Below are 100,714 nucleotides of genomic sequence, written 5' to 3' on the forward strand. Positions count from 1 at the left end.
ATCACCCCCGAAAACGAACCCCACACCCTCACCCACGACGCCCACAACCCCAACCCCACCACCGCCTTCGCCCTCTCCCGCCTCGCCCACCCCGACACCCTCCACCACACACCCATCGGCGTCTTCCGCAGCACCCAACGCCCCGTCTACGACACCCTCATGAACAACCAACTCGACACCGCCACCGAACAACTCGGCAAGGGTGATCTGGGTTCGTTGCTCGCGGGCAAGGACACCTGGACCGTGGTCGGCTAGCAGACGTCGTTCGAACACGGTCGAGCGGCAGCCGGGGCGCTTCCCCATGGAGGCGCCCTCCTCAGCCCTCCCCAGCGGGCCCGGCCTCCGCCTCCCGTCAGGTGTTCGCCTTTAGCTGCTGGTACGGACCGAGGAAGCGGGCCCTTCCCCCCTCGATCCGATGGAGATAGAGCCCCACCCGGTCGCTCGTCTCGTCGAACAGCGCGGTCGACGCCCTGAACGCGATGGGTTTGGTGAGGCCGCGATGGGCGAGAGTGCGCAGCCGGCTCCTCAAGGCGCCGAGCGGCACCCGATCCGTGTTCAGTTCCGTGATCCCCCGGGCGAGGAACAGCACCGCGTCGTACGCCTCCACCGCGAAGCGCTCGACCGTGGACGTCTTCCAGCGCCGACGGTACGCGGCGGTGAACGCCTCGGCGCCCTTCAGCCGTGACGCGTCCGCGTAGGTCGTGCCGAACACCCAGCCTTCGGCTGCTTCCCCCGCCCCGGTCAGGAACTCGGGCTCCAGCACGGGCTGGACGCTTCCCCTCGGGCCGGTGAACCCCTGGTCGCGCAGGGCGCGGGCGGCAAGCACGGCGCGGGCGGGGGAGTTCCCCACGTAGATCACTCCGTCCGGCCCGGCGGCGAGGGCCGTCCGCACGACGGATGCGAAGTCAGTGCTGTCGGCGGCGATCTGGTGGAGCGTGACCTCTCCCATCGTCGACTTCACATCGCGCAGTGCCTTGCTGAGGTTCCAGGTCGCCCGGTCACCCGCACCGTCCTGGATGGCCGCCACCCTTCGGGTGCCGCGCAGTTCGAAGTATCGGTTGACCGGCACGAGCAGCATGTCGTCGACCGGGCGGAGCTCGAAGTAGCTCGGGGACTGGGCCAGCGCGAGCGATCCGGTGCCGAAGGTCACCGTGAGGAGCGGCAATCGGCGGCTGACGTACCGGGGGAGAGCCGCCTGGGCGACGGCGAGGGTCGTCAGCCCCAGGCCCGCCACCACGGAGGGGCCAGCCAGCAGTCGATCGGCCGCCGCCGCGGCCCGGGTAGGGTCACCGGCGTCGTCGACCACGGTCAGCCCCAGCTCGAAGGGCCGGTTGCCGCGGGCGTTGAACGCGTCCACGGCGAGTCGTGCACCCCGCTCCTGCGCTCGGCCATCGGCCCGCCGAGGACCGCTCAGATCGGTCTGGATCCCGATGACATGACGGGGTAGCGGCCCCTTCTGCCGACCGTTCACCCCGGTGCCGTCGCCGTCGGACGGGCGATTCGCGAGCCAGGCCGCCGCACCTGCGAGCGTGACCGCCCCGGCGGCCGATCCGAGCAGCAGGAACCGGCGGCGCGAAGGCCGCTCCGGTCGGGCCGGCACGACCACCGTGGCTTCCGGGACCGGCAGATCGAGGACGCGTGAGGAGCGCAGTGCGATCAGTGCCGGTAGACCCTCCGGCAGCCAATCCCCCGCGGCGGTACCCAGTTCCTCATCATCACCCGACTCCGCGTCATCACCCGAGTCCTCGCGGGAGCCGGTGAGCCCATCGGGCTGTACGGGGCGTTCCGCCGGGCGGTCGTCGGTCGCCGCACGGTCCGGTCCGGTGCCGGGGGCCCTGCCGAACGCTTCCCTGGGGTCACGCACCACGGCCCCGGCCCCGGCATCCCGGGGGGCGTCGGTCAGGGTGGTGTCATGGCGACCCGACCCCGCGCCCCGGTGCTCCGCTCGTCGTAGGGCCGACCTGACCTGCGCCGCCGTGGGACGCGCCGCGGGATCCTTGTTGAGGCACGCCCGCACCAGTTCCAGGAGTGCCAGGGGGATTCCGTCGAGGTCCGGTTCCTCGTGCACGGTACGGAAGACGACCGCGGCCACCGTGCCCGTGCCGAAGGGCCGGCGGCCGGTCGTGGCGTGCGCGAGTACGCATCCCAGCGAGAAGACGTCGCTGGCCGGGCCGACCTCTTCCGCGCCGGCCGACTTCGCCTGCTCCGGTGAGAGATAGCCCGGTGAGCCGATCACGGCGTCGGTGGCGGTGAGCGCGGTCGCCCCCGCCGAGCGGGCGATGCCGAAGTCGATCAGCCGGGGACCGTCCAGGGCCAGCAGCACATTGCCCGGTTTCACGTCCCGGTGGACCAGCCCGGCCCGATGTACGTCGGTGAGGGCTTCCGCCAGTCGAATTCCCAAGGCCCGGACGGTGTGTTCGGGCAGGGCGCCCTGGACGGCGATCGCCTCCGAGAGCGAGGGCCCGGGGACGAACTCGGTCGCCAACCAGGGCTCGCGCGCTTCGGCATCGGCGCCCACCACCCGGACCACCCAGCGGCCGGTGATCCTCCGGGCCGTCTCCGTCTCGCGTCGGAAGCGGGCCCGAAAGCCGGGGTCCGTCGCGTGTTCGGCGCGGATCACCTTGATCGCGGCGAGCGTGCCGCGCTCCGACCGGCCGAGGTAGACCACGCCCATCCCGCCCGCGCCGAGACGGCCGAGCAGCCGGTATCCGGCGATCGATGACGGATCACCGGTCTTCAGCGGATCCATCCGTCACCCCCTCCCCCACTCTCGTACCAAGGCTCCCAGCGTGCGGACCGGCCCGCTCCGCCGGCTCAGCCCTTCCCGGGGTCCTTCTCCGGGGCGGCCATCACATGCTTGAACCGGCCGCCCTCGACGAGGTACATCTGCGTCCTCAGGTTCTTGAGGTCGCCGCTGGCCGCATCGAACTGGTAGCTGCCCATCACCCCGTCGAACGACTTCTTCCGCAGGGCGGTGAGCAGTTGGGCGGGCTCGGGGCGACCACCGCCACGGGCGGACTGCACCGCCTCGTCGATCATCATGGAGACCGCGTCGTAGGACTCGCCCGCGTAGTACCCGGGGGCAGTGCCGTACCGCTTGCGGTAGGCGGCGGTGAACTGCTTCGCCGACGGGTGGACCAGCGGGTCGAGGACCGGCGCCGCGACGACCCACCCATCGGCGGCCTTCCCCGCCTGTCGGATGAACTCCCGGGTGAGCAGATGCGGCCCACCCACCTTGGGTCCTTCGAAGCCGGCGTCCGCGAGGGCCTGGGCGCACCGCACTGCGGAGGGCAGCAGTCCGCCGTGGACGAAGGCGTCGATGCCCGCTCCCAGCATCTCGTCGATGATCGGCCCGTAGTCGTCGACACCCGCGGGGATGACCCGGGGGTGGCAGCGATGGCCGTAGAGCGTGCGCATGGTGTGGTTGATCATGGTGATGTACTGCCAGGCGTACGAGTCGTCCGCCCGGTCCTGGAGGAGACCCGGCACCGGAGCGGTGATCTTCCCCTGGAGGAAGTAGCTCTGGAGGAGATAGGTGAGCTGTGAGCCGGCGACCGGGTGCGAGGGGCACGCGCGGATGATCGCCGGGTTCGGCGGCTCGCTCACGGTCAGCAGGTTCAGCCCGGCCGAGACGGTCATCAGGGCCATACCCGCTTCGTTGTAGGCGGGCAGCGCGGCCTGGGTGGTGTAGTCGCCGGTGGAGCCGAGGGTGGCGAGGACGTCGCGGTCCTCCGTCAGCCGTCTGCCGACCGTGACGGCGTCGGCGGTCTTCCCCGCGTCGTCGACGACCTTCACCTCCAAGGGGAAGGGCTTGTCGTCGCGGGTGTTGTACGCCTCCATCGCGAGGCGCGCACCCCGCTCCTGTTCGATGCCGGTCGCCTTCTGGGGTCCGCTGAGGTCGACCTGTACGCCGATCACATGACGGCGCTTCCGCGGTGAGGGCCCGGCCCCGGCGCCGTCCCCTTCTTCTCGGAGGGCGGCCCACAGGCCCGCGCCCCCGCCCGCGGCGAGCGCCACGGCCCCCGCGCCGAGCAGGAGTCTGCGCCGGTCGGGCGCGGCGCGGGCGGTGGGGGCCCGGGTCTCCTCGATGTCGGGCAGGGCGAGCATCCGTGCGGAGCGCTCGGCGATGGTGCGGATGACCTCGGCCGGGAGCCAGTCGGCTCCGAGGGGGGCGTCCTCGATGAGCCGCTCGGCCAGTTGCGCGGCCGTGGGCCGCTGCTCCGGCGCCTTGGCCAGACAGGCACCGAGCAGTTCTGCGAGGTCGTCTTCGATGCCGTCCAGGTCCGGTTCGTCGTGGACCGTGCGGTACAGCAGGGCGTCCACCGCGCCCGTGCCGAAGGGCAGTCGACCGGTGACCGCGTAGACCAGGAGGCAGCCGAGTGCGAAGACGTCGCTCGGTGGACCGATCGCGGCGCCGCGCGCCTCGGCCTGCTCGGGGGCGAGGAATCCGGGGGTGCCCACGACCATGTCGGTGGCGGTGAGCGCGGTGTCCCCCGTGGTGCGGGCGATACCGAAGTCGATCAGGCGCGGGCCGTCCACGGCGAGCAGGACGTTGCCCGGTTTCACATCGCGGTGGACCAGACCTGCGGCGTGGACGACGGCGAGCGCTCGGGCGACGGCCCCACCGAGCAGCCGTGCGCTGCGGGTGGGCAGCGGACCGTGTGCGGCGATGGCCTCGGCCAGGGACGGCCCGGGGACGAAGGCGGTGGCGAGCCATGGTTCGGGGGCGTCCGGGTCGGCGGCGGTGACGGGGACCGCCCAGGGGCTCGACACCTGCCGGGCGGTCTCCACCTCGCGGCGGAAACGGGCCCGGAAGTCGGGGTCTTCGGCCTCGTCGGAGTGGGTGACCTTGACCGCGGCCAGCTCGCCCGCTTCCGTACGCCCGAGGTAGACCACGCCCATGCCGCCCGCGCCGAGACGGCCGAGCAGCCGGTATCCGGCGATGGTGGAGGGGTCGGTGGGCAGCAGTCGTTGGAGGGAGCCGGACTGCTCTTCGGAAGGACTCATTCCGACCCCTCCAACTGCTTCTCCAAGCGGTTCATCATGCCCACCATGGCCTCGACCCGGCTGGTGTTGATCTCCCCGGGGGTGTAGCCCGCAGCGCCCTTGGTGACGGTGGCGACGGTGACCTGCCCCAACCGGGACTGGAACCAGCCGTACTCCTGGGGCGGGCCGTCGAAGGCGGCGTTGTGGTACTTGCCGATCTCCCCGATGGAGTCCTCACTGGTGAGGTTGTTCCCAGTGCCGTAGACCGAGCCGAGGGACATCAGATGGGTGATGCGCTCGCCGTCGCGCAGTCTCTGGTCGGGGCAGCGCAGCGCTTCTTCCAGGGTGTCCGCCATCTCCCAGTCGGCGCCTTTGACATCACGGTGGACGGTGATCGTCGCGGCGACCCGCAGCGGACCCTTGGCACCCGTTGCCGGCCGTTCGCTGTACGAGGTGAGGCTGTAGAGCACCCCGGCCGGCCGGGTGCCGCCCTGCCAGACGCAGTCGTCGTCGAGGACGGGCCAGTGGCCGGGTGCGCTCAGGAAGGGGGCGCGCTTCACAAAACCCGGGCCCCACAGGTCGGGTCCGGCGATCGCTGCCTCGGCGAGCCTCCGGGCGTCGGCCTCGGTCCTGGGTGCCTTGGCCGGGTCCGGTCGGAAGTCGAGCCGGCTCGGGCCCGGCGAGGGGTCCTGGGCCCCTGTCGGGGCGGCACCGCTCGATGCGCCGCCCCCCTTGCTCTCCGGCGGCTCCTGTGGCTGCTGGTCCGAGCATCCGGTCCACAGCAGTCCGCACGCCAGCACCCCGCAGCACGTGCGCAGGACCCTTCCGTACGCCATGGTTCCCCCCACCGCGTCCCCCCTTGTTGACAGGATCGTAGACCGGGGCAGTGACAACCACCCCGGGCCGCACGGCGGTGGTCCGCCCCCGCGGCCCGGCGCACGGCCGCAACTCGACGCGCACGGAGGCGGGTCGGGCACCGGCCGGGATGTCCTGATGTCCCGGAGCCCTCTGCCGCCTTCGACGCCCGCACGGCCCCGGCGGTTTCATCCGGCCGTTCCGGCGGGGGCACCCCCTGCCCTGCTCAAGCCACCGCCCCCACCTGCTTGCGGTCAGGGCCCCGACCCTGACCCTGACCCCGAGGAGGCTCGTGGACGTCCGAGTCCGGTCATGACCGTATGGCAATACGGGCATGACAGTTCGGGCCGGGCGCGCGTACCTTCGAACGGGTGTGGGACAGGGACCTGGAGGACGCGTGACGCAGCACGGGGAACAGCGGGCGGGACTGCTCTACGGGATGGGCGCCTACGGCATGTGGGGGCTGGTCCCGCTCTTCTGGCCGCTCCTCAAACCGGCCGGCGCGACCGAGATCCTGGCCCACCGCATGACGTGGTCGCTCGTGGTGGTCGTCATCGCGCTCCTCGTGGTGAAGCGCTGGCAGTGGATACGGGACCTGCTGCGCAGCCCCCGCAAGCTGGCCCTGATCACCGCAGCCGCGCTGGTGATCAGCATCAACTGGGGCGTCTACATCTGGGCCGTCAACGACGGCCGGGTCGTCGAATCCTCGCTCGGGTACTTCATCAACCCCCTGGTGACCATCGCCATCGGCGTCCTCCTCCTCAAGGAGCGGCTGCGGCCCGCGCAGTGGGTGGCGGTGGGCACCGGCTGTGCGGCGGTGCTGGTGCTCGCCGTGGGCTACGGCCAGGTGCCGTGGGTCTCGCTCGTCCTGGCGTTCTCCTTCGCCCTCTACGGACTGGCGAAGAAGAAGATCAACATCGGTGGTCTGGAGTCCCTCGCCGCGGAGACCGCGGTGCTCTTCCTCCCCGCCCTCGGCTATCTGCTGTGGCTCGGCGCCCGGGGCGAGTCCACCATCGGCTCCGAAGGACCGGGGCACATCGCCCTGCTCGCGTCCACCGGACTGGTCACGGCGATCCCCCTGGTGTTCTTCGGCGCGGCGGCGATCCGGGTGCCGCTGTCCACCCTGGGCCTGCTCCAGTACCTGGCCCCCGTCTTCCAGTTCCTGCTGGGGGTCGCGTACTTCAAGGAGGCCATGCCCGCCGAGCGCTGGGCGGGCTTCGCCCTGGTCTGGCTGGCGCTGACCGTTCTGACGTGGGACGCGCTGCGGACGGCCCGGCGTACGAAGGTGGCGGCGGCCCGACTGGTCGCCCGGGGGAACGCGGTGGAGCCGCTGCCGGTCACGGAACCGACCGCCGGGCCGTCAACGACCGTCGACGGCAGGACCGCAGCCCTCGGGGGTACGCGGGACGGCGGCGCACCGGCCGGGTGAGGGAGAGCCACCGCACGGACCCCTCAGCCGTACGCACCACGGCACAGCCCGGTGACGCCCGGGGCGGTGATGCCGCTCGACGCGTCGCACAACTCCTTCATCTCGCCCTCCGCCCCGGTCTTCGGTACGGCGGGCAACGCCGGGCGGGGCACGGGGCTGCCCGGACCGGCCGGAAGGGGTGGCACGCCCCGCGGAGGTAGGGCCGCGGGATCCTGGACGGTGGCGCGCCCCTTCGCAGCGGGTGGGGCCGAACCCTCCCGGGCGCGCTCCGGGCCGGCGGGGGGCGTGGCGTCCGACGTCTTCCCGTGGGCGGTCACCGGGGTCGGTCTGGACCGGCCGGGAAGGGGTGAGCGGTCACCGGCCGGGGTGACCCGGGGCGCGGTTGGCCGCTCCACGGGCTCGGGGGTGACGGACATGCACGCGGTGAGACCGACCAGCGCGACGGTGGACAGGGACAGGAGGAGGGAGCGCGACTGCATCCGCCCACTGTGGCGCGGGCTTCGCGTTCGCCGGCCCGTACACGCCCGGCCGGCGGGCGGTCTCACTCGTTCCTGTGGTTCTGCGACGCGGAACTCCGGATGCCCGATGTGGGTGACACCTGCCGGGGCCTTCACCGGGGCTGCGGGCCACCGTTTCGCACGGGCGCTCCGGTGCGTCCGCCCGTCCCGCGCCTCGTGGAACCGTACGGACGAGCGCGCCACGTGCGCCGCGATGACGGGCATCAGGCGCGGCGCCGTCCGGGTGCGTCAACCGGATGCGGTAGGGGGCGGTCGGGGAGCCGAGCCCGGTGCGCGCGGACCTTGTGCCGGTTTCCGCAGTGCTCCATCGAACACCAGCGACGCCGGCCCGGCCGGGAGGTGTCGACGAAGAGCAGTCGGCAGTTGCCTGCGCCGCACTCGCGGATGCGGTGGGCGAAGGGGCCGGTGAGGAGTTCGACGGCGTCGCGTGCGACGGCGGACAGCAGTTGTGTGCCGGTCGCGCCCGCGACCCACTCGTGCTCGCCCTGCGGGGTGAGTCGGGGTACGGGCGGCGCCTGCCCCGCGGCGTCGTTGACGGTGGCCAGATCGTCGGCGGGCAGGGCGCGGCCCTCGACCCGGGCCACCGTGATCCGGTGCAGGGCGTCCCGCAGCAGCCGGGCACGACCGACCTCGTCCGGGGTCACCACCGGATCGAGTCCGTGCGGAAGCCGGCTCTCCTCGGCCCAGCGCACCAGATCGGCCGGCCCGTACAGCACTTCGTAGTACGCGAGCGGCCCCGGACCGCCGGTGACCAGCAGCTCCAGACAGAGCGAGCCCGGATCAAAGCGGAAGGCGCTCCCTTCCCGCGTGTGCAGGGTCAGTCCTCGCACTGAATCACTCACGTAACCACCATAAGCGGTTTCATATCCGATGCACTCACCGAACCCCTCCCGCACGAGATCGCGGCGCTTGGGATCGGACCCCCATCACCGACACTCCAACTCCCATTGCTTGCAGCCCGATACCCGTAACCCCTATAACTGGTTTCATGGCACTTGACTGGAAGCTCGTGATCGACGCGTCAGATCCCATCGCCCAGGCGGACTTCTGGGCCGAGGCCCTCGGCTACGAACTGGAGGACCACAGCGTCCTCATCGCACGCCTCAGGGAACACGGACAACTCCCCCCTGACTCCACGGTCCTGGCCCACGGCCGCGACGCATGGCGGGATTACGCCGCCGTCCGGCATCCGGACGACCGCGTCGACACCGAGAACGGGGTGGGACTGGGCCGCCGACTGCTGTTCCAGCGCGTACCGGAGGGCAAGACGGTCAAGAACCGGTTGCACATGGACCTCCACCCGGGCACCGACCGCCGGGCGGAGGAGGTCGCCCGACTGGAGGCACTCGGAGCGACGGTCCTCGCCGAACAGGACCAGCCCGCCGGACGGTGGACGACCATGGCGGATCCCGAGGGGAACGAGTTCTGCGTGCAGTAGGACGCACACCGCCGCAACGCCAACTCCCCCTACGGGGCGGCCGGACGCCCCGCCCGGCCGCCCCGCAACCCGCGCACGTCGGGCCTCGTCTCCTGCCGAAACGCAGCTCAGAGCCCGATATTCGAACACAACTGACCGGTTTCCGCCCTTGACGGTATGTCGAACAGTCGCTGAACTCTCATGCACACACCGCGCCACTGAGTGCACGGACATGCGCCTCCCCACGCATTTCCGTGTCACTCCATGCCATTGATGCAACGCCCCACGCCACTGTTGCAACGACCGTTCGCGACCCATGGTTCAGCGCCGCCGCCCCACCGCCCCACAGCCGCCCTGGAACCGTCCCCCTCCAGGCGCTGGCTCGTTCCGTCCTGTCCCCGTACGGAAATCCGGAGCCCCCACATGAAGACCTCCGTTCCCAGACGCACCGCCGCGGCGGCCGTCATCGCCCTGGCCGGCCTGTTCGCCACCGCGGCCCCCGCGGCCGTCGCCGCGCCACCCACCGCCCCGAAGGCCGCACTCGCGGCCCCCGACATACCGCTGGCCAATGTGAAGGGCCACCTCACGCAGTTCCAGTCGATAGCCACCGCCAACGGCGGCAACCGCGCCCATGGTCGCCCCGGATACCGGGCCTCCATCGACTATGTGAAGGCGAAGCTGGACGCCGCCGGATACACCACCACCGTGCAGCAGTTCACCACCAGCGGTGCGATCGGCTACAACCTGATCGCCGAGTGGCCGGGCGGTGATCCCAACCAGGTGCTGATGGCCGGTGCTCATCTGGACTCGGTGGCCTCCGGAGCCGGCATCAACGACAACGGCTCGGGCTCGGCCGGCGTACTCGAAACCGCCCTCGCGGTGTCCCGCGCCGGTCTACAACCCACCAAGAAGCTGCGGTTCGGCTGGTGGGGCGCGGAAGAGCTGGGCCTGATCGGGTCGCGACACTACGTCAGCAACCTCCCCGCTGCCGAGCGCGCCAAGATCTCCGGCTATCTCAACTTCGACATGATCGGCTCCCCGAACCCGGGCTACTTCGTCTACGACGACAACGTGGCGTTGGAGAAGGTCTTCAAGGACTACTTCTCGGGCCTCGGCGTCGCCACCGAGATCGAGACCGAAGGGGACGGCCGCTCCGACCACGCGTCCTTCAAGAACGTGGGCATAGCGGTCGGCGGACTGTTCACGGGGGCGGGCCGGGTCAAGACCGCGGCCCAGGCCGCGAAGTGGGGCGGTACGTCAGGCCAGGCGTTCGACCGCTGCTACCACTCGGCGTGTGACACCACTGCCAACATCAACGACACCGCGCTGGACCGCAACAGCGACGCGATAGCCCACTCCATCTGGACCCTGGCCACCGGCCCTGTCGTCCCCCCGGGCACCACCTACGAGAACACCGCCAATGTCACGGTCCCCGACAACGGCGCGGCCGTGACCTCCTCGGTGACCGTCTCCGGCCGTACGGGCAACGCCCCCGCAGCCCTCGCGGTCGGCGTGGACATCAAGCACACCTGGCGCGGTGACCTCGTGATCGATCTGGTGGCCCCCGACGGCAGCGCCTACCGGCTCAAGAACTCCAGCAGCAACGATTCTGCGGACAACGTCATCACCACCTACACCGTCAATGCCTCCAGCGAACCGGCGAACGGAATCTGGAAACTCCGGGTCCAGGACATCGCCGCCAACGACACCGGCTTCATCGACAGTTGGAAGCTGACCTTCTAGACCGGGCACTACCCCAGGGGCACCCCACTCATATCCCCGCCGCCAGCCACCCCGCACCCCCCACAGACTGCATACGTGTGCATCCACCCATATGCACGCGTATGCAGTCATGTCCCAGGGTGGCCGGCATGAACGGGCTTGAGACCGAGCCGCAGACTGAGCCCCGCCCACGTCCGTCGGCGCGGCTCAGCTGTTGACGTCCTTCGTGGTGAAGCGCGCCCAGGCCGCCGAACCGAACACCCCGACGTACAGCGCCTGGAGACCGAGGTTCTGCTGTACCTCGTCCCAGTACAGCGGCTCGCGCATCAGATCCGAGAACGACATCCAGTGGTGCGGGAACAGATACGGGTGCACTGCGTCCAACTGCGGGATCGTGTCCAGGATCTGCACCGTGATCAGCAGTCCGACCGTCGTCGCCATGGCCGCGATACCGCTGCCGGCCAAGGTGGAGACGAACAGTCCGATGGCCGCGATGCCCGCCAGTGAAGCGGCGACGACACCCGCGACCAGCACCGCCCGCAGCAGTCCTTCGCCGAAGGAGATCGTCGTACCGGAGATGGTGGTGACCTCGCCGAGCGGAAACAGCAGCGCCCCCACGGCGAGCGCCGATGCTGCCACGACCAGGGTCGCGATCAGACAGAAGACCAGGACGGACGCGTACTTGGCGAGCAGCAGGCGGGTACGCCCCGCCGGAGCCACCAAGAGGTAGCGCAGGGTGCCTGCGCTCGCCTCGCCCGCGATCGCATCGCCCGCCACCACGCCGACCGCCATCGGCAGGAAGACCGGGAGGGTCGCGGCGAGTGCGGCGAAGACCAGGAACAGCCCGTTGTTGGTGATCTGGGTGATGAAGGCGGGTCCCCCGCCTCCCTGGCTCTCCACCGACCCTCCGCCACCGCCCGTCTCCACCCACACGGCGATGCCGATCAGTACGGGTACGGCCGCCAGCACCCCGAGCAGCGCGAGGGTGCGCCAGCGCCGGAGGGTGGTCAGCAACTCGGAGCGGAAGATCCCGAGGGTCCAGAGCGCCCGGCTCGCACCGCGGTCACCGGTCTGCACCGGCCCCGCCGCACGGGCGGCCGTGGGAGCGTCCCGCAGCGGTTCGGCCCCGGCTCCGGGGTCCTGCACCGCCCGTCCGGTGTCCGCCCGTCTGGTGTCCGTGTGCCCGGTGTCCGTGTGCCCGGTGTCCGTGTGCCCGGTGTCCGTGTGCTCAGCCCGCGACATCGAAGCCCTCCCCCGTCAGTGCCACGAACGCGTCTTCGAGCGAGGCCCGCTCGACACCGAACCCCCGTACCCGCACTCCGCCGTGGACGAGTGCGGCGGTCAGGTCGGACAGTTCACCGTCGTCGGGGGGATCGCCGGTCACCCGGTCCTCTTCGACGTCGACCCCCGTGATGCCCAGTTCCTTGAGGATCCGGGCGGCGTCGACCGGATCCGGAGTGGTGACGGCGAGCCTGCCGCGCGCCCCGGCGGCGAGTTCCGCGACCGACCCCTGGGTGAGCAGCCGCCCCTGCGCCATCACCGCCGCGTGGGTGCACACCTGCTCGATCTCGTCGAGGAGGTGGGAGGAGAGGAAGACGGTGGTCCCGTCCGCCGCCAGTGCGCGCACCAGCGAGCGGATCTCCCGCATGCCCTGGGGGTCGAGACCGTTCGTGGGCTCGTCGAGGACCAGGAGCCTGCGGGGTTGGAGCAGGGCCGCGGCGAGCCCGAGGCGCTGCTTCATACCCAGTGAGTACGCCTTGGCCTTCTTGCCCGCGGCCGGGGTCAGCCCGACACGGTCGAGGGCTGCGGCCACCCGCGCCCCACGGGTACGGGGATCGGCGGTGGGGTCGGCGGAGTCGTAGCGCACCAGATTGTCCCGGCCGCTCAGGAAGCCGTACAGCGCGGGCCCTTCGATCAGCGCACCGACATGGGGGAGCACGGACCGTACGGCCTTCGGCATGGGCCCGCCCAGGACGTGGGCGCTGCCCGCGGTCGGTTCGATCAGCCCCATCAGCATCCGGATGGTGGTGGTCTTGCCGGACCCGTTGGGCCCGAGGAAGCCGAAGACGCTGCCCTCGGGGACGGTGAGGTCGAGCCGGTCGACGGCGAGTTGACCGCCGCGATAGCGCTTGGTGAGACCTTGCGTCTCGATCACGGCTGTCATCCGGCTCCTCGTTCCGCTCGTTCAGCCCTCCGCCCCACCGTACGGGGGTACGGCGGGGCGGAGGGTTCGGGTTGCCCGGTGGTTCGGTGTCGAGCCGGTGGTCGACGTCCTACGGCACCGCTCCGGGCGATGGCCGTGGGAGATCGAGCTTCCCGTGTGGTGGGTCCCGGCTCGGTTGGACGGTCGGGGTTACTTGTCGGCGTTGGCCGCCTTCACCAGGGCGTCCTTGGTGACCGCGCCGACGTAGACCTCACCGTCGTCGGTGATCAGCGCATTGACCAGCCGGGTCTTGAAGATCGTGCCCTTGCCGAAGTCTCCGCTGACCTCGTCGCCGAGGGCGTTCAGGAAGTCCGTTGCCGCGGCCGGCACGTCCTCGCCCTCGGGCGCGGTGAAGCCCTCGCCGCCGGGGGTCTTGGCCTTCGCGATGGCCGTCCAGCCCTCGCCGATGACGTCGAAGCCCTCGGCCCCGCCGGCGCCCGGAAGGAAGTCCAGGCCCGTCCCCTGCGGCAGCCCCTGAGGAGCGCCCTCGGGCGGTGCGCCGTCCGCGTGCTTCTCCAGCTCGTCCGCTTCGGTGATCTTCGCGCCCTTCGGCGGAGTGAAGTCGAAGGTGGAAGCGGCCGGCTTGCCGAAGTCGACCTTGGTGAAGCCGACGTCGAAGATGGCCTTGCCACCGGCGTTGGAGTTGAGGGTGAACTTCAGCGGGGTGCCGGTCTTGGCATCGACGGCGACCTTGACCGAGCCGATCGTGGAACCGCTCTGCTTGGGCTTGATGACCAACTGGTAGGCATCGCGTCCCGCGACCTGTGCGGTGCCGTCGACGGTCACCGAGGTGGTGGTGCCCGCGGCCTTCAACGCCTCTTCGGCGAAGTCCTTGGGGGTGGTGGGCAGTTCCCCGGCCGGTCCGTCGTCCTTCGCTGAGCCGTCCGGGCCGCCCTTCTTCCCCTGGGTCTCCTTGGCGTGGAAGACCTCGTTCGACGCGCTGTCATAGGCCCAGACCTCGCCCGCGTTGTGGATCAGGCTGTACTCGGAGCTCTTCTCCAGGATGGAGACCTTCTGGCGGTCGGGTCCGTCGATGGCGACGCGCAGCGTGTGCGATCCGGTCGCCAGTTCCATCAGCTTGCCGTCGGGCGAGGCGGAGGAGCCCGCTCCTTCCCCGGCCCCTTCGCCGACCTCGGACGCCAGCCCTTCGGCGAGGGCACTGATCGCGGGAAGACCGAGGTCTGTCTGCGTCTTCACCATGCCGGAGAGCTGCTGGGTGTCCGATGCGGCGATCTTCTCGATCAGTTCCTGTGCGCTGATCTTCGGTAGATCCGGGTCACCGGAGGCGGCGAGTGCCGGGACGAGCCCGATGGTCGCCGCCGCCACTCCGGCCACCGCGACCGGGACGAAGTAGCGCGCCGCCCTCCGGCGCCCCGCGCTGAAGCCCTTCGCCTCGTCGGTGCTCTGTGCGCTGTCGTTCGGTGCCATGGTGTGCCCTACCTCCGTGGTCGGTCAGAAGCGGTCCCGCTCAGCAACCGGGCGCCGATCGATGCCGACCTTCGCCGTTCCGTGGCGCCCTCTCGGGCCCTGTCGTCGCCCGGCTGCCGTCCCGCTCTGCGTCCGGCTGCTGTTCCCGCTGTCGTCTCGCTCTGCTGTGGTGTTACCCATCTGACCAAATCCATGGGTCTCAAGGCGTCAGTCCCCGGGTGCAAGTCCGCGTACTGCTGAGGGATGACGAACGGGTCCGGCGCCTCCCCCATCCAGTAGGGGTAGGCGCCGGACTGTCGGTCGTCGTACCTTGCTCCGCCGGGTACGGGCCACTCCCGTACGAGGACGTCACCAGCTCCGTACATCACCGCTGGTCGCCGTCCGGTGCAGCCCAGTGCTGTTCGGTGCTGTCTAGCGCTGGATGAAGACGTAGTCCGCGGCGTACGGAACCCCGATGACCGCACCGCGGACGCAGTTCCCCGCCGGCGCCACCCCACCCACCGTGTTCAACCGCAGGATCTCCTGGGTCCGGGCGAGCAGCCCCTTCTTCGCGCCGTACTGGTCGGCTTTGAGGTCGAGTTCGGGGATGTTCCCCTCACCGTGGGGCGTACGGCTGATGAGGGTGCCCGTGACCGCACTGCGATCGGGTGCGGTCCACCGCGGTGTGCCCGAGCCGGGAGCGACGAAGGAATGGGCGATCGGCCCCTGGAGCGCGGCGCGGACGTCGTACTGGGCGAACGCGTGCGCTCCGTCCGTCCCCTGTTGGCACCGGTAGATCTGGCGCCCCCGGATGACGGACGCCTGAAGATTCACCAGAGCCTTGTCGAACGGGAACACCGTGGTCACCTTGTGGAACTGGGCCCGCACCGCGCCGCCGGGGAAGCGGGCGGTGTGCAGCTGTGCGTAGAAGCCGTTGGGGTCGGTGCGCAATGCGTCGAGGAGCGACCTGTCCTTCACCGTGACGGTCCCGGTCACCGCGCCCGCCCAGCCCTTGGCGGGCCGGGTGTTGCGGGCCAGCAAGGGGGTGAAGTCGATCTTCAGTGCGCCGTTGGTGCCCCTGACACCCTGGTGGACGTGGAGGGCGGTCGGCTTGTCCGTACCGCGGAACTTCACCGCGACGGAGACCCGGTGCCCGTCCACCTTCACCAGTTGTAGCGCCACGCCGTCGCGGTCACCGACGGCCGGCCCCGACCGGGTGGGGACCTCGTTGGCGCCGTTCATGCTGGCCACGAACAGGGCCGCGCCCGGGGACCCGCCGTCCGCTCCGCTCCCGCCGCGGACGGGCAGGTCGGCAGCGCCCCCGCGGCCCGCATGGGCGGCGCCGCCCGTGTCCTGTGCGCCGTCGGCCGCGTACGCCGGCAGGACCGAAAGCCCTAATCCGGCCGCTGCCATGACTGCGGTGGTACCGATCACGAGGTGCTGGGTGCACTTCATCAGGAGATCTCCCCCTACTGAGCCTGACGCCCCATGCGTTGGCCTCTGCGCAGCAGTACGGATCGGATCTCACGTCGGACTCAATCCACGACGGCATGACCCGGGTCACACTCCGTCGAGCCCCGCGCACACTCCTGAGGGCGGTGCTCCGGTCCAGCTCACACGGTCACAGCCGGCCGGGACGCCGTCGTCCAGCCGTCCGGTTTCACCCCAACGAGACCACCCGCGGGCCGGCATGATCCACCGATGGGCCCTCAGCCCGCCCGGTGCACCACCGCATCGCAGAGTTCCTCCAACGCGGACTTCGCATAGCACTCCGGCAGCGGCGCGAGGGCCGTCCGCGCCTCCTGTGCATAGCGCACGGTGTCCCGACGCGCCTGCTCCAGCGCCGGGTGCAGGCGCAGCCGCCGCAGCGCCTCGCCGTGCCGCGCCTCGTCGGTCAGATCGCCGTCGAGGAGCTCGACCAGCTCCACGTCTTCCGGCAGGCCCTGGGCCTGCGCCCGCGCCCTCAGATGGAGCACCGGCAGCGTGGGAATGCCCTCGCGCAGATCCGTACCGGGCGTCTTGCCCGACTCGTGGGAGTCGCTGGCGATGTCGAGTACGTCGTCGGCGAGTTGGAAGGCGACCCCGAGCCGCTCGCCGTACTGGGTGAGGATGTCCACGACCCGCTCGTCCGCCCCGGACATCATCGCGCCGAACCGGCCCGACACGGCGATCAGCGAGCCGGTCTTGCCGCCGATCACATCGAGATAGTGGTCCACCGGATCCCGGCCGTCCCGCGGGCCTGCGGTCTCCAGGATCTGGCCGGTGACCAGCCGCTCGAACGCTTCGGCCTGGATGCGCACGGCCTCCGGACCGAGATCGGCCAGGATGTGGGAGGCCCGGGCGAACAGGAAGTCACCCGTGAGGACCGCCACCGAGTTGCCCCAGCGGGCGTTGGCGCTGGCCACACCGCGCCGCACTTCGGCCTCGTCCATCACGTCGTCGTGGTACAGCGTCGCCAGATGAGTGAGCTCCACGACCACCGCTGAGGGCACCACACCGGGGGCGTGGGGATCGCCGAACTGTGCCGCCAGCATCACCAGGAGTGGCCTGAAGCGCTTGCCTCCCGCCCGCACGAGATGCTGCGCGGCATCCGTGATGAAGGGCACCTCGCTCTTGGTGGCATCGAGCAGACCCGCCTCGACGGCCGACAGTCCCGTCTGGACATCGGCCTCAAGAGCCTGGTCCCGCACGCTCAGCCCGAACGGCCCGACGACGGTCACGAGGGGGTCTCCTGTCTGCTGATCATCACACGGATTGTCGATCTGTCGTTGGATTCACTCAAGTCAGCGTATCCGGTCGCGTTTCGATCACCATGAGCGCCTTCCCGCCACCGACGGTATGTTCGTGATCAGAACATACGACCAGGGATGGGCTCGCTCGGTGTGATCGGCGAAGGACGGCGACCGGACCAAGGGCAGGACCGGAAACCGACCCCACCGGACGGCGAACGGGCTGCACCCGCGCCGCCCAGCGCACCGAGGCCAGCCATGCGCCATCGCCGTCGATTCCCCTATGAAACCAGCCACGAGGACGTGTGGATTCCGCTGGCTGCCCGTGGCACCCGCGAGAGCTCGATGCTGTACGCACGGGTCTGGCGGCCCCTCACTCCCGAGCCTGTCCCCGCACTCCTGGAGTACGCACCCGACCGGCTCGGCGACTCAACGGCGGCACGGGATGCCCAACGTCACCCCTGGTACGCGGGGCAGGGCTACGCGTCGGTCCGCGTCGACGCGCGGGGGCACGGCAGCAGCCAGGGAGCCCCGGACGCCTCGGCAGCGCTGCCCGACGGTCTGGCGGTGATCGCCTGGCTGGTGGCACAGCCCTGGTGCACCGGCCGGATCGGCGCCTTCGGGCTGGGCGCCGGTGCGGGTTGGGCGCTGCGACTGGCGGCCCTGGCCCCGGAGCCCCTGGGCGCGGTCGTGGCGGTCGGCGCCCCGAAGGAACGGCGTCCCGCCCCTGCCACCGAGCCCGCGGACGTACTCCTCTCCCGCTCCGCCGACCTCCTCTCGGCCCGCTGTCTGCCCCCCGACCCCCGTCACACCGGCGCCTCCTGGCGTGCCCTGTGGCTGAACCGGCTGGCGGCCGTCACACCGCCGTCCCCCGACGAGCCGCTGCCCGCCGATGGACTCCCCGTAGCCGGCCCGCCCCCGCCGGTGCTCGTCGTCAGCGGCTGGCGCGCACCGGACCACGACGATGTCCTCAGTCGGGTGGCGCGTGCGACGCCCAGTGATCGTTTCCATGGCCTGATCGGACCCTGGTCCGGCGCCCACTACCCCGACCACGGCCGGCCCGGGCCGGCGATCGGGTTCCTCCAGGAGACCCTCCGCTGGTTCGACCGCCATCTGCGGAGTCCCGGCCCCGACCCGGCGGACGGGGGCGATCCCCTGCTGCGCTGCTGGATCGGCGGCCACCGGGCCCACTGGGCCGCCGCCACCCGCTGGCCGCCGCCGAGCCTCACCCGGACGGCGTACGCCCTCCACGGCCTGCCCGCCGCCCTCGCCTCCCCTTCCGGTCCGGGTCTGCCCTCGCCCGCCCCGGCCGATCCGCTCGCCGACGACGCACGGGCGTTCTGCTGGGACGTCCCGGTCGGCGCCGAGCCGATGGAGATCCTCGGGCGCCCCCGCGTCACCCTGCGACTGCAACCGCAAACAGCCGGCACCCTCGTGGTGGCCCGGCTCTGGGACATCGCCCCCGACGGGCCGCCCGCGCTCATCACCTCCGGCGTGCTGGCCCTCACCGCATCCCCCGGCTCCGGCGAGCGGACGGCCGCCTTCGCGCTGGACAGCACCGGGTACGCCGTCGCTCCGGGCCATCACGTCCGACTGGCCCTGTCCCGCCCCTACTGGCCGTGGCACTCCCCACCGGACGATGCACCCTGCACCCTCCACCCCGAAGGCTCACGCCTTGAACTTCCCGTACGCGTACACCGACTTCCCGACGATCGACGCACACAGAACGAGCCCGACGAGCCCAAAGCGCCCGACGAGCAGAGCCCGTCCGAGGGGCAGGGGCCCTTCGACGCGCCCGAGCAGGCCGAGCCGCTCGGGGTCAGTTCCCCGGCGACCCTCGACCCGCCGCGCCCGAGCCACCGGATCGTTCGGGACGACCCGACCGGGCTGCGGAGCGAAACGGTCCCGCACGCCGTCGGCACCTTCCGGCACCCCGACGGTCTGGAGGTCACCACCGAAGCCCTCGACATCCGCACGGCCCGCGGCCCCGCGGCCGACGCCCACCGCACGGTCCGTCTCCACCGCCCCGACATCCCGTGGGACGTGACCGTCGAGACCCACTGCGCGCTCACCCGCGACGGAACCGGATTCCTCGTCCGGGACGAAGTGGTGTGCCGCGCCGGCGCCGAGATCGTCTTCCACAGGACCTGGCAGCGGAAGCCGCCCTGATCCGCCAGAGGATCATGCTCTGCCGTGTGGGGCACCCGTCCACGTAACGTGTGTCCCCAACACCGTGGAAAGCGAGGCAGGCCCCCATGGCACCCACCCAACAGAGCCCGCTCGACCTGGCCGAGGGCGACCCCTTCGGCCCGCACAACCTCCCGTACGGCGTCTTCACCAGCTCCGACGAACCCGATCGGCGCCGGCTCGGGGTGCGACTCGGGAACCACGTGCTCGACGTGGGAGCGGCGGCACAGGCACTCGGTTCCCCTTACGCGGCGCTGCTGGCGCAGCCGAACCTCAACCCGCTCCTGGCCGCCGGGCGGACGGCCTGGCGCGATGTGCGACGGGCCCTGACGGCGTGGGTGACCGTCCCGGCCCACCGGCCCTCGATAGAGCCGCTGTTGTACCCGCTGGACGAGGTGACCCTGCACCTGCCGTACGAGATCGCCGACTACGTCGACTTCTACGCCAGCGAGCACCACGCCACCAACGTCGGCCGGATCTTCCGCCCGGACGGCGATGCGCTCACCCCCAACTGGAAGCACCTGCCGATCGGTTATCACGGCCGCTCGGGCACGGTCGTCGTCTCCGGCACCGATGTCGTCCGCCCCCGCGGACAGCGCAAGGCGCCCACCGACCCGGCACCCGTCTTCGGCCCCACCGTGAAGCTGGACATCGAAGCGGAGGTCGGGTTCCTCGTCGGTACGCCCTCGGCGCTCGGCAGTTCGGTGGCCCTCGGCGACTTCCCCGACCACGTCTTCGGGCTCTCCCTGCTCAACGACTGGTCGGCGCGGGACATCCAGGCGTGGGAGTACGTGCCGCTCGGCCCCTTCCTCGGCAAGTCGTTCGCAACCTCGGTGTCGGCGTGGGTGACCCCGCTGGAGGCGCTGGAGGCGGCCCGCACCGACCCGCCGCCGCGTGACGTCCCCCTCCTGCCGTACCTCGACGACGCGGCCGAGGAGGACAAGGGCGGCTATGACATCCGGATCACGGTCGCCGTCAACGGCCATGTGATCGCCGAACCGCCCTTCGCCACCATGTACTGGACGGCGGCCCAGCAACTCGCCCAGATGACGGTCAACGGCGCGTCCCTGCGCACGGGGGACCTCTACGGCTCGGGAACCGTCAGCGGCCCCGAGGTCCACCAGCGCGGTTCACTGCTGGAACTCACGTGGAACGGCCGTGACCCGATGGAACTCCCCGAGGGGAAGCGGACGTTCCTGGAGGACGGCGACGTGGTGACCATGACGGCCTGGGCACCCGGGCCGGACGGGGTGCGGGTGGGACTGGGCGAGGTCACTGGCCGAATCGTGCCCACTACATAGATCTGCTCGGCGCAAAATCGGTTGGAACGCTCCCCACCCTGCTGAAGGCTTGCGGTATGGAGGTACACGAGGGGTCGCAGAAGGTACGCATAGGGGAACTGCCCTGGGCCGCCGTGGATCCCGACCGGCATCCGCACCGCCTCGGGGAGCGCGAGACCGCCGGGCTCCGCGCACTGATCGAACCCCTGGTGCCGGATGCCAAGGCGCTCCACAAGAGGCGTTGGGTCGACCGCAAACCCGTCTGGGACGCGATCGACCCCGTCACCGATCTTCTGGTGGACCGTTTCGGCAGCTGGGCCGCCGGCTGGAACTGGACCGTGGGGGAAGGGGATCGCGATGGAGGCGTGGTGGGCTCCTGGTGCTGTGCGCTCCACTCGGTCAGCACCCCCGCCGACACGGCGGGGCTGGTGCTGGAAGCCCTTCAGGAATGGCGCGACTGGCTGGAGGAACTGGCCGCCCTCTTCGCGGCGCTGACGCCGTCCGCCTCCCGTCCGCCCGAGCCCGGGCACTGGGAGCAGGCGTGCAGGCGCCTGGTCACCCTGGTCGCCGACCGCAGCGAGGCCCAGAGCGGCTGGCACGGCCACTGCGAACAGGTCCTGAGCTGGTTCCTGGCCCACCAGGGCCTCCCGCATGACCGGGCCCGGGAGATCGTGACGGCTGCCGTCGACAACAGCTTCGAAAGCTGGCGGGCACCCGACCAGCGGGTGATCACCACCGTGAGCAGCCGATTCGCCCGGGCCTTGCAGACCCCGGGCTGAGCCGCCGGCCCGTCAACCCGATGGCACGTGCCACCCGTACGCGGGAAGCCGTCCGCATGGCTGCCCGCCGGGCTGGGCGGTCCCGTGAGACTCCGCCTCGGAAGAACACTCCGGCTCTGACCGGGATCGCTCCCCGCCGCGGGCACGTCCCCCAGCCCGATCCACACACGTAGGGCCCGACCTCCCCCACGGAGGTCGGGCCCTACGGCGGTTCACCGTGTGATCGGCGCACCGTGTGATCGGTTCACCGCGTGATCAGCGCACCGGGTGATCAGCGCACCGGGTGATCAGCGCACGAACACGCCCGCGCTGCTCGCCAGGTCCAGGAAGTACTGCGGGGCCACGCCGAGGACCAGCGTCACCACCACGCCCAGACCGATGGCCATCATCGTCATCGGTGACGGCACGGCGACCGTGGGGCCGTCCGCCTTCGGCTCGCTGAAGAACATCAGCACGATCACCCGGATGTAGAAGAAGGCGGCGATCGCGGACGAGATCACACCGACCACGACCAGGGCGCCCGCGCCTCCTTCGGCCGCGGCCTTGAAGACCGCGAACTTTCCGGAGAAGCCCGACGTCAGCGGAATTCCGGCGAAGGCCAGCAGGAAGACCGCGAAGACGGCGGCCACCAGAGGCGAACGCCGGCCGAGACCTGCCCACTTGGAGAGGTGGGTCGCCTCACCGCCCGCGTCGCGCACGAGCGTGACCACGGCGAAGGCGCCGATCGTCACGAACGAGTACGCGCCCAGATAGAACAGCACCGACGACACGCCGTCGGGCGTCAACGCGATCACACCGGCCAGGATGAAGCCGGCGTGGGCGATCGACGAGTACGCCAGCAGCCGCTTGATGTCGGTCTGGGTGATGGCGACGATCGCACCGCCGAGCATGGTGACGATGGCGACGCCCCACATCACCGGACGCCAGTCCCAACTCATGCCCGGCAGGACCACGTACAGCAGTCGCAGCAGGGCACCGAACGCGGCCACCTTGGTCGCGGCGGCCATGAAGCCGGTCAGTGGCGTGGGCGCGCCCTGGTAGACGTCCGGGGTCCACATGTGGAACGGCACCGCGCCGACCTTGAACAGCAGACCCATGAGGATCATCGCGCCACCGATGAGCAGCAGTGCGTCATTGCCCATGGTGTCCGCGAGGACGGGGTCGATGGTGCGGATGCTGCCGTCGACGACGTCGGCGATCTTGGCGTACGCGACGGATCCCGCGTACCCGTAGAGCAGGGCGATCCCGAACAGCAGGAACGCCGACGAGAACGCGCCGAGCAGGAAGTACTTCACGGCCGCTTCCTGTGACATCAGCCGCTTGCGGCGGGCGAGTGCGCACAGGAGGTAGAGCGGGAGCGAGAAGACTTCCAGGGCGATGAAGAGCGTCAGCAGATCGTTCGCCGCGGGGAAGACCAGCAGGCCCGCGATGGCGAAGAGGGTCAGCGGATAGACCTCGGTGATGGTGAACCCGGCCCGGACCGCGGCCTTCTCGTTGTCGCTGCCGGGTACGGCGGCACCCTGGGCGGCGAAGGCGTCGATCTGGTGGCCGTTGACCTCGGGGTCGAGCTTGCGCTCGGCGAAGGTGAAGACCGCGACGAGCGACGCCAACAGGATCGTGCCCTGGAGGAAGAGCGTCGGTCCGTCGATCGCGATCGCGCCCATGGCCGCGATCCGCACCTTCGTGGTGCCGTAGCCGGCCTGCGCGAGTCCGAGGACCGCGGCGAAGGAGGCCACGATCGCCAGGACGGTGACGAAGACCTGGGCGTGGTACCGCGCCTTGCGCGGCATGAACGCCTCGATCAGCAGCCCCACGATCGCCGCTCCCACGACGATCAGTACGGGGGCGAGTTGGGCGTACTCGATGTCGGGGGCCTTGATCTGATCGATCGGACCGGCCGCCGTTGTCCACAGGCTGTGGACACCTGTAGCACTCACTTGGCTGCCTCCACCTCGGGCCGGGGGTCCTTCTTCTCCACGTCGGACATGGTGTGCTCGACCGCGGGGTTGACGATGTCCGTCAGCGGCTTCGGGAAGACGCCGAAGAACAGCAGCAGCGCGATCAGCGGGGTGACGACCACGAGTTCGCGGACCCTGAGGTCGGGCATCCCCTGGATCTCCGCCTTCACCGGCCCGGTCATCGTCCGCTGGTAGAGGACGAGGACGTAGAGCGCGGCGAGCACGATGCCGGAGGTGGCGATGATGCCGGCCACCGGATAGCGCGCGAAGGTGCCGACGAGGACCAGGAACTCACTGACGAACGGCGACAGCCCCGGTAGGGACAGCGTCGCCAGACCGCCGATGAGGAACGTCCCCGCCAGTACCGGTGCGACCTTCTGCACCCCGCCGTAGTCCGCGATGAGCCGCGAGCCGCGACGGGTGATCAGGAAGCCGGCGACCAGCATCAGGGCGGCCGTCGAGATGCCGTGGTTGACCATGTACAGCGTGGCGCCCGACTGCCCCTGGGAGGTCATCGCGAAGATGCCCAGGATGATGAAGCCGAAGTGCGAGATCGAGGCGTAGGCGACCAGACGTTTGATGTCGCGCTGGCCGACCGCGAGCAACGCCCCGTACACGATGCTGATCAGCGCCAGGACGATGATCACCGGCGTGGCCCACTTCGATGCCTCCGGGAAGAGCTGGAGGCAGAAGCGCAGCATCGCGAAGGTGCCGACCTTGTCCACCACGGCGGTGATCAGGACGGCGACCGGGGCGGTGGCCTCCCCCATCGCGTTGGGCAGCCAGGTGTGGAGCGGCCACAGCGGCGCCTTGATCGCGAAGGCGAAGAAGAAGCCGAGGAACAGCAGCCGCTCGGTGTTGGTGGCCATCTCCAGTTCGCCGCTCGCCCGGGCCGCGGCGATCTCGGAGAGCGAGAAGCTCCCCGCGACGACGTAGAGCCCGATGACCGCCGCCAGCATGATCAGTCCGCCGACGAGGTTGTAGAGGAGGAACTTGACGGCGGCGTACGAGCGTTGCGTGGCCGCCGCCGCGTCGCTGCCAGAGTGGGCCCGGTCCCCGAAGCCTCCGATGAGGAAGTACATCGGGATCAGCATGGCTTCGAAGAGGATGTAGAAGAGGAAGACGTCGGTGGCCTCGAAGGAGAGGATCACCATCGCTTCCACCATCAGGATGAGGGCGAAGAAGCCCTGGGTGGGACGCCAGCGGGAGCTGGAGTTCTCCAGCGGGTCGGCGTCGTGCCAACCGGCGAGGATCACGAAGGGCACCAGCAGCGCGGTGAGCGCGATGAGGACGACTCCGATGCCGTCCACACCGAGCTCGTAGCGGACGCCGAAGTCGGCGATCCAGGAGCGCGATTCGGTGAGCTGGTAGCGGTCGCCACCGGGCTCGAACCGTACGACGACGAGCGCGGCCAGGACGAAGGTGGCGAGCGAGAACCCGAGCGCCATCCACTTGGCCGTCGTCCTGCGTGCGGCGGGGACGGCGGCGGTGGCGATCGCGCCGATTGCCGGGAGCGCCGCTGTCGCCGTGAGGAGCGGGAAGGACATAACAGTTACACCGCCCTCATCAGCAGGGTCGCGGCGATCAGCACCGCCGTACCTCCGAACATCGAGACGGCGTACGAGCGGGCGTAGCCGTTCTGGAGCTTGCGCAGTCGGCCCGAGAGTCCGCCGACGGAGGCGGCCGTGCCGTTGACCACGCCGTCGACCAGGGTGTGGTCGACGTAGACGAGCGAGCGGGTGAGGTGTTCGCCGCCGCGGACCAGGACCACGTGGTTGAAGTCGTCCTGGAGCAGATCGCGGCGGGCGGCGCGGGTGAGCACCGAGCCGCGGGGTGCGACGACCGGAACGGGCCGGGACTTGCGCCCGTACATCACCCAGGCGATGGAGACACCGATCAACAGGGCGACCACGGTCGCCCCGGTGACGGTGGTGGCGCTGATCGGCGCATGGCCGTGGTCCCAACCGGTGACCGGTTCGAGCCAGTTGAGGAAGCGGTCGCCGATGCCGAAGATGCCGCCCGCGAAGACCGAGCCGAAGGCCAGGATGATCATGGGGATGGTCATGGACTTCGGGGACTCGTGCGGGTGGGGCAGATGCCCTTCGGCGTCCGGCTGCCAGCGCTTCTCGCCGAAGAAGGTCATCAGCATCACGCGTGTCATGTAGAACGCGGTGATCGCGGCGCCCAGCAGGGTGATGGAACCGAGGATCCAGCCCTCGGTGCCGCCCTTGGCGAAGGCCGCCTCGATGATCATGTCCTTGGAGAAGAAGCCGGACAGTCCGGGGAAGCCGATGATGGCGAGGTAACCCAGTCCGAAGGTGACGAAGGTGACCGGCATGTACTTCCGTAGGCCGCCGTACTTGCGCATGTCGACCTCGTCGTTCATGCCGTGCATGACCGAACCGGCGCCGAGGAACAGGCCGGCCTTGAAGAAGCCGTGCGTCACCAGGTGCATGATCGCGAAGACATAGCCGATCGGCCCGAGGCCGGCGGCCAGGATCATGTAGCCGATCTGCGACATCGTGGAGCCGGCCAGCGCCTTCTTGATGTCGTCCTTGGCGCAACCGACGATCGCACCGAACATCAGCGTGACCGCACCGACGATGACGACGACCAACTGTGCGTCGGGCGCGGCGTTGAAGATCGCCCCCGACCGCACGATGAGGTAGACGCCCGCGGTGACCATGGTGGCCGCGTGGATCAGCGCGGAGACCGGGGTGGGGCCCTCCATCGCGTCCCCCAGCCAGGACTGGAGGGGCACCTGTGCCGACTTGCCGCAGGCGGCGAGGAGCAGCATCAGACCGATCGCGGTGAGCATTCCCTCGCTGGTCTCGCCCACCGACCCGAGCACCGGCCCGAAGGCGAAGGTGCCGAAGGTGGTGAACATCAGCATGATAGCGATGGACAGACCGATGTCACCGACGCGGTTGACGAGGAACGCCTTCTTCGCCGCGGTCGCCGCGCTCGGCTTGTGCTGCCAGAAGCCGATGAGGAGGTACGAGGCGAGGCCGACGCCCTCCCATCCGAAGTACAGCAGCAGGTAGTTGTCCGCGAGGACCAGCAGCAGCATCGCCGCGAGGAAGAGGTTCAGATAGCCGAAGAAGCGGCGGCGCCGCTCGTCGTGCTCCATGTACCCGATGGAGTAGACGTGGATCAGGGTGCCCACGCCGGTGATCAGCAGGACGAACGTCATCGAGAGCTGGTCGAGCTGGAAGGCGATGTCCGCCTGGAAGCCGCCGACGTCGATCCAGTTGAACAGCTTCTGGTGCAGGGCGCGTTCGTCGGCGCTCTTGGTGAGCATGTCGATGAACAGCACTGCACCGATGACGAACGACGTGCCGGAGAGCGCGGTGCCCAGCAGATGGCCGGTGCGATCGAGCCTGCGCCCGCCGCACAGCAGCACCGCCGCTCCGAGCAGTGGCGCCGCGATGAGCAGCGCAATGAGATTTTCCACGGATCAGTCAGCCCCTCACAGCTTCATCAGGCTGGCGTCGTCGACCGAGGCCGAGTGGCGGGAACGGAACAGCGACACGATGATCGCCAGCCCGACCACGACTTCTGCGGCGGCGACGACCATCGTGAAGAAGGCGATGATCTGGCCGTCGAGGTTGCCGTGCATCCGGGAGAAGGTGACGAGCGCGAGATTGCAGGCGTTGAGCATGAGCTCGATGCACATGAACACGACGATGGCGTTGCGCCGCAGCAGTACGCCGGCCGCGCCGATGGTGAACAGCAGGGCGGCGAGATAGAGGTAGTTGACCGGATTCACCGTGTGGCCTCCTCTTCGTCCCGGTCGGGTGCGGACCCGTCGCGCCGGTCCGCATCCGCCGCGCCGCCCTCACGGGCGAGCCCCTTGCGCCCGAGCCGCTCCTCGGAGCGCTGTTCGAGGGCCTTGAGGTCGTCCAGCGCCTGCTGGGAGACATCACGGATCTGGCCGCGCTCCCGCAGGGTCTTGCTGACGGTGAGGTCGGACGGGGTGCCGTCGGGGAGCAGTCCGGCGATGTCCACGGCGTTGTGCCGGGCGTAGACGCCGGGTGCGGGCAGCGGCGGGAGGTGCTTGCCCTCGCGGACCCGCTGTTCGGCGAGTTCGCGCTGGGTCATGGCCCGCTCGGTGCGCTCGCGGTGCGTGAGCACCATGGCGCCGACGGTCGCGGAGATCAGCAGGGCGCCGGTGATCTCGAAGGCGAAGACGTACTTGGTGAAGATCAGGGCGGCGAGCCCTTCGACGTTGCCCCCGTAGGCGCCGTTCGCAGCGCTCAGCCCGGTGAAGTTGTTCAGGGATGCGTTGCCGATGCCGCCGATCAGGAGGACACCGAAGCCCAGGCCGCAGAGCGCCGCCAGCCAACGCTGTCCCTTCAGGGTCTCCTTGAGGGAGTCGGCGGCGGTGACGCCGACGAGCATGACCACGAAGAGGAACAGCATCATGATCGCGCCGGTGTAGACGACGACCTGGACGATGCCGAGGAAGTACGCCCCGTTGGCGAGGTAGAAGACCGCCAGGATGATCATGGTCCCGGCGAGGCAGAGCGCGCTGTGCACGGCCCGCCTCATCAGGATGGTGCAGAGCGCACCGATCACCGCGACCGTCCCGAGGATCCAGAACTGCACGGCCTCGCCGGTGGACGTGGTGCTGGCGGCGAGCGTGTTCAGGGCGTTCATGCGCCGACCGCCTTGTGCCCGGTCGGCTCGCCCTCACCTGAGGTGGCGGCGTCCTTCGGCTTGTCCTCCTCGGAGGCCTTGGAGGCCGCCTCCTGCTGGACGGTGCCGGGGGCGGCCTCGGTGACCAACCCCCGGTAGTAGTCGCCCTCGTCCATGCCGGGGAAGATCGCGTGCGGCGAGTCCACCATGCCCTCGTCCAGACCGGCGAGCAGCTGCTCCTTGGTGTAGATGAGGTTCTCGCGGGAGCTGTCCGCCAACTCGAACTCGTTGGTCATGGTCAGCGCGCGGGTGGGGCAGGCTTCGATGCACAGCCCGCACAGGATGCAGCGGGCGTAGTTGATCTGGTAGACGCGGCCGTAGCGCTCACCCGGGGAGTAGCGCTCCTCCTCGGTGTTGTCCGCGCCCTCGACGTAGATCGCATCGGCCGGACAGGCCCAGGCGCACAGCTCGCAGCCGACGCACTTCTCCAGACCGTCCGGGTGACGGTTGAGCTGGTGCCGTCCGTGGAAGCGCGGAGCGGTGACCTTCTGCTGCTCCGGGTACTGCTCGGTCAGTCGCCGCTTGAACATGGCCTTGAAGGTCACGCCGAAGCCGGCGACGGGATTGTGGAACTTGCCCTCGGATGTCTCAGACACCGTCAGCCTCCTTTCCGTCACGAGGTCCGTCACTCGAAGTGTCCGGCCCGCCACTGACAATCAACTCGCGCTCCCGGCGCGGACGCCTGCGCGGTACGGGCGGCAGGGTCTGACCGGGCAGCGGCGGAACCGGGAACCCACCGGCCATGGGATCGAACTCGGCGTTCTTGGCTGCGGCTTCCGCTTCGCGCTCCTGCTGGTCCCTCTTGCCGCGGAACATGTCCACGACCACGGACAGCAGGAGTACGGCAATGACCGCGCCCCCCACGTACAGCAGGATCTCCTGGAACTGGTAGTCCTCGTTCCGCAGCGCTCGCACGGTGGCCACCAGCATCAGCCAGAGCACCGATACCGGGATCAGGACCTTCCACCCCAGCTTCATCAACTGGTCGTAGCGGACGCGTGGGAGCGTGCCGCGCAGCCAGATGAAGAAGAACAGCAGCAACTGGACCTTGATGATGAACCAGAGCATCGGCCACCAGCCGTGGTTCGCGCCCTCCCAGAAGGTGGAGATCGGGTAGGGGGCGCGCCAGCCGCCGAGGAAGAGGGTCACCGAGACGGCGGAGACGGTGACCATGTTGACGTACTCGGCGAGCATGAACATCGCGAACTTGATGGAGCTGTACTCGGTGTTGAAACCGCCGACCAGGTCGCCTTCGGACTCCGGCATGTCGAAGGGGGCGCGGTTGGTCTCGCCCACCATCGTGATGACGTAGATGATGAAGGACACCGGGAGCAGGATCACGTACCAGCGGTCCGCCTGCGCCTCCACGATCGCCGAGGTCGACATCGACCCGGAGTAGAGGAAGACGGAGGCGAACGCCGCACCCATCGCGATCTCGTACGAGATCATCTGGGCACAGGAGCGCAATCCGCCGAGCAGCGGATAGGTGGAGCCGGAGGACCAACCGGCGAGCACGATGCCGTAGATGCCGACCGATGCGATCGCGAGGACATAGAGCATCGCGATCGGCAGATCGGTGAGCTGCATCGTCGTGCGCTGGCCGAAGATGGACACCTCGTTACCGGCCGGCCCGAAGGGGATGACCGCGACCGCCATGAAGGCGGGTGCGGCGGCGATGATCGGCGCGAGGATGTACACCACCTTGTCCGCGCGCTTGACGACCACGTCTTCCTTGAGCATCAGCTTGATGCCGTCGGCGAGCGACTGGAGCATGCCCCAGGGACCGTGCCGGTTGGGCCCGATGCGCAGCTGCATCCAGGCGACGACCTTGCGCTCCCACACGATGGAGAGCAGCACGGTGACCATGAGGAAGGCGAAGCAGAACACGGCCTTGATGGCGACGAGCCACCAGGGGTCGCGCCCGAACATCGACAGGTCCTCCGCCGCGAGGAACTGGACCTCAGCGATCATGAGCGCACCTCCGGCGCGTCCGTTGCGGCATCCGATGGTGCCGGTGCCGGTCCGATGCGGACGAGCTCGCCGGGGCGGGCTCCGGTGTCGGAAGCGACTCCGCCGCCCACCGAGTTCAGCGGCAGCCACACCACCCGGTCGGGCATCTCGGTCACCTGGAGCGGTAGCCGAACGGTGCCCGCCGGGCCGCTGACGGCCAGTTCGTCGCCGTCCTTGACGCCGGTCGCCGCCGCGGTCGCCGCGGAGAGCCGGGCCACGGCCTCGTGCCGGGTGCCGGCGAGTGCCTTGTCGCCCTGCTGGAGCAGACCCTGGTCGAGCAGGAGTCGGTGTCCGGCCAGGACGGCCTCGCCCTCGCCCGCGCGGGGCACCGGCTGTGCGGAGTGCACCGGCTCGGACGCCCGTGCACCGCTCCATCCGGCGAACCGGTCCAGTTCCCTGCGTACGGAGGCGAGATCGGGCAGTCCGAAGAAGACGTCCATCTCGTCGGCGAGCATGTGGAGCACCCGGGCGTCGTTCGGGGCGAGGGTGCGCGTCATCTGCTCGGGCTTGAGCGCGGCTTCGAACATCCGCGCCCTGCCCTCCCAGTTGAGGAAGGTTCCGGGCTTCTCGGCGACCGCGGCGACCGGGAAGACCACATCGGCCCGGTCGGTGACCTCGCTCGGCCGCAGTTCCAGCGAGACGAGGAAGCCGACCGCGTCCAGCGCGGCACGGGCCCGGTTCGGGTCGGGCAGGTCCGCCACCTCGACGCCCGCCACCAGCAGCGCGCCCAGCTCACCGGTGGCCGCGGCCTCGATGATCTGGCCGGTGTCACGGCCGTAGCGGTGCGGCAGGTCGCGTACCCGCCAGATCTCGGCGGTCTCCTCCCGGGCCTGCGGGTCGGTGGCCGGACGGCCGCCGGGCAGCAGGGAGGGGATCGCGCCGGCTTCGACGGCGCCGCGTTCGCCGGCCCGGCGCGGAATCCACACCAGTCGGGCGCCGGTCGCGGTCGCGGTCCGTACGACGGAGGTGAGTCCGCCGGGCACGCCCGCGAGGCGCTCGCCGACGACGATCACCGCGCCGTCACCGCGCAGGGCCTCGGCGGCCCTGGCCCCTTCGCCGTCGAGCCCGACCCCGCCCGCGAGTGCGTCCAGCCACTCCGTTTCGGTGCCGGGTGCGGCCGGGAGCAGGGTGCCGCCGGCCTTCGCGAGTCCGCGGGTTGCGTGGCTGGCGAGTGCGTACGTGCGCTGACCGCGCTGGCGGTGTGCCTTGCGCAGCCGCAGGAAGACGCCCGGGGCCTCTTCCTCGGACTCGAAGCTGACGAGCAGGACCGCGGGCGCCTTCTCCAGCGCGGAGTAGGTGACGCCGCGCCCGTCGAGGTCCCGGCCCTGTCCGGCGACCCGGGCGGCCAGGAAGTCGGCCTCCTCGGACGAGTGGACCCGGGCCCGGAAGTCGACGTCGTTGGTGTCGAGTGCGACCCGGGCGAACTTGGCGTACGCGTACGAGTCCTCGACGGTGAGCCGGCCGCCGGCCAGCACGCCCGCCCTACCGCGGGCTCCGCCCAGTCCCTCGGCCGCCTTGGCCAGCGCTTCCGGCCAACTCGCCGGCTGGAGGACGCCGTCGGCGTCCCGCACCAGCGGGGTGGTGAGTCGGTCCCGCTGCTGTGCGTAGCGGAAGCCGAACCGCCCCTTGTCGCAGATCCACTCCTCGTTGACCTCGGGGTCGTCGGCGGCGAGCTTGCGCATCACCTTGCCGCGCCGGTGGTCGGTGCGGGTCGCGCAGCCGCCCGAGCAGTGCTCGCACACACTCGGCGTGGAGACCAGGTCGAACGGCCGGGAACGGAAGCGGTACGCCGCCGATGTGAGCGCGCCGACCGGACAGATCTGGATGGTGTTGCCGGAGAAGTACGACTGGAACGGGTCGCCCTCGCCGGTGCCGACCTGCTGGAGGGCACCTCGCTCGATGAGTTCGATCATCGGGTCGCCGGCGATCTGGTTGGAGAACCGGGTGCAGCGTGCGCACAGGACGCACCGCTCGCGGTCCAACAGCACCTGGGTGGAGATGGGCACCGGCTTCTCGTACGTCCGCTTCTTGCCCTCGAAGCGGGACTCGGCGTCGCCGTGGGACATCGCCTGGTTCTGGAGCGGACATTCGCCGCCCTTGTCGCAGACGGGGCAGTCCAGCGGGTGGTTGATCAGCAGCAGCTCCATCACGCCCTTCTGCGCCTTTTCGGCGACGGGCGAGCTGAGCTGCGACTTGACGACCATGCCGTCGGTGCAGGTGATGGTGCAGGAGGCCATCGGCTTGCGCTGGCCCTCGACCTCGACGATGCACTGGCGGCAGGCGCCCGCGGGGTCGAGGAGGGGGTGGTCGCAGAACCGGGGAATCTCGACCCCGATGAGTTCGGCGGCCCGGATCACGAGCGTGCCCTTGGGCACGCTGATCTGGACGCCATCGATGGTCACCGAGACGAGGTCCTCGGGCGGGACGGCTGCGCCGCCTCCGGCCGGGTTGGACGTGGTGACGGTCATGCCCACACCTCCGCGCGGTGCGAGTCGGACTGCCGTGCTCCGCTCGCAGGTCGACCTGCGCCGGCACTCGGCGCGTGCGCCTCGGTCATGCGGACACCTCCAGGTGCTTGTCGGCCCACGCGGTGGTCTTCGCGGGGTCGAAGGGACAGCCGCGCCCGGTGATGTGCTGCTCGTACTCGTCGCGGAAGTACTGGAGCGACGAGAAGATCGGGGACGCGGCACCGTCGCCGAGCGCACAGAACGACTTGCCGTTGATGTTGTCGGCGATGTCATTGAGCTTGTCGAGGTCGGACATCAGGCCCTTGCCCGCCTCGATGTCACGCAGCAACTGGACCAGCCAGTAGGTCCCTTCGCGGCAGGGCGTGCACTTGCCGCAGGACTCGTGGGCGTAGAACTCGGTCCAGCGGGTGACGGCCCGCACCACGCAGGTCGTCTCGTCGAAGCACTGGAGCGCCTTGGTCCCGAGCATGGAACCGGCGGCGCCGACGCCCTCGTAGTCGAGCGGTACGTCGAGGTGCTCGTCGGTGAGGATCGGGGTGGAGGAGCCGCCGGGGGTCCAGAACTTCAACCGGTGCCCGGGGCGCATCCCGCCGCTCATGTCGAGCAGTTGGCGCAGGGTGATCCCGAGCGGGGCCTCGTACTGGCCGGGGCCGGCGACGTGGCCGCTGAGGGAGTAGAGCGTGAAGCCGGGGGACTTCTCGCTCCCCATCGATTTGAACCAGTCTTTTCCGCGTTGGAGGATCGCGGGAACCGAAGCGATCGATTCGACGTTGTTCACGACAGTGGGGCACGCGTACAGACCGGCGACCGCGGGGAAAGGGGGTCGCAGCCGGGGTTGTCCGCGACGGCCCTCCAGTGAGTCGAGCAGCGCGGTCTCTTCACCGCAGATGTACGCCCCGGCGCCGGCGTGCACGGTGAGTTCGAGGTCGAGTCCGCTGCCGAGGATGTTCTTGCCGAGGTATCCCGCTTCGTACGCCTCGCGCACTGCCTCGTGCAGTCGCCGCAGTACGGGGACGACCTCACCGCGCAGATAGATGAAGGCATGGTTCGAACGGATCGCGTAACAGGCGATCACCATCCCCTCGATGAGGGAATGCGGGTTGGCGAAGAGGAGCGGGATGTCCTTGCAGGTCCCGGGCTCCGATTCGTCGGCGTTGACAACTAGATAGTGAGGCTTGCCGTCCCCTTGCGGGATGAACTGCCACTTCATCCCGGTGGGGAAGCCGGCGCCGCCGCGTCCGCGCAGTCCGGAGTTCTTGACGTACGCGATGAGGTCGTCGGGCGGCATCGCGAGGGCCTTGCGCAGTCCCTCGTAGCCCTCGTGACGCCGATAGGTCTCCAGCGTCCAGGACTTGGGGTCGTCCCAGAAGGCGGAGAGCACGGGCGCGAGCAGCTTCTCGGGGCTCGTCTCGGCTCCGGCGCCGGGACGGGAGCTCCCGCCGTATTCGGGTGCCAACGTCATCACTCCCCCTCCTCGGTGACGGGTCCGGCCGGGTGGCTGGGATCGGAGTCCGAGGTCCTCTGGGGCGCGTCGTGGGAGCTGAGGTGCCGGGAGGCCGACCTCTGCTCATCGCTCGCGCCGTCCGTTTCGTGGTGGGTGCGCTCCTGCGCCTGCGGTCCGCCGCGCGGGGAGACCACCCGGGCCGGGATCGGCTCGCCCTTGGCCAGTCGGAGACCGATCAGCGAGGCGGGGCCGCCGCCGCCCGTCGCCTCCACGGCACCGGGCCGCTCGTCGGGGAAACCGGCGAGGATGCGCGAGGTCTCCTTGAAGGAGCACAGCGTCGCCCCGCGGGTCGGCTCCACCGGGCGCCCCGCGCGCAGGTCGTCGACCAGCTGCCGGGCGGAATCGGGCGTCTGGTTGTCGAAGAACTCCCAGTTGACCATCACCACGGGGGCGAAGTCGCAGGCCGCGTTGCACTCGATGTGCTCCAACGTGACCTTGCCGTCCTCGGTGGTCTCGTTGTTGCCCACGTCGAGGTGCTGCTTGAGGTCCTCGAAGATCGCGTCGCCGCCCATGACCGCGCACAGGGTGTTGGTGCAGACGCCCACCTGGTACTCACCGGAGGGCTTCCGCCGGTACATGCTGTAGAAGGTGGCGACCGCGGTGACCTCGGCGGTCGTCAGTTCCAGCACCTCGGCACAGAACCGCATACCGGTCCGGGAGACGAAGCCCTCCTCGGACTGGACGAGGTGCAGCAGGGGCAGCAGCGCCGAACGGGAGTCCGGATAGCGGGAGATGACCTCCTTCGCGTCCGCCTCCAACCGGGCGCGTACATCGGCCGGGTAGTCGGGTGCGGGGAGCTGGGGCATTCCCAGCTGCACCTCTTGGTTGGGTGACTGGGCCGGCTGGGTGCTCATCGGTCTACGCCTCCCATCACGGGGTCGATGGACGCGACGGCGACGATGACGTCAGCGACCTGGCCGCCCTCGCACATCGCCGCCATGGACTGAAGGTTGGTGAAGGACGGGTCGCGGAAGTGGACCCGGTAGGGGCGGGTGCCGCCGTCGGAGACGACATGCGCGCCGAGTTCGCCCTTGGGCGACTCCACGGCGACGTACGCCTGTCCCGGCGGGACCCTGAATCCCTCGGTCACCAGCTTGAAGTGGTGGATCAGGGCCTCCATGGAGGTGCCCATGATCTTCTTGATGTGGTCCAGGGAGTTGCCGAGACCGTCCGGGCCGAGCGCCAGCTGTGCGGGCCAGGCGATCTTCTTGTCGGCGACCATGACCGGTCCCGGCTCCAGCCGGGCGATGCACTGCTCGACGATCCGCAGCGACTGCCGCATCTCCTCCAGCCGGATCAGGAAGCGGCCGTAGGAGTCACAGGTGTCCGCCGTCGGCACGTCGAACTCGTAGTTCTCGTAGCCGCAGTACGGATCGGTCTTGCGGAGGTCGTGCGCGAGGCCGGCGGAGCGCAGGATCGGCCCGGTGGCACCGAGCGCCATGCACCCGGTGAGGTCGAGATAGCCGATGTCCTGCATGCGGGCCTTGAAGATGGGGTTGCCGGTGGCGAGCTTGTCGTACTCCGGCAGGTTCTTCTTCATGGTCTTCACGAAGTCGCGCAGTTGGTCGATCGTCCCGGGGGGCAGGTCCTGGGCGAGGCCACCGGGGCGGATGAACGCGTGGTTCATCCGAAGGCCCGTGATCAACTCAAAGATGTCCAGGATCAGTTCGCGGTCCCGGAATCCGTAGATCATGATCGTGGTGGCGCCCAGTTCCATACCGCCGGTGGCGATGCAGACCAGGTGGGACGAGAGCCGGTTGAGCTCCATCAGCAGGACACGGATGACGCTCGCCCGGTCCGGGATCTGGTCCTCGATGCCGAGCAGCTTCTCCACGGCCAGGCAGTACGCCGCCTCGTTGAAGAACGGCGTGAGGTAGTCCATGCGCGTGACGAAGGTGGTGCCCTGCGTCCAGGTCCGGTATTCGAGGTTCTTCTCGATGCCGGTGTGGAGGTAGCCGATGCCGCAGCGGGATTCGGTGACCGTCTCGCCGTCGATCTCCAGGATCAGCCGGAGCACTCCGTGGGTGGAGGGGTGCTGCGGGCCCATGTTGACGACGATGCGCTCGTCGTCCGCCTTGGCCGCGCTCTCGACGACCTCGTCCCAGTCACCGCCGGTGACCGTGTAGACGGTCCCTTCGGTGGTCTCGCGGGGAGATGCGTGCGACGTGCTCATGAGTACGACCTCCGCTGGTCAGGAGCCGGAATCTGAGCGCCCTTGTATTCGACGGCGATACCACCGAGCGGATAGTCCTTGCGCTGCGGGAAGCCCTGCCAGTCGTCCGGCATCATGATCCGGGTGAGGGCGGGGTGGCCGTCGAAGATCAGGCCGAAGAAGTCGTACGTCTCACGCTCGTGCCAGTCGTTGGTCGGATAGATCGAGACCAGTGACGGGACGTGCGGGTCGCTGTCCGGCGCCGAGACCTCCACGCGGATCAACCGGCCGTGGGTGAGCGACCGCAGGTGGTAAACGGCGTGCAGTTCCCGGCCCTTGTCGTCCGGGTAGTGCACACCGCTCACCCCCGTACAGAGCTCGAACCGCAGGGCTGGGTCGTCGCGCAGGGTACGGGCGACGACGAGCAGGTGCTCGCGCTCGATGTGGAAGGTCAACTCTCCACGGTCGACCACCGTCTTCGCGATGGCGTTCTCAGGAACGAGCCCCTGCTCCTCCAGCGCGCCTTCCAACTCGTCGGCCACTTCGTCGAAGTAGCCGCCGTAGGGACGGCTGGCCGGCCCCGGCAGGCGCACGGAGCGAACGAGACCGCCGTAGCCGGAGGTGTCGCCGCCGTTGTTGGCGCCGAACATGCCGCGTTGGACGCGGATCTCCTCGCCGTGGTCGCCGCGCTGGCCCGGAAGGTTCTGTTCGCTCAGTTCCTTCTCGGGGTTCGGCTGGTCGGTCATCGCTGTACCTCTTCGGTGGCTTCTTGGCCCGTGCGGCGCACGGGCGCCGCCTGCGCGAGGTGCGGCACCGGGGCCGCAGTGACGCGGCTCATCGGAGCAGCCCCTTCATCTCGATCAGAGGAAGCGCCTTGAGGGCCGCCTCCTCCGCCTCGCGGGCGGCTTCCTCCGCGTTGACCCCGAGCTTGGTGGACTGGATCTTCTGATGGAGTTTCAGAATCGCGTCCATCAACATCTCGGGGCGGGGCGGGCAACCGGGCAGATAGATGTCGACCGGGACGATGTGGTCGACTCCCTGCACGATCGCGTAGTTGTTGAACATGCCGCCCGACGATGCGCAAACACCCATGGAGATAACCCACTTGGGGTTGGGCATCTGGTCGTAGACCTGCCGCAGGACGGGGGCCATCTTCTGGCTGACCCGGCCTGCCACGATCATCAGATCGGCCTGTCGCGGCGAGCCGCGGAAGACCTCCATGCCGAACCGGGCGAGGTCGTAGCGGCCCGCGCCCGTCGTCATCATCTCGATGGCGCAGCAGGCCAGTCCGAACGTCGCCGGGAAGACGGATGCCTTGCGCACCCAGCCCGCGGCCTGCTCGACGGTGGTCAGCAGAAATCCGCTCGGCAGCTTCTCTTCGAGTCCCATTTGGTGCCTCTCAGCCCCTCAGTCCCATTCCAGGCCGCCGCGCCGCCACACATACGCATAGGCGACGAAGACGGTGAGCACGAAGAGCAGCATCTCCACGAGCCCGAAAAGCCCCAGGGCGTCGAAGCTGACCGCCCAGGGGTAGAGGAAGACGATCTCGATATCGAAGACGATGAACAGCATCGCCGTCAGGTAGTACTTGATGGGAAAGCGACCACCACCGGCCGGCGTAGGGGTCGGCTCGATGCCGCACTCATACGCTTCTAGCTTTGCCCGGTTGTACCTTTTGGGGCCGATTAGCGTGGCCATGACCACGGAGAAGATCGCAAACCCTGCCCCGAGGGCGCCGAGTACAAGGATGGGCGCGTAAGCATTCACCCTCCTCGCTCCTTCCAGTCGTCCTTGACCGTTGGACCGCACCGGGCGTCTTATTCGAGCCGCCTCGAAGATCGTGTTCATGTGAGGCAGTTCACAAGCCCGACTGCCCCGCATCCTATGCCCGCCGGTCTGTGATCTGCGACACGGGGTCGGTAACCGCTCTTGTGATCTCCACCACCTGGCGAAGGAGCATCAAGCCGGATGAGAGGTGATCTTCATACGTGAAGCGCGCGAGTGGTTACCAGAAGTGACAACCACATGCGTTATGGCTGGTGAAAGGGGGTCCGCACTATCAAGGCAAGGCATACCTAAGCAAATTCGCAACGGTCGCCGAGGGGTGATAGGGCCAACGCATCCCCCCTCCGGAGGGGCCTCCCGGGCCGATGCGGGCGAGGGGGCGGAGGGGGTCGAGCGCGTGCACGGGTTCACGATCTTGCGCGCCCGGCGCACACCCTCGGCGAGTACGGTGGTGACTGCCGGTGTGCGGGTGGTGACCCAGGCGCCAACGGAACGCCCCCTTATAGAAGGGACCCCGCTCGCATCGACCCATGACCCCTTGGTTACTCTGTGAGTCGAGTGGCATTCCCAGGGTCACCGCCGGGAGTTACCTCCGGCGCCGTCACAGGAATTCGATTCCCAGCCATGGAGATCGCCGAGGTCGCTCCCCGACGTTCATTCGAAGATCGTCGAGCCTTTCCCGCTCGAACGCGAACTCATGGAGCGCTGGATCTGACGATCCGTCACCGTCACCGCGATGGCGTCAATCATTCTGTGACCTGCGTCACACGCATGAATCGTTAGGAAAACCGGGCTTGGCCATCGGTCTTAACCAATGGTAAGCGAAGGGCAATTCGGACCTTTTCCCAAAAGTGCATGATCACAGCCCTGAACACCCGTGTCCGTATTGCCCGTTACGGCGTCAATAAACGTCGCCATCGAGCGGACGAGGGGATTCCGCTCGCAACTGTGGCGCAAGACACGTTTCTTGATGGGAACCGTAGGTGGCTGGTAGCGGTTGTTCCTATGCCCCACACCGCTCACATACCCAGCCACCGGAAGCCCCGCCGTCGTAGCGCCTCCACGATGGCGCTCCGTGCCGGAGTTGCCGGTGGCGTCCTCAGCACCATCGCAGTGGCCGGCGCCGCTGGACCGGCGAACGCCGAGCCGGTGACCGAGACCATCGAGATGCCCACGATCAATCCCGCGGGCCTCGCCAAGACGTTCGAGCAGACCGCTCAGGCACAGCAGCAGGTCGCTTTCGACCTGGAGCTCCAGGTCCAGGAGAACGCTGCCGCCACCAAGGCCCAGAAGGACGCCAAGAAGGCGAAGGCCGAGGCGATCCGCAAGGCAGAGGCCGAGAAGGCCGAGGAGAAGAAGCGGGCCGAGGCGCAGGAGCGCGCCTCCCGGACCGCAGAGCGCACCCAGCTCTCCTCCGTGGGCTCGAAGTCCTCCTCCGGGGCCAAGTCTTCGGCCCAGTCCTCCAACCAGTCCTCCCAGCAGGCGAGTGGCTCCGTGGCCACGGTCATCGCCTTCCTCAGGGCCCAGGTCGGCGACGCCTATGTGATGGGTGCGACGGGCCCCAACTCATGGGACTGCTCCAGCCTGGTCCGCGCGGCCTTCCGCCAGGTGAACATCGAGCTCCCGCGCGTCTCGCAGGACCAGTCGACCGCGGGCAGGCAGGTCGGCACCAGCAACCTCAAGGTCGGAGACATCCTGTACTGGGGTGCCGCGGGCAGCGCGTACCACACGGGTGTCTACATCGGCGACGGTAAGTACCTGGACGCGGCCAACCCCAGCAAGGGCGTGGTCATCCAGGACCTTTCGGGCTACCCCGCGACGGGCGCGGTGCGCGTGCTCTGATTCACAAGTACCGGTGAGTTGGCCGATGGGGTCGACGGGCGAGGGCCCCGTCGACCCCATCGGCATGTGTGCTCACCGCTCCGCGAACTCCAACGCGTCGGGTTCCAACTCGTAGGGGACCGGCCCGGGGACGACGGCGGGCACGCACCGAGGGCACGCATATCGGTCGGACTCTCCGCGGATCGTTGCGGCGGTGAGCCCCCGACAGCTCATGCACGCTGCGGTGAGCAATGTCGGTACGGGCGCACTTGGGGCATCGGCCCTCATCCTGGCCCCTCGCGGGCGAGCAGTTTGAACCAGACCGACTTCCCTCTCGGGCGTGCACCGCCGAAGAAGGTCACGCCCCAGGCGTCGGCGCACGCCTCGACGAGCGCGAGACCACGGCCGCACTCGCCTTCGTCGCCCGGACAACCCGCTTCGGGGGCCGGGGGCAGCGGCTCAGGATGGTTGTCCCGCACCCGAACTACCACGAACTCCACGGCGATGAGCGCCTGTACGCGGATGGTGGGCGTGCTTGTGTGTCGATGCGCGTTGGTGACCAGCTCCGAGAGACAGAGCATCGCGTCATCGGCGAGTTGGGGATGGGGACTTCCGCGCAGGACCGCGGCGAGCCAGTGCCGAGCCGCTCTGGCGGCCGTGCGGGTGTTCGGGACCGCTAGGCGCAATCTGCGCGAACCGGATGAAAGACGGTCGGCAGGTGATCGTAAGACTGTTGAGGGTTGCATGGGCATCTCCCGAATGAGGGATGGGATCCGCGCTTCGCGCCACCGTGGCCCGGCCGCTCATGGCTCGTGCACCCCTGCACAAGGGCACACACCAGCGGCTGCACTTCGGCAAGTTCCTGCGCTGCACGCGGTGCTGTGAGAACCATAGGGCATTCGGGATCACTATTACTACTCTCTGTGTAGCAATGTTGACGGAGTTGGACCCGTCAGTCCCATCCGGGCAGACTGTCGACATGCCACCTCGGACCGTCATCACTGCGCGACAGCGACGCCTCGGTGCTGAACTTCGACGACTCAGAGAGGCCGCAGGCCACAACTCCCGTGAGGCAGCGTCACTTCTCGGTATCGACCACACCAAGATCAGCCAGATGGAGACCGCCCGCTTCGGAGTCAGCAATGAACGCGTCCGTACCCTCGCGTGCGCGTACGGATGTGACGATCAGAATTACATCGACGCGCTCGCGAAGATCGCTGAAGATCGAACTCGGGGATGGTGGAGCGAGTACAGAGAGAAGCTCCCAGCCGATTTTCTAGACATCGCGGAACTCGAACATCACTGCCAAGGCTTGCGCACGTATCAAATCGCACACATCCCTGGGCTCTTGCAGACCGAGGATCACATCAAGTCAATCTTCTCTGAAACAAACCCGCCGCTGACGGGGTTCGAACTAGACAGGCGGATCAACCATCGAGTGCGACGGCAACTCATCCTGAAGGGGGATTCGCCTCCGCGGTATGAAGCAGTCATTCACGAAGCCGCTCTGCGCATGCAGTTCGGAGGGAGGAAGGTTGCCCGCGCCCAACTTGAACACCTGCTAGCAATGGGCTCTCATGAACACGTGACGATCCAGGTCATCCCATTCGATGCGGGTGGCTTCGCTGGTTCAGGACAATCGATCTTCTACGCTCAAGGCGATGTTCCGGAACTTGACACTGTGCAGCTGGATGCCACCCACGGGGTCATCTTCCTTGATTCACCAGCCCAGTTGAAGAACTATCGAAGTTTGCTGGATCGAATGAACGCGAAGGCACTTCCGGCACGTGAATCCTCAGATTTCATCTATCAAATCGTGGAACAACTCTGAGAGGCCAAACGATGTCAGAGAATCATTGGCAGCAGTCATCCTTCTGCCAGGCAGGAAACTCATGTGTCGGGGTCATGCGAGATGGTGACGCGATACTGCTGCGCGAAAGTGAGTACCCCGAATCAATAGTCACGACCACACAGGAGAAGATGCGAGACTTCATCCTCGGAGTGAAGAACGGGGATTTCGACCATCTGGTCGACTAGCCGATCTATCGTTGATGGCACCCCTGCCAGCGGAGATTCGCGACTATTCGCCTCGGGCCGGGAAGAACCCCTGACCAGCCCGCGCAAAGGGTGTCGCGGTAAAGGCACCCGTGTGGGTCGCTATTCCCTTCGGCGGGCGGGGGTCAATGGCCCGGAAGTCCTCTGGCTGTTCACCGAGGCACTCGTACGCAATGGTGATCCCGCACTTCCGGGCAGGGCTTCGGTATGGGGGCGTGGTCGTCATGATCAGGAATGCGGAATTGCCCCTGCTTCAGACAACACTGCGGCACCAGCCGTCCGGATTGGTCTCGAACCTCGTGAGGTCCATGTCGTCTAGCAGGGCTTCGTGGGTGCGGCCTGTCATCTGGGCCTCCTTCTCGATCTGGACCGCGGCCCAGCCCGTGAGGCTCATGACGAGCACCCGTAGCCCGTCCGTTCCGTACCGTTCCAGCACCTCGTCCGCCGTGCCCAGCGCCTCTTCGCCGATGCGTTCTTCCGGATAGACGCCGACGACCTTGCGCAGCAGGCCGATCGATATTTGGGAGATGTCCGGGGCGATCCGCCCCAACCGTCGGTCCTCGTCCTCGTCCACGTACTCCACGCTAAGGGCAGCAACTGCGGTGGAACCAGACGGACGACCTGCCCGATTTCACGCGTACGCACCGACACGACGCCCGCCCGTCGCGGAGGTGGTCCACGACGGGCGAGCGGTGTGCGTCGAGCGGCTATGCCTTCGGGGCCACCTTGGAGAGGCCGTTGATGATGCGGTCCATGGCGTCCCCGCCGGTCGGGTCGGTCAGGTTGGCCAGCATCTTCAGCGTGAAGCGCATCAGCACCGGGTGCGTCAGACCGCGCTGGGTGGCGATCTTCATGACCTGCGGGTTGCCGATCAGCTTCACGAACGCGCGACCCAGCGTGTAGTAGCCGCCGTACGTGTCCTTGAGGACCTTCGGGTAGCGCTGGAGGGCGAGTTCGCGATGGGCGGGGGTGGCTCGGGCGTGGGCCTGGACGATCACGTCGGCCGCGATCTGGGCGGACTCCATGGCGTAGGCGATGCCTTCGCCGTTGAAGGGGTTGACCAGACCGCCCGCGTCACCGATGAGCAGCAGCCCGCGGGTGTAGTGGGGCTGCCGGTTGAAGGCCATCGGCAGCGCGGCACCGCGGATCGGACCCGTCATGTTCTCGTCGGTGTAGCCCCACTCCTCGGGCATGGAGGCGCACCACGCCTTGAGGACCTCGCGCCAGTCCAGTTCCTTGAAGGAAGCCGAGGTGTTGAGGACGCCGAGGCCGACGTTGGAGGTGCCGTCGCCCATGCCGAAGATCCAGCCGTAGCCGGGCAGCAGCCGGTCCTCGCCCGGGCCGCGCCGGTCCCACAGCTCCAGCCAGGACTCCAGGTAGTCGTCGTCGTGGCGCGGCGAGGTGAAGTACGTGCGTACGGCGACGCCCATCGGGCGGTCCTCACGGCGGTGCAGGCCCATCGCGAGGGAGATCCGGGAGGAGTTGCCGTCGGCTGCGACCACGAGCGGAGCGTGGAAGGTGACCGGGGTCTTCTCCTCGCCGAGCTTGGCCTCCACCCCGGTGATCTTGCCCGTACGGTCGTCGATGATCGGTGCGCCCACGTTGCAGCGCTCGTACAGCCTGGCGCCGGCCTTCTGCGCCTGGCGGGCGAGCTGCTCGTCGAAGTCATCGCGCTTGCGGACCAGTCCATAGTCCGGATACGAGGCGAGTTCCGGCCAATCGAGCTGGAGACGAACTCCGCCGCCGATGATCCGCAGGCCCTTGTTCCGCAGCCAACCGGCCTCTTCGGAGACGTCGATGCCCATGGCCACCAACTGCTTGGTGGCGCGCGGGGTGAGTCCGTCGCCGCAGACCTTCTCCCGGGGGAAGGCCGTCTTTTCCAGCAGCAGGACGTCCAGTCCGGCCTTGGCGAGGTAGTAAGCGGCGGTGGAGCCGGCCGGGCCAGCCCCGACGACGATCACATCTGCGCTGTGTTCGGAGAGGGGCTCAGTCACGGCTGGTTCTCCCGTACGACTCAATATTCGCGTGCCTAAAAAGCACAGGACATGTGCAGTCTATGGGTGTGTGCCGTTCCCTCGACTGAAGGGCTCCCCCTATGAGCAGGCTTCTCCCCGCCGTCAGGCTGCGTGTGCCCACCGATGAGGACGCGTACGCCTGGCATCGTGTGTTCGCCGACCCGGAAGTCATGGAGTTCCACGGTGGTCGGGACGAACTGTCGGCCTACCAGGAGCTCACCGCGCGGCAGCGCCGGCATGACGCCGAGCGCGGATTCTGCCTGTGGACGGTGCTGGACGAGGACGGCGACGTGATCGGCTTCACCGGCGCCCAGCCGTGGCCGTACGCCGACTTCGGGCCGGCCGGCGAGATCGAGATCGGCTGGCGGCTGGCGCGGCCGGCATGGGGCAAGGGGTATGCGACCGCTGCGGCGCACACCACGTTGGAGCGGGTACGGGCGGCCGGCGTCCCCCGGGTGGTGGCCATGGTGGACGCCCGCAATGAGCGGTCGATAGCCGTGACCAGACGGCTCGGGATGGACCTGGGCGAGACCTACCGGACGCCGTCCCAGCGCGAGGCGCACTGCTTCCGGCTTGATCTGTAGGCACCGCGCGACCGGAGGGACGGTGTGCGGACCGTCCGGACCGATGGAACGAAGACCAGCGACCCGCTCGGCGGGTCGGCCTGTGCCCCGCGGGGCACAGGCTCCGCACAGCCGGCGCCCTAACGAACCGTACGCCCGCCACTCGGGCCCGATGCCGTTCAGGCGGGCTTGAACCCCCGGTGCAGCGCCACGACACCGCCCGACAGATTGCGCCACGCCACCTTCCCCCAGCCCGCGTCCTGCAACATGCGCGCCAACTCGGGTTGCTCGGGCCAGGACTGGATGGACTCAGCGAGATAGACATAGGCGTCGGGGTTGGAGGAGACCGCCCGCGCCACCGGGGGCAGCGCCCGCATCAGGTACTCCTCGTACACCGTCCTGAACGGCGCCCAGGTCGCGTGGGAGAACTCGCAGATCACGATCCGGCCGCCCGGCTTGGTGACCCGGAGCATCTCGCGCAGCGCCGCTGAGGTGTCGGCGATGTTCCGCAGTCCGAAGGAGATGGTGACCGCGTCGAAGACGTCGTCACGGAACGGGAGCTTTGTCCCGTCGCCCGCGGTCAGCGGCAACCAGGGGTGGCGCTTCTTTCCCTCACGCAACATGCCCTGGGAGAAGTCGCACGGCACCACATAGGCGCCGGCCTCGACGAACGGCAGCGAGGAAGTGCCGGTGCCTGCGGCCAGATCGAGGACCTTCTGTCCCGGGCGGGCGTCCACGGCCCGGGCGACCTGCTTGCGCCAGCGCCGGTCCTGGCCGAACGACAGGACATCGTTGGTGACGTCGTAGTTCGCCGCCACGGCGTCGAACATGGAGGCGACTTCGTGCGGCTGCTTGTCCAGGGATGCTCGGTTCACGCTCCCCATTCAAGCAGGGCGGCCCCGTACGGCTACGCCCGGCGGTAGAGCAGTCGGCCGCCGAGGACGGTGGCGACGCACCGGGGTGTGTCCGCCGGGGTGAGCACCTTGCCGGTGACGCCGAAGACGGCGAAGTCGGCCGGGGCGCCGAGTGCCAGTTCGCCGTCGTACACCAACTCCGGGGCAGGGGAGCCCGACGGCCCCGGCTCCCGGACCCGCAGCCCCGAACGGGTCACGGCGGTACGGACCGAAGGTCGTTCGAAGGGGCCGGTCACGGCCGTGGTGCCGCGGGACAGCAGCCGTTGGAGGCCGCGCCGCGCACTGTGGCCCCACCGTGTGTCGTCCATGCCCAGCGCGATCAGATCGTCGCCGGTGAGCGGTTCGGTGCCGAGTTCGCCCGCCTCGCGCGGATCGGGGTGGTACGCGGATTCCAACAGCGCGGCGGCGGCCGGTTCCAGCAGCCCGGGGGTCAGCAGGCCCTGCCAGCGTCGGACCCGGGCCCGGAGATGGGTGACGGTGAGCCCCTCGGGCGAGCCGATCGCCACGATCCGGCCGCCGTCGACGAGTACGGCTTGGTGACCGGGATGGCCGAGGACCGCATCGGCGGTGTGGATCGTCAGCACGGGGCGTCCGCCGCGCGGGTCGTCAGCACGTCGTGATCAGTTGGCGTTCAGGAGCTTGAGCTCCGGGTGGGCGGTGCCGCCCTCGATGGCGGTCGAGGAGATGTGCGAGACCACGCGCTCGTCGACGGGGTCGTTCGCCGGGTCGTCGTGGACCACGAGGTGCTCGTACGTGGTGGCGCGCTGCGCCGGGACCCGTCCGGACTTGCGGATCAGGTCGATGATCTCCTGGCGGTTGGAGCGGTGCTTGGCACCGGCCGAGGAGACGACGTTCTCCTCCAGCATGATCGAACCGAGGTCGTCGGCGCCGTAGTGCAGCGACAGTTGGCCGACCTCCTTGCCCGTGGTCAGCCAGGAGCCCTGGATGTGGGCGACGTTGTCGAAGAAGAGCCGCGCGATGGCGATCATCCGCAGGTACTCGAAGAGCGTCGCCTGGGTCTGCCCCTTGAGACGGTTGTTCTCGGGCTGGTACGTGTACGGGATGAAGGCGCGGAAGCCGCCCGTGCGGTCCTGCGTCTCACGGATCATCCGCAGGTGCTCGATGCGCTCGGCGTTGGTCTCGCCGGTGCCCATCAGCATCGTGGACGTCGACTCCACGCCCAGTCGGTGCGCGGTCTCCATGATCTCCAGCCAGCGTTCGCCGGACTCCTTGAGCGGGGCGATGGCCTTGCGCGGGCGGGCGGGCAGCAGTTCGGCGCCGGCGCCGGCGAAGGAGTCCAGACCTGCGGTGTGGATGCGCTGGATGGCCTCTTCGACCGAGACCCCGGAGATCTTCGCCATGTGCTCGACCTCGGACGCACCGAGCGAGTGGATCACCAACTGGGGAAAGGCCGACTTGATCGCCGAGAAGTGCTTCTCGTAGTACTCCACGCCGAAGTCGGGGTGGTGCCCGCCCTGGAACATGATCTGGGTGCCACCGAGCTCGACGGTCTCCGCGCAGCGCCGCAGGATGTCGTCGAGGTCGCGGGTCCAGCCCTTCGCGGTGTCCTTGGGTGCGGCGTAGAAGGCACAGAACTTGCAGGCGGTGACACAGACGTTGGTGTAGTTGATGTTGCGCTCGATGATGTACGTCGCGATGTGCTCGGTGCCCGCGTAGCGGCGGCGGCGCACGGCGTCCGCGGCGCTGCCCAGCGCGTGCAGCGGGGCGGAGCGGTAGAGGTCGAGCGCCTCTTCGGGGGTGATTCGCCCGCCCTCGGCAGCGCGGTCCAGCACGGACTGAAGGTCGGCCTTCTCGGTCACCGGGTGTCACCTTTCGGTGGTTCTCCAAAGCCTCGTGGCAAGGCTTCGTCGGACGGGCTGCGGGCCGGTCCAGCCTACGTCAGGGCCCGGGTCGGACCGTGGGCCGGTCGACGGCAAGCCCCGAGGCAGGGCAGATCAGCCCGTGGAGCGGGTGAGGGTGGCGCGCGGGTTGCCGGCGCGGGGTTCGTCGGAGGTGTAGCGGATCGTGTCGCCCTCCCGTTTCAGCGTCACCGTGTGGGCGCCGGGGGTGCACTTGTTGCCCGCCTGGCCGTTCGAGGTGCCGTCGGTGACCAGTTCGGTGGCAGCCGCCCGGCGCAGGACGAGGTTGTCGGTGCAGGTGAGGTTGCCGAGGGCGTCGTACTGGGCGGCGGTCCCTATTGCGGCGCCCTGCTTGCCCTGGTGGAGGACGAGGGTGAAGGTGCCGGCCTTGAGGTCGGTGCCCGCCAGGCTGATGGTGAACGGTCCCTTCCAGGTGCCGATGAACGCCTGCGGTACGGCGTGGCCCCCGGCACCTGGTGTGGCCGGGGGCGGGCTGCTCGCCCGGGAGGGGGCGGCACCGACGTCCGAGTGGTTGTTCTCACCCTTGTCGGAGCCCTCCGAGCCGGGCCAGAGGTCGGCGAGGAAGCCGACGCCCAGGGTGATGCCGGCCAGTGCGGCGGCCAGGGTGAGGGTCAGGGTGCAGCTGATCTTGCGTCGGGGCCGGTCGGATGGGGAACCGTCGGGCGCCGGGGTGGCGGCTACGGCCGGTGACGCCTGTGGGGCGGGGCCGAACGCAGGAGGGAAGGGGGGTGCGGGTTCGATCGGCGGGCCGAAGCCCGTCGTTGCCACCACGCCCGCGGGGGCTCCTCCCGGCTGGCGCGGATCGACGGCCCGTCCTTCGGCCGCCTCGGCTCCGCGCACGGACGGGCTGCTGAACGCCACCGGCCCGGACGGCGATCCGGCCGGGCCGGGTGCCGGTTCGGCGGGTTCGAGACCCAACAGTTCCACCGCGGCCCGGCTCACCTGCTCCACCAGGGCGCCCGGTAGCCAGCCACCGGCGATCAGCGCGGCGGCCCCGCCCGGGGCCAGTTGCCGGGCGATCTCCTCGGGCGATGGACGGGCGGTCGGGTCCTTGGTGAGGCAGCGGGCGACCAGTTCCCTCAGCCGGCCGTCGAGACCGTCGAGTTCGGGCTCCTCGTGCACCACCTTGTACAGGAGGGTGGCGGAGGAGTCACCGCTGAACGGGGCCGAGCCCGTCGCCGCGTACGCGAGGACCGCGCCCAGCGAGAACACGTCGGCCGCGCCCGTGATGCCCTTGCCGAGGATCTGCTCGGGCGACATATAGCCGGGCGAGCCGACGGAGACCCCGGTGGAGGTGAGCGAAGCGGTGCCGTCGGTGACCCGGGCGATCCCGAAGTCGATCAGCCGCGGCCCGTCCAGGGCGAGCAGCACATTGGACGGCTTCACATCGCGGTGCACCAACTCCAGGGCGTGTACGGCGGCGAGCGCCTCCGCGAGGCCGGCGCCCAGCGCACCGACGGCGGGGACGGGCAGCGGTCCGTGGTCGGTGACCGCCCGGGAGAGCGCCGGTCCGGCGACGTATCCGGTGGCGACCCAGGGCACGGGCGCCTCGGGGTCGGCGTCGAGTACGGGAGCGGTCCACTGGCCACCGACGCGTCGCGCCGATGCGACCTCACGGCGGAAGCGGGCGCGGAACTCCTCGTCGAGCGCGAAGTGGGGGTGGACGACCTTGACCGCGACCGTGCGGCCACCGGCGCTGCGCCCGAGGTAGACGCGGCCCATGCCGCCCGCGCCGAGCCGGCCCAGCAGCCGGTAGGGGCCGATGGTGTGTGGGTCCCCTGGATCGAGCGGCTGCATCTGTGAACTCCCCCGGTCGGCCGAACTGTCCGCTTCTGCCGCGTCTCAGGGTAGGGGGGTCGGGGGCGCGGTCCCAGGGGATCGTCCGGCGGTTCTGTGTGGGGAAGCGGTTGTCGGAACGCGAGGTGTTCCCGGCCGGCTCGAAGCTGCGGGGCCGCGGTGTTCAGTGAGGCAGCGGGGTAGGGGGCTTCAGCGGTTCAGCAGAGCGACCTCGACGTCCGGTGCGAAGCCGGTGGTCGATCCGATGCGGCGGGCGAACTCCCGTACGCCGGCCAGTTGCTCCGAGCCGAAGCGGAAATCGAGGGTCCGGAAGTACCGTTCCAGCAGTTCGGCGTCGAAGCTCTCCCAGCGGGCGGCCTGTTCCGAAACCTTGACCACCTCTTCGAGCGACAGGTCCCGCGAGGTGAGGAACGCCTGGTGCACCTCGTTGACGAGCGCTGGGTGACGCGCCAGGTACTCCTTGCGCACCGCCCACACGGCGAAGACGAAGGGCAGCCCGGTCCACGCCTTCCACATCGTGCCGAGGTCGTGGACGTCGAGCCCGAGCCGCGGCGCGTCGTGCAGCGAAGCACGCAGAGCGGCGTCGCCGATCAACACGGCCGCCTGTGCTTCTTGCATCATCAGGCCGAGATCGGGCGGGCAGGTGAAATAGTCCGGTTCCACCTTGAACTGTTCGGCGAGAAGGAGTTGTGCGAGTCGTACCGAAGTGCGCGATGTGGAGCCGAGGGCGACGGGCGCTTTGTGCAGGTTCTCCAAGGGGACCTGGGAGACGATCACACAGGACATCACCGGACCGTGGCATCCGACGGCCAGATCAGGAAATGCCACCAGCTGATCGGCATTGCGCAGAAACTCCACCAGAGTGATCGGGGCGATATCGAGTTCACCGGCCACCAGTCGCTCGCTGAGCTTCTCCGGGGAGTCCTTGGTCAACTCCAGGTCAAGAAGCGTTCCGGTACGCGCCAGCCCCCAGTAGAGGGGGAGACAGTTGAGGAACTGGATATGTCCGACCCGGGGCCGGCTGCGCGGGTGGTCGGTTGCTGGGGTTTCTCCGAGACTGTCCACAAGGTGAGGCTAGTCCGGCGGGCCCACTCCGGACACGCGGGGCGGCCCAGCGGGTCGCCCCGGGAACCGGCCCCCGGGGCCACAAGCCCCGGTTGAGCTGCGGTTCGTCAGCGTACGGGGGAGCTCGTCAAGCGTCCGAGTGAAGTGATCTTTACCTCTACCGCTGCCAACACAGTGCGTGCTAGGCTCGACGCAAGTTGCAGTTTGGTTTCCCTTGCAGTACAGAGCCTGCGGAGCATGTGACCCGCAGGCTTTTGTAGTTTTCAGACTTGTTTGCAGGTTCTGGAGCAGGGCAACCCTTTGGCCCAAGGAGGGCTTATGGCTACCGGAACCGTCAAGTGGTTCAACGCTGAAAAGGGCTTCGGCTTCATCGCCCAGGACGGCGGCGGCCCGGATGTCTTCGTCCACTACTCCGCGATCAACGCGTCTGGTTTCCGCTCGCTTGAGGAGAACCAGGTCGTGAACTTCGACGTCACCCAGGGTCCGAAGGGCCCGCAGGCGGAGAACGTCACCCCGGCCTAATTGGGTCCGGGTTGGCGATCGCGTAACCGACTTAAATAGCAGTACCCAAGGAGCTCCGTCCTTTTCAGGAACGGGGCTCCTGCCTTTCCCCAGGGCGCCCCGGACATGGCTTCGGGTCCATGACGGGGCAAGCCATTGTCAGGGCGGCCGATCGGGCAACTCCGGCAATTGCCTCTCGTACAACCACGCTCGGAAGAACCCCTCCAGCGGAGAGGGGGAACCGCGGTCCGCGAGGGCCAGGAACTGGGCGGTCGTCACCGAACCGTGGCGGTGCGTGGCCGTCCATTCGCGCAGGAGCGCGCCGAATGCCTCCAGCCCCAGCAGCGTGCGCAGGGCGTGCAGGGTGAGCGCCCCCCTCTCGTACACGCGCTCGTCGAAGAGCCGCTCCGGTCCGGGGTCGGCGATCACGATGTCCCGGGGCATCAGGGCCAGTCGCCCGTGCGCCCTGTCGGCGAGGACCGCCGCACCGGGGCCGCCCGACCACTCGGACCAGAGCCACTCCGCGTACTTCGCAAAGCCCTCGTGCAACCAGATGTGCCGCCAGTCGGCGACCGTGAGGCTGTTGCCGAACCACTGGTGCGCCAACTCATGGGCGATCAGCCGCTCGCTCCCGCGCCTGCCGTCGACGTGGTTCGCGCCGAAGATCGACAGCCCCTGGGCCTCAACCGGGACTTCCAGTTCGTCCGGGGTCACCACCACGGCGTACTCGTCGAAGGGGTAGGGCCCGAAAAAGTCCTGGAAGAGCTCCATCATCTGCGGCTGGCGGGCGAAGTCGTGCTCGAACCGGCCCCCGAGCAGCGACGGTGGCACGGCCGCCCGCTGGGGAACCGGACCCGAATCGTCCAGGGACACCAGTGCGTAGGGTCCGATCTGCACCGTCGCCAAGTACGCGGCCATGGGCGCCGGCTGGTCGTACACCCAGGTCGTGGTGGACGCACCGACCGAACGGGAGCGGAGCCGGCCGTTCGCAACGACCGCGTACGGGGTGGGTGCGGTGATCGCGATCCGGTAGCGCGCCTTGTCGGCGGGCCGGTCGTTGCACGGATACCAGGAGTGGGCTCCGTGGGGCTGCGAGGCGACCAGTGACCCTTCGGCCAACTGCTCCCAGCCCAGTTCGCCCCACTGTCGGCTACGGATCGGGCGGGGCACACCTGCGTACCGGACCTCCACGGTGAAGGGGGTGCCCACGGGGAGCGGGCGCGGCGGGCGGATGCGTAGTTTGTCCCCCCGATGGGTGTAGCGGGGCGGGCTGGCCCCGTCGAGGAGGACCTTGCTCACCCGGAACCGGCCGAGGTCGAGGACGATCTCGGCCAGCGGCTCCCGGGCGACGCCGCTGAGCACGGCCCGCGCGGTGATGCGACCGGTGTGCGGGACGCAGTTCAGGGCCAGGTCATAGGCCAGGGCGTGGAAGCGGCGGTCACCGTACTGGGGCAGGTAGTCGCCGTGCAGGGGCGCTTCGGCCTCCTCGGTGCCGGGGTCGGGGTCACGGCGCGACCAGAACGGACCGGCGCGGTTCATGGCGTGCTGCCCGGGTCCGGTACGGGCGGGCCACCCGGCCGGGACGGCAGGGCGGCGGGTGCTTCGTGACGTCTCCAGACGGCGATGGGGTTGCCCAGCCAGGCGCTGTCCCCCGGTACCCGTTCGCCGCTCATCACCAGCGACGCGGGGCCGATCACCGCCTGCTGCCCGATCACCGCCCCCGGCAGGACGATCGCGTGCGGACCGAGGGTCGTCCCCGCGCCGAGCGCAATGGTGTCCAGGCGCATGATCCGGTCGTGGAAGAGATGGGTCTGCACCACGCATCCGCGGTTGATGCTGGCGCCCGCTCCCACCCGGACCAGATCCGGCTCGGGCAGCCAGTACGACTCGCACCACACCCCGCGTCCCAGCCGTGCCCCCAGGCAGCGCAGCCACAGCGGCATCAGGGGGCTTCCCGGCACCGGTCCCACGAGCCAGGGCACGGCCAGGCTCTCCACAAAGGAGTCGGCCAACTCGTCGCGCCAGACGAAGGCGGACCACAGGGGGTGCCCACCGGGCTTGAACGCGCCCACCAACAGCCATTTCGCGGTGATGGCGAGCAGTGCGGCGACCGCTCCGCACAGGAGGAGCAGGAGTCCGCCGAAGAGCGCTGCGAGGGGGCCCAGTCGGACGGCGAGGGCACCGAAGGCGACGGCCCAGGCGAGGGCGAGTGCGGCCCCACAGATCAGCGGAACGATTCTGCAGAGCTCGACGGCCGCCCGCGCCCAGCGGAGCCGCCGCGGCGGGGCGAACGTACGGGTCTCGTCCCCCGCGGTCGAGGGCCTGGTCAGCTTCATCGGCGGCAGGCCGAGCCAGGAACTGCCAGCCTTGGCCCGCTTCGGCGCCGCCGACAACACGCCGACCAGACCGCGCTTGGGCACGCGACGGCCGGCAGCGGTCATCCCCGAGTTCCCGAGGAACGCCCGCTTGCCGATCCTCACAGCCGCGATCCGTAGCCGTCCGCCCCCCAACTCATAGGAGCCGATCATGGTGTCGTCGGCGAGGAACGCCCCGTCACCGACCGAGGTCATGGCCGGCACCGCCAGCACCGTGGACGCCTCCACACCGTGCCCCATCCGCATTCCGAGCCCCCGCAGCCACACCGGTGTCAGCAATGTGGCGTACAGCGGATGGAGATGGGTGCGGGCCATGTCCATCAACCGCTCGGTCACCCAGATCTGCCAGGCGATCCGACCGTGCAGGGCATGGCTACCCGCGCGCAGGCCGAGACTGAGCACGCGGACGCCCACGAGGGTCACCACGGCGTACGCGAGCACGGCGGTGACGGTGGCGAGCGGCACAGCGGCGAACGCTCCGGGAACATCGCCGGGCCCGTCCATCAGCGCCCTCACCACCAGCAGCCCGGCCGCGACGGCCACCGCGGGCAGCAGGGTGAGGGCCAGCGAGGCAAGGGCGTAGAGCGCGCTCCAGCAGCGCCGACGCACCGGGCGGGGCTGCCGGGTGCGCCGGACCCGGCCGGCACGCGTGGCGGGGGCGCCCGCCCAGCGTTCACCCGCGGGGACGGTCCCGGTCACCACCGCTCCGGGAGCGACCATCGCGCGCTTCCCGATCCTGGCCCCCGGAAAGAGGGTGGCGCGTGCCCCGACGACGGCATCGGCACCGATCCGCACCGGGCCGATCCGCAGGCGGTCGCCGTCGATCCAGTACCCCGACAGATCGACCTCGGGTTCGACCGCGCAGCCGCGACCGAGCCGAAGCCAGCCGGTCACGGGCGGCAGGGCATGGAGGTCGACATCGGGAGCGATCCGGGCGCCCAGGGCCCGTGCGTACACACTGAGCCAGGGGCCGGTGAGATGGACGGCACCGCTCATCTCGGCCAGTCGGTCGGCCGTCCACAGCCGCAGATGGGCCGGGCCGCCGCGCGGATGGGCGCCGGGGCGCAGCCCCCGCAGCAGCAACCGGGCCCCGCCCGCGGCGATGGCGATCCGTCCGGGCGGGCTGAGGAGCACCAGCCATCCGAGCGCGACCCACCACCACGAGATCGCCGGCCCCACACCGAGCAGCCGTCCCACGGCGACCGCGATGACGCCCCAGCGCAGGCCGGCCACCGTGAACAGCGGTACGAGCAGGGCCAGCTGCACCGCCTGGGCCCGGCGGGGAACGGCGCGTACCCCGTCGCGGCCCGGATGCTCCGGTGCGCTGACGTCCGGCGGCCCGAGGGTCAGGGCGAGGGCGCGCAGCCGGGGGTGGCGGTAGACGTCGGCGACCGAACCGGTGCCGTGGCGCTCACGGATGCGCGAGACCAGCTGTGCGGCGGCGAGGCTGCCCCCGCCGTGGGCGAAGAAGTCGGCCTCGGGGTCGGTGACGGGGGCGCCGAGCAGTTCGGACCACTGGGCGGCGAGCCATTCCTCGGCGGGGGTCAGCGGCTCGGGCGCCGCGGTGCCCGGCGCTGACGTCTCCACGGGCTGGTCGGCGGTGGTCAGGGGCCAGGGCAGGGCGTCCCGGTCCACCTTGCCCGAGGTGCGTACGGGCAACTCCGCCACCAGCGCGAGCAGGGGGACGAGCGGTGCGGGGAGCACGGTACGGAGGTGATCGAGGGCGGCGGTGCGATCGAACGGAAGGGCGCTGGGGGTCTTCGGCACCAGATAGCCGACCAGTAGGGGGTGTCCGGCGGCCGTGGTGCGCAGGGCGGCGGCAGCGGCGGACACCTCGGGCAGCGCTTGCAGTGCCGCGTCGATCTCGCCGAGTTCGATCCGTCGGCCGCCCACCTTGACCTGATCGTCCGCCCGCCCCAGAAACAGCAGGCCGCGCTCCTCAGCGCGCACCAGATCACCGCTGCGATAGGCCCGTGACCAGCCTAGTGCGGGCAGCGGTGCGTACTTCTCGGCGTTCTTCGCCGGATCCAGATAGCGGGCCAACCCCACCCCGCCGATGACGAGCTCACCGACCCCGCCCATCGGGACCGGGGCGCCCGACGGATCGACGACGGCCAGTTCCCAGCCGTCGAGCGGCAGGCCGATGCGTACCGGACCCTCACCCGTCAGCCGGGCGGCGCAGGCGATGACGGTGGTCTCCGTGGGGCCGTAGGTGTTCCAGACCTCACGGCCCGCCACGGCCATCCGCCGGGCGAGCTCGGGCGGGCACGCCTCACCGCCGAAGATCAGCAGTCGGACCTCGTCGAGCGCCTCCGCGGGCCAGAGGGCTGCGAGGGTGGGCACGGTGGAGACGACGGTGATCCGCCGCTGTGCCAACCACGCTCCGAGGTCCACGCCCGCGCGGACCAGGGAGCGCGGCGCGGGCACCAGACAGGCGCCGTGCCGCCAGGCCAGCCACATTTCCTCGCAGGAGGCGTCGAAGGCCACGGAGAGCCCGGCGAGCACCCGGTCGCCGGGGCCCAGCGGAGCCCTGCGCAGGAACAGCCGGGCCTCGGCGTCGACGAGGGCGGCGGCGCTGCGGTGGGTGACGGCGACGCCCTTGGGTCGGCCGGTGGACCCGGAGGTGAAGATGACCCATGCGTCGTCGTCGGTACGGGGCCGGTCCGCGTGCTCGTCGGGCCGGCTCGGGTCGGCCGGTCGATGCGCCTCCGGGTCCTTCGGCCGCCCCTCAGTCCGCGGTTCTTCGGTCGGGGGTCCGGCGGTCGGCGGTCGATCCGTCGGCAGTTCATCGGTCGGGGGTCTGGCGATCGTCGGCCAGGGCTCGATCGTCCGTCGTGCTCCGATCACCACACGCACCCGTGCCTCGGTGAACACCAGGGCGGCGCGCTCCGGCGGGTCGTCGGCGTCGACCGGCACATAGGCGGCGCCCGCCGCGAGCACTCCGAGGATCGAGACGTACAGGTCGGCCGTACCGGACGGGGCGCGGACACCGACCCGGTCGCCACGGCCGACACCGGAGGCGGCCAGCCGCCCGGCAAGTGCATGGATCTCCGTCCGCAGGGCCCGATAGGTCAACGGCGCCAATCCGTCATCGATGGCGAGCCCATCGGGGTGATGGCGGACGGTTTCGTCGAAGACGTCGATCAGGGTCCGGGGCGGGGTCGCGGGCCCCCCGCGGAAGACCGCGGGACGCTCGGTGGTGTCGGGTCCCGAGGTGCGGAGGGGGGCGGGGTCGACCGGGGTGTTCGGTGCGACGGTCATGCGCCGCACCGGACGGTGGTCGTCGACCGTGCGCGATCCGGCTCATACCGGGCGGTCCGGCACCGCTTCGGCTGCATGTCTCGCTCCCGTCCGTCGTCCTACGTGCGTCGTGGAGCGCACTGCTCCACCCACGACAGACGGGGAGTTTATTGACCTATGTCACCTTGTGCCCGTTATGGCGGTAGGAGAGAAGGGGGCATGGGATCGACTCTTCAGCCCCCGGAGAGGCACAGCCCCGCACCCCTCCTGCTCCACACCGAAGCGAAGCAGAAGCGATGACCGGCCCCGGGAGGTCAGGACCCGCCCACCGGAACGGCCGCCGGCCCCTGCGGGTCACGCGTCGACCAGCGCTCCCCCTCCAGCAGTTGCCCGAGCCCCACCCAGGCGAAGTTCATCAGCGTCGCCGACGCCTCCTTGACCGTGATGCTCCCGGTGTCGTTCATCCAACCGGCCAGCGACTCGGCCGCCCCGACCAGCGCCTGCGCCAGCGCGGCCATGTCCCGCTCGGCCAGTTCCGGTTCGGGCCTGGCCTCGCCCGCCTCGGTCGCCGCGGCCTGGATCAGTACGGCCACGAAGGCGACGATCTCATCGCGCATCGTGGCGACCTCCCGAGCGAAGGGCTCACCGTGGGTCCGCGCCTGCCGGTGCAGCACCGCCCAGCCGTCGGGGTTGTCGACGGTGTAGGCGAAGAACGCGGTGAGCCCCGCCCACAGCTGTCGATCGGCGGCCAGCCCCGGTTCGATCGCCGACTGCACTACGGCGAGCAGCGCCTGGGCCTCACGGCGGATGCAGGCGGTGAACAGTTGGTCCTTGGAGTTCAAGTACAGATAGACGAGCGGTTTGGAAACCCCCGCCAACTGGGCGATCTCATCCATCGAGGCCGCCCGGTAGCCGCGCCGCGCGAAGGTCTGCACCGCCGCGTTCATCATCTGTTCTTCCCGAACGGCCCGCGGCAGTCGCTTGCCTTTCACGCTCTCGACAGCGCTCATCGTGAGAACTCCCCTCCCCCTGCTCCCCGTACTGCGCGGCAAGCCTACGTGTCAGGGAGCTCACCAGAACACGCGAAGGCCCTCTTTACGGACGCGTACCGCTGACACGACAGAAAGAGGGCCATATCCCGACTCGACCCGAACGTATTTCTGCTCTTTCTGCATCTTTGTGGCCTGAGAATCACCGAAAAGGGAGCATCCGGACCTCAGAAGGCCCTGGTGCGGGCAGACGCGCGAAGCGCCCTGCCGCAGAGTGCGGCAGGGCGCTTCGCATGAGCAACGGAGGTCAGGCAGGGACCGGGACGGTCACCTTCCGCTTGGAGTCGGCGGTGGTGTCCTCGTCGATCGGCGACGCGGTGGCCGAGGTGTACGCGTCGTGGTCGAGGATCTTCTCGCGGGAGGCGACGATCACCGGCACCAGGGCCTGGCCCGCCACATTGGTCGCCGTACGGATCATGTCCAGGATCGGGTCGATCGCCAGCAGCAGGCCCACGCCCTCCAGGGGCAGCCCCAGCGTGGAGAGGGTCAGCGTGAGCATGACCGTCGCACCGGTCAGACCCGCCGTCGCGGCCGATCCGACGACCGACACGAACGCGATCAGCAGATAGTCCTGGATGCCGAGCTGCACGTCGAAGATCTGCGCAATGAAGATCGCCGCCAGTGCCGGGTAGATGGCGGCGCAACCGTCCATCTTGGTCGTGGCACCGAAGGGAACAGCGAACGAGGTGTACTCCTTCGGGACGCCGAGCCGCTCGGTGACCCGCTGGGTGACGGGCATCGTGCCCACCGAGGAACGGGAGACGAAGGCCAGCTGGATCGCGGGCCAGGCACCCCGGAAGAAGTGGACGGGGTTGACCTTGGCGACGGTGGCCAGCAGCAGCGGGTAGACGCCGAAGAGGACCAGGGCGCAGCCGATGTAGACATCGGCGGTGAAGGTCGCGTACTTGCTGATCAGGTTCCAGCCGTAGTCGGCGATGGCAAAGCCGATCAGACCGACGGTGCCCAGCGGTGCCAGGCGGATGACCCACCACAGGGCCTTCTGGAGCAGTTCCAGAACGGATTCGCTGAGGGTCAGGATCGGCTGGGCCTTCTCCCCGAGCGCCAGCGCGGCGATGCCGGCGACGGCGGACAGGAAGACGATCTGGAGGACGTTCAGCTCGGTGAAGGGCGTGATGACGTCCGTCGGGATGATTCCGGTGAGGAAGTCGATCCAGCTGCCCGTGTTCTCCGGCGCCTTGCCGTCCTTGGGCGTGAGGCCGGTGCCGGCTCCCGGGTTGGTGATCAGACCGATCGTGATGCCGATGGCGACCGCGATCAATGAGGTGATCATGAACCAGAGGAGGGTCTGACCGGCCAGCCGGGCGGCGTTGTTGACCTTCCGCAGATTGGTGATCGACACCAGGATCGCGAAGAAGACGAGCGGGGCGACGGCGAGCTTCAGCAGCCGGACGAAGATCCCGCCGATCTGCTCCAGGGTGTCCTTGAGCCAGCCGATGTCCTGGCCCCTGGCGAGCCAGCCGAGCAGGACGCCGAGCACCAGACCGGCGACGATCTGGGCCCAGAACGGGACCTTGGGTATGCGGAATCCGGAGCCCGAGGGCGTTCCGGGGGTGGTCGTGGCGGTGTTCGCGGACACGGACACACTCCTGTGGCAGGGGAGAAGAAGGTGGGGACGTACGAAGAGGGGTGCGGGGCGCCCGTGCGCGAGGGGGCGGGCTCCACCAGGATGCCGGGGTCAGACCGAGCGGCGACAGACCGCCGACATGCAGCGGCAGAGATCGACATGCAGGCGCGCCACGAGCGGGGGGCTCGCGGCATCGTTGAAGCGCACTGGTGTCGTCATGCCGAACACGTTAACACCGGAACTTTGAGTACCTCAAAGACGTTCTTTGGGATCTCTCCATGGCCCATGCACGCAAACTGATCGCCCAACTCCCCTGCGCGCCAGGGGAGATCGCGACACGACAGAGCCCCGGCGCGCACGACCGCGCACCGGGGCATGTGATGCATGACATAGGCGGATCCCGTGGAAAACACCCCTTCACAGGGCCGGGATCGGGGCTCGACGGGGCGAACGGGGAACCCAGAAGCAGGGACCCGGAGCCCGGAACTACAGGGTCACACCGTCTTCGCGCGTCCGGTTGGCCTCCAGACGGGCCTTCGTCTCGTCGACCTTGCCGACGATCTGCGCGGACATCGCGTCCCGCTGCTTGCGCAGCAGGATGAAGCTCAACGGCGCCGAGATCACCAGGGCCAACAGGACGACCCAGACGAAGTTGGAGTCCCCGAGCCCCTTGGGCAGCGCCCCGAAGTGCACCAGGCCCCCGACCACCGCGAAGCAGCCGACGAAGACGGCGAAGCGCATACCGGTGTACTTGATCGCGGCGCTCGACTTGGCTGACACGGCTGGCCTTCTCTCCTCGTAATGACAGATCGTGCCAAACCAGTGAAGCACGCTCGCTTTTCGATCAGTACAGCGGCAGGAGCATCGCGATGTCGTCGCGCCCGTCGCCCGGTGCCACCCGGATCGCTCCGGGCACCCGACCCACCTCCTGGTAACCGCAGGACGCGTAGAACCGCTCGATGCCCATGCCGCCCCGGCAGCCGAACCGTATGGCCTCGATGCCGTCGAGCCCACGGGCCGCGTCCGCGACCGCCGCCATCAACGCCCGACGAAGCTCTCGATCGCTGCCGGGAGTCAGACGCGCATGGGCTGCGGCGACTCGCGCCGGTCTGCGTCCGGCCCCGGGTACTCACGGATGATCTCGTAACGGGTGTTGCGCTCGACCGGGCGGAACCCGGCGTCCCGGATCAGGTCGAGCAGATCGTCACGGGTCAGCTTGTTCGGCGTCCCGTAGTTGTCGGCGTCGTGCGTGATCTTGTACTCGACGACCGAACCGTCCATGTCGTCCGCGCCGTGCTGGAGCGCCAACTGGGCGGTCTGCACGCCGTGCATCACCCAGAAGACCTTGACGTGCGGGACGTTGTCGAACAGCAGCCGCGATACCGCGAACGTCTTCAGCGCCTCGGCCCCAGTCGCCATGGTGGTGCGCGCCTGGAGCTTGTTGCGGACCTTGCCGTCCTTCATGTCCACGAAGTCGTGCTGGTAGCGCAGCGGGATGAAGACCTGGAAACCGCCGGTCTCATCCTGGAGCTCCCGCAGCCGCAACACGTGGTCCACCCGGTGGCGCGGCTCCTCGATGTGCCCGTACAGCATGGTGCTCGGGGTCTTGAGGCCCTTGCTGTGCGCGAGGCGGTGGATGCGCGACCAGTCTTCCCAGTGGGTCTTGTGGTCGACGATGTGCTGACGGATCTCCCAGTCGAAGATCTCCGCGCCACCACCCGTCAGCGACTCCAGACCCGCCTCGATCAACTCGTCGAGGATGTCCGACGCCGACATCCCCGAGATCGTCTCGAAGTGGTGGATCTCGGTGGCCGTGAACGCCTTCAGGGAGACGTTCGGCAGGGCTTCCTTCAGCGCACTGAGCGAACGCGGGTAGTAGCGCCACGGCAGATTGGGGTGGAGGCCGTTCACGATGTGGAGTTCGGTGAGGTTCTCGTTCTCCATCGCCTTGGCGAGACGAACGGCCTCCTCGATCCGCATGGTGTACGCGTCCTTCTCGCCCGGCTTGCGCTGGAACGAGCAGTACGCGCACGACGCGGTGCACACATTGGTCATGTTGAGGTGGCGATTGACGTTGAAGTGGACGACATCGCCGTTCTTGCGGGTGCGCACCTCGTGGGCCAGACCGCCGAGCCACGCCAGGTCGTCCGAGTCGTAGAGGGCGATGCCGTCTTCGCGGGTCAGCCGCTCACCGGCCCTGACCTTCTCCTCCAGCTCGCGCTTGAGCCCAGCGTCCATGCGCCCGCCTCCCATGTGTCTGCCAAATCGGGCTCCCCCACCGTACTCCCCCGTACGGAACCGGCCGGGCATGCCCCCTGGGCTCGTGGTCAGTCCTGTTCGGGGAGGTCACCCACTCTGTTCTCCCACTTCGTCGACAGGACGATGGTGGTGCGGGTGCGGGAGACGCCCCGGGTGCCGCTGAGTCTGCGGATGGTCTTCTCCAGCCCGTCCACGTCACCGACGCGCACCTTGAGCATGTACGAGTCGTCGCCGGCGATGAACCAGCAGTCCTCGATCTCCGCCAGGTCCCGCAGCCTGCGCGCCACGTCCTCGTGGTCGGCCGCGTCCGACAGCGAGATCCCGATCAGCGCGGTCACCCCGAGACCGAGCGATGCCGCGTCGACGGTGGCGCGGTAGCCGGTGATGACGCCCGCCGCCTCCAGGCGGTTGATCCGGTCGGTGACGCTGGGGCCGGAGAGGCCCACCAGCCGTCCCAGCTCTGCGTACGAGGCCCTGCCGTTCTCCCGGAGGGCCTGGATGAGCTGCCTGTCCACCGCGTCCATGTACCTGGACCTTCCCTTGTCTTAGAACCTTCAGGGGGTGCAGGGCCCACAGCCCTGCCTAACGTCCCGAGAATCCAGCAATGATCTTCCGGGCGGGGAGTCAGTCGGTACGTGCGCCGCCCAGCTCGCCCTTCCAACGGCGGTAGAGCCGGTGTTCCACCCCTGCCGCGTCCAGCACCCGCCCGGCGACGAAGTCCACCAGGTCCTGGATGTGGGTCGCGCCCGCGTAGAAGGCGGGCGATGCGGGCAGCACCACGGCCCCCGCGTCGTCCAGGCGCACCAGGTGCCGCAGCGTCTGCCCGTTGAGGGGGGTCTCCCGCACGGCGACGACCAGCGGACGCCTCTCCTTGAGCACGACGCTCGCCGAACGCTGGAGGAGGTCCTTGGAGAGTCCGAGGGCGACCCCGGCGACGGCGGCCGTGGAAGCGGGCACGATCAGCATCCCCTTGGCGGGGTACGACCCGGACGACGGCCCGGCGGCGAGGTCACCCGCCGCCCAGTGGCGCACGTCGTCGAGGTCGACCCGGAAGGTGTCCGGTTTGCCGTCCGCGCCACGGCCGAGCCACTCGCGCAGGTCGTCGCGCCAGTGGGCGTCCCGGAAGGAGATCCCCGTCTCGTCGAGCAGGGTGAGCCGGGAGGCCCGCGAGACCACCAGATCCACGCTCTCACCGGCGTCGATGAGCCCCCGCAGCACGGCGGCTGCATAGGGCGTCCCGGACGCGCCGGAGACACCGACGATCCAGGGTCGGCGGGGTTCGTTCTGTGCTGGCTCCACATGGGGAGCCTATCCGGCGGGGTGAGGGGGTCGTGCCGGCGTCCTCCTCCTGCGCTGGCCGGCCGGCCGGGGTCCGTGGTCAGACCGTCAGACCGCGCACCACCAGGTCCAGCAGGGCGCACACGAACAGGGCAATCCCGATGAACCCGTTGACGGTGAAGAACGCCCGGTTCAACCGGGACAGGTCGTGCGGGCGCACGATCGAGTGCTCATAGGCGAACGCCGCCGCCACGATCACCAGACCGACCCAGAAGAACGCTCCCGCGTCCGTCGCCAGCGCGTACCAGACCAACAGGGCCGTGGTGATCGCATGGCAGGCGCGGGCGCCGTACAGCGCGGCCGGGACACCGAAGCGGGCGGGGACGGACAGCACGCCCTGCTCACGGTCCGACTCCACATCCTGGGTGGCGAAGATCAGATCGAAGCCCCCGATCCAGATGCCGACCGCGAACCCGAGGATCACCGCGTCCCAGGACCACTCCCCCGTGACCGCGAGCCAGGCGCCGATGGGCCCCATGGCCTGGGCGAGGCCCAGGATCGCGTGCGGGAAGTTGGTGAAGCGCTTGCCGTACGGATAGACCACCATCGGGACGACCGCGATCGGCGCCAGTGCCAGACAGAGTGGGTTGAGCAGGGCCGCCGCCCCGAGGAAGACCACGACCGCGATCAGTGCGCCCGTCCACGCGGACCGCACGCTCACCGCTCCCGTGACCAGTTCACGGTTTGCCGTGCGCGGGTTCCGGGCGTCGATCTCACGGTCGATGATCCGGTTGCACGCCATGGCGAAGGTCCGCAGGCCCACCATGGCGACGGTGACGAGCAGCAGGGTCACCCAGTCGACGGAGCCGGCGTCCTGGAGGAACATCGCGGTCAGCGCGGCGATGTACGCGAACGGCAGCGCGAAGACCGAGTGCTCGATCATCACCAACCGCAGGAAGCCCTTGGTCCGGCTCGGGCCCGGGACCGCAGCCGCCGATGCGGTCACAGCCCGTACTCCTTCCAGCGGCGGTCCACCAGGGCCGCCGTCGACGGGTCGGACTCGACCATGTCGGGCCAGCCGCCGTCGCGGACGTATCCCTCCTCGGGCCACTTCTTCGTCGCGTCGATACCCGCCTTGCCGCCCCAGAACTGCTGGTAGGAGGCATGGTCCAGATGGTCCACAGGGCCTTCGGCGACGGTCAGGTCACGGGCGTAGTCCGTGTTCCCGAGGGCGCGCCAGGAGACCTCGTGCAGATCGTGGACGTCACAGTCCGAGTCCACCACCACGATCAGCTTGGTCAGCGACATCATGTGGGCGCCCCAGATGGCGCTCATCACCTTCTGGGCGTGCTTGGGGTACTTCTTGTCGATCGAGACGATCGCGCAGTTGTGGAAGCCGCCGGACTCGGGGAGGTGGTAGTCCACGATGTCCGGGACGATGATCTTGAGCAGGGGTAGGAAGAAGCGTTCCGTGGCACGGCCCAGCGGACCGTCCTCCGTCGGCGGGCGGCCCACGACGATCGACTGGAGCAACGGGCGCTGCCGCATGGTGATGCAGTCGATCTTCAGCGCCGGGAAGGGCTCCTGCGGGGTGTAGAAGCCCGTGTGGTCGCCGAAGGGCCCCTCGGGGAGCATCTCCCCCGGCTCCAACCAGCCCTCCAGCACCACTTCGGCCTGGGCCGGGACCTGGAGCGGGACCGTCTTGCAGTCGACCATCTCGATCCGCTTGCCCTGGATGAAGCCCGCGAACAGGTACTCGTCGATGTCACCGGGGAGCGGGGCGGTGGAGGCGTACGTCACCGCGGGGGGTGCGCCGAAGGCGATCGCGACCGGGAGGCGCTCACCGCGGCGGGCCGCGACCTGGTAGTGGTTGCGGCTGTCCTTGTGGATCTGCCAGTGCATCCCGATGGTGTTGCGGTCGTGGCGCTGGAGCCGATAGAGGCCAAGGTTGCGCACCCCGCTCTCGGGGTCCTTGGTGTGGGTGAGGCCCAGGTTGAAGAAGGAGCCGCCGTCCTTGGGCCAGGTGAACAGCGCGGGCAACTGGTCGAGGTCGACGTCGTCACCGCGCAGGACCACCTCCTGTACGGGGGCGTCCTTCACCTTCTTCGGCGGCACGTGCACCATCGAGCCGAGCTTGCCGAACGCCTCGCGCACCCCGACGAAGCCGTGCGGGAGCTCCGGCTTCAGCAGTCCGCCGATCTTGTCGCTGATCTCGGTGTACGACTTCAGGCCGAGCGCCTTGAGCAGCCGCCGGTCGGTGCCGAAGACGTTCATCGCCAGTGGCATCGACGAACCGCGCACGTTCTCGAAGAGCAGCGCCGGTCCGCCCGCTTTGTTCACCCTGTCGACGATCTCCCCGACCTCTAGGTGGGGATCGACTTCCGCCTTGATGCGCTTGAGGTCTCCCTCGCGTTCCAGGGCCCTGAGCAGGGAGCGAAGATCGTCGTAAGCCATGCGCCCCAGTATCCGGTACCGGTTACCCTGGCGGCGTCACCGGGGGCCGTTCCGTGCCCCACCGCCTCTCACTGGGGGACCGTACGGCCATGCTCAGGTATCTGCCCTTCCTGCTGGTCCTGGCGCTGTGGATCTACGCCTTCATCGACTGCCTGCAGACTCCGGAGAAGGAGGTCAGGCACCTGCCGAAGCTGGCGTGGGTCTTCATCGTGCTCCTCTTCGGGCAGGTGCTGCTCGGGCCCGTCGCCTGGTTCATCGCGGGTCGACCGCGCAAGAGCGGGGGCTTCGGCGGCGGTCGGCGCGCCGAGTGGGTGGCCCCCGACGACAACCCCGAGTTCCTCCAGTCGCTGAAGAAGGACGAACCGGTCGCGAAGGACGAGTCCGCGCCGAAGGACGAGAAGAAGGACCGGGACGACGAGGAGGCGTGAGCCCCCGCCGGCCGCGCCTATGCGAGAGCCCCCGACCGCACATCGGTCGGGGGCTCTCGTATGGATGTGGTTCCGCGGCTCAGACGCCCGCGTAGGAGTGCAGACCGTCCACGAAGATGTTGACGCCGTAGTAGTTGAACAGCCAGCAGCCGAAGGCGATCAGTGCCAGGACGGCGGCCTTGCGGCCCTTCCAACCGGCGGTCGCCCGTGCGTGCAGATAGCAGGCGTACGCGACCCAGGTGATGAACGACCAGACCTCCTTGGGGTCCCAGCCCCAGTAGCGGCCCCAGGCGTCTCCGGCCCAGATCGCGCCCGCGATGATCGTGAAGGTCCACAGCGGGAAGACGGCCGCGTTGATGCGGTACGCGAACTTGTCGAGCGTGGCGGCGGCCGGCAGCCGCTCCAGGACGGACGTCGCGAAGGCGCCGGGCTTCTCGCCGGCCGCGACCTTCTTCTCGTACGAGTCCTTGAAGAGGTAGAGCAGCGTGCCGACCGCGCCCAGGTAGAACACCGCGCCGCAGAAGATGGCGGTGGAGACGTGGATGATCAGCCAGTAGGAGTCCAGGGCCGGGACCAGCTGGTCGCTCTCGGTGTAGAGGGCGGTGGTGGCGATGCCGAGGTCGATGAGGACGGTTCCGACGAGCGGCAGGCCCAGCCAGCGGACTTTCTTCTTGGTCAGCAGAAAGGCGAGGTAGGCGCCCACGACCACCATGGAGAAGGTGATCGAGAACTCGTACATGTTGCCCCAGGGCACCCGCTGGACCGAGAAGGCCCGGGCCAGCACCCCGCCGACGTGGATCAGGAAGGCCAGGAGGGTCAGCGAGACCGCGATCCGGCCGTAGAGGTCACCCTTGACGGTGCCTCCGGCCGCGCCGGGCCCGTCCGGGACGTCCCGCTCACCGGGTGCGGTACGGGTGATGACCTTGGGCTTGTCGAGAACGGTGGTGCCGCCGCCCTGCTGGCGCACCTGGACCTTGACCGCGGGCGCCTTGGTGAGCTCGGCGGCCGTGCGCCCCACCTTGCTCCGGCTGCCGAAGATCCATTCGGTGATGTGGGCGAGGAAGGCCAGGGTGTACACGGCCATCGCCGAATAGATCAGGACGTTGCTGATCTCGGCGAGGTTCTCGTTGGTAGCGGCGGCGAGAGTCACTCCTTGGCCCCTTCGGCAGACACTGCGGATTCGGTTGCGGGATCGCTCCCGGGCTCGGGCGCGGTCGGCGCCTCGGCATGGAGCTTCTCGGCCAGGTCGGCGAGCTCCTGTGGCAATTTCGGTGACTCGCTCCGGCCGAGTGCGGCCATTTCGACGACGGTCACGCCGTCCGCCCCCCGTACCGCACGCACCCAGACCCTACGGCGCTGGATGAAGAGGGAACCCGCCAGCCCGGCGATCGCGGCGATCGCACCGCCCAGCGCCCAGCCGCTGCCCGGCTGCTGGGAGATCTGGAAGGTGGCCCACTCCTTGACCTCACCGTCGAAGGTGATCGAGCCGGCGCCGTCGGGCAGTGTCATCGTCTCGCCCTCCAGAAGCCTGGCCCGGAGGGTGTCCCCGTTCTTGTCCGTGAACTTCTTCATATTGGTCGAGTCGAGCTGGTAGACGTTCTGCGGCAGTCCGGAGTCCACGCCGAGGTCGCCGATGTAGCCGTTGAGCGCGAGTACCGGGAAGTCCAGTCCGGGGAACTGGGAGAACATCGTGCCCTTGCCCACGCCGCCGAAGGTCGGTACGAAGAACGCCTCGAAACCGAGCTGCGTCTTCTTGCCGTTCTTGTCGCGGTAGCCGTCCAGGACCTTGATGGCGCCGGTGGAGGTGACGTTCGCGTCGATGGGCAGCAGCGGCACGGGGTCCTTGAAGATGACCTCGCCCTTGCGGTCCCGCACGGTCACCACGGGCGCGTAGCCGTGGGCCAGCAGATAGACCTTCGTCCCATTGATGACCAGCGGCTTGTTCACCTGGATGGTGGACTTGCGGTCCTTGCCGCCGGGCTGGGACCAGGTGACGTCGGCCTCGAAAGTGCGGGGCGTGCCGCGCTGGGGTCCGGTCCGCTCGTACGTGCCGGTGAACTTGTCCAGCGTGAAGCTGAACGGCTCCAGGTCGTCCACGCCGTAGAGCGTGCCGGAACGGAAGTCGTCGTACTGCGTGAGCGTGTTGGAGAAGCCGCCGCCCTCGATGACGAGCTTGCCGCCCTCGTACTTGAAGAGCTGCCCCCAGGCGAAGGCGATGAGCATCACGATCAGCGAGATATGGAAGACCAGGTTCCCTGCTTCGCGCAGAAAGCCCTTCTCCGCCGCGACGGCGTTCCCCACGGTGTGGGAACGGAACCGACGTCCCTTCAACAGGGTGAGCGCCGCTTCCCGCACCTGCTCGGGCTCCGCCTCCGTACGCCAGGTCGCGTACGCGGGCATCCGGGTCAACCGGCCGGGGGCACCCGGCGGAAGGCTGCGGAGCTGACCGATGAACTGCCAGGTGCGCGGCACGATGCAGCCGATGAGCGAGACGAACAACAGGATGTAGATCGCCGAGAACCAGATCGAGCTGTAGACGTCGAACAGCTGGAGCTTGTCGAAGACGGGCGTCAGGGTCGGGTTGTTCTTCTGCCAGTCCTGGACCTTGAGGTCGTCGACGCTGTTCTGTGGGATCAGCGAGCCGGGGATGGCGGCCAGCGACAGCATCAGCAGCAGGATCAGCGCCACCCGCATGGAGGTCAGCTGCCGCCAGTACCAGCGGGCCCAGCCGACGATGCCGAGCGTGGGGCCGGTGATCGCCTCCTCCTGGGGAGCGGTCGTCAGCTGCGCACCGGCGGCCTCGTCCCGACGCTGCTCGGTTCCGTCCGTCTCCGCCGCGGCGGTCTCGGTCTTGCTCATGAGCGTCAGATCCCTACCGTGAAGCCGTTGGACCAGGTCTGCATCTGCTGGATCATGAGGTCCCAGATGCCCGTCAGCAGCAGCACACCGGTGGCGATCATCATCACGCCACCGATCCGCATCACCCAGACGTAGTGGCGCTTGACCCAGCCGAACGCCCCCAGCGCCTTGCGGAAGGCGATCGCGGCCAGGACGAAGGGCACGCCCAGACCGAGGCAGTACGCGACGGTCAGTATGGCCCCCCGGCCCGCGCTGCCCTGCTCCGCGGCGAGGATCTGCACGGCGGCCAGCGTGGGGCCGATGCACGGGGTCCAGCCGACGCCGAACAGCACGCCCAGCAGGGGAGCGCCCACGAGCCCGGAGACCGGCCGCTTGTGGATGCGGAACTCACGGCGCGTCAGCCAGGGCATCCCGCCCATGAAGAAGGCGCCCATCAGCACCATCAACACGCCGAGGACCTTGGTGATGATCTCCTGCTGGCCCAGCAGTCGCTGGCCGAAGAAGCCGAAGAGCGCGCCGCCGGAGACGAAGACGGCGGTGAAGCCGAGGACGAAGAGGGAGGCGCCGAGGACCAACCGGCCGCGCTTGGCCTCCGCGAGGTCCGCTCCGGTGACACCCGTCACATAGGAGAGGTAGCCGGGGACCAGTGGCAGCACGCAGGGAGAGAAGAAGGAGACCAGGCCCCCCAGTACGGCGATGGGGAGGGCGAGGGCGAGGGCGCCGCTGAAGACCGTCTCGTTGAAGGTCGAGGCGGCCAGGACCGCGCCGGCAGCTGCATTCTCCACAGGATCACTTCTCCGCGAGCACGGGGTCGATCAACTTGCGGAGGTCCTCCTCCGAGAGCGCCTTCAGAGCCCGCGCGGCGATCTTCCCCTCCCGATCGAGGACGATCGTGGAGGGGATGGCCTGCGGCATCAACGTGCCCCGCGGGAAGCCGTTGACGAGCAGCTTGCCGATCGGGTCGTACAGGCTCGGGTACGGGATCTTGTACTCGCGCTCGAAGGCGATGGCCGGGCTCTTGCTGGGGTCGCGGGTGTTGAGGCCGACGAACTGCACGCCCTTGGGCTCCAGCTCGGTGGCGACCTTGGCGAAATGTTTCGCCTCCGCCCGACAGGGTGCGCACCAGGAGCCCCAGACGTTGACGACCACGACCTTGCCCTTGAAGTCGGCGAGATCGAGCTGGTCACCCTCCAGGGTTTCGCCGGCGACCTTCTTGGTCGCCTTGCGATGTCCCTCGGCCACGGTCGAGATGCCACCGGTGTTGGTGACGAACCCGGTACCGCCTCCCCCGCCTGACTTCCCGGTGTCCCCGCCGCCGCACGCGGACAGGGCGAGCGCGCCGGCCGCGGTGAGGGCGGTCAGCAGGACGGCGCGCTGGGCACGGCTAGAGCTCATGTGAAAAGTTTCGCATGGCCCATCAGACGATCTTCTGCGCCCCCCTTAGTGCCCGGAAGGCACATAAAAACCCCTTATCAAGCAGCCTTAAGAAAAGCGTTCCAGCCACCGGCGGGCGCCTGGCCCACGTCGAGTCCGCGGAGTGTGGCGAGCACCTGGGGGTCCTGCACGTCGAGCCAGTCGCAGAACTGCCGGAAGGAGACCAGTCGTACGTCCTTCTGCCCGGCCATGGCCTTGACCGCCTCCTCGACGGCGTCCATGTAGATGCCGCCGTTCCACTGCTCGAAGTGGTTGCCGATGAACAGGGGTGCGCGGTTGGACTCGTAGGCCCGGCGAAAGCCGTTGACGTAGCAGCCGATGGCCTGCTTCTTCCAGCGCGGATGGTGCTCGGGCGGGCCCTTGGTCGAGTTCTGCGACTGGTTGGCCATGATGTTGTAGTCCATCGAGAGCACCTCGAAGGAGTACCCGGGGAACGGCACCGCCTGGAGCGGCAGGTCCCACAGGCCGTCCCGCTTCACGGGCCACACCTGCCGTCCGCCGGGCGAACTGGCGTCGTAGCGCCAACCGAGCTTCTTGGCCGTGGGGAGCAGCTTCTCCTGCCCGAGCAGACAGGGGGTGCGGGCGCCGATGAGCTCCTTGCTGTAGTCGAACGGCAGCGGGTCGAGGTCGTCCCAGCCGCTGTGGGTCCGCCACCGGGTGACGAAGGACACGGCCTGCTCTATCTCGTTCTCCCAGTCGGCGGGGGTCCAGTTGGCCACCGATCCCGAGCCGCCGCAGAAGTGCCCGTTGAAATGGGTGCCTATCTCATGGCCGTCGAGCCACGCCTGCCGCACGTGAGTGAGGGTCTTCTTGATGTTCTCGTCGGCGAGATAGCCGATGTCCGAGGCGCCGACCGCATTGTTCGGCGGTCGGTAGAGCGACTTCTTGGACTCCGGAAGCAGATAGATCCCGGAGAGGAAGAAGGTCATTCCCGCGTCGTACTCCTTGGCGAGATCGAGAAAGCGCGGGAACAGTCCATTGCCCACTTCGCCCGCGCCGTCCCAAGAGAAGATCACGAATTGCGGCGGCGCCTGACCGGGCTCCAGCGGTACGGGAGCGGGTGGCTGGTTCGGCTGCTTTCCGGTGTCCGACGTGGAGCCGTCGCCTATCAATCGCCCTTGGAGTGCACCGGACGCCTTGCCGGCGCCCACCCGTCCGCCGTCCCCCTTGCCTCCACCGTCCCCGCCGAGGCCAAGAGCACCGCAACCTGCCGTTCCCAGCACGGCGGCGGCTCCGAGCCCCGCGCCGAGCACGCTCCTTCGACTGATGTCCCGCATATCGATCCCGTCCACACGCCCTCCCGAAGGAGAGCCCCCCGATTAAATGATCACCAGCTGAATACCGGCTACTGAGGGAGAGGACACAATGAAGGAGCCGGTTCCAGGAACCGGCTCCTTCATTTATGAGGAGGCGTCAGGGAGCGCTTGGAACTCCTCGGCAAGAAATCCGAGAACGATCTCGAAACTAACGGAGAGCTATGCACCGAATGCTTTCGACTTCCCCTTCACCGGCTTGGCGCCGGCGAGCAGATGCGGCGGGACGAGATCACGTGCCGGCTCCGAGTATCCGACCGAAACGATGCGATCGCCCTCGTAGGTGAACGTGGTCAGCGAAGCCAGGGTGCACTGCCGTCGGCGGGGGTCGTGCCACAGCCGCCGCCGCTCGACGAAGCTGCGGACGATCCAGATCGGCAACTGGTGGCTCACGAGGACCGCCTCGTGCCCGCGGGCGGCGTCCCGCGCGTCGTTGAGGGCCCCCATCATCCGCACCACCTGCTCGATGTACGGCTCGCCCCAGGACGGGCGGAACGGATTGGTCAGGTGCCGCCAGTTCGCGGGTCTGCGCAGGGCACCGTCCCCGACGCCGAAGGTCTTGCCCTCGAAGACGTTGCCGGCCTCGATGAGCCGGTCGTCGGTGCCGACGGCGAGACCGTGGCTCTTGGCGACCGGTGTCGCGGTCTCCTGGGCGCGCTCCAACGGGGAGGAGACGACATGGGTGACGTCACGGTCCGCGAGCGCTTCGGCGACCCGGTCGGCCATCTGCCGACCGAGCGAGGAGAGGTGGTAGCCGGTGCGGCGGCCGTAGAGGATGCCGTCCGGGTTGTGCACCTCGCCGTGCCGCATCAGATGGACGACGGTGGTGGCCTTGCCCCCGGGGCCGTCGTGAGCCCGTCCCGTGCTGTCGACGCCGCTCATGCCACGGCCTCCGCGGCGGCCCGGGCGGCGGCGGGCAGGGCGGCGGCGATGCGCTCGATCGCCCGCTCGTCATGGGCCGTGGAGACGAACCACGACTCGAACGCGGAGGGCGGCAGATACACCCCGTCGGCGAGCATCGAATGGAAGAAGGCATTGAAGCGGAAGGCTTCCTGCCGCTTGGCGTCCTCGTAGTTCCGCACCTCGTCCGCGGTGAAGAAGACGGAGAACATATTGCTCGCGTTCTGAAGCCGGTGCGCCACCCCTTCCTTGGTCAGCGCGTCGACGACCAGCCGCTGGATCTGCGCGGAGACCGCATCGACCCTCTCGTACGCGGCCGGGTCCAACAGCCGGAGCTGCGCCAGGCCCGCCGCGGTCGCCACCGGGTTCCCGGAGAGGGTGCCCGCCTGGTAGACGGGACCGGCAGGAGCCAGATGGGCCATCACCTCGGCACGCCCACCGAACGCGGCGGCCGGGAACCCGCCCCCCATGACCTTGCCGAAGGTCATCAGATCGGGCTCGACACCGTCCACGCCGTACCAGCCCGCCCTGCTGGTGCGGAAGCCGGTCATCACCTCGTCGGAGATGTAGAGCGCGCCGTGCTCGCGGCAGAGGTCCTTCAGTCCCTGGTTGAAGCCGGGCAGTGGCGGCACCACGCCCATGTTGCCCGGCGACGCCTCGGTGATCACACAGGCGATCTCCCCGGGGTGTGCGACGAACGCCTGCCGAACGGCTTCGAGGTCGTTGTACGGGAGGACGACGGTCTCCCCCGCCTGGGCGCCCGTGACCCCGGGCGTGTCGGGCAGCCCGAACGTGGCGACGCCAGAACCGGCCGCGGCCAGCAGTGCGTCGACGTGTCCGTGATAGCACCCGGCGAACTTCACCACCTTGGCCCGACCGGTGTACCCACGGGCGAGCCGGATCGCCGACATCGTCGCTTCCGTACCGCTGGAGACCAGTCGCACCTGTTCGACGGGGCCGACCCGGGCGACGATCTCCTCGGCGAGCGCGACCTCGCCCTCACCGGGCGTACCAAAGGAGGTACCGCGCGCCACCGCCGCCTGGACGGCGTCGATCACGGCCGGATGGGCATGACCGAGGATCATCGGCCCCCACGAGCAGACGAGGTCGACGTACTCGCGTCCGTCCGCGTCGGTGAGGTACGGGCCGGTGCCGGACACCATGAACCGTGGCGTACCGCCCACGGCTCGAAAGGCCCGCACGGGAGAGTTGACGCCGCCGGGCGTCACGAGGGACGCACGGTCGAAGAGCGCCTGCGAAACTGGGGCTTCGTATGAATACGCCACGTTGGTCCTGATCTAACGATGGTGGGGTTCGGGTGACCGGGGCGGATGATCTCGGCCACGGGTGAGCAGGGAGCGCGATCTCCTCGTATGACGAAAGGGCATCACCCCCCTCGTATCTGCGAAACTGGGACGACACAGGGAAGGCTCACGGAATCCATGGTGTCAGAGGCCACGGTGTTCCTCACGGACAGGTGTTTCACCTGACGCTCGTGGGGGAGGTCACTGTCACGATGATCGGGTTGCGCGGCGGGGGCTGCGAGTGGTCGGGTGGAGATATGTATCGCGGTGGCGGACTGGGCGAGGGGACTGACGACCTGGGCCCTGACCCTGCCCGTCGGGGCAGGCACCGACGAGGCGACGCGGACGCGGATGCCACAGGAGGCAGGAGCGGCCGGGTGGGGGTGACCTACAAGTACTTCGGCGCGCCCGACGGGGCCACGGCTGCCCGGGTGCCGATATCGATGCGCCCGGAGGAACTGGGCGGGGACGAGCTCGGCATGGGCGGGCTGTTCACCAAGATCAAGCCGGAGACCATAGCCGCCATGGTCCTGATGGGCATCGAAGGCATGCCGCTCAACAAGGTCCCACCGCTGGAGCTCGTGGTCCTCCACCCCGACTACGCGGTGGTCAAACTCCCGATGACCGTGGTGGACCCCCTGCGCGACCTGGGCGAGGAGTCCGTGGGCGCGGCGGCCTTCATCTGGTCGACGGTTCCGGATCGGGGCGGGCCCCGAGACGCCTTCACCGTGTACCGACTCCTCCATGAATGGCAGGACTTCAGCCATCGGCTGCACGAGGCCGGACACCAGCCGTACTGTCTGGTGTGGCCGTGATCGGCGCCGTACGCGTCTGCTGAGGCCCGGCCGCCGTGTCGCTCGGCTCCGGAAGCGGGTGTCCGCCCGGGGCACACCCCCTGAAGCACCGCACGGACCCTTGGCGCACCTCGGCCCGCCAGCCCTGAAGACCCCTGTCAGCTGCACCGGTGTCGATGTCAGTGGCACCGCCTACCGTGGGGCCATGGGCGACACGACTGCTGCGGTACACATCGAGGCATGGACCGAGGGCGATCTCGATCTGCTCCGCGCGGCGAACGCGCCGGAGTTGATGAGCCATCTGGGTGGCCCCGAATCGGACGAGCAGGTGGTGGCGCGCCACCTCCGCTATCTCCGACTGAGCACGGACAGCGGCGGCAAGGGTCGGATGTACCGGATCGTGTCGGCGGGCACGGGCGAGTCGATGGGCACGATCGGCTTCTGGGAACAGCAATGGCTCGGCGGGCAGGTCTACGAGACGGGTTGGACGGTCCTCCCGGGGTTCCAGCGCCGCGGCGCGGCCACCGCGGCGACGCTGGCGGTGGTGGAAGCGGCCCGCGCCGAGCGTCGTCACCGCTATCTCCACGCCTTCCCCAGCGTGCGGAACGAGGCGTCGAACGCCGTGTGCCGCAAGGTCGGTTTCACGGCGATGGGCGAGTGCCAGGTGGAGTACCCGCCGGGCCATCCCCTCCAGGTGAACGACTGGCGGCTCGACCTCCAACGGCCGCACCCCTTCCCGGGCCCCTTCCCGAACCCCCTTCAGCAAGGGGGCCAGCTCCCCCAGTGACCCGATAACCCGAATGCCCCGGCGTGCCTCGAATGACATGCTGCCCGGGTGAATGGACCGGAAATTCAGCTGACCGTCGCCCCTGAGCTGCGTCTCTTCGTACCGTCGGACCGTCGGCAGGGACCGACCGACCTGCTCACCGACGGCTCCTCCACGCTCGGTCACGTCATCGAGTCGCTGGGCGTGCCCCTGACCGAAGCGGGCCGGATCCTGGTCGACGGGATGCCGACGGCCGTCTCCCATGTGCCCGCGGCCGGTGAGCGCGTCGAGGTCTTGGCCGTCAGCCGTCCGCAGCGGGTCCCGGGGGCGCCCCTGCGCTTTCTGCTCGACGTCCATCTGGGCACGCTGGCGCGCCGGTTGCGGCTGCTCGGGGTCGATGCGGCCTACGAGAACGAGGACATCGGCGATCCCGCGCTGGCGGCACTCTCCGCGCGGGAGAAGCGGGTGATGCTCTCCCGGGACCGGGGGCTGCTGCGCCGCCGGGAGCTCTGGGCCGGGGGTTACGTCTACAGCGACCAGCCCGACGAGCAGTTGAGGGACGTCCTGGAACGGTTCGCTCCGGCCCTGGCTCCCTGGACGCGGTGCACCGCCTGCAACGGCCGATTGGTCCCGGCCGACAAGGACTCCGTACAGGACCAGTTGCAGCAGGGGACCCAGCGGAACTACGACGTCTTCGCCCAGTGCACCGCGTGCGGCAGGGCCTACTGGCGCGGCGCCCACCACTCCCGGCTGGTCGCGATCGTCGACGGGGCGGTCCGGGAGTTCGGCGGCGGTGCGGCCTAGCGGGTGCGTGCGCTCCTCGTCCGTACACCGCCGGTGCGGGAGGGCGGGCGCTGCGGCTTCGCCTCAGAACGCATAGGGGGCTCCGGTGGCCGGGACCAGGACGTCGTGTTCGTGGTTGCCGGCTTCGGGGTCGGGCACACCGCCGTTCCACCGGGTGCCGACGGTGACGATCACCTCGTCCTGCTCGTCCGCCGTACGGAGGTGAAGGACCCTTCGGAAGCCGGCCGCGCCCGCCCGGAGCGGTCCGGTGGTGCAGAGCACCTCCCGATCACCGGCCTGTAGGCATCCGTGCGGCAGGGACTGCGCGTCCGCCAGCGGGGTGGAGAGTTCGAGCCGTGCGGTGGAGTCGGCGAGGCCCCGGGGGCCGAGGTTGGTGGAGACCAGGGAGATCCTCAGCCGGCCGTCGGTCAGCGACGCATGGCCGTGGTGGGCGAGGTCCGATTCGGGCACCACGTCGTCCGCGCCGGCGGCATGGACCCCCGTACCGGCGACCATCACTCCGGCTGCGAGCACGGCGGCGACCGTGAGCAGCACCTGACGTTTGGCATACATAGCGAAGAAGATACCTTTTTGAGGGTTTATCATATTGATAGTCCCTCGGCTCGGCGCGTCTCGAACGAATCCCGTGGCAGGCTGAGGTCATGCTCGTCGCCCGGTCCATCGCCCTCTTCGTCGTCGCCGCGCTCTTCGAGATCGGTGGGGCCTGGCTCGTCTGGCAGGGCATCAGGGAACACCGCGGCTGGATCTGGATCGGCGCCGGCGTGATCGCGCTGGGCGCCTACGGGGTGGTGGCCACCCTCCAGCCCGACGGAGAGTTCGGACGCATCCTGGCGGCCTACGGCGGGGTGTTCGTCGCCGGCTCGATCGCCTGGGGGGTAGTCGCGGACGGATACCGTCCGGATCGCTGGGACATCCTGGGGGCCCTGATCTGTCTGGCGGGCATGGCTCTGATCATGTACGCACCACGGGGGCGCTGACGATCGACCGCCCGGGGACGCTGCCTATCCTGGGAGCCGGTTCGATCATTTGCGCGAGGAGCAGGAACATGACCACCGCCAGCACTCCCTCCACGCCCGTCGCCGTCGTCACCGGGGCCAGCAGCGGCATCGGGGCGGCCACCGCGCGACAGCTCGCTCGGGCCGGCTACCACGTCGTCGCCACCGCCCGCCGGAAGGACCGACTAGAAGCGCTGGTCAACGAGCTCGTCGTCGCGGGCCACCGGGCCACCGCCCAGCAGCTGGACGTCACCGACCGGGCGGCCGTCGACGCCTTCGCCGCCGGCCTCGACCGGGTGGACGTCCTGGTCAACAATGCCGGTGGAGCACTCGGCGCCGACCCCGTGGCCACCGGCGACCCGGCCGACTGGCGCCGGATGTTCGAGGTCAATGTGATCGGCACCCTCAACACCACGCAGGCACTGCTGCCCGCGCTCACCGCCAGCGGTGACGGCACGGTCGTGGTGCTGACCTCCACGGCGGGCCACGCCACCTACGAGGGCGGCGCGGGATACGTCGCCGCCAAGCACGGCGCCCATGTGCTGGCCGAGACCCTACGGCTGGAGATCGTCGGCACCCCGGTCCGGGTGATCGAGGTCGCACCGGGCATGGTGAAGACCGAGGAGTTCGCCACGACCCGGTTCGGCGGCGACGAGGAGAGGGCGGCCAAGGTGTACGAGGGCGTGGCCGAGCCCCTGACCGCGGACGACGTGGCGGACACCATCGCCTGGGCGGTCAGCCGTCCGGCGCATGTCAACATCGACCTGCTGGTGGTCCGCCCGCGCGCCCAGGCGTCCAACTCCAAGGTCCACCGGGAGCTCTGAGCGACAGCCGCCCCGGCTGCCGCTCCCCAACAGGGAATCGCCGCCGGGCAGCGACGCCCGACATCGACTTCCGGGCATCGCCCCCGGCACGGCTGGCCCGTGCCGCGCAGGCGTCGGGTCCGTCGTGCGGCCTCACCCCTTGACGCAGATGACCTGCTTGAGCTTGGCCACGACCTGTACCAGGTCCCGCTGCTGGTCGATGACCTGCTCGATCGACTTGTAGGCCCCCGGGATCTCATCCACCACACCGGCGTCCTTGCGGCACTCGACACCCTGGGTCTGCTGCGCCAGGTCCGCGGTGGTGAACCGCTTCCTGGCGGCGTTGCGGCTCATCTTGCGACCGGCGCCGTGGGAGGCAGAGTTGAACGACTTCTCGTTCCCGAGGCCCTTGACGATGTAGGAGCCGGTGCCCATCGAACCGGGGATGATGCCGTAGTCGCCGCTGCCCGCCCGGATCGCTCCCTTGCGGGTGACCAGCAGGTCCATCCCGTCGTACCGCTCCTCCGACACGTAGTTGTGGTGGCAGGAGATGACCGGGTCGAAGGTGACCCGCGCCTTGCGGAACTCGCGGCGGACGACCTCCTGGAAGATCCCCATCATGATGGCGCGGTTGTGCTTCGCGTACTCCTGCGCCCAGAAGAGGTCGTTGCGGTAGGCGTCCATCTGCGGGGTCTGAGCGATGAACACCGCGAGGTCGCGGTCGACGAGGCCCTGGTTGTGCGACAGCTTCTGGGCCTCGCCGATGTGGTGCTCGGCGAGTGCGTTGCCGATGTTGCGGGAGCCGGAGTGGAGCATCAGCCAGACCGCACCGGTCTCGTCCAGGCAGAACTCCACGAAGTGGTTGCCGCCGCCGAGCGTGCCCAACTGCTTGGCCGCCCGGTCGCGCCGGTACTTCACCGGGTCGGCGATCGAGTCGAACCGGCTCCAGAAGTCGCCCCAGCCCTGTGCGTCGAAGCCGTACACCCGGTCGACGTCGACGGGCTCGTCGTGCATCCCACGACCCACCGGAATGGCCTGCTCGATCTTCGAGCGCAGTCGGGAGAGGTCACCGGGCAGGTCATTGGCGGTGAGGGAGGTCTTGACGGCAGACATCCCACAGCCGATGTCGACACCCACCGCGGCCGGGCACACGGCACCCTTCATGGCGATGACGGAACCGACCGTGGCGCCCTTGCCGTAGTGGACGTCCGGCATCACGGCCAGGCCCTTGATCCACGGCAGCGTCGCCACGTTCCGCAGTTGCTGCATCGCGGCGTCTTCGATGGTGGCCGGATCGGTCCAGATGCGGATGGGAACCTTCGCACCCGGCATTTCTACATACGACATAGCCCCTCAAACCCCCCGAAAGCATTCCTAAAATCATTGAAACGCAAAACCGGTGTCAATGCCCGCGAAAACCCCAGCGAATCGACATCCACGGCAGCGTGTGCGATAGACATTGTGTCCATCGGCCGCCTTCGTGCGGCAACAGCTTTTCCGCTCGAAGGGAGCCTGGGACCGTGCAACGAAAGGCGTACGCACCCCGCCCGGAGGCACGGGCGTACGTATCGCACCGCAGGACGAAGGCGTCCCCGTCGGGGCGGGCCGCGGCGCTCCAAGCCGCCCTCCTCGCCGTGCTCGCGGCCGGCTGCACCTCCGACACCGGAGCCTCCGGTTCCACCACCGATTCCAAAGCGGGCACCGGAACCAAGGCCGTGGCCCAGCCCGGCAAGTACCGCACCCTGTTCGAACCGTGCGGCGCCATCGGAGGATCCGAGCTGAAGAACCTCCTGCCCGGCGCCGCCGAACTGCCCGACGAGCGGCAGCGCGAGGCCCTCCGCGGCACCGCCGGCAGCACCTTCGACACCGATCGACGCGTCAGCTGCGCCTGGAAGTCCGATGCGTCGGAGGCTTCGCACAGCCTGAACCTCGATTTCGAACGGGTCGTGTCCTACGACCCGGCCGTCAGCGACGAGGACCGGGCACAGGCACTCTTCGCCGAGAAACAACTCGCGGCGGCCGTCCCCGGAGCCGCCTCGGCCCCCTCGTCGTCATCGTCGTCATCGCCGTCCACCGCCGCCTCCACGCCCGGGACCAACCCGCCGTCGACCGACCCCACAGGCGGAACCCCCGTCCTCGGCTCACGCGTCCTCGACGGCCTCGGTGACGCCGCCTACCTCGATGACGACCTCGCCTCCCCCGGCGCCGGCTCGACCGCGCAGCGGCGCACCGTGAGCGTGGTGTTCCGCACATCGAACGTCATCGCGACGGTGGTGTACACCGAGCAGTCGGGCCAGCTCACGGTGACCCCCGACAGCGCCGCGCTCCAGGAAAAGGCCCAGCGTCTGGCCAAGAACCTGGTCAAGAAGTTCAACGACTGACCCCTTCGCGGGCGCAGGGGACGGGCGGTCCGCCCGTCCACAGGCGCCGTCCGCGTTATCCACAGGCTCACCGCCGATGCGCACGGTCCGCGTACGGTGGCATCGCCGGCCGATCGCTCCGGCCGGCCCGGCGAACGACCGAAGACCGTACGACCACGACTGAGGGAACCATGCACCGAACAGCCCCGCGACTCGCCCGCATACTCGCCTGCGCAGCCGTCCCGGTGATGCTCGTCGCCTCCGGCTGCTCGTCGGACCCGGACAGCAAGCCCAAGGCCGAGAAGTCCCAGGCGAAGGAGAAGACCGGCAGCTCGGGCGGAGCGCCCCTGGCCACCCCGGAGGCGGAGAAGAAGCCGGTGGTCGCCCCGGTCAAGTTCGCCAAGCTGCCGGACGCCTGCAAGTCCGTCCCGGCGAAGACCGTCAAGAAGCTGGTGCCGTCGACCAAGTCCCCCTCGGGCACGGCCGGTCGGTCCACCGATCTCCTCGTCCGCGCCAGCTGCTCGTGGAACGGTCTGGAAGACAAGGGCGTCAAGGGCTCGCAGTACCGCTGGCTCGACGTCTCCTTCCTGCGTTACGAATCGGATGCGGCCCTCGCCACCAGCGGCAAGCAGCGCGCCCAGGAGTCGTACGCCAAGGAGGTGGCCAAGACCCGCGCCACCACCGGCGCGAAGGGCATGAAGTCGGTGCCCGCGGCTGGAGTCGGCGAGGAGGCGACCGCCCTGACCTACCAACTCCGCAAGACGGGCGTGGACTTCTCGTACGTCACGATCGTGACGCGTACGGACAACATCCTCATCACGCTGACGTACAACGGCACCGGCTACGCGGGCGCGAAGTCCCCGGCAGTGGCCGATCTGGTGAACAATGCCGTTCCCGCGGCGAAGGAGACCGTTACTGCCGTATCGGCCGCCAACAAGTAGCCTGCCCCTGGCCGGAAAGGAACATGCGTTCCTGTGCGCGCGTTCCTCACCATGCGCACCCAAGAACCTGTTCCTTTCCCGGACATGCGTACGCATGACGAACAGGGGAGGGGGTCGCGGTGGCCGCAATGCAGCTGACACGCACACACCGCATACTCATCGGGGTCGTGGTCGCGGGCGCCGTGATCATCGCCGCGATCGGGTTCGCCGGCTCGTATGCGGCGGTACGGGATCTGGCGGAGCGCAAGGGGTTCGGCGACTTCGCGCTCGTCTTCCCGATCGGCATCGACGCGGGCATCTGTGTGCTCCTCGCGCTCGATCTGCTGCTCACCTGGATGCGGATCCCCTTTCCGCTCCTACGGCAGACGGCATGGCTGCTGACCGTGGCCACCATCGCGTTCAACGGCGCGGCCTCCTGGCCGGACCCGCTGGGCGTGGGTATGCACTCCGTGATCCCGATCCTGTTCGTCGTCACGGTCGAGGCCGCACGGCACGCGGTCGGCAGGATCGCGGACATCACCGCCGACAAGCACATGGAGGGTGTCCGGATCACCCGCTGGCTGCTGTCGCCCGTCCCCACCTTCAAGCTCTGGCGGCGGATGAAGCTCTGGGAGCTGCGCAGCTATGAGCAGGTGATCAAGCTGGAGCAGGACCGGCTGATCTATCAGGCGAGGCTCCAGGCGCGGTTCGGGCGGTCCTGGCGGCGCAAGGCACCGGTGGAGTCGCTGATGCCGCTGCGGCTGGCCAAGTACGGCGTACCGCTCGCGGAGACGGCTGCGGCCGGTCTGGCCGCGGCCGGCATCGATCCGGTGCTGCTGCCTCCGGCCCCCAAGCCACAGCCGACGTTGGAGGCTCCGACGGCGGCGAGCGCCCAGCCGGAGTTGCCGAGGGCGCAAGCCCCGGTCGAGGGGCAACAGCACCCCCAGCAGTACGAGGAGGTCGCACCGCAGCACGTCGGGCCGGGCGCTCATGACAGTCCGTGGTTCAACGCCGTGCAGATGTCACAGGACGCTGCGGAGCAGGGATTCAATCCGACGTACGTGGAGGGGCTGGAGCCCACGCCGGTACGGGTCCCTTCGGGTCCCGGCCGTACGCGCCCGCTCGGCGGAATCCCGGGCCAGCGCTCCGAGGGCATGGCCGCGTATCCGGCTCAGGCGCAGCCCCACCCGCAGGCGCAGGCTCATCCGCAGGGTCACCCCCAGCCCCACGAGGTGTTCGCCCCCGACGCCCAGCCGCACCCGCAGATGTACGCCCAGCCCCATCCGCACTCGCCCGAGCAGGTGCAGGAGCACTTCAGGGGGCCGCAGGGCCCGTCGCTCCCGTCACCGGCCGCGCAGCCGCAGAACCCGCCGCAGGGCGAACAGCCGGCCCACCACTCCATCCCGCAGTCCGCACAGCCGGTCGAGGCGACGTCTCCCATGGAGCAGACGCCCATGCAGGGGTCCGTGCAGAGGTCCGTGCAGGAGCAGATACAGGAGCCGACGCAGGAGCAGATACGGGAGCAGCTGCGGGAGGGCGGCACGGAACCGGCAGAGCTGCCGGACGCCCGACAACTCGCGGAGGACCAGGAGTTCTACGAGGCGGCCTACCCGGTCTTCGCCTCGCTCTCCCGGGATCTGGGCAAGTACCCGAGCGCCGAACAGCTCGACATCCAGCTGTCGGACGCCCACGGCATCAACCACCCCCGGGGTGCGGCCCTGCTGCGCCAGGCGATGCCGGAGTTCCGGCAGCGCATGGACGCCGAGTTGGCCGCCGAGCACATCGCCTGAGCACAGGGAGTAGGGAGAGCAGGGGGACACCCCCGTACCGGCGGTCGATCGCACCGCTGTACCCCTGGTGACACCGATGCGCAGGTCAGGCACGGGCGCGGGGCGGCCCGCTACGCCCTGCCGTCGTACGGATTCCCTGCCCGACAGCAGTCGGTCGCCCTCTGACAGCAGCGGGCGACCGGCTTGCGGGAGTCTTCCGGGCGATGGACCGGCCGTCGCCCGGAGGTCTCTAAGGTGGATCGGTGTCGGGCGCAGGCCCCGGAGTGGCGCACACCGGCCGGAAGGAACGATCCGTTCCGTGCGGTTCGCCGCCGCGGCCCGCTTTCGGGCTTCTCGGTCACCCCTTCTCCTTCTTGCGTGCCATCTCCCCCATGAACGCGAGGGCCGCGCCCACCAGGAAGAGCGCGAGGTACCCGCCGACGGGGACGTCCCACCAGAGATGGACGAAGCCCCACGGGTTCTCGCCGAACATCTGGCCCGCCGCTCCGAGTGCGCCCTGGATGGCGGCGATCCAGCCGATGATGAGGAGGATTTCGTTCTTCATGTCTCCACGGTCCCCCGCGCCGGACCGCGTTGCGTCATGCGCACGTCGGAACGGGCGGTAGACCGAAGGATGCAGCGGACGGCCGGGGGCGGCCCCTGTGCCGGCCCCGGACCGGGCCGGGGCACCGGGCCCATGGGACAGAGCCGGGGCCGGGCACTCCCCCCGAAGGAGGAGCACCCGGCCCCGGCTGCCGCAGCTACGGCTGAGATCAGGCTCCCAGCAGGGTCCGGACGCGATCCGCACCCACCGCGAGGAGCAGCGTGGGCAGCCGCGGTCCCGTCTCCCGGGTCACCAGCAGCCGGTACAGCAGCGCGAAGAACGACCGCTGGGCCGCCTTCAGCTCCGGCGTCGGCTTGGCGTCCGGCTCCAGGCCCGCCATGACCTTCGGCACCCCGTAGACCAGGGTGGTCAGACCGTCCAGGGACCAGTGCGAGTCGAGGCCCTCCAACAGCAGCCGCAGCGATTCCCGACCGTCGTCGTCGAGCGACTTCAGCAGTTCGGTGTCCGGCTCGGAGCGCACGACGGTCCGTGCGTCGGCCGGGACCTGGCTGGTGATCCAGTTCTCGGCGCGGTCCAGCCGGGGTCGCGCCTCGTCCAGCGAGGTCAGCGGATTCGCCGGGTCGAGCTCGCTGAGGATGCGTACCGTCTGCTCGTCGTGGCCTGCGGTGATGTCTACGACGGAGGCCAGCGTCCGGTACGGGAGCGGCCTCGGCGTCGCCGGCAGGGCGCCGGCGGCCGTGCCGACGGCACGGGTGTACGCCGCCACATCGGCGGGCAGCGCGGATCCGTCGGCCACCTTCGTGCCGAGCTTGTCCCACTCGTCGTACAGCCGCTGGATCTCCTGGTCGAACGCGATCTTGAACGACTGGTTGGGCCGTCGGCGCGCGTACAGCCAGCGCAGCAGCGGCGCTTCCATGATCTTCAGCGCATCGGCCGGCGTGGGCACCCCACCGCGCGACGAGGACATCTTCGCCATGCCGGAGATGCCGACGAAGGCGTACATCGGCCCGATCGGCTGCTGTCCGCCGAAGATGCTGCCGACGATCTCGCCGCCGACCTGGAAGGACGAGCCGGGCGACGAGTGGTCGACACCGCTGGGCTCAAAGACGACCCCTTCGTAGGCCCAGCGCATCGGCCAGTCGACCTTCCACACCAGCTTTCCGCGGTTGAACTCGCTCAGCCGGACGGTCTCCGAGAAGCCGCACGCCGTGCAGGTGTACGTCAGCTCGGTGCTCTCGTCGTCGTACGCGGTGACGTTGGTGAGGTCCTTCTCGCAGTTGCCGCAGTAGGGCTTGTACGGGAAGTAGCCGGCGGAGGTGTTGCCGTCGTCCTCGGCCGCGGCGCCGGAGCCCTCCGCGGCTTCCAGCTCCGCCTCGTCGAGCGGCTTCTGCGACTTCTTGGCCGGGGCCTTCTTCGTCCGGTACTGGGCGAGGATCGCGTCGATGTCGCCCCGGTGCTTCATGGCGTGCAGGATCTGTTCGCGGTAGACGCCCGCGGTGTACTGCTCGGTCTGGCTGATGCCGTCGTAGACGACGCCCAGCTCGGCCAGGGAGGCGATCAGCACGGCCTTGAAGTGCTCGGCCCAGTTCGGGTGGGGGGAGCCCTGCGGTGCGGGGACCGACGTCAGCGGGCGTCCGATGTGCTCGGCCCAGCCCTCGTCCACTCCCTCGACGCCCGCGGGAACCTTGCGGAAGCGGTCGTAGTCGTCCCAGGAGATCAGATGACGGACCTCGTGGCCGCGCCGCCTGACCTCGTCCGCGACCAGGTGCGGAGTCATGACCTCACGGAGATTGCCCAGGTGAATGGGGCCGGAGGGGGAGATCCCGGAGGCGACGACGACAGGTTTCCCAGGCGCACGCCGTTCCGATTCCGCAATGACATCGTCCGCGAAACGGGAGACCCAGTCGGTCTCGGTGCTGCTCTGAGCCACGGTCGGCACGTCCTTCTTTCTCGAAACCCCTCGATTACTCGGCGCACACCATTGTCCCAGACGGAAGGACCGGCTCCGAGGCAGTCCGGTATGCCTGCCGATCATCGGTCACACACCCCCGAGGGGGCCACCCGAAATTGGCGGAAGGCGCCGTCGTGCCCATGGGACACTTGACAGTCGGTAATGCCCCACTCTCCCAGGAACGGAAGCTCATGGCCTCGGTCCCCTCCCTCGCTTCGACCGTGCAGCAGCGCCTCGCGGACGCCCTCTCGGCAGCCCTGCCGGAGGCCGGTTCCGCCGACCCGCTTCTGCGACGCAGCGACCGGGCCGACTTCCAGGCCAACGGCATCCTGGCCCTCGCCAAGAGGCTCAAGGGCAATCCGCGCGAGCTGGCGACCAAGGTCGTCGACGCCCTCCCCGCGGGGGACCTCTTCCGGGACGTCGAGGTGTCGGGACCGGGCTTCTTGAACATCACGGTCACCGACCGGGCGATCGTGGAGACATTGGCCGCCCGGGCCGCCGACGACCGGCTGGGGGTCGCGTACGACGAGCACGCCGGCACCACCGTCATCGACTACGCCCAGCCGAACGTGGCCAAGGAGATGCACGTCGGACATCTGCGGTCCGCCGTGATCGGCGCGGCCATGGTGGAGATCCTGGAGTTCACCGGCGAGAAGGTGATCCGGCGCCATCACATCGGCGACTGGGGAACCCAGTTCGGGATGCTCATCCAGTACCTGGTCGAGCACCCGCACGAGCTGGACCACGAGCAGGGCGAGGAGGTCTCGGGCGAGGAGGCCATGTCGTCGCTCGGACGGCTCTACAAGGCTTCGCGGGCCCACTTCGACTCCGACGAGGAGTTCAAGGCCAGGGCGCGGGACCGGGTGGTCGCCCTCCAGGCCGGGGACGCCGAGACTCTGGCCCTGTGGCAGCGGTTCGTCGACGAGTCGAAGATCTACTTCTACTCGGTCTTCGGCAAGCTCGACATGGAGATCCACGACGCGGACGTCGTCGGCGAGTCGGGGTACAACGACATGCTCGACGACACCTGCCGCTTCCTGGAGCAGTCGGGAGTCGCGGTCCGCTCGGAGGGCGCGCTCTGCGTCTTCTTCGACGACATCCTCGGCCCCGACGGCAAGCCGACGCCGCTGATCGTGCAGAAGTCGAACGGCGGCTACGGCTATGCCGCCACCGACCTCTCCGCGATCCGGGACCGGGTGCAGAACCTCTCCGCGGACACCCTGCTGTACGTGGTGGACGCCCGGCAGGCGCTGCACTTCAAGATGGTCTTCGAGACGGCCCGCAGGGCGGGCTGGCTCAACGACCGCGTGAAGGCGGTCCAGTTGGCGTTCGGCACGGTCCTGGGCAAGGACGGCAAGCCGTTCAAGACCCGGGAGGGCGAGACGGTCCGGCTGGTGGACCTCCTCGACGAGGCCGTGGAGCACGCGACCGAGGTCGTACGGGAGAAGGACACCCGCGGCGAGCTCACCGAGGCGGAGATCGCTGAGCGCGGTGTGCAGGTGGGCATCGGTGCGATCAAGTACGCCGACCTGTCCACGTCGGCGACCCGGGACTACCGCTTCGACCTGGACCAGATGGTGTCGCTGAACGGCGACACCTCCGTGTACCTCCAGTACGCGTACGCCCGGATCCAATCGATCAAGCGGAGGGCGGGGGCGGTCAGCCCGATCGCCCATCCGGAGTTGGAACTCGCCCCGGCGGAGCGGGCGTTGGCGCTCCACGTGGACCGGTTTGGCGAGACGATCGCCGAGGTGGCGGCCGCGTACGAGCCGCACAAGCTCGCGGCGTACCTGTACCAGTTGGCGTCGCACCTGACGAAGTTCTACGACCAGTGCCAGGTCCTCAGCGACGCGAACCCGCCCGAGGTCGTCGAGAACCGACTGTTCCTGATCGATCTGACCGCGCGGACGCTCCACCAGGGCATGGCGCTGTTGGGCATCCGTACCCCCGAGCGCCTGTAGTACGGCTCCGTCAGCACACCGAGGCCGCGGTCCCCCCGGGGATCGCGGCCTCGTGCGTGTGCCGAGCCGTTTTCCCCCACCCCTCCACACCCCTTGACCTCAAGTTCCCTTGAGGTTCCAAACTCTCCTCAAGGAGGCGACCAGCAGCCCCATCGACACCGCTCATCCCCAGGAGGACCGGCATGACCACCGACCGCGGCTTCTACTCGATCATCGACTACACCGTCGACGGCCAGGCGACGCAGACAGCCCTGGTGGACGCCTTCGCGGAGATCATCGAGACATGGGTGAGCCACTACCCTGGCTACCGCTCCGCCCGGTTCCACATCAGCACCGACGGCACCCGCGTCTACAACATCGTCGCCTGGGAGAGCGAGGCGAGCTACCGCGACTTCGTGGCGATGTCCGACACCGAGGGCAGGATGGCCGCCATCGGAGCGGCCCTCAAGGGTCTCGCCGGCAAGGCCGAGGCCCGGATGACCGGAGCGCCCACATATCGGGTCGTCCGTGAAGTGGGCCCACGACCGACCGCCCCGGGACCGACCGGTGTCCGTGAGCGCACCGCGCACCAGCGGTCACCCGGTGCCATCACTTGAGCATGTGGGACGTACGGCCCGATGCCTCGTCGATCTCGGTGTGGGCCTTCTGCAACAACTGTGAGGCGAGTTCCATCAGGGCCCGCGCACCGGCGATCTCCTCGCCCACCCGCAACTGCTCCGGGTCCGACGGGTGACGCTGTGCAAGCCCGTGCGAGCGGAACTCGGTCCCGTCCGCGAGTCTCACCATGGCCGCGGCCCGGGTCCGATCGTTCTCCTCCTGAAACTCCAGCTCGATGTGCCATCCGACGAGTGTCTGCATGGTGGATCACCTCCGCAGGTACCTCTCCAGGGTGCGCCCGCTCGCCCGAGATCACCACTGCCCGGGCCGGGAACCGACTGCCGGGACCGCAATCCGCCGGCCTTTCGCTGCGTACCGCAACGACCCTTCGGCCTCACGGGCCATCACGCGGCGATCGGGAGGTACGACGTTCCGCGACCCACGGGGGCATCGATGGCGTATGGCGTCGCTCGCGAAAAGTCCCGGACCACGGGCCGAAGGCGGGCCACGAGACCGGCGGGCCGTGGCGATCGACCACGCCCTTCACTCGACGTCCGCCGGAATTCAACCGTCCACTCCCGCTCCCTCCCGACGCGTTGGCGAGGCGTCCCACCTCGGACTTTGCCTCAACTCGGCGTGTGATCAGCACAGTTGTGCCACGCTGAGCCCGCCGAGAGACCACGAACTCGCATTGGTCTATACCTTGACTGGGCTAGACCGAAGCGCTTGAGTGAGTGGTACAACCCCCCACCTCGGCCTTGCCCGGAGCCCCCACCTCCCTTTCCGGGCACGGCCGTTCCTCGCGCAAAGGAGACAGCGCGTGCGAAAAGGCATGAAGGCATGGCTCGTTGCCATCGTCGCCGCAAGCGGTCTGGCCGCGGCAAGCTTGCTCCCCACAGCAACTGCCGCCCCCGCCGCCGATGCCAAGTGCACCAACGCCCCCAACTGGAGCTTCGGCACCAACTACCGGACGGGCGATGTCGTCAAGTACAGCGACGGCAAGCACTACGTGGCCGAACACGACAACCCGGGCTGGAACCCCACGGTCAGCACCTGGTACTGGGACCCGTACACCTGCGTCGGCGGAGAGCCCAGCCCCAACCCGAGTCCAAGCACCAGCCAGAATCCCAACCCCACCGGATTCGTGGTCAGCGAGACGCAGTTCAACCAGATGTTCCCGAACCGGAAGCCGTTCTACACGTACGCGGGGCTCACCGAAGCCCTGACCGCGTACCCGGGATTCGCGAACACCGGTAGCGACACCATCAAGAAGCAGGAGGCCGCGGCCTTCCTCGCCAACATCAACCACGAGACCGGTGGACTGGTCCACGTGGTGGAGCAGAACACCGCGAACTACCCCCACTACTGCGACCGGAACCAGCCCTACGGCTGCCCCGCCGGCCAGGCCGCGTACTACGGGCGCGGACCGATCCAGCTGAGCTGGAACTTCAACTACAAGGCGGCGGGCGAAGCGCTCGGCATCGATCTGCTCGCCAACCCCTGGAAGGTGGAACAGGATCCGGCCGTGGCCTGGAAGACCGGCCTCTGGTACTGGAACACCCAGAAGGGCCCGGGCACGATGACCGGCCATGACGCCATGGTCAACCAGGCGGGCTTCGGCCAGACCATCCGGTCGATCAACGGCACGCTGGAGTGCAACGGCGGAAACCCGGCCCAGGTCCAGAGCCGGGTGACGAAGTACACCCAGTTCGCCCAGATCCTCGGGGTCCCCACCGGCGGCAACCTGTCCTGCTGAGCACCACCCCACCAGACTGCGGGCCGGGATGCCTTCCCCGGCCCGCATTGGTGTGTGCGCACTGCCGGTCCACCGTGCGGCGGCTCAGTGCTGGGCGCGCAGCAGCCCCGCGGCCTCCGTCGCCCAGTAGGTGAGGATCATCTGCGCACCCGCCCGCCGAATGCCGGTGAGCGTCTCCAGGAGCGCCTTCTCCCGGTCGATCCAGCCCTTCTCCGCGGCGGCCTCGACCATCGCGTACTCGCCACTGATCTGGTAGGCAGCGACCGGTACGTCCACCGCGTCCGCGATCTTCGCCAGGACGTCGAGATAGGGACCGGCGGGCTTCACCATCACCATGTCCGCGCCCTCTTCGAGGTCGAGCGCCAACTCGCGCAACGACTCCCGCACATTGGCGGGATCTTGCTGGTACGTCTTGCGGTCCCCGGTCAGCGACGATCCGACGGCCTCCCGGAACGGCCCGTAGAAGGCCGAGGAGTACTTGACCGTGTAGGCAAGGATCGACACGTCCTCCTTGCCGATCGTGTCCAGCGCATCGCGGACGACCCCGATCTGCCCGTCCATCATCCCGCTCGGCCCGACCACATGGACCCCGGCATCGGCCTGCACCTGGGCCATCTCCGCGTACCGCTCCAGCGTGGCGTCGTTGTCGACGCGCCCCTCGGAGTCCAGCACCCCGCAGTGGCCGTGGTCGGTGTACTCGTCCAGACAGAGGTCCGACATCACCACCAGTTCGTCGCCGACCTCGGCGCGCACATCGCGGATGGCGACCTGGAGGATGCCGTCCGGGTCGGTGCCCGCCGTCCCGAGGGCGTCCTTCTTCTCGTCGGCCGGCACGCCGAACAGCATGATCCCGGCCACTCCCGCCGCACGGGCCTCCACGGCCGCCTTCCGGAGGGTGTCCCGGGTGTGCTGCACCACACCGGGCATGGCGGAGATCGCCACGGGCTCGCTGATGCCCTCCCGGACGAACGCGGGAAGGATCAGATCGGCGGGGTGGAGCCGGGTCTCGGCGACCATGCGCCGAAGGGCCGGGGTGGTCCGCAGCCGCCGCGGTCGGGTTCCCGGAAACGATCCATACACACTCATGCCGTCTACGCTACGCCCCGCGCCGTGAGCGCCTGCCGCAGGAGGAGCAGCTGACCGATCTCCGCAACGTTTTTGGTCAGCTCCACGGTGACCCAGCCGGCCACGTCACCCAGCCGCAGCCCCTCGCCCCAGGGGAGACCTTCGGTGCGGGCGGTGGAGTCGAGGTCGGCATCGGTGAGCGCCAGCAGCTCGGCCCGCCACTCGTCCTTCAGTCCGGTCAGCCAGAGCACGGTGTCCGCCGCACCGCCCGGCCAGTGGATCTCCTCACGGGCGGGGGCACCGGGGCCGAAGCAGTGGCGGAGCGTCGTCGTCCACCAGTAGCCGATGTGCCAGGAGAGCCAGGCGATCGACGTGGTGGGCACGGGATCGGGTTCGGGCACCTGCCAGTCGGGGACCCAGCGCCCTGCCGCGTCCTTGCGCACCGTCCAGGCCCCGGGCGCCGGCTCCCACAGACACGCGTCATCGTCCAGGCCGGGCGCGTGGTACTCGAACAGGGCCCAGACGGTGTCGAGTTGGCGTACGAGCAGTTCGCTGCGGGGTGTGGTCATCGGCGCAGACTTCCACCCCGGTCCCCGCCCGGCAACCGGAATTCCACCGCGCCTTCGAAGGCCCCGCAAACAGAGCTCGGGCCCGTGTCCCGGACCTGGTGGGTCCGGGACACGGGCCCGAAGGGCTCGCCCACCGTCAGGTGGTGCGCCTGCGCCGGCCGCCCGGTCTGCGCTCGGAGGGGCGCAGCACGTGCTCCCCCGCCTCCACGGCCGTCGTCCGGCGCCGCGCGCCGAACTCGGCCAGCGCCTCAGCCAACCGGTGCACGGAGGGCTCGGGGGACAGCACGTCCACCCGCAGCCCGTGCTCCTCGGCGGTCTTGGCGGTGGCCGGACCGATGCAGGCGATGACGGTCACGTTGTGCGGCTTGCCCGCGATGCCCACCAGGTTGCGCACGGTGGACGACGAGGTGAAGAGCACCGCGTCGAACCCGCCGCCCTTGATCGCCTCACGGGTGTCAGCGGGCGGCGGCGACGCGCGGACCGTGCGGTACGCGGTGACGTCGTCGACCTCCCAACCCAGCTCGATCAGCCCCGCGACCAGCGTTTCGGTCGCGATGTCGGCACGCGGCAGGAACACCCGGTCGATCGGATCGAAGACGGGGTCGTACGGCGGCCAGTCCTCCAGCAGACCGGCGGCCGACTGCTCGCCGCTCGGCACCAGATCGGGCTTCACCCCGAATTCGACCAGCGCCCGAGCGGTCTGCTCGCCCACCGCGGCGACCTTGATGCCGGCGAAGGCCCGTGCGTCGAGCCCGTACTCCTCGAACTTCTCGCGGACGGCCTTGACCGCGTTCACCGAGGTGAAGGCGATCCACTCGTACCGCCCGGTCACCAGCCCCTTGACGGCCCGCTCCATCTGCTGCGGGGTGCGCGGGGGCTCCACCGCAATCGTCGGAACCTCGTGCGGGACCGCGCCGTAGGAGCGCAGTTGGTCGGAGAGCGACGCCGCCTGCTCCTTGGTGCGCGGCACCAACACCCGCCATCCGAACAGGGGCTTGGACTCGAACCAGGCGAGTTGATCGCGCTGGGCGGCGGCACTGCGCTCACCGACCACGGCTATCACCGGCCGGTGCCCGTCGGGCGACGGCAGCACCTTCGCCTGCTTCAGGGTCTGGGCGATGGAGCCCAGCGTCGCCGTCCAGGTCCGCTGGCGGGTGGTCGTACCCGCGACCGTGACCGTCAGCGGTGTGTCGGGCTTGCGACCGGCGGACACCAGTTCGTTCGCGGCGACGGAGATCGCGTCCAGCGTGGTCGTGACCACGACGGTGCAGTCGCTGGTGCCGACTTCGCTCCAACAGCGCTCACTCGCACTGCGGGCGTCGACGAACCGGACGTCCGCGCCCTGGGCGTCCCGGAGCGGCACGCCCGCGTAGGCGGGCACGCCCACCGCGGTCGCGATGCCCGGCACGACCTCGAAGGTGATCCCCTCCGCGGCACAGGCCAGCATCTCCTGACCTGCGTCCGCGTCGAGGCCGGGATCGCCGATCACGGCACGGACGACCCGCTTGCCGCCCCGCGCAGCCTCCATGACAAGATTGACCGCATCCCTGAGTACCGGGATTCTGGCGGCTGTTGACGCATCGTCAACGACCGTCAGCTCAGGCGTGCTGACGCTCGCCCGCGCATGGCCGCGTACGACTTCGAGCACATCGGGCTCGGCGATCAGTACGTCGGCTCCCGCGAGTGCCTCGACAGCCCGCAAGGTCAACAGTCCGGGATCGCCGGGACCGGCGCCGAGGAAAGTGACGTGCCCGTGTGTCGAGTACGCCGAGGACGGGTTGGTGGTGGGGCTCAATGTGCTCGCTCCCCCATAAGACCAGCCGCACCCTTGGCGAGCATCTCGGACGCGAGTTCGCGACCGAGCGCGATGGCGTCGCCGTGCGACGTGGGTACGGAACCGGTGGTGGACAGCTGCACCAGCGTCGAGCCGTCGATCGTGCCGACGACGCCGCGCAGGCGCATTTCGGTAACTTCCTGTCCGTCGCCCAACAGGTCGGCCAGCGCACCCACAGGTGCGGAACAGCCGGCCTCCAGGGCGGCGAGCAGGGAACGCTCAGCGGTCACGGCGGCCCGGGTTGCCGGGTCGTCGAGCTGCGAGAGCACGGCGGCGAGCTGCACGTTATCTGCGGTGCACTCGATCGCCAAGGCCCCCTGGCCGGGGGCCGGCAGCACGAAGTCGACCGACAGGAAGTCGGTCACCTCGTCCGTCATTCCGACGCGGTTGAGCCCGGCGGCGGCGAGTACCACCGCGTCCAGCTCCCCGCTTCGTACGTATCCGATCCGGGTGTCGATGTTGCCGCGGATCGGCACGGTCTGTATGTGCGTGTGGTGCGCACGGGCGTACGCGTTCAGCTGCGACATCCGACGCGGCGAACCGGTGCCCACCCGGGCACCGGCGGGCAGCCGGTCGAAGGTCAGGCCGTCGCGCGCCACCAGTACGTCCCGCGGGTCCTCGCGCAGCGGCACGGCCGCGAGCAGCAGGTCGTCGGGCTGGGTGGTGGGAAGGTCCTTCAGCGAATGAACGGCGAAGTCCACCTCCCCGCGCAACAGGGACTCCCGCAGTGCGGCCACGAAGACCCCCGTGCCGCCGATCTGCGCGAGATGCTCACGGGAGACGTCCCCGTACGTGGTGATCTCGACGAGCTCGACGGGACGCCCGGTCAACTGGCGCACCGCCCGAGCCACTTGCCCGGACTGGGCCATGGCAAGTTTGCTTCGCCTGGTCCCCAGCCTGAGTGCACTCTCGGTCATACTCGCCCTCGGTTCTTGACGTCTGCGTCATTCAGATCGGCCCGGCTGACGGAGGCGACCGTCTCCGGGTCGAGGTCGAAGAGCGTCCGCAGGGCGTCGGCGTACCCGGCGCCACCCGGCTCGCTCGCGAGCTGCTTGACCCGCACGGTGGGCGCGTGAAGCAGCTTGTCCACGACACGGCGGACGGTCTGGTTGATCTCGGCGCGTTCCTTCTCGTCGAGCGCCGGGAGCCGGCCTTCGAGCCGGGCGATCTCTCCGGCGACGACATCGGCGGCCATGCTGCGCAGGGCGACCACGGTCGGCGTGATGTGCGCGGCGCGCTGCGCCGCTGCGAACGCGGCGACCTCGTCGGACACGATGCGCCGCACCTGGTCGACGTCGGAGGCCATCGGCGCGTCCGCGGAGGCTTCGGCGAGCGATTCGATGTCGACCAGCCGCGCACCGGGGAGCCGGTGGATGGCGTGATCGATGTCGCGGGGCATGGCGAGGTCGAGCAGGGCGATGCGCACGGGGGCGTTTTCTCGCCCCTCGGAGGCGGCGGGGCGCTCGCGCGCGGGCTGGGGCACGGTCCCCACGGGGCTGGTGTTCTCGGCGTTCGCCGCCCAGACGCCGTGCTGGGTGAGCTGCCCGGGCGAGTGCTGGACGTCGAGCCCGACGGGGCACGCCCCGGTGTCGTCCCCGCAGTCATGGCCGGCGGTACGGGCCTGGCCGATGCCGACCACGTCCGCGGCCCGGACACGTGCTTCGGCGTCGCCCGCCTCGGCAGCCGCGCCCCGGTCGGTGTCGTCGGCGGCGAGGTGCTTGGCCTGGTCGGGTACGCGACCGTCCCGGGCGGCCGTGGCCGCGAGTCGGGCCACCAAACTGCCTTCGGGCGCCCGCAGATGGTCGGGGTGGCGACGGTCCTCGTCGAGTTCGGTGCCCGTCGAGTCGTCGAGCCGCTCGGACAGGGCGGCTGCGACCGCTTCGGCGGTCAGGACGAGACCCGTCGCTCCGGTGCAGGACACCACCGCATCGGCGCGGGTCAGCTCGTCGGGAACCTCGCTCATCGGCACGGCGCGCACGGTCATGCCGTCCGCCACCGCGTCCGAGAGGATGGCTGCGAGCCGCTGGGCGCGATCCAACGTGCGGTTGGCGATGACCAGTTCAGCCACGCCCTGGCGGGCGAGGGTCGTCGCCGCGAGGGACGACATCGACCCGGCGCCGATGACCAGGACGCGCTTGTCGGCGGCCCAGCTCTCCACGTCGGAGTCCTCGGCCAACTGCTCAAGACCGAAGGTGACCAGGGACTGGCCGGCCCGGTCGATCTCCGTCTCGCTGTGGGCCCGCTTGCCGACCCGCAGGGACTGCTGGAAGAGGTCGTTGATCAGCCGGCCCGCGGAGTGCTGCTCCTGGCCGCGGGCGAGCGCGTCCTTGATCTGGCCGAGGATCTGTCCCTCGCCGACGACCATGGAGTCGAGGCCGCAGGCCACCGAGAACAGATGGTGGACCGCCCGGTCCTCGTAGTGGACGTAGAGGTAGGGGGTCAGCTCTTCGAGCCCCACCCCGCTGTGCTGCGCGAGGAGCGTGGACAGTTCGGCGACGCCCGCGTGGAACTTCTCGACGTCCGCGTACAGCTCGATGCGGTTGCAGGTGGCGAGGACGGCAGCCTCGGACGCGGGCTCGGCGGCCAGCGTGTCCTGGAGCAGCTTGCCCTGGGCGTCCGCGGAGAGCGAGGCCCGCTCCAGCACGCTCACGGGAGCGCTGCGGTGGCTCAGTCCGATGACCAGAAGGCTCATGCCGGCATCACGGCGGGCACTTCCCCGTCGGGTCCCTTCCGGCTCGCTGCCTCGGCGTCGGCTTCCTCGCCGGCCTTGCGCTGCTCGTGGAAGGCGAGGATCTGGAGCTCGATCGACAGGTCGACCTTGCGCACGTCCACACCGTCGGGCACGGAGAGCACCGTCGGGGCGAAGTTCAGGATGGAAGTCACGCCGGCGGCGACGAGCCGCTCGCACACCTGCTGGGCGGCGCCCGCGGGCGTGGCGATGACGCCGATCGACACACCGTTGTCGCTGATGATCCGTTCCAGCTCATCGGCGTGTTGCACGGGCATTCCGGCCACCGGCTTTCCGGCCATGGCGGGGTCGGCGTCGATCAGTGCGGCGACCCGGAAGCCGCGGGAGGCGAATCCGCCGTAGTTGGCGAGGGCGGCGCCGAGGTTACCGATACCGACGATCACCACGGGCCAGTCCTGGGTCAGGCCCAGTTCCCGGGAGATCTGGTAGACGAGGTATTCCACGTCGTAGCCGACGCCTCGCGTCCCGTAGGAGCCGAGATACGAGAAGTCCTTCCGCAGCTTCGCGGAATTGACCCCTGCCGCTGCCGCCAGCTCTTCGGAGGAGACCGTGGGCACGGACCGCTCGGACAGAGCGGTCAGCGCCCGCAGATACAGCGGGAGCCGGGCGACGGTGGCCTCGGGGATTCCTCGGCTACGGGTCGCCGGTCGGTGATTTCGGCCAGTTGCCACGGTGCTCCTGCGGGATGAGCGGGGCTCTAGGCGGCCGTGTGTCCCAAGACCGCCCCGTCGAATGCAGGCTATGTCTTTGTGAACGCGTGCACAAAGATGGTGTCCGTTTTGTCCGAGCAAAGTGATCGGGGTCACGCGCTCAGATCGCGTAAACGCGGAACCACGAGCCACGTCGACCCGTTCAAGGCGCGAAGGGGGCAAAACAACACACTCTCCTCAGGTATTCGCCCCCGAGACCGCTTACTCTGCCCTGTCGCCCTAGATTCCCGAAAGAGTCATGACAAAGGCAGCGCGCAGCGCGGGCTTCCCCATAGCAATCGTTCGACGCCTCGACGGTGACGTCGACACCTCAGCGCCCACACCGATCCCTGCGTTCACCCCATCCTCCCAGGTTCACAGACGCCACGTACGCCACAGTGAACACATGGCACCGCCGGACGCCCCACCGCCACAGAATCGCGGTCGCCCGCCCGGCTACCCGGTCTACTCGGCTATTGCTCCAGCGCCCGCCGTAGCCGATCGGGGTCGACCCGCCAGAACGTGTGCTGAGCACCGTCCACCAGCACCACCGGGATCTGCTCCCAGTACGCCCGGTGGAGCTCCGGGTCCTCGGTGATGTCCTTCTCCTCCCACGCGGCACCGGTCTGGGCACAGACCTGCTCCACCACGACCCGGGCCTCGTCGCACAGATGACACCCCGGCTTGCCGATCAGCGTCACCGTCTTCCCACCGGCCGCGGCCACGCCGTCGGCCTTCTTCTTCGTACGTCGCCACACAGGACTCATGGCCTCATTGTCCGCCCCGCGCCCACAGCCGCCCGGACGCCCCCGCCCCGCTCGCGCAGGCCACTCCGCCGCCGGCGCGGGGCCGGCCGCAACCCGTCCCACCGGCGCGTCACCCATCGTTCACACCCCGGTGTTCCGGCGTGTCGGGAAGTTCCGAACAGACTGGCTATGCTCGCCCCATGGCCGCACTGGGATGGCTCACCCCCCGTAGGCGCTCCGCCACAGCACGGAGCGTCCTCGCAGGCGAGGCCGCAGCCGAGGCAGCCCGTAAGACCTCGCAGGAACTCGTGCCGGCGACCGGCACCGCGGAGCCCGACACGCCGCAGTTCCCGGTCTCGGGCGATGTCCACGCCGCGGCGTTCTTCGACCTCGACAACACCGTGATGCAGGGCGCCGCGCTGTTCCACTTCGGCCGCGGGCTGTACAAGCGGAAGTTCTTCCAACGCCGCGAGCTGGCACGGTTCGCCTGGCAGCAGACCTGGTTTCGACTCGCGGGCGTCGAGGACCCCGAGCACATGCAGGACGTGCGCGAATCGGCCCTGTCGATCGTGAAGGGCCACCGCGTCGCCGAGTTGATGAGCATCGGCGAAGAGATCTACGACGAGTACATGGCCGAACGGATCTGGCCGGGCACCCGGGCGCTGGCCCAGGCCCACCTCGACGCCGGCCAGAAGGTCTGGCTGGTCACGGCGGCCCCGGTGGAGACCGCGACCATCATCGCCCGCCGCCTCGGCCTCACGGGTGCGCTGGGCACAGTCGCCGAGTCCGTGGGCGGCGTCTACACCGGCAAGCTCGTCGGCGAACCGCTCCACGGCCCCGCGAAGGCCGAGGCGGTCCGCGCGCTGGCGGCGGCCGAGGGACTCGACCTCGACCGCTGCGCCGCGTACAGCGACTCGCACAACGACATCCCGATGCTGTCGCTCGTAGGACATCCATACGCGATCAATCCGGACACCAAGCTGCGCAAGCACGCCCGTGAACGCGACTGGCGCCTACGGGACTACCGAACCGGCCGTAAAGCGGCCAAGGTCGGCATCCCGGCCGCAGCCGGGGTGGGCGCCATCGCGGGCGGTACGGCGGCTGCCGTCGCCATCCACCGCCGTCGCCGCTGATCGCGACTGCCCGAACAGAGTTCCGTGGCACACCTGCGACCCTCCGCACGACACCCCCGAAGAGTCAGATCGCGAACAAATCTGATCAGCAATCGCTCACTTTCTGCTACCAGAACCGTCATTCCGACATAACAGAAGCGACGGAAACGACGTTTTGAGCAACTGGGTGTAGCACTGCCTGTACGAAGCGTTATTCTCCTCAAACGCATACGGGTCCCACGCGTCGCCACGACGAGTGAACGGTCCCGCACTGCACGTGATGGAAGCTCTGCCTCTGGGAGTCCCGTGTACCCACACGTCGGGGTTGACACCTCGGGCCTGGCTACGCTTCGCGCGGCGGTCCTCGACCACTTGCGCGGTTTTGTCCCCACCGCGTACGCCGCCCCCGCCCTCGCCATGCCCCGCATTGCCACCAGCGGTTCCGCCGCCCCCTGCTACGCACTGGCCGACGGCTTCAAGGAGAGGTCGACGCGCAGTGCCGTCGTCGAGGGGCGACGAGGTCGTGCAGCTGCCGGCCGTGAGTTGGTCAGACGGACCGGCCGGGCCGGTGGGGGCGCATCGACGGCCCCCGCTACCCCTTCGGCCCCTGCCTCGTCCGGCACCTCCACGACCTCGTCGCCCGCCAAGGTCCGTCGGCCCAGTGCCGACAGCGACAGCGCCCGCATGATGGAACTGGTCGAGCGCGCGCAAGCGGGCGAGGCCGACGCCTTCGGCAGGCTCTACGACCAGTACAGCGACACCGTCTACCGCTACATCTACTACCGCGTCGGAGGAAAGGCGACCGCGGAGGACCTGACCAGCGAGACCTTCCTCCGCGCCCTGCGCCGCATCTCGACCTTCACCTGGCAGGGCCGTGACTTCGGCGCCTGGCTGGTCACGATCGCCCGCAACCTCGTCGCCGACCACTTCAAGTCCAGCCGGTTCCGGCTGGAGGTGACCACCGGCGAGATGCTCGACGCCAACGAGGTCGAACGCTCCCCGGAGGACTCCGTCCTGGAGTCGCTCTCCAATGCGGCACTGCTCGAAGCGGTCCGCAAACTCAACCCCCAGCAGCAGGAGTGCGTGACCCTGCGCTTCCTGCAGGGCCTGTCCGTCGCGGAGACGGCCAAGGTGATGGGCAAGAACGAGGGCGCCATCAAGACCCTCCAGTACCGTGCCGTACGCACCCTGGCCCGCCTGCTACCCGACGATGCTCGCTGACCGACCCCAACTCACCATCGGTGACGCCTCCATGACGCACTGGTCCGATCATCTTTCGCGCGTAACCCAAGTGCCGCGACGCTCGTTGTGCGGGATGCAGGCTCCCTGTGGTCACGCCGTGCCCGCAGCCACTCACTCGATCGTGTGGATGCGCTCAAGGCGTGCAACCTTCCAAAACTCCAGGGGAGTCGATCGTCATGACGAGAGGAGGTGCCGCCAGTGATCGCGAACGTATCGGCGCACCGGCGGGCGAACGCCTTCGCCCAGGCCCTGGAAGACCAGGTAGCCGAACAGCCGGACGAGTCGGTCGAACCGACCGACCAAGGACGGCTGTTGGCTCTGGCGACCGGTCTCGGCGAGCTGCCGAGGCCGGAGATGGACCCCGAGGTCAAGGTGGTGCAGCGGGCACAGCTCGTGGCGGCCATGGAAGCCATGCTCCAAGAGGGCACGGCTGCCGGGAGCGCCGCCATGGGCCCTACGGTGCCGGAGCAGCGAAGAGCCGGCCGGGGCGCACATCGCGCCTCCCCGCTGAGGAAATTGCGACCGCGTTCTCGCTGGTCGAAGGGGCTCGCAGCCGGCGGTCTGACCGTCACGGTCGCTGCGGGCGCCTTCGGCGGGGTCGCCGCTGCCAGTTCCGACGCCCTGCCGGGTGACACCCTGTACGGGCTGAAGCGCGGTATGGAGGACATCCGGCTCGGCATGGCCGACGGCGAGACCGACCGCGGTGAGGTCTATCTCGACCAGGCGTCCACCCGCCTCAGCGAGGCCCGTCGGCTGATGGAGCGCGGGCGGGCGGGTGAACTCGACCACGAGTCGCTGAGCGAGGTCCGCCGTGCCCTCAACGGCATGAGGCACGACGCCACCGAGGGCCACCGACTGCTCCACGCCGCCTACGAGCGGGACGGCTCGCTCCGCCCCATCCAGAAGCTGAACTCCTTCTCGCGCGCCCACCGCGACGCGTGGAACGGCCTGCGCGACCGGCTTCCGGTGCAGCTCACCGACGTGGGCAACGAGGTGAACCACGTCTTCGACGCCATAGACCAAGAGGTCGGACCGCTCCAGTCGCTGCTGCCGAGCCCACCGGAACAGGGCCGCGAAGCACCGCGCACCAGCAGCACCTCACCGCAGGCGCCCGGCCGCTCTCCCGCACCCGGTGGCCAGAAGCCCCCGGCGGCGACTCAGGCGCCGGACACGTCCACTGGCGCGGAGAAGAGCGATCCCCGACCCTCGGGCGGCTCCACCCCGGCCCAGAAGGAGGACGGGCTGCTCGGCGGTGACGTGGGCGGGCTGCTCGACCCGACCCCGAACAACACCCCACCGCCGGCCGCGGGCAAGAACACCCCGCCCGCAGAGCCGGACGTCACCATCCCGCCCCTGCTCCCGGGCATCCTCCCCGGACTGGGACTCAACGCGGAGGAAGAGCGCTAGACACATCGGAACGGGGGGTGACTGGACAGCTGTCCACAAAAACCCCCCGAGAGAAAGGACACCCAAACGGGCCGCCCAGCCGCA

At 69.2% G+C, this 100,714-nt stretch carries 87 protein-coding genes and 2 pseudogenes; 27 read left to right on the forward strand and 62 right to left on the reverse strand.

Annotation, left to right across the window (positions count from 1 at the left end; genetic code table 11):
- Nucleotides 1–255 (forward strand): annotated as a pseudogene (locus ABZ348_RS28155) (2-oxoacid:ferredoxin oxidoreductase subunit beta); the annotation flags it as partial.
- Nucleotides 256–352: 97 nt separating this feature from the next.
- On the opposite strand, the gene ABZ348_RS28160 reads toward ABZ348_RS28155, so the two are convergent.
- The 3 genes from ABZ348_RS28160 to ABZ348_RS28170 all read right to left on the reverse strand — a co-directional run bounded on the left by ABZ348_RS28160 (nucleotide 353) and on the right by ABZ348_RS28170 (nucleotide 5,822).
- Complete coding sequence (locus ABZ348_RS28160; RefSeq protein WP_358937688.1) at nucleotides 353–2,749, reverse strand: bifunctional serine/threonine-protein kinase/ABC transporter substrate-binding protein; 2,397 nt, start codon at nucleotides 2,747–2,749, stop codon at nucleotides 353–355.
- A gap of 65 nt (nucleotides 2,750–2,814) precedes the next feature.
- Nucleotides 2,815–5,007 (reverse strand): bifunctional serine/threonine-protein kinase/ABC transporter substrate-binding protein, encoded by a 2,193-nt coding sequence (locus tag ABZ348_RS28165; RefSeq protein ID WP_358937690.1) that lies wholly within the window; start codon nucleotides 5,005–5,007, stop codon nucleotides 2,815–2,817.
- Nucleotides 5,004–5,822: a hypothetical protein gene (locus ABZ348_RS28170; RefSeq protein WP_358937692.1), complete on the reverse strand. Its 819-nt coding sequence runs from the start codon at nucleotides 5,820–5,822 to the stop codon at nucleotides 5,004–5,006. The genes ABZ348_RS28165 and ABZ348_RS28170 overlap by 4 nt, the downstream gene beginning before the upstream one ends.
- Nucleotides 5,823–6,238: 416 nt before the next feature.
- Between ABZ348_RS28170 and rarD the strand changes: the two genes are divergently transcribed.
- Nucleotides 6,239–7,270 (forward strand): EamA family transporter RarD, encoded by a 1,032-nt coding sequence (gene rarD, locus ABZ348_RS28175; protein WP_358937694.1) that lies wholly within the window; start codon nucleotides 6,239–6,241, stop codon nucleotides 7,268–7,270.
- A 23-nt stretch (nucleotides 7,271–7,293) separates the two neighbouring features.
- Here the strand turns inward: rarD and ABZ348_RS28180 are convergent, their stop codons facing one another.
- Nucleotides 7,294–7,749, reverse strand: a complete 456-nt coding sequence (locus ABZ348_RS28180; protein ID WP_358937696.1) for a hypothetical protein — start codon at nucleotides 7,747–7,749, stop codon at nucleotides 7,294–7,296.
- A gap of 242 nt (nucleotides 7,750–7,991) precedes the next feature.
- Complete coding sequence (locus tag ABZ348_RS28185) at nucleotides 7,992–8,630, reverse strand: CGNR zinc finger domain-containing protein (protein ID WP_358937698.1); 639 nt, start codon at nucleotides 8,628–8,630, stop codon at nucleotides 7,992–7,994.
- A gap of 146 nt (nucleotides 8,631–8,776) precedes the next feature.
- Here ABZ348_RS28185 and ABZ348_RS28190 point away from each other — a divergent pair, with 146 nt between their 5' ends.
- Together ABZ348_RS28190 and ABZ348_RS28195 are read left to right on the forward strand one after the other, a co-directional pair.
- Nucleotides 8,777–9,226, forward strand: coding sequence for a VOC family protein (locus ABZ348_RS28190; protein ID WP_358937700.1), 450 nt, complete (start codon nucleotides 8,777–8,779; stop codon nucleotides 9,224–9,226).
- A gap of 402 nt (nucleotides 9,227–9,628) precedes the next feature.
- Nucleotides 9,629–10,948: a M28 family metallopeptidase gene (locus ABZ348_RS28195; RefSeq protein WP_358937702.1), complete on the forward strand. Its 1,320-nt coding sequence runs from the start codon at nucleotides 9,629–9,631 to the stop codon at nucleotides 10,946–10,948.
- A 186-nt stretch (nucleotides 10,949–11,134) separates the two neighbouring features.
- Here the strand turns inward: ABZ348_RS28195 and ABZ348_RS28200 are convergent, their stop codons facing one another.
- From ABZ348_RS28200 to ABZ348_RS28220, 5 genes are all read right to left on the reverse strand, one after another.
- Entirely contained in the window at nucleotides 11,135–12,169 is a 1,035-nt protein-coding gene (locus ABZ348_RS28200) for an ABC transporter permease (RefSeq protein ID WP_358937704.1), read from the reverse strand.
- Complete coding sequence (locus tag ABZ348_RS28205; RefSeq protein WP_358937706.1) at nucleotides 12,156–13,091, reverse strand: ABC transporter ATP-binding protein; 936 nt, start codon at nucleotides 13,089–13,091, stop codon at nucleotides 12,156–12,158. Before ABZ348_RS28205 ends, ABZ348_RS28200 begins: the two co-directional genes overlap by 14 nt.
- Before the next feature lie 189 nt (nucleotides 13,092–13,280).
- The gene (locus ABZ348_RS28210) at nucleotides 13,281–14,558 is read right to left on the reverse strand and encodes a DUF2092 domain-containing protein (RefSeq protein ID WP_358937708.1); all 1,278 of its coding nucleotides are present in this window, start codon (nucleotides 14,556–14,558) and stop codon (nucleotides 13,281–13,283) included.
- Nucleotides 14,559–14,969: 411 nt separating this feature from the next.
- Nucleotides 14,970–15,992 (reverse strand): CHRD domain-containing protein, encoded by a 1,023-nt coding sequence (locus ABZ348_RS28215; protein WP_358937709.1) that lies wholly within the window; start codon nucleotides 15,990–15,992, stop codon nucleotides 14,970–14,972.
- 254 nt (nucleotides 15,993–16,246) lie between these two features.
- Complete coding sequence (locus ABZ348_RS28220) at nucleotides 16,247–17,257, reverse strand: polyprenyl synthetase family protein (protein WP_358937711.1); 1,011 nt, start codon at nucleotides 17,255–17,257, stop codon at nucleotides 16,247–16,249.
- A 267-nt stretch (nucleotides 17,258–17,524) separates the two neighbouring features.
- Between ABZ348_RS28220 and ABZ348_RS28225 the strand changes: the two genes are divergently transcribed.
- From ABZ348_RS28225 to ABZ348_RS28235, 3 genes are all read left to right on the forward strand, one after another.
- A complete protein-coding gene (locus tag ABZ348_RS28225; RefSeq protein WP_358937713.1) occupies nucleotides 17,525–19,435 on the forward strand; it encodes a CocE/NonD family hydrolase in 1,911 nt (636 codons plus the stop codon).
- 86 nt (nucleotides 19,436–19,521) lie between these two features.
- On the forward strand, nucleotides 19,522–20,754 hold the full coding sequence (gene fahA / locus ABZ348_RS28230; protein WP_358937715.1) for a fumarylacetoacetase: 1,233 nt from the start codon (nucleotides 19,522–19,524) through the stop codon (nucleotides 20,752–20,754).
- Nucleotides 20,755–20,810: 56 nt separating this feature from the next.
- Nucleotides 20,811–21,512, forward strand: a complete 702-nt coding sequence (locus ABZ348_RS28235) for a hypothetical protein (RefSeq protein WP_358937717.1) — start codon at nucleotides 20,811–20,813, stop codon at nucleotides 21,510–21,512.
- A gap of 287 nt (nucleotides 21,513–21,799) precedes the next feature.
- Here the strand turns inward: ABZ348_RS28235 and nuoN are convergent, their stop codons facing one another.
- The 14 genes from nuoN to ABZ348_RS28305 form a co-directional block, all read right to left on the reverse strand.
- Nucleotides 21,800–23,449, reverse strand: coding sequence for an NADH-quinone oxidoreductase subunit NuoN (gene nuoN, locus ABZ348_RS28240; protein ID WP_358937719.1), 1,650 nt, complete (start codon nucleotides 23,447–23,449; stop codon nucleotides 21,800–21,802).
- On the reverse strand, nucleotides 23,446–25,017 hold the full coding sequence (locus tag ABZ348_RS28245) for an NADH-quinone oxidoreductase subunit M (RefSeq protein ID WP_358937721.1): 1,572 nt from the start codon (nucleotides 25,015–25,017) through the stop codon (nucleotides 23,446–23,448). Before ABZ348_RS28245 ends, nuoN begins: the two co-directional genes overlap by 4 nt.
- Before the next feature lie 5 nt (nucleotides 25,018–25,022).
- Nucleotides 25,023–26,924, reverse strand: coding sequence for an NADH-quinone oxidoreductase subunit L (gene nuoL, locus ABZ348_RS28250; protein ID WP_358937723.1), 1,902 nt, complete (start codon nucleotides 26,922–26,924; stop codon nucleotides 25,023–25,025).
- Between the two features lie 15 nt (nucleotides 26,925–26,939).
- Nucleotides 26,940–27,239, reverse strand: coding sequence for an NADH-quinone oxidoreductase subunit NuoK (gene nuoK, locus ABZ348_RS28255; RefSeq protein ID WP_329022030.1), 300 nt, complete (start codon nucleotides 27,237–27,239; stop codon nucleotides 26,940–26,942).
- Nucleotides 27,236–28,129: an NADH-quinone oxidoreductase subunit J gene (locus tag ABZ348_RS28260; RefSeq protein WP_358937724.1), complete on the reverse strand. Its 894-nt coding sequence runs from the start codon at nucleotides 28,127–28,129 to the stop codon at nucleotides 27,236–27,238. The genes nuoK and ABZ348_RS28260 overlap by 4 nt, the downstream gene beginning before the upstream one ends.
- Entirely contained in the window at nucleotides 28,126–28,764 is a 639-nt protein-coding gene (nuoI, locus tag ABZ348_RS28265; RefSeq protein WP_358937726.1) for an NADH-quinone oxidoreductase subunit NuoI, read from the reverse strand. The genes ABZ348_RS28260 and nuoI overlap by 4 nt, the downstream gene beginning before the upstream one ends.
- Entirely contained in the window at nucleotides 28,757–30,139 is a 1,383-nt protein-coding gene (nuoH, locus tag ABZ348_RS28270) for an NADH-quinone oxidoreductase subunit NuoH (RefSeq protein ID WP_358937728.1), read from the reverse strand. The genes nuoI and nuoH overlap by 8 nt, the downstream gene beginning before the upstream one ends.
- Nucleotides 30,136–32,646, reverse strand: a complete 2,511-nt coding sequence (locus tag ABZ348_RS28275; RefSeq protein ID WP_358937730.1) for an NADH-quinone oxidoreductase subunit G — start codon at nucleotides 32,644–32,646, stop codon at nucleotides 30,136–30,138. Before ABZ348_RS28275 ends, nuoH begins: the two co-directional genes overlap by 4 nt.
- Before the next feature lie 85 nt (nucleotides 32,647–32,731).
- Entirely contained in the window at nucleotides 32,732–34,108 is a 1,377-nt protein-coding gene (gene nuoF / locus ABZ348_RS28280) for an NADH-quinone oxidoreductase subunit NuoF (RefSeq protein WP_358937732.1), read from the reverse strand.
- Nucleotides 34,108–35,004 (reverse strand): NADH-quinone oxidoreductase subunit NuoE, encoded by an 897-nt coding sequence (gene nuoE, locus ABZ348_RS28285; RefSeq protein ID WP_358937734.1) that lies wholly within the window; start codon nucleotides 35,002–35,004, stop codon nucleotides 34,108–34,110. The genes nuoF and nuoE overlap by 1 nt, the downstream gene beginning before the upstream one ends.
- Entirely contained in the window at nucleotides 35,001–36,323 is a 1,323-nt protein-coding gene (locus ABZ348_RS28290) for an NADH-quinone oxidoreductase subunit D (protein ID WP_358937736.1), read from the reverse strand. Before ABZ348_RS28290 ends, nuoE begins: the two co-directional genes overlap by 4 nt.
- Nucleotides 36,320–37,048 (reverse strand): NADH-quinone oxidoreductase subunit C, encoded by a 729-nt coding sequence (locus ABZ348_RS28295; protein WP_358937738.1) that lies wholly within the window; start codon nucleotides 37,046–37,048, stop codon nucleotides 36,320–36,322. Before ABZ348_RS28295 ends, ABZ348_RS28290 begins: the two co-directional genes overlap by 4 nt.
- 88 nt (nucleotides 37,049–37,136) lie before the next feature.
- Complete coding sequence (locus tag ABZ348_RS28300) at nucleotides 37,137–37,691, reverse strand: NADH-quinone oxidoreductase subunit B family protein (protein WP_351499170.1); 555 nt, start codon at nucleotides 37,689–37,691, stop codon at nucleotides 37,137–37,139.
- 18 nt (nucleotides 37,692–37,709) lie between these two features.
- Nucleotides 37,710–38,069 (reverse strand): NADH-quinone oxidoreductase subunit A, encoded by a 360-nt coding sequence (locus tag ABZ348_RS28305; RefSeq protein WP_003956195.1) that lies wholly within the window; start codon nucleotides 38,067–38,069, stop codon nucleotides 37,710–37,712.
- A gap of 1,023 nt (nucleotides 38,070–39,092) precedes the next feature.
- Here ABZ348_RS28305 and ABZ348_RS28310 point away from each other — a divergent pair.
- Entirely contained in the window at nucleotides 39,093–39,929 is an 837-nt protein-coding gene (locus ABZ348_RS28310) for a C40 family peptidase (RefSeq protein ID WP_358937740.1), read from the forward strand.
- Between the two features lie 263 nt (nucleotides 39,930–40,192).
- Here the strand turns inward: ABZ348_RS28310 and ABZ348_RS28315 are convergent, their stop codons facing one another.
- Nucleotides 40,193–40,594, reverse strand: a complete 402-nt coding sequence (locus ABZ348_RS28315) for an ATP-binding protein (RefSeq protein WP_358937742.1) — start codon at nucleotides 40,592–40,594, stop codon at nucleotides 40,193–40,195.
- Between the two features lie 293 nt (nucleotides 40,595–40,887).
- On the opposite strand from ABZ348_RS28315, the gene ABZ348_RS28320 reads away from it, so the two are divergent.
- Both ABZ348_RS28320 and ABZ348_RS28325 read left to right on the forward strand, forming a co-directional pair.
- Nucleotides 40,888–41,739: a helix-turn-helix transcriptional regulator gene (locus ABZ348_RS28320; RefSeq protein WP_358937744.1), complete on the forward strand. Its 852-nt coding sequence runs from the start codon at nucleotides 40,888–40,890 to the stop codon at nucleotides 41,737–41,739.
- An 11-nt stretch (nucleotides 41,740–41,750) separates the two neighbouring features.
- Nucleotides 41,751–41,945 (forward strand): DUF397 domain-containing protein, encoded by a 195-nt coding sequence (locus ABZ348_RS28325; protein ID WP_358937746.1) that lies wholly within the window; start codon nucleotides 41,751–41,753, stop codon nucleotides 41,943–41,945.
- Nucleotides 41,946–42,216: 271 nt separating this feature from the next.
- On the opposite strand, the gene ABZ348_RS28330 is transcribed toward ABZ348_RS28325, so the two are convergent.
- Both ABZ348_RS28330 and ABZ348_RS28335 read right to left on the reverse strand, forming a co-directional pair.
- On the reverse strand, nucleotides 42,217–42,537 hold the full coding sequence (locus tag ABZ348_RS28330) for a hypothetical protein (protein WP_358937748.1): 321 nt from the start codon (nucleotides 42,535–42,537) through the stop codon (nucleotides 42,217–42,219).
- 133 nt (nucleotides 42,538–42,670) lie between these two features.
- Nucleotides 42,671–43,957: a geranylgeranyl reductase family protein gene (locus ABZ348_RS28335; protein WP_358937750.1), complete on the reverse strand. Its 1,287-nt coding sequence runs from the start codon at nucleotides 43,955–43,957 to the stop codon at nucleotides 42,671–42,673.
- A 101-nt stretch (nucleotides 43,958–44,058) separates the two neighbouring features.
- Here ABZ348_RS28335 and ABZ348_RS28340 point away from each other — a divergent pair, with 101 nt between their 5' ends.
- Nucleotides 44,059–44,562 (forward strand): GNAT family N-acetyltransferase, encoded by a 504-nt coding sequence (locus tag ABZ348_RS28340; protein WP_358937752.1) that lies wholly within the window; start codon nucleotides 44,059–44,061, stop codon nucleotides 44,560–44,562.
- 158 nt (nucleotides 44,563–44,720) lie between these two features.
- Here the strand turns inward: ABZ348_RS28340 and ABZ348_RS28345 are convergent, their stop codons facing one another.
- The 5 genes from ABZ348_RS28345 to ABZ348_RS28365 all read right to left on the reverse strand — a co-directional run bounded on the left by ABZ348_RS28345 (nucleotide 44,721) and on the right by ABZ348_RS28365 (nucleotide 50,197).
- Nucleotides 44,721–45,416 carry a demethylmenaquinone methyltransferase gene (locus ABZ348_RS28345; protein ID WP_358937754.1) on the reverse strand — a complete coding sequence of 232 codons (696 nt, stop codon included), beginning with the start codon at nucleotides 45,414–45,416 and terminating at the stop codon, nucleotides 44,721–44,723.
- Between the two features lie 32 nt (nucleotides 45,417–45,448).
- On the reverse strand, nucleotides 45,449–46,039 hold the full coding sequence (locus tag ABZ348_RS28350; RefSeq protein ID WP_358937756.1) for a hypothetical protein: 591 nt from the start codon (nucleotides 46,037–46,039) through the stop codon (nucleotides 45,449–45,451).
- 36 nt (nucleotides 46,040–46,075) lie between these two features.
- Nucleotides 46,076–47,275: a cyclic dehypoxanthinyl futalosine synthase gene (mqnC, locus tag ABZ348_RS28355; protein ID WP_358937758.1), complete on the reverse strand. Its 1,200-nt coding sequence runs from the start codon at nucleotides 47,273–47,275 to the stop codon at nucleotides 46,076–46,078.
- A gap of 135 nt (nucleotides 47,276–47,410) precedes the next feature.
- Complete coding sequence (locus ABZ348_RS28360; RefSeq protein WP_358937760.1) at nucleotides 47,411–49,132, reverse strand: protein kinase; 1,722 nt, start codon at nucleotides 49,130–49,132, stop codon at nucleotides 47,411–47,413.
- A gap of 189 nt (nucleotides 49,133–49,321) precedes the next feature.
- Nucleotides 49,322–50,197, reverse strand: coding sequence for a menaquinone biosynthesis protein (locus tag ABZ348_RS28365; RefSeq protein ID WP_358937762.1), 876 nt, complete (start codon nucleotides 50,195–50,197; stop codon nucleotides 49,322–49,324).
- A 318-nt stretch (nucleotides 50,198–50,515) separates the two neighbouring features.
- Here ABZ348_RS28365 and ABZ348_RS28370 point away from each other — a divergent pair, with 318 nt between their 5' ends.
- The gene (locus tag ABZ348_RS28370; protein ID WP_003967102.1) at nucleotides 50,516–50,719 is read left to right on the forward strand and encodes a cold-shock protein; all 204 of its coding nucleotides are present in this window, start codon (nucleotides 50,516–50,518) and stop codon (nucleotides 50,717–50,719) included.
- A gap of 138 nt (nucleotides 50,720–50,857) precedes the next feature.
- Here ABZ348_RS28370 and ABZ348_RS28375 read toward each other — a convergent pair whose 3' ends face one another.
- The 11 genes and pseudogenes from ABZ348_RS28375 to ABZ348_RS28425 all read right to left on the reverse strand — a co-directional run bounded on the left by ABZ348_RS28375 (nucleotide 50,858) and on the right by ABZ348_RS28425 (nucleotide 64,938).
- The gene (locus tag ABZ348_RS28375) at nucleotides 50,858–52,237 is read right to left on the reverse strand and encodes a M1 family metallopeptidase (protein ID WP_358937764.1); all 1,380 of its coding nucleotides are present in this window, start codon (nucleotides 52,235–52,237) and stop codon (nucleotides 50,858–50,860) included.
- Nucleotides 52,234–56,334: a Pls/PosA family non-ribosomal peptide synthetase gene (locus tag ABZ348_RS28380; RefSeq protein ID WP_358937766.1), complete on the reverse strand. Its 4,101-nt coding sequence runs from the start codon at nucleotides 56,332–56,334 to the stop codon at nucleotides 52,234–52,236. Before ABZ348_RS28380 ends, ABZ348_RS28375 begins: the two co-directional genes overlap by 4 nt.
- A gap of 293 nt (nucleotides 56,335–56,627) precedes the next feature.
- A complete protein-coding gene (locus ABZ348_RS28385; RefSeq protein WP_358937768.1) occupies nucleotides 56,628–57,323 on the reverse strand; it encodes a TetR/AcrR family transcriptional regulator in 696 nt (231 codons plus the stop codon).
- A gap of 286 nt (nucleotides 57,324–57,609) precedes the next feature.
- Nucleotides 57,610–58,959: a dicarboxylate/amino acid:cation symporter gene (locus ABZ348_RS28390; RefSeq protein WP_358937770.1), complete on the reverse strand. Its 1,350-nt coding sequence runs from the start codon at nucleotides 58,957–58,959 to the stop codon at nucleotides 57,610–57,612.
- Between the two features lie 474 nt (nucleotides 58,960–59,433).
- Nucleotides 59,434–59,688 carry a DUF4229 domain-containing protein gene (locus ABZ348_RS28395; protein WP_358937838.1) on the reverse strand — a complete coding sequence of 85 codons (255 nt, stop codon included), beginning with the start codon at nucleotides 59,686–59,688 and terminating at the stop codon, nucleotides 59,434–59,436.
- Between the two features lie 103 nt (nucleotides 59,689–59,791).
- Nucleotides 59,792–59,989 (reverse strand): annotated as a pseudogene (locus ABZ348_RS28400) (GNAT family N-acetyltransferase); the annotation flags it as partial.
- A 32-nt stretch (nucleotides 59,990–60,021) separates the two neighbouring features.
- Complete coding sequence (mqnE, locus tag ABZ348_RS28405; protein ID WP_358937772.1) at nucleotides 60,022–61,185, reverse strand: aminofutalosine synthase MqnE; 1,164 nt, start codon at nucleotides 61,183–61,185, stop codon at nucleotides 60,022–60,024.
- An 89-nt stretch (nucleotides 61,186–61,274) separates the two neighbouring features.
- Nucleotides 61,275–61,730, reverse strand: a complete 456-nt coding sequence (locus tag ABZ348_RS28410) for an Lrp/AsnC family transcriptional regulator (protein ID WP_358937774.1) — start codon at nucleotides 61,728–61,730, stop codon at nucleotides 61,275–61,277.
- A gap of 100 nt (nucleotides 61,731–61,830) precedes the next feature.
- Nucleotides 61,831–62,505 (reverse strand): UbiX family flavin prenyltransferase, encoded by a 675-nt coding sequence (locus ABZ348_RS28415; protein WP_358937776.1) that lies wholly within the window; start codon nucleotides 62,503–62,505, stop codon nucleotides 61,831–61,833.
- A gap of 79 nt (nucleotides 62,506–62,584) precedes the next feature.
- Nucleotides 62,585–63,490: a menaquinone biosynthesis prenyltransferase MqnP gene (mqnP, locus tag ABZ348_RS28420; protein ID WP_358937778.1), complete on the reverse strand. Its 906-nt coding sequence runs from the start codon at nucleotides 63,488–63,490 to the stop codon at nucleotides 62,585–62,587.
- Entirely contained in the window at nucleotides 63,487–64,938 is a 1,452-nt protein-coding gene (locus ABZ348_RS28425; RefSeq protein WP_358880205.1) for a menaquinone biosynthesis decarboxylase, read from the reverse strand. The genes mqnP and ABZ348_RS28425 overlap by 4 nt, the downstream gene beginning before the upstream one ends.
- Before the next feature lie 89 nt (nucleotides 64,939–65,027).
- Here ABZ348_RS28425 and ABZ348_RS28430 point away from each other — a divergent pair, with 89 nt between their 5' ends.
- On the forward strand, nucleotides 65,028–65,366 hold the full coding sequence (locus ABZ348_RS28430; protein ID WP_358937780.1) for a PLD nuclease N-terminal domain-containing protein: 339 nt from the start codon (nucleotides 65,028–65,030) through the stop codon (nucleotides 65,364–65,366).
- A gap of 79 nt (nucleotides 65,367–65,445) precedes the next feature.
- On the opposite strand, the gene ccsB is transcribed toward ABZ348_RS28430, so the two are convergent.
- From ccsB to hemL, 7 genes are all read right to left on the reverse strand, one after another.
- Nucleotides 65,446–66,516, reverse strand: a complete 1,071-nt coding sequence (gene ccsB / locus ABZ348_RS28435; protein WP_358937782.1) for a c-type cytochrome biogenesis protein CcsB — start codon at nucleotides 66,514–66,516, stop codon at nucleotides 65,446–65,448.
- The gene (locus ABZ348_RS28440; RefSeq protein ID WP_358937784.1) at nucleotides 66,513–68,225 is read right to left on the reverse strand and encodes a cytochrome c biogenesis protein ResB; all 1,713 of its coding nucleotides are present in this window, start codon (nucleotides 68,223–68,225) and stop codon (nucleotides 66,513–66,515) included. The genes ccsB and ABZ348_RS28440 overlap by 4 nt, the downstream gene beginning before the upstream one ends.
- A 5-nt stretch (nucleotides 68,226–68,230) precedes the next feature.
- On the reverse strand, nucleotides 68,231–69,010 hold the full coding sequence (locus ABZ348_RS28445; protein ID WP_358937786.1) for a cytochrome c biogenesis protein CcdA: 780 nt from the start codon (nucleotides 69,008–69,010) through the stop codon (nucleotides 68,231–68,233).
- Between the two features lie 4 nt (nucleotides 69,011–69,014).
- Nucleotides 69,015–69,620 carry a TlpA disulfide reductase family protein gene (locus tag ABZ348_RS28450; protein ID WP_358937788.1) on the reverse strand — a complete coding sequence of 202 codons (606 nt, stop codon included), beginning with the start codon at nucleotides 69,618–69,620 and terminating at the stop codon, nucleotides 69,015–69,017.
- A 77-nt stretch (nucleotides 69,621–69,697) separates the two neighbouring features.
- Nucleotides 69,698–70,936, reverse strand: a complete 1,239-nt coding sequence (locus ABZ348_RS28455) for a hypothetical protein (RefSeq protein WP_358937840.1) — start codon at nucleotides 70,934–70,936, stop codon at nucleotides 69,698–69,700.
- A 198-nt stretch (nucleotides 70,937–71,134) separates the two neighbouring features.
- Nucleotides 71,135–71,854 carry a histidine phosphatase family protein gene (locus ABZ348_RS28460; protein WP_358937790.1) on the reverse strand — a complete coding sequence of 240 codons (720 nt, stop codon included), beginning with the start codon at nucleotides 71,852–71,854 and terminating at the stop codon, nucleotides 71,135–71,137.
- The gene (gene hemL / locus ABZ348_RS28465; protein ID WP_358937792.1) at nucleotides 71,851–73,158 is read right to left on the reverse strand and encodes a glutamate-1-semialdehyde 2,1-aminomutase; all 1,308 of its coding nucleotides are present in this window, start codon (nucleotides 73,156–73,158) and stop codon (nucleotides 71,851–71,853) included. The genes ABZ348_RS28460 and hemL overlap by 4 nt, the downstream gene beginning before the upstream one ends.
- A 275-nt stretch (nucleotides 73,159–73,433) precedes the next feature.
- Between hemL and ABZ348_RS28470 the strand changes: the two genes are divergently transcribed.
- The 3 genes from ABZ348_RS28470 (at nucleotide 73,434) to ABZ348_RS28480 (ending at nucleotide 75,540) form a co-directional block, all read left to right on the forward strand.
- Complete coding sequence (locus ABZ348_RS28470; protein WP_358937842.1) at nucleotides 73,434–73,991, forward strand: hypothetical protein; 558 nt, start codon at nucleotides 73,434–73,436, stop codon at nucleotides 73,989–73,991.
- Between the two features lie 184 nt (nucleotides 73,992–74,175).
- On the forward strand, nucleotides 74,176–74,757 hold the full coding sequence (locus ABZ348_RS28475; protein ID WP_358937794.1) for a GNAT family N-acetyltransferase: 582 nt from the start codon (nucleotides 74,176–74,178) through the stop codon (nucleotides 74,755–74,757).
- Between the two features lie 48 nt (nucleotides 74,758–74,805).
- Nucleotides 74,806–75,540, forward strand: a complete 735-nt coding sequence (locus ABZ348_RS28480; protein WP_358937796.1) for a Mut7-C RNAse domain-containing protein — start codon at nucleotides 74,806–74,808, stop codon at nucleotides 75,538–75,540.
- 63 nt (nucleotides 75,541–75,603) lie between these two features.
- On the opposite strand, the gene ABZ348_RS28485 is transcribed toward ABZ348_RS28480, so the two are convergent.
- Nucleotides 75,604–76,092: a hypothetical protein gene (locus tag ABZ348_RS28485; RefSeq protein WP_358937798.1), complete on the reverse strand. Its 489-nt coding sequence runs from the start codon at nucleotides 76,090–76,092 to the stop codon at nucleotides 75,604–75,606.
- An 89-nt stretch (nucleotides 76,093–76,181) separates the two neighbouring features.
- On the opposite strand from ABZ348_RS28485, the gene ABZ348_RS28490 reads away from it, so the two are divergent.
- On the forward strand, nucleotides 76,182–76,517 hold the full coding sequence (locus ABZ348_RS28490; RefSeq protein ID WP_358937800.1) for a YnfA family protein: 336 nt from the start codon (nucleotides 76,182–76,184) through the stop codon (nucleotides 76,515–76,517).
- A 68-nt stretch (nucleotides 76,518–76,585) separates the two neighbouring features.
- Nucleotides 76,586–77,359, forward strand: a complete 774-nt coding sequence (locus tag ABZ348_RS28495; RefSeq protein WP_358937802.1) for an SDR family oxidoreductase — start codon at nucleotides 76,586–76,588, stop codon at nucleotides 77,357–77,359.
- A 132-nt stretch (nucleotides 77,360–77,491) separates the two neighbouring features.
- On the opposite strand, the gene ABZ348_RS28500 is transcribed toward ABZ348_RS28495, so the two are convergent.
- A complete protein-coding gene (locus tag ABZ348_RS28500; RefSeq protein ID WP_358937804.1) occupies nucleotides 77,492–78,685 on the reverse strand; it encodes an RtcB family protein in 1,194 nt (397 codons plus the stop codon).
- 173 nt (nucleotides 78,686–78,858) lie between these two features.
- Here ABZ348_RS28500 and ABZ348_RS28505 point away from each other — a divergent pair, with 173 nt between their 5' ends.
- The 3 genes from ABZ348_RS28505 to ABZ348_RS28515 all read left to right on the forward strand — a co-directional run bounded on the left by ABZ348_RS28505 (nucleotide 78,859) and on the right by ABZ348_RS28515 (nucleotide 82,408).
- Nucleotides 78,859–79,719 carry a DUF3558 domain-containing protein gene (locus tag ABZ348_RS28505; protein ID WP_358937806.1) on the forward strand — a complete coding sequence of 287 codons (861 nt, stop codon included), beginning with the start codon at nucleotides 78,859–78,861 and terminating at the stop codon, nucleotides 79,717–79,719.
- Nucleotides 79,720–79,889: 170 nt separating this feature from the next.
- On the forward strand, nucleotides 79,890–80,639 hold the full coding sequence (locus ABZ348_RS28510) for a DUF3558 domain-containing protein (protein ID WP_358937807.1): 750 nt from the start codon (nucleotides 79,890–79,892) through the stop codon (nucleotides 80,637–80,639).
- Nucleotides 80,640–80,758: 119 nt separating this feature from the next.
- On the forward strand, nucleotides 80,759–82,408 hold the full coding sequence (locus ABZ348_RS28515; protein ID WP_358937808.1) for a DUF2637 domain-containing protein: 1,650 nt from the start codon (nucleotides 80,759–80,761) through the stop codon (nucleotides 82,406–82,408).
- A 337-nt stretch (nucleotides 82,409–82,745) separates the two neighbouring features.
- On the opposite strand, the gene ABZ348_RS28520 is transcribed toward ABZ348_RS28515, so the two are convergent.
- Together ABZ348_RS28520 and lysS are read right to left on the reverse strand one after the other, a co-directional pair.
- Nucleotides 82,746–82,952 carry a hypothetical protein gene (locus tag ABZ348_RS28520; protein WP_358937810.1) on the reverse strand — a complete coding sequence of 69 codons (207 nt, stop codon included), beginning with the start codon at nucleotides 82,950–82,952 and terminating at the stop codon, nucleotides 82,746–82,748.
- A gap of 208 nt (nucleotides 82,953–83,160) precedes the next feature.
- Nucleotides 83,161–84,891, reverse strand: coding sequence for a lysine--tRNA ligase (gene lysS, locus ABZ348_RS28525; protein ID WP_358937812.1), 1,731 nt, complete (start codon nucleotides 84,889–84,891; stop codon nucleotides 83,161–83,163).
- Nucleotides 84,892–85,094: 203 nt separating this feature from the next.
- Between lysS and argS the strand changes: the two genes are divergently transcribed.
- Both argS and ABZ348_RS28535 read left to right on the forward strand, forming a co-directional pair.
- Nucleotides 85,095–86,864, forward strand: a complete 1,770-nt coding sequence (gene argS / locus ABZ348_RS28530) for an arginine--tRNA ligase (protein WP_358937814.1) — start codon at nucleotides 85,095–85,097, stop codon at nucleotides 86,862–86,864.
- A gap of 182 nt (nucleotides 86,865–87,046) precedes the next feature.
- The gene (locus ABZ348_RS28535) at nucleotides 87,047–87,460 is read left to right on the forward strand and encodes an antibiotic biosynthesis monooxygenase (protein ID WP_358937816.1); all 414 of its coding nucleotides are present in this window, start codon (nucleotides 87,047–87,049) and stop codon (nucleotides 87,458–87,460) included.
- Here the strand turns inward: ABZ348_RS28535 and ABZ348_RS28540 are convergent.
- Nucleotides 87,453–87,722, reverse strand: a complete 270-nt coding sequence (locus ABZ348_RS28540; protein ID WP_358937818.1) for a DUF1876 domain-containing protein — start codon at nucleotides 87,720–87,722, stop codon at nucleotides 87,453–87,455. The two genes, ABZ348_RS28535 and ABZ348_RS28540, sit on opposite strands and share 8 nt — an antisense overlap.
- 571 nt (nucleotides 87,723–88,293) lie before the next feature.
- Between ABZ348_RS28540 and ABZ348_RS28545 the strand changes: the two genes are divergently transcribed.
- On the forward strand, nucleotides 88,294–89,217 hold the full coding sequence (locus ABZ348_RS28545) for a glycoside hydrolase family 19 protein (protein ID WP_358937844.1): 924 nt from the start codon (nucleotides 88,294–88,296) through the stop codon (nucleotides 89,215–89,217).
- A gap of 84 nt (nucleotides 89,218–89,301) precedes the next feature.
- On the opposite strand, the gene hemB is transcribed toward ABZ348_RS28545, so the two are convergent.
- The 7 genes from hemB to ABZ348_RS28580 all read right to left on the reverse strand — a co-directional run bounded on the left by hemB (nucleotide 89,302) and on the right by ABZ348_RS28580 (nucleotide 96,890).
- Nucleotides 89,302–90,303, reverse strand: a complete 1,002-nt coding sequence (gene hemB / locus ABZ348_RS28550; RefSeq protein ID WP_358937820.1) for a porphobilinogen synthase — start codon at nucleotides 90,301–90,303, stop codon at nucleotides 89,302–89,304.
- 5 nt (nucleotides 90,304–90,308) lie between these two features.
- The gene (locus tag ABZ348_RS28555; protein ID WP_358937822.1) at nucleotides 90,309–90,851 is read right to left on the reverse strand and encodes a DinB family protein; all 543 of its coding nucleotides are present in this window, start codon (nucleotides 90,849–90,851) and stop codon (nucleotides 90,309–90,311) included.
- Nucleotides 90,852–90,987: 136 nt separating this feature from the next.
- Nucleotides 90,988–92,646, reverse strand: coding sequence for a bifunctional uroporphyrinogen-III C-methyltransferase/uroporphyrinogen-III synthase (locus ABZ348_RS28560; RefSeq protein ID WP_358937824.1), 1,659 nt, complete (start codon nucleotides 92,644–92,646; stop codon nucleotides 90,988–90,990).
- A complete protein-coding gene (hemC, locus tag ABZ348_RS28565; RefSeq protein WP_358937826.1) occupies nucleotides 92,643–93,602 on the reverse strand; it encodes a hydroxymethylbilane synthase in 960 nt (319 codons plus the stop codon). The genes ABZ348_RS28560 and hemC overlap by 4 nt, the downstream gene beginning before the upstream one ends.
- The gene (locus tag ABZ348_RS28570) at nucleotides 93,599–95,377 is read right to left on the reverse strand and encodes a glutamyl-tRNA reductase (RefSeq protein WP_358937828.1); all 1,779 of its coding nucleotides are present in this window, start codon (nucleotides 95,375–95,377) and stop codon (nucleotides 93,599–93,601) included. The genes hemC and ABZ348_RS28570 overlap by 4 nt, the downstream gene beginning before the upstream one ends.
- Nucleotides 95,374–96,105 carry a redox-sensing transcriptional repressor Rex gene (locus tag ABZ348_RS28575; protein WP_329021909.1) on the reverse strand — a complete coding sequence of 244 codons (732 nt, stop codon included), beginning with the start codon at nucleotides 96,103–96,105 and terminating at the stop codon, nucleotides 95,374–95,376. Before ABZ348_RS28575 ends, ABZ348_RS28570 begins: the two co-directional genes overlap by 4 nt.
- 491 nt (nucleotides 96,106–96,596) lie before the next feature.
- Nucleotides 96,597–96,890 (reverse strand): glutaredoxin family protein, encoded by a 294-nt coding sequence (locus ABZ348_RS28580; RefSeq protein ID WP_358937830.1) that lies wholly within the window; start codon nucleotides 96,888–96,890, stop codon nucleotides 96,597–96,599.
- A 179-nt stretch (nucleotides 96,891–97,069) separates the two neighbouring features.
- On the opposite strand from ABZ348_RS28580, the gene ABZ348_RS28585 reads away from it, so the two are divergent.
- The 3 genes from ABZ348_RS28585 to ABZ348_RS28595 all read left to right on the forward strand — a co-directional run bounded on the left by ABZ348_RS28585 (nucleotide 97,070) and on the right by ABZ348_RS28595 (nucleotide 100,630).
- Complete coding sequence (locus ABZ348_RS28585; RefSeq protein ID WP_358937832.1) at nucleotides 97,070–98,002, forward strand: HAD-IB family hydrolase; 933 nt, start codon at nucleotides 97,070–97,072, stop codon at nucleotides 98,000–98,002.
- A 285-nt stretch (nucleotides 98,003–98,287) separates the two neighbouring features.
- Nucleotides 98,288–99,202 carry an ECF subfamily RNA polymerase sigma factor, BldN family gene (locus ABZ348_RS28590; protein WP_358937834.1) on the forward strand — a complete coding sequence of 305 codons (915 nt, stop codon included), beginning with the start codon at nucleotides 98,288–98,290 and terminating at the stop codon, nucleotides 99,200–99,202.
- A gap of 219 nt (nucleotides 99,203–99,421) precedes the next feature.
- Complete coding sequence (locus tag ABZ348_RS28595; RefSeq protein ID WP_358937836.1) at nucleotides 99,422–100,630, forward strand: DUF5667 domain-containing protein; 1,209 nt, start codon at nucleotides 99,422–99,424, stop codon at nucleotides 100,628–100,630.
- The last annotated feature ends 84 nt before the right edge of the window (nucleotides 100,631–100,714 follow it).

This window comes from Streptomyces sp. NPDC005963 (assembly GCF_040638655.1).
Lineage (GTDB): Bacteria > Actinomycetota > Actinomycetes > Streptomycetales > Streptomycetaceae > Streptomyces.

Excerpts from the sequence above, each read along its gene's own strand:
- ABZ348_RS28160 (WP_358937688.1), bottom strand. The coding sequence starts at position 2,749 with ATGGATCCGCTGAAGACCGGTGATCCGTCATCGATCGCCGGATACCGG.
- ABZ348_RS28165 (WP_358937690.1), bottom strand. The coding sequence starts at position 5,007 with ATGAGTCCTTCCGAAGAGCAGTCCGGCTCCCTCCAACGACTGCTGCCC.
- ABZ348_RS28170 (WP_358937692.1), bottom strand. The coding sequence starts at position 5,822 with ATGGCGTACGGAAGGGTCCTGCGCACGTGCTGCGGGGTGCTGGCGTGC.
- ABZ348_RS28180 (WP_358937696.1), bottom strand. The coding sequence starts at position 7,749 with ATGCAGTCGCGCTCCCTCCTCCTGTCCCTGTCCACCGTCGCGCTGGTC.
- ABZ348_RS28190 (WP_358937700.1), top strand. The coding sequence starts at position 8,777 with ATGGCACTTGACTGGAAGCTCGTGATCGACGCGTCAGATCCCATCGCC.
- ABZ348_RS28195 (WP_358937702.1), top strand. The coding sequence starts at position 9,629 with ATGAAGACCTCCGTTCCCAGACGCACCGCCGCGGCGGCCGTCATCGCC.
- ABZ348_RS28200 (WP_358937704.1), bottom strand. The coding sequence starts at position 12,169 with ATGTCGCGGGCTGAGCACACGGACACCGGGCACACGGACACCGGGCAC.
- ABZ348_RS28205 (WP_358937706.1), bottom strand. The coding sequence starts at position 13,091 with ATGACAGCCGTGATCGAGACGCAAGGTCTCACCAAGCGCTATCGCGGC.
- ABZ348_RS28210 (WP_358937708.1), bottom strand. The coding sequence starts at position 14,558 with ATGGCACCGAACGACAGCGCACAGAGCACCGACGAGGCGAAGGGCTTC.
- ABZ348_RS28215 (WP_358937709.1), bottom strand. The coding sequence starts at position 15,992 with ATGAAGTGCACCCAGCACCTCGTGATCGGTACCACCGCAGTCATGGCA.
- ABZ348_RS28225 (WP_358937713.1), top strand. The coding sequence starts at position 17,525 with ATGCGCCATCGCCGTCGATTCCCCTATGAAACCAGCCACGAGGACGTG.
- fahA (WP_358937715.1), top strand. The coding sequence starts at position 19,522 with ATGGCACCCACCCAACAGAGCCCGCTCGACCTGGCCGAGGGCGACCCC.
- ABZ348_RS28235 (WP_358937717.1), top strand. The coding sequence starts at position 20,811 with ATGGAGGTACACGAGGGGTCGCAGAAGGTACGCATAGGGGAACTGCCC.
- ABZ348_RS28245 (WP_358937721.1), bottom strand. The coding sequence starts at position 25,017 with ATGTCCTTCCCGCTCCTCACGGCGACAGCGGCGCTCCCGGCAATCGGC.
- ABZ348_RS28260 (WP_358937724.1), bottom strand. The coding sequence starts at position 28,129 with ATGAACGCCCTGAACACGCTCGCCGCCAGCACCACGTCCACCGGCGAG.
- nuoH (WP_358937728.1), bottom strand. The coding sequence starts at position 30,139 with ATGATCGCTGAGGTCCAGTTCCTCGCGGCGGAGGACCTGTCGATGTTC.
- ABZ348_RS28275 (WP_358937730.1), bottom strand. The coding sequence starts at position 32,646 with ATGACCGTCACCACGTCCAACCCGGCCGGAGGCGGCGCAGCCGTCCCG.
- nuoF (WP_358937732.1), bottom strand. The coding sequence starts at position 34,108 with ATGACGTTGGCACCCGAATACGGCGGGAGCTCCCGTCCCGGCGCCGGA.
- nuoE (WP_358937734.1), bottom strand. The coding sequence starts at position 35,004 with ATGAGCACCCAGCCGGCCCAGTCACCCAACCAAGAGGTGCAGCTGGGA.
- ABZ348_RS28290 (WP_358937736.1), bottom strand. The coding sequence starts at position 36,323 with ATGAGCACGTCGCACGCATCTCCCCGCGAGACCACCGAAGGGACCGTC.
- ABZ348_RS28295 (WP_358937738.1), bottom strand. The coding sequence starts at position 37,048 with ATGACCGACCAGCCGAACCCCGAGAAGGAACTGAGCGAACAGAACCTT.
- ABZ348_RS28300 (WP_351499170.1), bottom strand. The coding sequence starts at position 37,691 with ATGGGACTCGAAGAGAAGCTGCCGAGCGGATTTCTGCTGACCACCGTC.
- ABZ348_RS28310 (WP_358937740.1), top strand. The coding sequence starts at position 39,093 with ATGCCCCACACCGCTCACATACCCAGCCACCGGAAGCCCCGCCGTCGT.
- ABZ348_RS28320 (WP_358937744.1), top strand. The coding sequence starts at position 40,888 with ATGCCACCTCGGACCGTCATCACTGCGCGACAGCGACGCCTCGGTGCT.
- ABZ348_RS28325 (WP_358937746.1), top strand. The coding sequence starts at position 41,751 with ATGTCAGAGAATCATTGGCAGCAGTCATCCTTCTGCCAGGCAGGAAAC.
- ABZ348_RS28340 (WP_358937752.1), top strand. The coding sequence starts at position 44,059 with ATGAGCAGGCTTCTCCCCGCCGTCAGGCTGCGTGTGCCCACCGATGAG.
- ABZ348_RS28360 (WP_358937760.1), bottom strand. The coding sequence starts at position 49,132 with ATGCAGCCGCTCGATCCAGGGGACCCACACACCATCGGCCCCTACCGG.
- ABZ348_RS28370 (WP_003967102.1), top strand. The coding sequence starts at position 50,516 with ATGGCTACCGGAACCGTCAAGTGGTTCAACGCTGAAAAGGGCTTCGGC.
- ABZ348_RS28375 (WP_358937764.1), bottom strand. The coding sequence starts at position 52,237 with ATGAACCGCGCCGGTCCGTTCTGGTCGCGCCGTGACCCCGACCCCGGC.
- ABZ348_RS28380 (WP_358937766.1), bottom strand. The coding sequence starts at position 56,334 with ATGACCGTCGCACCGAACACCCCGGTCGACCCCGCCCCCCTCCGCACC.
- ABZ348_RS28385 (WP_358937768.1), bottom strand. The coding sequence starts at position 57,323 with ATGAGCGCTGTCGAGAGCGTGAAAGGCAAGCGACTGCCGCGGGCCGTT.
- ABZ348_RS28395 (WP_358937838.1), bottom strand. The coding sequence starts at position 59,688 with ATGCGCTTCGCCGTCTTCGTCGGCTGCTTCGCGGTGGTCGGGGGCCTG.
- mqnE (WP_358937772.1), bottom strand. The coding sequence starts at position 61,185 with ATGGACGCTGGGCTCAAGCGCGAGCTGGAGGAGAAGGTCAGGGCCGGT.
- ABZ348_RS28410 (WP_358937774.1), bottom strand. The coding sequence starts at position 61,730 with ATGGACGCGGTGGACAGGCAGCTCATCCAGGCCCTCCGGGAGAACGGC.
- ABZ348_RS28425 (WP_358880205.1), bottom strand. The coding sequence starts at position 64,938 with ATGGCTTACGACGATCTTCGCTCCCTGCTCAGGGCCCTGGAACGCGAG.
- ABZ348_RS28430 (WP_358937780.1), top strand. The coding sequence starts at position 65,028 with ATGCTCAGGTATCTGCCCTTCCTGCTGGTCCTGGCGCTGTGGATCTAC.
- ABZ348_RS28440 (WP_358937784.1), bottom strand. The coding sequence starts at position 68,225 with ATGAGCAAGACCGAGACCGCCGCGGCGGAGACGGACGGAACCGAGCAG.
- ABZ348_RS28450 (WP_358937788.1), bottom strand. The coding sequence starts at position 69,620 with ATGAGCTCTAGCCGTGCCCAGCGCGCCGTCCTGCTGACCGCCCTCACC.
- ABZ348_RS28455 (WP_358937840.1), bottom strand. The coding sequence starts at position 70,936 with ATGCGGGACATCAGTCGAAGGAGCGTGCTCGGCGCGGGGCTCGGAGCC.
- ABZ348_RS28460 (WP_358937790.1), bottom strand. The coding sequence starts at position 71,854 with ATGAGCGGCGTCGACAGCACGGGACGGGCTCACGACGGCCCCGGGGGC.
- ABZ348_RS28470 (WP_358937842.1), top strand. The coding sequence starts at position 73,434 with ATGTATCGCGGTGGCGGACTGGGCGAGGGGACTGACGACCTGGGCCCT.
- ABZ348_RS28475 (WP_358937794.1), top strand. The coding sequence starts at position 74,176 with ATGGGCGACACGACTGCTGCGGTACACATCGAGGCATGGACCGAGGGC.
- ABZ348_RS28485 (WP_358937798.1), bottom strand. The coding sequence starts at position 76,092 with ATGTATGCCAAACGTCAGGTGCTGCTCACGGTCGCCGCCGTGCTCGCA.
- ABZ348_RS28490 (WP_358937800.1), top strand. The coding sequence starts at position 76,182 with ATGCTCGTCGCCCGGTCCATCGCCCTCTTCGTCGTCGCCGCGCTCTTC.
- ABZ348_RS28495 (WP_358937802.1), top strand. The coding sequence starts at position 76,586 with ATGACCACCGCCAGCACTCCCTCCACGCCCGTCGCCGTCGTCACCGGG.
- ABZ348_RS28500 (WP_358937804.1), bottom strand. The coding sequence starts at position 78,685 with ATGTCGTATGTAGAAATGCCGGGTGCGAAGGTTCCCATCCGCATCTGG.
- ABZ348_RS28510 (WP_358937807.1), top strand. The coding sequence starts at position 79,890 with ATGCACCGAACAGCCCCGCGACTCGCCCGCATACTCGCCTGCGCAGCC.
- ABZ348_RS28520 (WP_358937810.1), bottom strand. The coding sequence starts at position 82,952 with ATGAAGAACGAAATCCTCCTCATCATCGGCTGGATCGCCGCCATCCAG.
- argS (WP_358937814.1), top strand. The coding sequence starts at position 85,095 with ATGGCCTCGGTCCCCTCCCTCGCTTCGACCGTGCAGCAGCGCCTCGCG.
- ABZ348_RS28535 (WP_358937816.1), top strand. The coding sequence starts at position 87,047 with ATGACCACCGACCGCGGCTTCTACTCGATCATCGACTACACCGTCGAC.
- ABZ348_RS28540 (WP_358937818.1), bottom strand. The coding sequence starts at position 87,722 with ATGCAGACACTCGTCGGATGGCACATCGAGCTGGAGTTTCAGGAGGAG.
- ABZ348_RS28545 (WP_358937844.1), top strand. The coding sequence starts at position 88,294 with ATGAAGGCATGGCTCGTTGCCATCGTCGCCGCAAGCGGTCTGGCCGCG.
- hemB (WP_358937820.1), bottom strand. The coding sequence starts at position 90,303 with ATGAGTGTGTATGGATCGTTTCCGGGAACCCGACCGCGGCGGCTGCGG.
- ABZ348_RS28555 (WP_358937822.1), bottom strand. The coding sequence starts at position 90,851 with ATGACCACACCCCGCAGCGAACTGCTCGTACGCCAACTCGACACCGTC.
- hemC (WP_358937826.1), bottom strand. The coding sequence starts at position 93,602 with ATGACCGAGAGTGCACTCAGGCTGGGGACCAGGCGAAGCAAACTTGCC.
- ABZ348_RS28570 (WP_358937828.1), bottom strand. The coding sequence starts at position 95,377 with ATGAGCCTTCTGGTCATCGGACTGAGCCACCGCAGCGCTCCCGTGAGC.
- ABZ348_RS28580 (WP_358937830.1), bottom strand. The coding sequence starts at position 96,890 with ATGAGTCCTGTGTGGCGACGTACGAAGAAGAAGGCCGACGGCGTGGCC.
- ABZ348_RS28585 (WP_358937832.1), top strand. The coding sequence starts at position 97,070 with ATGGCCGCACTGGGATGGCTCACCCCCCGTAGGCGCTCCGCCACAGCA.